The organism is Agrobacterium sp. NPDC090283 (genome assembly GCF_044769685.1).
Taxonomy (GTDB): domain Bacteria; phylum Pseudomonadota; class Alphaproteobacteria; order Rhizobiales; family Rhizobiaceae; genus Agrobacterium.
The window spans coordinates 286,363-396,282 of sequence record NZ_JBIVYG010000003.1 but is presented as its reverse complement, the minus strand read 5'-3'; the positions used below and the strand labels follow the sequence as shown (position 1 = coordinate 396,282).

107 protein-coding genes, 4 tRNA genes and 1 other RNA gene (2 of these 112 cut by a window edge) are annotated in these 109,920 nt (G+C 59.4%); 46 read left to right on the top strand and 66 right to left on the bottom strand.

What is annotated here, in order from left to right:
• The 8 genes from ACIQUH_RS07405 to rpsL all read right to left on the bottom strand — a co-directional run.
• Positions 1-181, bottom strand: partial view of a 50S ribosomal protein L23 gene (locus ACIQUH_RS07405; protein WP_003521003.1) — the 5' portion only. The gene continues 113 nt to the left of window position 1, outside the view; the window shows 181 of its 294 coding nt (coding positions 1-181); the start codon lies at positions 179-181; the stop codon falls past the left edge of the window.
• Positions 178-798 (bottom strand): 50S ribosomal protein L4, encoded by a 621-nt coding sequence (gene rplD, locus ACIQUH_RS07400; protein WP_003495173.1) that lies wholly within the window; start codon positions 796-798, stop codon positions 178-180. Before rplD ends, ACIQUH_RS07405 begins: the two co-directional genes overlap by 4 nt.
• A gap of 12 nt (positions 799-810) precedes the next feature.
• Positions 811-1,452: a 50S ribosomal protein L3 gene (gene rplC, locus ACIQUH_RS07395; RefSeq protein ID WP_003507769.1), complete on the bottom strand. Its 642-nt coding sequence runs from the start codon at positions 1,450-1,452 to the stop codon at positions 811-813.
• 204 nt (positions 1,453-1,656) lie between these two features.
• Entirely contained in the window at positions 1,657-1,965 is a 309-nt protein-coding gene (gene rpsJ, locus ACIQUH_RS07390) for a 30S ribosomal protein S10 (RefSeq protein ID WP_003507767.1), read from the bottom strand.
• Positions 1,966-2,276: 311 nt separating this feature from the next.
• Positions 2,277-3,452, bottom strand: coding sequence for an elongation factor Tu (tuf, locus tag ACIQUH_RS07385; RefSeq protein ID WP_400813409.1), 1,176 nt, complete (start codon positions 3,450-3,452; stop codon positions 2,277-2,279).
• A 65-nt stretch (positions 3,453-3,517) separates the two neighbouring features.
• A complete protein-coding gene (gene fusA, locus ACIQUH_RS07380; RefSeq protein ID WP_080834948.1) occupies positions 3,518-5,617 on the bottom strand; it encodes an elongation factor G in 2,100 nt (699 codons plus the stop codon).
• A gap of 34 nt (positions 5,618-5,651) precedes the next feature.
• Positions 5,652-6,122: a 30S ribosomal protein S7 gene (rpsG, locus tag ACIQUH_RS07375; protein WP_003507761.1), complete on the bottom strand. Its 471-nt coding sequence runs from the start codon at positions 6,120-6,122 to the stop codon at positions 5,652-5,654.
• Positions 6,123-6,198: 76 nt separating this feature from the next.
• The gene (gene rpsL, locus ACIQUH_RS07370; protein WP_003507760.1) at positions 6,199-6,570 is read right to left on the bottom strand and encodes a 30S ribosomal protein S12; all 372 of its coding nucleotides are present in this window, start codon (positions 6,568-6,570) and stop codon (positions 6,199-6,201) included.
• A gap of 526 nt (positions 6,571-7,096) precedes the next feature.
• Here rpsL and ACIQUH_RS07365 point away from each other — a divergent pair.
• From ACIQUH_RS07365 to ACIQUH_RS07355, 3 genes are all read left to right on the top strand, one after another.
• On the top strand, positions 7,097-7,390 hold the full coding sequence (locus ACIQUH_RS07365; RefSeq protein ID WP_400813419.1) for a transcriptional regulator: 294 nt from the start codon (positions 7,097-7,099) through the stop codon (positions 7,388-7,390).
• Positions 7,391-7,401: 11 nt separating this feature from the next.
• Positions 7,402-7,752, top strand: a complete 351-nt coding sequence (locus ACIQUH_RS07360) for a VOC family protein (RefSeq protein WP_400813418.1) — start codon at positions 7,402-7,404, stop codon at positions 7,750-7,752.
• Between the two features lie 98 nt (positions 7,753-7,850).
• Positions 7,851-8,936, top strand: a complete 1,086-nt coding sequence (locus tag ACIQUH_RS07355; RefSeq protein WP_400813417.1) for a helix-turn-helix transcriptional regulator — start codon at positions 7,851-7,853, stop codon at positions 8,934-8,936.
• A gap of 169 nt (positions 8,937-9,105) precedes the next feature.
• On the opposite strand, the gene rpoC is transcribed toward ACIQUH_RS07355, so the two are convergent.
• The 12 genes from rpoC to tuf (ACIQUH_RS07295) all read right to left on the bottom strand — a co-directional run bounded on the left by rpoC (position 9,106) and on the right by tuf (ACIQUH_RS07295) (position 23,845).
• Entirely contained in the window at positions 9,106-13,314 is a 4,209-nt protein-coding gene (gene rpoC / locus ACIQUH_RS07350) for a DNA-directed RNA polymerase subunit beta' (protein ID WP_400813416.1), read from the bottom strand.
• Positions 13,315-13,492: 178 nt separating this feature from the next.
• Positions 13,493-17,629 (bottom strand): DNA-directed RNA polymerase subunit beta, encoded by a 4,137-nt coding sequence (rpoB, locus tag ACIQUH_RS07345; protein ID WP_400813415.1) that lies wholly within the window; start codon positions 17,627-17,629, stop codon positions 13,493-13,495.
• 64 nt (positions 17,630-17,693) lie between these two features.
• Positions 17,694-17,861 carry a hypothetical protein gene (locus ACIQUH_RS07340; RefSeq protein WP_162995192.1) on the bottom strand — a complete coding sequence of 56 codons (168 nt, stop codon included), beginning with the start codon at positions 17,859-17,861 and terminating at the stop codon, positions 17,694-17,696.
• Positions 17,862-17,890: 29 nt separating this feature from the next.
• Positions 17,891-18,268, bottom strand: coding sequence for a 50S ribosomal protein L7/L12 (rplL, locus tag ACIQUH_RS07335; protein WP_400813413.1), 378 nt, complete (start codon positions 18,266-18,268; stop codon positions 17,891-17,893).
• Between the two features lie 59 nt (positions 18,269-18,327).
• Positions 18,328-18,846, bottom strand: a complete 519-nt coding sequence (rplJ, locus tag ACIQUH_RS07330; protein WP_004442637.1) for a 50S ribosomal protein L10 — start codon at positions 18,844-18,846, stop codon at positions 18,328-18,330.
• Positions 18,847-19,201: 355 nt separating this feature from the next.
• On the bottom strand, positions 19,202-19,897 hold the full coding sequence (rplA, locus tag ACIQUH_RS07325; protein WP_003523724.1) for a 50S ribosomal protein L1: 696 nt from the start codon (positions 19,895-19,897) through the stop codon (positions 19,202-19,204).
• Positions 19,898-19,899: 2 nt separating this feature from the next.
• On the bottom strand, positions 19,900-20,331 hold the full coding sequence (rplK, locus tag ACIQUH_RS07320; protein ID WP_003523723.1) for a 50S ribosomal protein L11: 432 nt from the start codon (positions 20,329-20,331) through the stop codon (positions 19,900-19,902).
• 144 nt (positions 20,332-20,475) lie between these two features.
• Positions 20,476-21,006 (bottom strand): transcription termination/antitermination protein NusG, encoded by a 531-nt coding sequence (nusG, locus tag ACIQUH_RS07315; protein ID WP_003523721.1) that lies wholly within the window; start codon positions 21,004-21,006, stop codon positions 20,476-20,478.
• 45 nt (positions 21,007-21,051) lie between these two features.
• Positions 21,052-21,252: a preprotein translocase subunit SecE gene (gene secE, locus ACIQUH_RS07310; protein ID WP_003523719.1), complete on the bottom strand. Its 201-nt coding sequence runs from the start codon at positions 21,250-21,252 to the stop codon at positions 21,052-21,054.
• A gap of 183 nt (positions 21,253-21,435) precedes the next feature.
• Positions 21,436-21,511 (bottom strand) — tRNA-Trp (locus tag ACIQUH_RS07305).
• Positions 21,512-21,681: 170 nt separating this feature from the next.
• Positions 21,682-22,575 carry a hypothetical protein gene (locus tag ACIQUH_RS07300; RefSeq protein WP_400813410.1) on the bottom strand — a complete coding sequence of 298 codons (894 nt, stop codon included), beginning with the start codon at positions 22,573-22,575 and terminating at the stop codon, positions 21,682-21,684.
• Between the two features lie 94 nt (positions 22,576-22,669).
• Positions 22,670-23,845 carry an elongation factor Tu gene (gene tuf / locus ACIQUH_RS07295; protein ID WP_400813409.1) on the bottom strand — a complete coding sequence of 392 codons (1,176 nt, stop codon included), beginning with the start codon at positions 23,843-23,845 and terminating at the stop codon, positions 22,670-22,672.
• 403 nt (positions 23,846-24,248) lie between these two features.
• On the opposite strand from tuf (ACIQUH_RS07295), the gene ACIQUH_RS07290 reads away from it, so the two are divergent.
• The gene (locus tag ACIQUH_RS07290; protein ID WP_400813408.1) at positions 24,249-24,881 is read left to right on the top strand and encodes a TerC family protein; all 633 of its coding nucleotides are present in this window, start codon (positions 24,249-24,251) and stop codon (positions 24,879-24,881) included.
• Positions 24,882-25,348: 467 nt separating this feature from the next.
• Here ACIQUH_RS07290 and ACIQUH_RS07285 read toward each other — a convergent pair whose 3' ends face one another.
• The 3 genes from ACIQUH_RS07285 to ACIQUH_RS07275 all read right to left on the bottom strand — a co-directional run bounded on the left by ACIQUH_RS07285 (position 25,349) and on the right by ACIQUH_RS07275 (position 26,789).
• A complete protein-coding gene (locus tag ACIQUH_RS07285) occupies positions 25,349-25,717 on the bottom strand; it encodes an MliC family protein (protein ID WP_400813407.1) in 369 nt (122 codons plus the stop codon).
• 140 nt (positions 25,718-25,857) lie between these two features.
• Positions 25,858-26,055, bottom strand: coding sequence for a hypothetical protein (locus ACIQUH_RS07280; protein ID WP_400813406.1), 198 nt, complete (start codon positions 26,053-26,055; stop codon positions 25,858-25,860).
• 284 nt (positions 26,056-26,339) lie between these two features.
• Positions 26,340-26,789 carry a hypothetical protein gene (locus ACIQUH_RS07275; RefSeq protein WP_400813405.1) on the bottom strand — a complete coding sequence of 150 codons (450 nt, stop codon included), beginning with the start codon at positions 26,787-26,789 and terminating at the stop codon, positions 26,340-26,342.
• Between the two features lie 242 nt (positions 26,790-27,031).
• On the opposite strand from ACIQUH_RS07275, the gene ACIQUH_RS07270 reads away from it, so the two are divergent.
• Positions 27,032-27,352: a BA14K family protein gene (locus tag ACIQUH_RS07270; protein WP_400813404.1), complete on the top strand. Its 321-nt coding sequence runs from the start codon at positions 27,032-27,034 to the stop codon at positions 27,350-27,352.
• Positions 27,353-27,483: 131 nt separating this feature from the next.
• Positions 27,484-27,678, top strand: a complete 195-nt coding sequence (locus tag ACIQUH_RS07265; RefSeq protein WP_400813403.1) for a hypothetical protein — start codon at positions 27,484-27,486, stop codon at positions 27,676-27,678.
• A gap of 175 nt (positions 27,679-27,853) precedes the next feature.
• Here ACIQUH_RS07265 and ACIQUH_RS07260 read toward each other — a convergent pair.
• Positions 27,854-27,927, bottom strand: a tRNA-Gly gene (locus tag ACIQUH_RS07260).
• A 25-nt stretch (positions 27,928-27,952) separates the two neighbouring features.
• Positions 27,953-28,037: transfer RNA gene (locus ACIQUH_RS07255), tRNA-Tyr, on the bottom strand.
• A 209-nt stretch (positions 28,038-28,246) separates the two neighbouring features.
• On the opposite strand from ACIQUH_RS07255, the gene rlmB reads away from it, so the two are divergent.
• From rlmB to ACIQUH_RS07235, 4 genes are all read left to right on the top strand, one after another.
• Positions 28,247-29,134: a 23S rRNA (guanosine(2251)-2'-O)-methyltransferase RlmB gene (gene rlmB, locus ACIQUH_RS07250; protein WP_400813402.1), complete on the top strand. Its 888-nt coding sequence runs from the start codon at positions 28,247-28,249 to the stop codon at positions 29,132-29,134.
• Positions 29,135-29,211: 77 nt separating this feature from the next.
• Complete coding sequence (locus ACIQUH_RS07245; protein ID WP_400813401.1) at positions 29,212-29,604, top strand: acyl-CoA thioesterase; 393 nt, start codon at positions 29,212-29,214, stop codon at positions 29,602-29,604.
• Positions 29,605-29,797: 193 nt separating this feature from the next.
• A complete protein-coding gene (locus ACIQUH_RS07240; protein ID WP_400813400.1) occupies positions 29,798-30,202 on the top strand; it encodes a DUF2946 family protein in 405 nt (134 codons plus the stop codon).
• Between the two features lie 47 nt (positions 30,203-30,249).
• Positions 30,250-31,614: a PepSY-associated TM helix domain-containing protein gene (locus ACIQUH_RS07235; RefSeq protein WP_400813399.1), complete on the top strand. Its 1,365-nt coding sequence runs from the start codon at positions 30,250-30,252 to the stop codon at positions 31,612-31,614.
• A 66-nt stretch (positions 31,615-31,680) separates the two neighbouring features.
• On the opposite strand, the gene ACIQUH_RS07230 is transcribed toward ACIQUH_RS07235, so the two are convergent.
• The gene (locus ACIQUH_RS07230) at positions 31,681-32,157 is read right to left on the bottom strand and encodes a nuclear transport factor 2 family protein (protein WP_400813398.1); all 477 of its coding nucleotides are present in this window, start codon (positions 32,155-32,157) and stop codon (positions 31,681-31,683) included.
• A 12-nt stretch (positions 32,158-32,169) separates the two neighbouring features.
• On the bottom strand, positions 32,170-32,781 hold the full coding sequence (locus ACIQUH_RS07225; RefSeq protein WP_400813397.1) for an NAD(P)-dependent oxidoreductase: 612 nt from the start codon (positions 32,779-32,781) through the stop codon (positions 32,170-32,172).
• Positions 32,782-32,934: 153 nt separating this feature from the next.
• Here ACIQUH_RS07225 and ACIQUH_RS07220 point away from each other — a divergent pair, with 153 nt between their 5' ends.
• A complete protein-coding gene (locus ACIQUH_RS07220; protein WP_400813396.1) occupies positions 32,935-33,318 on the top strand; it encodes a winged helix-turn-helix transcriptional regulator in 384 nt (127 codons plus the stop codon).
• A 17-nt stretch (positions 33,319-33,335) separates the two neighbouring features.
• Here ACIQUH_RS07220 and ACIQUH_RS07215 read toward each other — a convergent pair whose 3' ends face one another.
• Positions 33,336-33,758 (bottom strand): GNAT family N-acetyltransferase, encoded by a 423-nt coding sequence (locus tag ACIQUH_RS07215; RefSeq protein ID WP_400813459.1) that lies wholly within the window; start codon positions 33,756-33,758, stop codon positions 33,336-33,338.
• A gap of 108 nt (positions 33,759-33,866) precedes the next feature.
• Positions 33,867-34,220, bottom strand: a complete 354-nt coding sequence (locus ACIQUH_RS07210) for a DMT family protein (protein ID WP_035223996.1) — start codon at positions 34,218-34,220, stop codon at positions 33,867-33,869.
• 268 nt (positions 34,221-34,488) lie between these two features.
• Between ACIQUH_RS07210 and uvrB the strand changes: the two genes are divergently transcribed.
• The 5 genes from uvrB (at position 34,489) to ACIQUH_RS07185 (ending at position 40,994) form a co-directional block, all read left to right on the top strand.
• The gene (gene uvrB / locus ACIQUH_RS07205) at positions 34,489-37,455 is read left to right on the top strand and encodes an excinuclease ABC subunit UvrB (RefSeq protein ID WP_400813395.1); all 2,967 of its coding nucleotides are present in this window, start codon (positions 34,489-34,491) and stop codon (positions 37,453-37,455) included.
• Positions 37,456-37,564: 109 nt separating this feature from the next.
• A complete protein-coding gene (locus ACIQUH_RS07200; RefSeq protein ID WP_400813393.1) occupies positions 37,565-38,518 on the top strand; it encodes an alpha/beta hydrolase in 954 nt (317 codons plus the stop codon).
• Positions 38,519-38,608: 90 nt separating this feature from the next.
• Entirely contained in the window at positions 38,609-39,670 is a 1,062-nt protein-coding gene (locus ACIQUH_RS07195) for a GTP pyrophosphokinase family protein (RefSeq protein WP_400813392.1), read from the top strand.
• Positions 39,671-39,771: 101 nt separating this feature from the next.
• Complete coding sequence (locus tag ACIQUH_RS07190; RefSeq protein WP_400813391.1) at positions 39,772-40,227, top strand: PRC-barrel domain-containing protein; 456 nt, start codon at positions 39,772-39,774, stop codon at positions 40,225-40,227.
• Between the two features lie 158 nt (positions 40,228-40,385).
• A complete protein-coding gene (locus ACIQUH_RS07185) occupies positions 40,386-40,994 on the top strand; it encodes a DUF922 domain-containing Zn-dependent protease (protein ID WP_400813390.1) in 609 nt (202 codons plus the stop codon).
• A gap of 7 nt (positions 40,995-41,001) precedes the next feature.
• On the opposite strand, the gene ACIQUH_RS07180 is transcribed toward ACIQUH_RS07185, so the two are convergent.
• The gene (locus ACIQUH_RS07180; RefSeq protein WP_003522436.1) at positions 41,002-41,604 is read right to left on the bottom strand and encodes a J domain-containing protein; all 603 of its coding nucleotides are present in this window, start codon (positions 41,602-41,604) and stop codon (positions 41,002-41,004) included.
• 396 nt (positions 41,605-42,000) lie between these two features.
• Between ACIQUH_RS07180 and ACIQUH_RS07175 the strand changes: the two genes are divergently transcribed.
• Positions 42,001-42,354: a nuclear transport factor 2 family protein gene (locus ACIQUH_RS07175; protein ID WP_003522435.1), complete on the top strand. Its 354-nt coding sequence runs from the start codon at positions 42,001-42,003 to the stop codon at positions 42,352-42,354.
• Between the two features lie 90 nt (positions 42,355-42,444).
• On the opposite strand, the gene ACIQUH_RS07170 is transcribed toward ACIQUH_RS07175, so the two are convergent.
• Positions 42,445-43,014, bottom strand: a complete 570-nt coding sequence (locus tag ACIQUH_RS07170; protein WP_400813389.1) for a hypothetical protein — start codon at positions 43,012-43,014, stop codon at positions 42,445-42,447.
• A gap of 270 nt (positions 43,015-43,284) precedes the next feature.
• Positions 43,285-43,360 (bottom strand) — tRNA-Thr (locus ACIQUH_RS07165).
• Between the two features lie 212 nt (positions 43,361-43,572).
• Between ACIQUH_RS07165 and ACIQUH_RS07160 the strand changes: the two genes are divergently transcribed.
• Positions 43,573-45,312, top strand: coding sequence for a GGDEF domain-containing protein (locus tag ACIQUH_RS07160; protein WP_400813387.1), 1,740 nt, complete (start codon positions 43,573-43,575; stop codon positions 45,310-45,312).
• Between the two features lie 31 nt (positions 45,313-45,343).
• On the opposite strand, the gene ACIQUH_RS07155 is transcribed toward ACIQUH_RS07160, so the two are convergent.
• The 5 genes from ACIQUH_RS07155 to ACIQUH_RS07135 form a co-directional block, all read right to left on the bottom strand.
• Positions 45,344-46,453 (bottom strand): endonuclease/exonuclease/phosphatase family protein, encoded by a 1,110-nt coding sequence (locus ACIQUH_RS07155; protein ID WP_400813386.1) that lies wholly within the window; start codon positions 46,451-46,453, stop codon positions 45,344-45,346.
• 272 nt (positions 46,454-46,725) lie between these two features.
• Entirely contained in the window at positions 46,726-47,754 is a 1,029-nt protein-coding gene (locus ACIQUH_RS07150; protein WP_400813384.1) for an ABC transporter ATP-binding protein, read from the bottom strand.
• Positions 47,742-49,436, bottom strand: a complete 1,695-nt coding sequence (locus tag ACIQUH_RS07145; RefSeq protein ID WP_400813382.1) for an ABC transporter permease — start codon at positions 49,434-49,436, stop codon at positions 47,742-47,744. The genes ACIQUH_RS07150 and ACIQUH_RS07145 overlap by 13 nt, the downstream gene beginning before the upstream one ends.
• Positions 49,437-49,445: 9 nt before the next feature.
• Complete coding sequence (locus ACIQUH_RS07140) at positions 49,446-50,429, bottom strand: ABC transporter substrate-binding protein (protein ID WP_400813380.1); 984 nt, start codon at positions 50,427-50,429, stop codon at positions 49,446-49,448.
• A gap of 335 nt (positions 50,430-50,764) precedes the next feature.
• Positions 50,765-52,009 carry a PLP-dependent aminotransferase family protein gene (locus tag ACIQUH_RS07135; protein WP_400813379.1) on the bottom strand — a complete coding sequence of 415 codons (1,245 nt, stop codon included), beginning with the start codon at positions 52,007-52,009 and terminating at the stop codon, positions 50,765-50,767.
• 273 nt (positions 52,010-52,282) lie between these two features.
• On the opposite strand from ACIQUH_RS07135, the gene ACIQUH_RS07130 reads away from it, so the two are divergent.
• Both ACIQUH_RS07130 and ACIQUH_RS07125 read left to right on the top strand, forming a co-directional pair.
• Positions 52,283-52,735, top strand: a complete 453-nt coding sequence (locus ACIQUH_RS07130; RefSeq protein ID WP_400813378.1) for an RbsD/FucU family protein — start codon at positions 52,283-52,285, stop codon at positions 52,733-52,735.
• 109 nt (positions 52,736-52,844) lie between these two features.
• Positions 52,845-53,876 carry an endonuclease/exonuclease/phosphatase family protein gene (locus tag ACIQUH_RS07125; protein ID WP_400813377.1) on the top strand — a complete coding sequence of 344 codons (1,032 nt, stop codon included), beginning with the start codon at positions 52,845-52,847 and terminating at the stop codon, positions 53,874-53,876.
• 70 nt (positions 53,877-53,946) lie between these two features.
• On the opposite strand, the gene ACIQUH_RS07120 is transcribed toward ACIQUH_RS07125, so the two are convergent.
• From ACIQUH_RS07120 to ACIQUH_RS07105, 4 genes are all read right to left on the bottom strand, one after another.
• On the bottom strand, positions 53,947-54,330 hold the full coding sequence (locus ACIQUH_RS07120) for a YybH family protein (protein WP_400813376.1): 384 nt from the start codon (positions 54,328-54,330) through the stop codon (positions 53,947-53,949).
• 132 nt (positions 54,331-54,462) lie between these two features.
• Positions 54,463-55,482, bottom strand: coding sequence for a ketol-acid reductoisomerase (ilvC, locus tag ACIQUH_RS07115; RefSeq protein WP_046798127.1), 1,020 nt, complete (start codon positions 55,480-55,482; stop codon positions 54,463-54,465).
• 49 nt (positions 55,483-55,531) lie between these two features.
• On the bottom strand, positions 55,532-56,185 hold the full coding sequence (locus ACIQUH_RS07110) for a TetR/AcrR family transcriptional regulator (RefSeq protein WP_003507581.1): 654 nt from the start codon (positions 56,183-56,185) through the stop codon (positions 55,532-55,534).
• A gap of 392 nt (positions 56,186-56,577) precedes the next feature.
• Positions 56,578-57,483 (bottom strand): AraC family transcriptional regulator N-terminal domain-containing protein, encoded by a 906-nt coding sequence (locus ACIQUH_RS07105; RefSeq protein ID WP_400813375.1) that lies wholly within the window; start codon positions 57,481-57,483, stop codon positions 56,578-56,580.
• 189 nt (positions 57,484-57,672) lie between these two features.
• Here ACIQUH_RS07105 and ACIQUH_RS07100 point away from each other — a divergent pair, with 189 nt between their 5' ends.
• Positions 57,673-58,719 (top strand): NAD(P)-dependent alcohol dehydrogenase, encoded by a 1,047-nt coding sequence (locus tag ACIQUH_RS07100; RefSeq protein ID WP_400813374.1) that lies wholly within the window; start codon positions 57,673-57,675, stop codon positions 58,717-58,719.
• A gap of 258 nt (positions 58,720-58,977) precedes the next feature.
• On the opposite strand, the gene ACIQUH_RS07095 is transcribed toward ACIQUH_RS07100, so the two are convergent.
• Both ACIQUH_RS07095 and ACIQUH_RS07090 read right to left on the bottom strand, forming a co-directional pair.
• On the bottom strand, positions 58,978-60,243 hold the full coding sequence (locus ACIQUH_RS07095; RefSeq protein ID WP_400813373.1) for an NAD(P)/FAD-dependent oxidoreductase: 1,266 nt from the start codon (positions 60,241-60,243) through the stop codon (positions 58,978-58,980).
• A gap of 71 nt (positions 60,244-60,314) precedes the next feature.
• Positions 60,315-61,070: a pyridoxine 5'-phosphate synthase gene (locus ACIQUH_RS07090; RefSeq protein WP_400813371.1), complete on the bottom strand. Its 756-nt coding sequence runs from the start codon at positions 61,068-61,070 to the stop codon at positions 60,315-60,317.
• Positions 61,071-61,306: 236 nt separating this feature from the next.
• On the opposite strand from ACIQUH_RS07090, the gene ACIQUH_RS07085 reads away from it, so the two are divergent.
• Positions 61,307-62,005 carry a MerR family transcriptional regulator gene (locus ACIQUH_RS07085; RefSeq protein WP_400813370.1) on the top strand — a complete coding sequence of 233 codons (699 nt, stop codon included), beginning with the start codon at positions 61,307-61,309 and terminating at the stop codon, positions 62,003-62,005.
• Positions 62,006-62,112: 107 nt separating this feature from the next.
• Here the strand turns inward: ACIQUH_RS07085 and ACIQUH_RS07080 are convergent, their stop codons facing one another.
• Positions 62,113-63,240 (bottom strand): ATP-dependent RecD-like DNA helicase, encoded by a 1,128-nt coding sequence (locus ACIQUH_RS07080; RefSeq protein ID WP_059756749.1) that lies wholly within the window; start codon positions 63,238-63,240, stop codon positions 62,113-62,115.
• A gap of 124 nt (positions 63,241-63,364) precedes the next feature.
• Between ACIQUH_RS07080 and ACIQUH_RS07075 the strand changes: the two genes are divergently transcribed.
• Both ACIQUH_RS07075 and ACIQUH_RS07070 read left to right on the top strand, forming a co-directional pair.
• Entirely contained in the window at positions 63,365-64,651 is a 1,287-nt protein-coding gene (locus ACIQUH_RS07075) for an SDR family oxidoreductase (protein WP_400813457.1), read from the top strand.
• The gene (locus ACIQUH_RS07070; protein WP_400813369.1) at positions 64,651-65,133 is read left to right on the top strand and encodes a DUF2269 family protein; all 483 of its coding nucleotides are present in this window, start codon (positions 64,651-64,653) and stop codon (positions 65,131-65,133) included. Before ACIQUH_RS07075 ends, ACIQUH_RS07070 begins: the two co-directional genes overlap by 1 nt.
• Before the next feature lie 6 nt (positions 65,134-65,139).
• Here ACIQUH_RS07070 and ACIQUH_RS07065 read toward each other — a convergent pair whose 3' ends face one another.
• Positions 65,140-65,622 (bottom strand): SRPBCC family protein, encoded by a 483-nt coding sequence (locus tag ACIQUH_RS07065; RefSeq protein ID WP_400813368.1) that lies wholly within the window; start codon positions 65,620-65,622, stop codon positions 65,140-65,142.
• Positions 65,619-65,978 (bottom strand): ArsR/SmtB family transcription factor, encoded by a 360-nt coding sequence (locus ACIQUH_RS07060; protein WP_400813367.1) that lies wholly within the window; start codon positions 65,976-65,978, stop codon positions 65,619-65,621. Before ACIQUH_RS07060 ends, ACIQUH_RS07065 begins: the two co-directional genes overlap by 4 nt.
• Positions 65,979-66,112: 134 nt before the next feature.
• Here ACIQUH_RS07060 and ACIQUH_RS07055 point away from each other — a divergent pair, with 134 nt between their 5' ends.
• The 3 genes from ACIQUH_RS07055 to ACIQUH_RS07045 are packed head-to-tail and all read left to right on the top strand — an operon-like array spanning position 66,113 to position 67,819.
• A complete protein-coding gene (locus tag ACIQUH_RS07055) occupies positions 66,113-66,493 on the top strand; it encodes a hypothetical protein (protein WP_400813366.1) in 381 nt (126 codons plus the stop codon).
• Entirely contained in the window at positions 66,477-67,034 is a 558-nt protein-coding gene (locus ACIQUH_RS07050) for an RNA polymerase sigma factor (protein ID WP_400813365.1), read from the top strand. The genes ACIQUH_RS07055 and ACIQUH_RS07050 overlap by 17 nt, the downstream gene beginning before the upstream one ends.
• Entirely contained in the window at positions 67,031-67,819 is a 789-nt protein-coding gene (locus tag ACIQUH_RS07045; RefSeq protein ID WP_400813364.1) for an anti-sigma factor family protein, read from the top strand. Before ACIQUH_RS07050 ends, ACIQUH_RS07045 begins: the two co-directional genes overlap by 4 nt.
• A 6-nt stretch (positions 67,820-67,825) precedes the next feature.
• On the opposite strand, the gene ACIQUH_RS07040 is transcribed toward ACIQUH_RS07045, so the two are convergent.
• The gene (locus tag ACIQUH_RS07040) at positions 67,826-68,419 is read right to left on the bottom strand and encodes a LysE family translocator (protein ID WP_400813363.1); all 594 of its coding nucleotides are present in this window, start codon (positions 68,417-68,419) and stop codon (positions 67,826-67,828) included.
• A 164-nt stretch (positions 68,420-68,583) separates the two neighbouring features.
• On the opposite strand from ACIQUH_RS07040, the gene ACIQUH_RS07035 reads away from it, so the two are divergent.
• The gene (locus ACIQUH_RS07035) at positions 68,584-69,429 is read left to right on the top strand and encodes an aldo/keto reductase (RefSeq protein WP_400813362.1); all 846 of its coding nucleotides are present in this window, start codon (positions 68,584-68,586) and stop codon (positions 69,427-69,429) included.
• 172 nt (positions 69,430-69,601) lie between these two features.
• Here ACIQUH_RS07035 and ACIQUH_RS07030 read toward each other — a convergent pair whose 3' ends face one another.
• Together ACIQUH_RS07030 and ACIQUH_RS07025 are read right to left on the bottom strand one after the other, a co-directional pair.
• The gene (locus ACIQUH_RS07030) at positions 69,602-70,132 is read right to left on the bottom strand and encodes an SRPBCC family protein (protein WP_400813360.1); all 531 of its coding nucleotides are present in this window, start codon (positions 70,130-70,132) and stop codon (positions 69,602-69,604) included.
• Positions 70,125-70,493 carry an ArsR/SmtB family transcription factor gene (locus tag ACIQUH_RS07025; RefSeq protein WP_400813359.1) on the bottom strand — a complete coding sequence of 123 codons (369 nt, stop codon included), beginning with the start codon at positions 70,491-70,493 and terminating at the stop codon, positions 70,125-70,127. The genes ACIQUH_RS07030 and ACIQUH_RS07025 overlap by 8 nt, the downstream gene beginning before the upstream one ends.
• 309 nt (positions 70,494-70,802) lie before the next feature.
• On the opposite strand from ACIQUH_RS07025, the gene ACIQUH_RS07020 reads away from it, so the two are divergent.
• A complete protein-coding gene (locus tag ACIQUH_RS07020) occupies positions 70,803-71,981 on the top strand; it encodes a hypothetical protein (protein ID WP_400813358.1) in 1,179 nt (392 codons plus the stop codon).
• A 67-nt stretch (positions 71,982-72,048) separates the two neighbouring features.
• On the opposite strand, the gene ilvN is transcribed toward ACIQUH_RS07020, so the two are convergent.
• Together ilvN and ACIQUH_RS07010 are read right to left on the bottom strand one after the other, a co-directional pair.
• Positions 72,049-72,621 (bottom strand): acetolactate synthase small subunit, encoded by a 573-nt coding sequence (gene ilvN / locus ACIQUH_RS07015; protein ID WP_063949275.1) that lies wholly within the window; start codon positions 72,619-72,621, stop codon positions 72,049-72,051.
• 19 nt (positions 72,622-72,640) lie between these two features.
• A complete protein-coding gene (locus ACIQUH_RS07010) occupies positions 72,641-74,434 on the bottom strand; it encodes an acetolactate synthase 3 large subunit (protein ID WP_400813357.1) in 1,794 nt (597 codons plus the stop codon).
• Between the two features lie 381 nt (positions 74,435-74,815).
• Here ACIQUH_RS07010 and ACIQUH_RS07005 point away from each other — a divergent pair, with 381 nt between their 5' ends.
• On the top strand, positions 74,816-76,825 hold the full coding sequence (locus tag ACIQUH_RS07005) for an ATP-binding protein (RefSeq protein WP_400813355.1): 2,010 nt from the start codon (positions 74,816-74,818) through the stop codon (positions 76,823-76,825).
• A gap of 7 nt (positions 76,826-76,832) precedes the next feature.
• On the opposite strand, the gene miaA is transcribed toward ACIQUH_RS07005, so the two are convergent.
• Positions 76,833-77,729 (bottom strand): tRNA (adenosine(37)-N6)-dimethylallyltransferase MiaA, encoded by an 897-nt coding sequence (gene miaA, locus ACIQUH_RS07000; protein WP_400813354.1) that lies wholly within the window; start codon positions 77,727-77,729, stop codon positions 76,833-76,835.
• Between miaA and serB the strand changes: the two genes are divergently transcribed.
• Positions 77,728-78,618: a phosphoserine phosphatase SerB gene (serB, locus tag ACIQUH_RS06995; RefSeq protein ID WP_400813353.1), complete on the top strand. Its 891-nt coding sequence runs from the start codon at positions 77,728-77,730 to the stop codon at positions 78,616-78,618. The genes miaA and serB overlap by 2 nt on opposite strands.
• Positions 78,615-79,178, top strand: a complete 564-nt coding sequence (locus tag ACIQUH_RS06990; RefSeq protein WP_063949279.1) for a GNAT family N-acetyltransferase — start codon at positions 78,615-78,617, stop codon at positions 79,176-79,178. The genes serB and ACIQUH_RS06990 overlap by 4 nt, the downstream gene beginning before the upstream one ends.
• A gap of 26 nt (positions 79,179-79,204) precedes the next feature.
• Here ACIQUH_RS06990 and ACIQUH_RS06985 read toward each other — a convergent pair whose 3' ends face one another.
• The 7 genes from ACIQUH_RS06985 to ACIQUH_RS06955 all read right to left on the bottom strand — a co-directional run bounded on the left by ACIQUH_RS06985 (position 79,205) and on the right by ACIQUH_RS06955 (position 85,694).
• A complete protein-coding gene (locus ACIQUH_RS06985) occupies positions 79,205-79,954 on the bottom strand; it encodes an SDR family oxidoreductase (RefSeq protein WP_400813352.1) in 750 nt (249 codons plus the stop codon).
• 90 nt (positions 79,955-80,044) lie between these two features.
• Complete coding sequence (locus tag ACIQUH_RS06980; RefSeq protein WP_400813351.1) at positions 80,045-81,589, bottom strand: Do family serine endopeptidase; 1,545 nt, start codon at positions 81,587-81,589, stop codon at positions 80,045-80,047.
• Positions 81,590-81,780: 191 nt separating this feature from the next.
• Entirely contained in the window at positions 81,781-82,704 is a 924-nt protein-coding gene (gene hflC, locus ACIQUH_RS06975; protein ID WP_174057047.1) for a protease modulator HflC, read from the bottom strand.
• Position 82,705: 1 nt separating this feature from the next.
• Complete coding sequence (hflK, locus tag ACIQUH_RS06970) at positions 82,706-83,824, bottom strand: FtsH protease activity modulator HflK (protein WP_003522368.1); 1,119 nt, start codon at positions 83,822-83,824, stop codon at positions 82,706-82,708.
• 143 nt (positions 83,825-83,967) lie between these two features.
• Positions 83,968-84,495: a dihydrofolate reductase gene (locus tag ACIQUH_RS06965; protein WP_400813349.1), complete on the bottom strand. Its 528-nt coding sequence runs from the start codon at positions 84,493-84,495 to the stop codon at positions 83,968-83,970.
• Positions 84,492-85,286, bottom strand: a complete 795-nt coding sequence (locus ACIQUH_RS06960; RefSeq protein ID WP_400813348.1) for a thymidylate synthase — start codon at positions 85,284-85,286, stop codon at positions 84,492-84,494. The genes ACIQUH_RS06965 and ACIQUH_RS06960 overlap by 4 nt, the downstream gene beginning before the upstream one ends.
• Positions 85,287-85,385: 99 nt before the next feature.
• Positions 85,386-85,694, bottom strand: a complete 309-nt coding sequence (locus tag ACIQUH_RS06955) for a DUF2853 family protein (protein ID WP_003522365.1) — start codon at positions 85,692-85,694, stop codon at positions 85,386-85,388.
• Between the two features lie 142 nt (positions 85,695-85,836).
• On the opposite strand from ACIQUH_RS06955, the gene ssrA reads away from it, so the two are divergent.
• The 5 genes from ssrA (at position 85,837) to ACIQUH_RS06930 (ending at position 88,088) form a co-directional block, all read left to right on the top strand.
• Positions 85,837-86,211, top strand: a transfer-messenger RNA (tmRNA) gene (gene ssrA, locus ACIQUH_RS06950).
• Positions 86,212-86,440: 229 nt separating this feature from the next.
• Complete coding sequence (locus ACIQUH_RS06945) at positions 86,441-86,953, top strand: SspB family protein (RefSeq protein WP_400813347.1); 513 nt, start codon at positions 86,441-86,443, stop codon at positions 86,951-86,953.
• Positions 86,954-86,997: 44 nt separating this feature from the next.
• Positions 86,998-87,201 carry a DUF4169 family protein gene (locus ACIQUH_RS06940; protein WP_003522363.1) on the top strand — a complete coding sequence of 68 codons (204 nt, stop codon included), beginning with the start codon at positions 86,998-87,000 and terminating at the stop codon, positions 87,199-87,201.
• A gap of 113 nt (positions 87,202-87,314) precedes the next feature.
• Positions 87,315-87,524 carry a ribbon-helix-helix domain-containing protein gene (locus ACIQUH_RS06935; protein WP_400813345.1) on the top strand — a complete coding sequence of 70 codons (210 nt, stop codon included), beginning with the start codon at positions 87,315-87,317 and terminating at the stop codon, positions 87,522-87,524.
• Between the two features lie 234 nt (positions 87,525-87,758).
• On the top strand, positions 87,759-88,088 hold the full coding sequence (locus ACIQUH_RS06930) for a hypothetical protein (RefSeq protein WP_400813343.1): 330 nt from the start codon (positions 87,759-87,761) through the stop codon (positions 88,086-88,088).
• 483 nt (positions 88,089-88,571) lie between these two features.
• Here ACIQUH_RS06930 and ACIQUH_RS06925 read toward each other — a convergent pair whose 3' ends face one another.
• From ACIQUH_RS06925 to ACIQUH_RS06910, 4 genes are all read right to left on the bottom strand, one after another.
• Positions 88,572-92,300, bottom strand: a complete 3,729-nt coding sequence (locus ACIQUH_RS06925) for an AsmA-like C-terminal region-containing protein (RefSeq protein ID WP_400813342.1) — start codon at positions 92,298-92,300, stop codon at positions 88,572-88,574.
• Positions 92,301-92,391: 91 nt separating this feature from the next.
• Positions 92,392-93,804, bottom strand: coding sequence for an FAD-binding oxidoreductase (locus tag ACIQUH_RS06920; protein ID WP_400813341.1), 1,413 nt, complete (start codon positions 93,802-93,804; stop codon positions 92,392-92,394).
• Between the two features lie 134 nt (positions 93,805-93,938).
• Positions 93,939-97,088, bottom strand: a complete 3,150-nt coding sequence (locus ACIQUH_RS06915) for an efflux RND transporter permease subunit (RefSeq protein WP_400813340.1) — start codon at positions 97,086-97,088, stop codon at positions 93,939-93,941.
• Entirely contained in the window at positions 97,085-98,251 is a 1,167-nt protein-coding gene (locus tag ACIQUH_RS06910; protein WP_400813339.1) for an efflux RND transporter periplasmic adaptor subunit, read from the bottom strand. The genes ACIQUH_RS06915 and ACIQUH_RS06910 overlap by 4 nt, the downstream gene beginning before the upstream one ends.
• 239 nt (positions 98,252-98,490) lie before the next feature.
• Between ACIQUH_RS06910 and ACIQUH_RS06905 the strand changes: the two genes are divergently transcribed.
• The 5 genes from ACIQUH_RS06905 (at position 98,491) to ACIQUH_RS06885 (ending at position 103,571) form a co-directional block, all read left to right on the top strand.
• A complete protein-coding gene (locus tag ACIQUH_RS06905) occupies positions 98,491-98,901 on the top strand; it encodes a carboxymuconolactone decarboxylase family protein (protein ID WP_003522357.1) in 411 nt (136 codons plus the stop codon).
• Between the two features lie 101 nt (positions 98,902-99,002).
• Positions 99,003-101,477 (top strand): ATP-dependent helicase, encoded by a 2,475-nt coding sequence (locus ACIQUH_RS06900; RefSeq protein ID WP_400813338.1) that lies wholly within the window; start codon positions 99,003-99,005, stop codon positions 101,475-101,477.
• A 104-nt stretch (positions 101,478-101,581) separates the two neighbouring features.
• Complete coding sequence (locus tag ACIQUH_RS06895; RefSeq protein WP_400813337.1) at positions 101,582-102,394, top strand: glycosyltransferase family 25 protein; 813 nt, start codon at positions 101,582-101,584, stop codon at positions 102,392-102,394.
• Positions 102,395-102,666: 272 nt separating this feature from the next.
• On the top strand, positions 102,667-103,149 hold the full coding sequence (locus ACIQUH_RS06890) for a DMT family transporter (RefSeq protein ID WP_400813335.1): 483 nt from the start codon (positions 102,667-102,669) through the stop codon (positions 103,147-103,149).
• Entirely contained in the window at positions 103,146-103,571 is a 426-nt protein-coding gene (locus tag ACIQUH_RS06885; protein WP_020812062.1) for a DMT family transporter, read from the top strand. The genes ACIQUH_RS06890 and ACIQUH_RS06885 overlap by 4 nt, the downstream gene beginning before the upstream one ends.
• Positions 103,572-103,585: 14 nt before the next feature.
• On the opposite strand, the gene ACIQUH_RS06880 is transcribed toward ACIQUH_RS06885, so the two are convergent.
• Positions 103,586-104,872, bottom strand: coding sequence for a tlde1 domain-containing protein (locus ACIQUH_RS06880; RefSeq protein WP_400813334.1), 1,287 nt, complete (start codon positions 104,870-104,872; stop codon positions 103,586-103,588).
• A 457-nt stretch (positions 104,873-105,329) separates the two neighbouring features.
• Between ACIQUH_RS06880 and pncA the strand changes: the two genes are divergently transcribed.
• A complete protein-coding gene (gene pncA / locus ACIQUH_RS06875) occupies positions 105,330-105,956 on the top strand; it encodes a bifunctional nicotinamidase/pyrazinamidase (protein WP_400813333.1) in 627 nt (208 codons plus the stop codon).
• Positions 105,957-106,140: 184 nt separating this feature from the next.
• On the opposite strand, the gene ACIQUH_RS06870 is transcribed toward pncA, so the two are convergent.
• Positions 106,141-106,377, bottom strand: coding sequence for a DUF2164 domain-containing protein (locus ACIQUH_RS06870; protein ID WP_127757252.1), 237 nt, complete (start codon positions 106,375-106,377; stop codon positions 106,141-106,143).
• A gap of 181 nt (positions 106,378-106,558) precedes the next feature.
• Between ACIQUH_RS06870 and ACIQUH_RS06865 the strand changes: the two genes are divergently transcribed.
• Together ACIQUH_RS06865 and ACIQUH_RS06860 are read left to right on the top strand one after the other, a co-directional pair.
• Entirely contained in the window at positions 106,559-107,272 is a 714-nt protein-coding gene (locus tag ACIQUH_RS06865; protein ID WP_400813331.1) for an AzlC family ABC transporter permease, read from the top strand.
• A complete protein-coding gene (locus ACIQUH_RS06860) occupies positions 107,269-107,583 on the top strand; it encodes an AzlD family protein (RefSeq protein WP_400813330.1) in 315 nt (104 codons plus the stop codon). The genes ACIQUH_RS06865 and ACIQUH_RS06860 overlap by 4 nt, the downstream gene beginning before the upstream one ends.
• A gap of 86 nt (positions 107,584-107,669) precedes the next feature.
• Here ACIQUH_RS06860 and ACIQUH_RS06855 read toward each other — a convergent pair whose 3' ends face one another.
• Positions 107,670-109,511 carry an aminopeptidase P family protein gene (locus ACIQUH_RS06855; RefSeq protein ID WP_400813329.1) on the bottom strand — a complete coding sequence of 614 codons (1,842 nt, stop codon included), beginning with the start codon at positions 109,509-109,511 and terminating at the stop codon, positions 107,670-107,672.
• A 293-nt stretch (positions 109,512-109,804) separates the two neighbouring features.
• Here ACIQUH_RS06855 and ACIQUH_RS06850 point away from each other — a divergent pair, with 293 nt between their 5' ends.
• A protein-coding gene (locus ACIQUH_RS06850) for a hypothetical protein (RefSeq protein WP_003522343.1) crosses the window boundary here: on the top strand, positions 109,805-109,920 show its 5' portion. It continues 58 nt past the right edge of the window; 116 of the gene's 174 nt are visible here — the first part of the coding sequence; its start codon is at positions 109,805-109,807; its stop codon lies beyond the right edge, outside the window.

Here is a 109,920-nt window from a genome sequence, read left to right as displayed (position 1 = left end):
GGATAAGCGTGTTCACAGCCGTGACTTTGACGCCGAAGAGAGCTTCCACGGCAGCCTTGATTTCAGGCTTGGAAGCGTTCTTGGCGACGTTGAATACGACCTGGTTCTGTTCGGATACCAGCGTCGACTTTTCCGTGATCGAAGGAGATACGATCACATCGTAGTGGCGAAGATCCGTCATTTGAACCGCTCCTCCAGAGCCTCTACAGCAGCCTTGGAAAGCACCAGCTTGCCACGGCGCAGGATGTCGTAAACATTGATGCCCTGAACCGGCAGAACGTCCACGTTCGGGATGTTCTGAGCAGCGAGCTTGAAGTTACCATCAAGTTCGGCGCCGCCGATGACGAGAGCGTTGGTCAGGCCAAGCGAAGCGAAGCTGCCCAGCAGAGCCTTGGTCTTTGCTTCGGACGCGACGAGCTGATCGACGATGATCAGTTCTTCAGCCTTCAGCTTTGCAGACAGGGCGTGACGCAGAGCGAGCGCACGAACCTTCTTGGGAAGGTCATGGGCGTGGCTGCGAACGACCGGGCCGTGGGCCTTGCCGCCGCCGCGGAACTGCGGTGCGCGAGCCGAATGGTGACGAGCGCGGCCCGTACCCTTCTGCTTGTACATCTTCGCGCCGGTGCGGGAAACTTCCGACCGGTTCTTGGACTTGTGGGTTCCCTGCTGCTTCTTTGCAAGCTGCCAGCGAACCATGCGGGCCAGAATGTCCTGGCGGGGGTCGAGGCCGAAGATCTCATCCGACAGAGAAACCTTGCCGGCGTCTTTTCCCTCGAGGGTCTTGACGTTCAATTCCATGATAAGGCTCCCTTACTTCGCAGCCGACTTGACGGCGTCGCGGACGATGATCCAGGAACCCTTCGAGCCGGGAACTGCACCCTTCACGAGGATGAGGCCACGGTCTTCATCGGTCGAAACGACTTCGAGGTTCTGGGTCGTAACGCGCGTCTGGCCCATATGACCAGCCATGCGCTTGCCCTTCCAGACGCGGCCCGGATCCTGGTTGTTACCGGTCGAACCGTGTGCACGGTGCGATACGGAGTTACCGTGCGAAGCGCGGCCACCACCGAAGTTGTGACGCTTCATAGCACCGGCAAAACCTTTACCGATCGTGGTTCCAGTGACGTCGACCAGCTGGCCGGACTGAAAATGATTTGCGGTCAGTGTTGCACCGATGTCGATCAGGTTCTCGGGGGAAACCCGGAACTCGACGAGCTTGGCTTTCGGTTCGACATTGGCAGCGGCAAAGTGACCGCGAAGCGCCTTCGTCGTGTTCTTGACCTTGGACTGGCCGGCACCGAGCTGAACTGCGGTGTAGCCATTCTTGTCTTCCGTGCGCTGGGCAACGACTTGTACGTTATCCAGTCGCAATACTGTTACAGGGATATGTTCACCTGCGTCGTTATAGACGCGTGTCATACCCACTTTCTGTGCAATCACACCTGAACGCATTGGTTCATCCTCTTGCGAGCCTTGAAGGGAAAACCCTCTCTGGCCTTTGTTAAGGAGTGCCCTTCGACATCTCACGATGTTTCCGGTCTCCGGTTTGGAAGTCGTTGGATTGCTCCACGTACCTTCCTTGTTATTGGCCTTCACCCAAAGGTGAAGTCCGGCCTTGTTACTTCAGCCCTCACCTTGGATGGATCGGGCCGGGTCTTAGAGCTTGATTTCCACGTCAACGCCGGCAGCGAGGTCGAGCTTCATCAGAGCATCGACAGTCTGCGGGGTGGGGTCAACGATATCGAGAAGACGCTTGTGCGTCCGCATTTCGAACTGTTCACGGCTCTTCTTGTCCACGTGAGGAGAGCGGTTGACGGTAAACTTTTCGATGCGGGTGGGGAGCGGAACCGGGCCGCGAACGCTGGCGCCGGTGCGCTTTGCGGTCGACACGATTTCACGGGTAGAGGCATCGAGGATCCGGTGATCGAACGCCTTGAGGCGGATACGGATATTCTGGCCGTTCATTCGTCTTGTCCTTGTTCTTTGTTATTCGTTTCCGCACGCGGAAACACATGAACTTCTATTGATCGTGGCGCCGCAGATTTTCAAAAATCGAGAGAGATGCGCGTCGCACCCCAATCATTTCGGTAGTCTGTATTGCTAAAAACACCGCGTTCCGCAATCGCTTGCGAATCCAGCGGTGAATGTGAGTGCGCGTTTACGCGTTTTCACCGAATTTTTCAAGCACTAAAAATGCAACGCCGCCAGGCTTTTTATCAAAAGGCCGGCGGCGGTGCTGTTCACACCGCCGCCAGTCAGAATTTCAACGGTCGAAATTACTCGACGATCGAAGCGACGATGCCGGCGCCGACGGTACGGCCGCCTTCGCGGATAGCGAAGCGCAGCTTTTCTTCCATCGCGATCGGAACGATCAGCTCGACGTCAACGGTCACGTTGTCGCCAGGCATAACCATTTCCGTGCCTTCCGGAAGCGTAACGATGCCCGTTACGTCCGTCGTGCGGAAGTAGAACTGCGGACGGTAGTTCGTGAAGAACGGCGTATGACGGCCGCCTTCTTCCTTCGTCAGGATGTAGGCTTCTGCCTTGAACTTCTTGTGCGGCTTCACCGAACCCGGCTTGCACAGGATCTGACCACGCTCGACGCCGTCACGGTTAACACCGCGAACCAGTGCGCCGATGTTGTCGCCAGCCTGGCCCTGGTCGAGCAGCTTGCGGAACATTTCAACGCCGGTAACCGTCGTCTTCGAGGTCGGACGAATGCCGACGATCTCGACTTCTTCACCAACCTTGACGATACCGCGCTCAACGCGACCCGTCACAACCGTACCACGGCCCGAGATCGAGAACACGTCTTCGATCGGCATCAGGAACGGCTGGTCGATCGGACGCTCAGGCGTCGGGATGTAGGCGTCAACCGCAGCCATCAGCTCGCGGATCGCGTCTTCACCGATCTTCTTGTCAGAATCTTCAAGAGCGGCAAGAGCCGAACCCTTGATGATCGGGATATCGTCGCCCGGGAAGTCGTAGGACGACAGAAGTTCGCGAACTTCAAGCTCGACGAGCTCGAGAAGCTCGGCGTCGTCAACCTGGTCGACCTTGTTGAGGAACACGACGATTGCCGGAACGCCAACCTGACGGGCAAGCAGGATGTGCTCGCGGGTCTGCGGCATCGGGCCGTCGGCTGCCGAGCAAACCAGGATCGCGCCGTCCATCTGCGCAGCACCGGTGATCATGTTCTTCACGTAGTCGGCGTGGCCGGGGCAGTCAACGTGTGCGTAGTGACGGGCAGGCGTCTCATACTCAACGTGGGCCGTCGAAATCGTGATACCACGAGCCTTCTCTTCAGGCGCGGCGTCGATCTGGTCATACGCCTTGAACTCGCCGAAATACTTCGTGATCGCAGCAGTCAACGACGTCTTGCCGTGGTCGACGTGACCGATCGTGCCAATGTTGACGTGCGGCTTATTGCGCTCAAACTTGCTCTTTGCCATTAGTGGCTCTCCATTCTTGTCCCTTGACGGGAATAATCTTCAAAATTCGGTGGGGCGTACCCCGATCACTTCTGACCGGAGTACTTTGCCTGGATTTCCTGCGCCACGTTCGACGGAACCGGCGAATAGTGGTCGAACGTCATCGAGTACTGAGCGCGACCCTGCGACATGGAGCGCAGGTTGTCGACGTACTTGAACATGTTCGCGAGCGGAACATGCGCGTTGATGACAACGGCGATACCACGGCTTTCCTGGCCCTGGATCTGACCACGACGGGAATTCAGGTCGCCGATAACGTCGCCGACATAGTCTTCCGGCGTTACGACTTCGACCTTCATCATCGGCTCGAGAAGCTGTGCACCAGCCTTCTTGGCTGCTTCACGGAAGCAGGCACGCGATGCGATTTCGAAGGCGAGAACCGACGAGTCAACATCGTGGAATGCACCGTCGATGAGCGTCGCCTTGACGCCAAGCATCGGGAAGCCAGCCAGCGGACCGGAAGACAGAACGCTTTCGATACCCTTCTGAACGCCCGGGATGTATTCCTTCGGAACAGCACCACCGACGATCTTCGATTCGAACTTGAAGTCTTCGCCTTCGGGGTTCGGTTCGAAGATGATCTTCACGCGAGCGAACTGACCGGTACCACCGGACTGCTTCTTGTGCGTGTAGTCTTCTTCGTGCTGACGCGTGATGGTTTCGCGGTAGGCAACCTGCGGAGCACCGACGGTCGCTTCAACCTTGAACTCGCGACGCATACGGTCAACGAGAATGTCGAGGTGAAGTTCGCCCATGCCTGCGATGATCGTCTGACCGGACTCTTCGTCGGTCTTGACGCGGAACGAAGGATCTTCAGCAGCCAGACGGTTGAGCGCAAGGCCCATCTTTTCCTGGTCGCCCTTGGTCTTCGGCTCGATCGCGATCTGGATGACCGGCTCGGGGAATTCCATGCGCTCGAGGATAACCGGCTTCAGCGGATCGCAGAGCGTATCGCCAGTGGTGGTTTCCTTGAGGCCGGCCAGAGCAACGATGTCGCCTGCAAAGGCTTCTTCGATGTCTTCACGCGAGTTGGAGTGCATCTGCAGCATACGGCCGACGCGCTCGCGCTTGTCCTTGACCGTGTTGATGACCGACGTACCCTTTTCGAGCTTGCCCGAGTAGATGCGCGCAAACGTCAGCGAACCGACGAAGGGGTCGTTCATGATCTTGAACGCGAGCATGGAAAGCGGCTCGCTGTCGTCGGCATGACGCTCGATCTCGGCTTCGGTCTTGAAGTCGATGCCCTTGATCGCCGGAATGTCCAACGGAGAAGGCAGGTAGTCGACAACAGCGTCGAGAAGCGGCTGAACGCCCTTGTTCTTGAACGCGGTACCGCAGAACATCGGGTGGAACTTCACGTCGATGGTGCCGCGGCGAACGAGCGCACGGATCTTGTCGTTGTCGGGCATGATGCCGTTCAGGTAGTCTTCCATCGCTTCTTCGTCGATCTCGACAACAGTCTCGATCAGCTTTTCGCGATATTCGTCAGCCTTGGCCTTCATGTCATCGGGAATTTCGACGACGTCCCACTGGGCGCCGAGCGATTCGTCGCGCCAGATGAGTGCGTTCATCTCGATCAGGTCGATAACGCCCTTGAACTCGGTCTCAGCGCCGATCGGCAGCTGCATGACGACGGCGATGGCGCCGAGACGGGTCTTGATCATTTCTACCGAGCGGTAGAAGTCAGCGCCGGTCTTGTCCATCTTGTTGCAGAAGATCATGCGCGGAACATGATACTTCTCAGCCTGACGCCAGACGGTTTCCGTCTGCGGCTCCACACCGGCGTTGGCGTCGAGCAGTGCGATGGCGCCGTCGAGAACGCGCAGCGAACGCTCGACTTCAATGGTGAAGTCGACGTGGCCGGGGGTGTCGATGATGTTGAAGCGGCGCATCTTGCCGTCGCGACCCTTCCAGAAGGTCGTGGTGGCTGCGGAGGTGATGGTGATACCACGCTCCTGCTCCTGCTCCATCCAGTCCATCGTGGCAGCGCCATCATGAACTTCGCCGATCTTGTGCGACTTACCGGTGTAATAAAGAATACGCTCGGTGGTCGTCGTCTTGCCGGCGTCGATATGCGCCATGATACCGAAATTGCGGTAGTCTTCGATTTTATATTCGCGAGCCATAATGGACTGCCTTTCGATATGCGACCGGTTAAGATTACCAGCGGTAATGCGAGAATGCGCGGTTGGCGTCGGCCATCTTGTGCGTGTCTTCGCGCTTCTTGACAGCAGAACCGCGGTTGTTCGCAGCGTCCATGAGTTCGCCGGAAAGGCGATCGACCATGGTCGTTTCGTTGCGCTTGCGCGCAGCGGTGATCAGCCAGCGGATGGCCAGAGCCTGACGGCGCTCGGGGCGAACGTCGACCGGAACCTGATACGTGGCACCACCAACGCGGCGCGAACGCACTTCAACGTGCGGAGCAACGTTGTCGAGGGCCGAATGGAACACGCCGAGCGGCTCCTGCTTCGTCTTGCCCTGAACGACGTCGAATGCGCCGTAAACGATGCTTTCTGCGACCGACTTCTTGCCGTGAAGCATGATGGCGTTCATGAACTTGGTGACGACCAGATCGCCGAACTTCGGATCCGGGTTGATCTCACGCTTTTCTGCACTATGGCGACGGGACATATTCTTTGTCTCTCAATGTTATTGACGCTTTACCACGCGGAGAACCTCGCGCAGCGCCGGAATTTGTTAAACCGAATTACTTCGGACGCTTCGCACCGTACTTGGAGCGGCGCTGCTTGCGGTTCTTGACGCCCTGGGTATCGAGAACACCGCGGATGATGTGATAACGAACGCCCGGCAAGTCCTTTACGCGGCCGCCGCGGATCATGACCACGGAGTGTTCCTGAAGGTTGTGACCTTCGCCCGGAATGTAGCCGATGACTTCGAAGCCGTTGGTGAGGCGGATCTTGGCAACCTTACGCAGAGCCGAGTTCGGCTTCTTCGGGGTCGTCGTATAAACGCGGGTGCAAACACCACGCTTCTGCGGGTTTTCCTGAAGAGCAGGAACCTTGTTGCGCTTTACCTGTGCCTGGCGAGGCTTGCGGATCAGCTGGTTTACGGTAGGCATATAACCATCCCTTGCAAAAACTACTTTAGCCACCCTCACGGGTGGCGGCTATGCCGTTGCCGGCGACGATGCACGCATATATCCTCATGCGCAAAACGTGGCCCGATCCGTTTTCACGGATGGACCACCAAGAGCAGAGGACACCGGATGAGGCGTCTTGCGTGCAACATTCGTGTCTTCTACGTGCAATGGAGACCCGTTTGAGATGATGTTCGGGAAAAAGCTTTCCGAACGGCCAGCACCCACAGAGGCTCCGATGGCGGGCGTACTACTGTTTTAGCCAGCTTTCGTCAAGGGTGAATCCACATTTTGCGCCGCCGCCCCTGGCCGCAAAGCCCGCGTCCGAGCCATTTCCAACGCGCTTTAACATAAGTCGGCGCAGAAGGCAGCGATTTTGACCTCGACGCTTTGGCTTTTCACAAAATCCGTCTATTGATTCCCTCAGGGCGGGCCGGATCGGTTTCGCCCCCGCGGGACCGATTCCATCGGCCCGCATGACAGCAACGAAAGATCAAGGAACCGCGTCATGAGCAACCTCCCCGACAACGATAATGGACGCGACGAGCCGATGGTCTTCATCGTCATCGGCAAGGCTTACGAGACCGACAACTCCGAGGGCATCGACATTCACGTCATCCTGCGGGCGCCGGATGACGACACCGCCGTGCGCGAGACGCTGAACGCACTTTCCGAGGAAGGTTTCATCGAAGCCGACCTCGACCAGATCGGCATGCTGACGGAGGTTCCGGACGAGGAGCCGCACGCTTCCGCCTATCAGGGCGCACTCGAAGGCGAAGTCGCCATCATCCGCTTCGCCTGAGGGGCAGACATATGACGGTCAGACGTGTCGTCGCCAATATAGCAACGCCCGAGCCCGCACGGGCGCAGGCGTTCTATGGCGATATTCTCGGCATGCCCGTCGCGATGGATCACGGCTGGATCGTCACCCATGCCAGCCCGCTCGAAGCGCGCGCTCAGGTCAGCTTCGCACGCGAAGGCGGCTCCGGCACTGCTGTGCCGGACCTTTCGATCGAGGTCGATGATTTCGATGAAGTCCATGCCAAAATCCTGAAGGCGGGCCTGCCGATCGAATATGGCCCCGTTAGCGAGACGTGGGGCGTGCGCCGGCTCTTTCTGCGCGATCCCTTTGGTAAATTGATCAATATATTAAGTCACTTATAGATTATATACTTTTAATACAGTAGTATTATTTGATTATACGTTGAACAATACCGTGATATGATGTTTACATCGTCCCGACACGAGATTCCGGTGACGGGTTGAATACTATATCGTCGGCAGACATTATTGATGACATTTATGAGGCAGCGCTTTTCCCCGATCGTTGGGCGAAGGTGATTGCCGCCATCGGCCACCGGTTGGATTTCTGGGGTGGCGCCCTCACCTGGGGAAAGGGTGAGGAGGAAGCCTGGCTTTATACGCCCAATTTCCAGGAACTGATGCAGGCCTTCATGGAGGGCGGCTGGAATCACCGCAACGATCGCCTCACCCGCGCGATCCGCGAGGGACAATTTTCCTTCGTGCAGGATTTCGACGTCTTCACCCATGATGAATGGGCCGGGCTGCCGATCGTGCGTGACTTCCTCGTGCCGCGCGGATTGGGATATGGGGCAGCCACCCAGGTTGCACCGCCTGATCATCCGGAAATGACGGTGCTTTTCGAGCGCAAGCTGGAGAGTGGCGTCATCGGGCCGGAGACCATGGCGGCGCTCGGCGGGCTGAGGCCGCATATTGCCCGCAGCCTTACGCTTGCAACCCGGCTGCAGCGGCAGAAGGCCGATGCCATGACGCTCGGCCTCAACGCCATTGGGGCACCGGCCGCGGTGCTGCAGGCAAGCGGGCGCATTCTCTCCGCCAACGACCTTTTTGTGTCGCTGCAGAAATCCATTTCGACCCGCGCCCGTGACAGGATCGTCATCTCCGACGAAAGAGTGAACCGGCTTCTCTATAAGGCGCTCGCTGGTCACGCTATCGGCTCGTTTCCCCTGCCCACCAGCGAGGACGGGGCCTGCATCCTCCACGTCATACCCCTGCGCAAGAATGCACTCGACTTGTCGCCGAATGGCAGCGCCATCGTGCTGATATCCCAGCCCATGGGCACCATTGCCGATGCAAGCACACTGCTGAAGGGGCTGTACGACCTCACCAGAGGCGAAGCCCGCGTTGCGCTGGAAATCATGAAGGGTCTTTCGCTTCCCGCCGTCGCGAAGCAATTGCAGATCTCCCACGAAACGGTTCGCAGCAACGCCAAGTCGATCTATGCGAAGACCGGCAGCACCGGTCAGGCCGATCTCGTTCGCCGGCTTTCCGTTCTGACGCGCTACAACATCCGCGAACAGGGCTGATCCCCGGCGCCGGGCTTCAGGGCGCCGTCAATGAGAGATTGGGAAATGGGGATAGCCGCCGAAAGGCAGCTCCATGCCAGGGCCCGCACAAACAAAAACGCCCGGATTGCTCCGGGCGTCTTCATTGAACTTTGGCGGGGCTTCGCAAAGCCCCTGCCCTTACCTGACCTTATTCGGCGGCCGGAGCCTGATCGGTCATGTCCTGCAGCATCTGATTGGCAGAACCTGCACCCGTACCCCTGCGGCGTTCCTCGAGAATGAGGTCGTCGCGCGAGGTGGCGATGCGGCGAATCTGCGTCATGGTGCCGCCGGTACCGGCCGGGATGAGACGGCCGACGATGACGTTTTCCTTGAGGCCCTGCAGCGTGTCCGTCTTGCCGGCGATCGCAGCTTCCGTGAGAACCTTGGTGGTTTCCTGGAAGGATGCGGCCGAGATGAAGGACGGCGTCTGCAACGAAGCCTTGGTGATACCGAGCAGAACCGGCTCGCCATAAGCAGGCTTCTTGCCCTCTTCGATCAGACGGTCGTTCATGTCTTCCATCTCGATACGATCGACATTGTCGCCGACGATGTACTGGCTGTCACCAGCATCGGTGATCTCGACCTTCTGCAGCATCTGGCGAACGATCACCTCGATGTGCTTGTCGTTGATCACAACGCCCTGCAGTCGGTAGACTTCCTGGATTTCGTTCACGAGGTAGGAAGCCAGAGCCTCCACGCCCTTGATCGCCAGAATGTCGTGCGGTGCCGGGTTGCCGTCGAGAATGTATTCGCCCTTCTCGATATAGTCGCCTTCCTGAAGATGGAAGGGCTTGCCCTTCGGGATCAGGTATTCGACCGGCTCGACGCCGTCTTCCGCAGGCTCGATCATCACGCGACGCTTGTTCTTGTAGTCGCGGCCCAGCCGGATCGTACCATCGATCTCTGCGATGATGGCGTGATCCTTCGGACGACGGGCTTCGAACAGTTCGGCAACGCGCGGCAGACCGCCGGTGATGTCCTTCGTCTTGGCGCTTTCCAGCGGCGAACGTGCAAGCACGTCACCCTGGGAGACCTTCGCACCCGGCTCGACCGACAGGATGGCGTCGACCGAGAGCTGGAAGCGGGCTTCGCCACCACGGGCAAGCTTCGCAACCGCACCGGAGGCGTCCTTGATGACGATCGCAGGCTTGAGGTCCGAACCGCGCGGCGTCGAACGCCAGTCGATGACCTGACGCTTGGTGATGCCGGTGGATTCGTCGGTGGCTTCCAGAACGGAGAGGCCGTCGACCAGGTCTTCGAAGTGAACGGTACCTTCCACTTCCGTCATCATCGGACGGGTGTAGGGGTCCCACTCTGCAAGACGCTGACCGCGCTTAACCTTGTCGCCATCGTCCACGAAGATCTTCGAACCGTAAGCGACACGCTGCGTGGAACGTTCCGCGCCGCGCTCGTCCAGGATCGTAACGGACATGTTACGGCCCATGGCGATGAGAACGCCTTCGGAGTTCCGCAGGATGTTGCGGTTCTTGATCTGGATCGTGCCTTCATACGAAGCTTCGAGGAACGACTGGTCGACCACGTTCGCCGTACCGCCAAGGTGGAAGGTACGCATGGTAAGCTGCGTGCCCGGTTCACCGATCGACTGTGCGGCGATGACGCCAACGGCTTCGCCCATGTTGACAGGCGTACCGCGTGCAAGGTCACGACCGTAGCAGACGCCGCAGACACCGATCTGCACTTCGCAGGTAAGCGCCGAGCGGATGCGGACGGACTGGATGCCGGCCTTCTCGATGGTGGCAACGTCGGCTTCGTCGATCAGCGTTCCAGCCTTGACGATGTTCTCGCCAGTGACCGGATTGTCGATATCGTCAAGAGCCGTACGGCCGAGGATACGTGCGCCGAGCGAGGCAACGACCTGACCGGCATCGACGATGGCGGTCATGGTGAGGCCCTTGTCGGTGCCGCAATCCCTGGAGTTGACGATGCAATCCTGCGCGACGTCGACGAGACGACGGGTCAGGTAACCCGAGTTCGCGGTCTTCAAGGCGGTATCTGCGAGACCCTTACGGGCACCGTGGGTCGAGTTGAAGTACTCGTTAACGGTCAGCCCTTCCTTGAAGTTCGAGATGATAGGCGTCTCGATGATTTCACCCGACGGCTTCGCCATCAGGCCGCGCATGCCGCCCAGCTGACGCATCTGGTTCGGAGAACCGCGCGCGCCCGAGTGGGACATCATGTAGATGGAGTTCATCGGCTTCTGGCGGCCCGTTTCCGGATCGAACTCGACAGCCTTGATGCGTGCCATCATCTCTTCGGCGACCTTTTCGGTTGCCTTGCCCCAGGCGTCGACAACCTTGTTGTACTTTTCGCCCTGGGTGATGAGACCATCATTATACTGCTGTTCGTATTCCTTCACGAGAGCTTCGGTGTCGCCGACGATCTTCACCTTGCTGTCCGGAATGACCATGTCGTCCTTGCCGAACGAAATGCCGGCGCGGCAGGCATGGGCAAAGCCGAGCTGCATGATGCGGTCGCAGAAGATGACCGTGTCTTTCTGGCCGCAGTGACGGTAGACCGTGTCGATCATCTTGGAGATGTTCTTCTTGGTCATTTCCTGGTTGCAGACGTCGAAAGGCACGTTGACGTTCTTCGGCAGAAGTTCGCCAATCAGCATACGGCCAGGGGTCGTTTCATGGATCTTCGAAACCGGCTTGCCATCGGCATCCACGGTCTTGAAGCGGCCGCGGATCTTGGCATGCAGCGTCACGACCTTGTTTTCAAGCGCGTGATGCAGCTCACCGATATCCGAGAACGCCATGCCTTCGCCCGGCTCGTTCTGGTTCATGATCGACAGGTAATAGAGGCCGAGAACCATGTCCTGCGACGGAACGATGATCGGATGACCGTTCGCCGGATGCAGGATGTTGTTGGTCGACATCATCAGCACGCGTGCTTCCAGCTGGGCTTCCAGCGAAAGCGGCACGTGGACAGCCATCTGGTCACCGTCGAAGTCGGCGTTGAAGGCCGTGCAGACGAGCGGGTGCAGCTGGATGGCCTTGCCTTCGACCAGCATGGGTTCGAAAGCCTGGATACCCAGACGGTGCAGCGTCGGTGCGCGGTTCAGAAGAACCGGATGCTCGCGGATGACCTCGTCGAGGATATCCCAGACTTCCGGCTTCTCTTTTTCAACCAGCTTCTTGGCCTGCTTGACGGTCGAGGAGTAACCCTTGGCGTCGAGGCGGGCGTAGATGAACGGCTTGAACAGTTCGAGCGCCATCTTCTTCGGCAGGCCGCACTGGTGCAGCTTCAGTTCCGGACCGGTCACGATGACCGAACGACCGGAATAGTCGACGCGCTTGCCGAGAAGGTTCTGGCGGAAGCGGCCCTGCTTGCCCTTGAGCATGTCGGAGAGCGACTTCAGCGGACGCTTGTTGGCACCCGTGATGACGCGACCGCGACGGCCGTTATCGAACAGCGCATCGACGGATTCCTGCAACATACGCTTTTCGTTGCGGATGATGATGCCCGGCGCACGAAGCTCGATCAGGCGCTTCAGACGGTTGTTACGGTTGATGACGCGGCGATAGAGATCGTTAAGGTCGGACGTTGCGAAACGGCCGCCATCCAGCGGAACCAGCGGACGCAGATCCGGCGGAATGACCGGAACGACCTTCATGATCATCCATTCAGGACGGTTGCCCGACTCCATGAAGTTCTCGACGATCTTCAGGCGCTTCATCAGCTTCTTCTGCTTGAGATCAGACGTGGTCTCAGCAAGTTCGGCACGCAGGTCGCCGGCGATCTTTTCGAGGTTCATCGAAGCCAGCATCTCGTAGATGGCTTCAGCGCCGATCATGGCGGTGAACTGGTCTTCGCCGAACTCGTCGACGGCGATCATGTACTCTTCTTCAGACAGAAGCTGGTTCTGCTTCAGCGAAGTGAGGCCAGGCTCGGTGACGATGTAGTTCTCGAAATAAAGAACGCGTTCGACATCCTTCAGCGTCATGTCGAGCAGGGTCGAGATACGCGAGGGAAGCGACTTCAGGAACCAGATGTGGGCAACCGGCGCTGCGAGCTCGATGTGGCCCATGCGCTCACGGCGAACGCGCGACAGCGTGACTTCGACGCCGCACTTTTCGCAGATGATGCCCTTGTACTTCATGCGCTTGTACTTGCCGCACAGGCACTCGTAGTCCTTGATCGGTCCGAAGATGCGCGCGCAGAAAAGGCCGTCGCGTTCGGGCTTGAACGTACGGTAGTTGATGGTTTCCGGCTTCTTGATCTCGCCGTAGGACCACGACAGGATTTTTTCCGGCGAAGCAATCGAAATCCGGATGGAATCGAAATGCTGCGCAGGCACCTGAGGATTGAAAAGATTCATGACCTCTTGGTTCATGCCTTGTCTCCTTGAGAGGCTAGCTGCTGCCCCTGTTTGCATCCGGACCGGTTTCTTCCCGGGTCGCCGTCCAGAGCTTTAAATACGGATTAACCGCACAATGCGGCGAAAGTGTCCCACGCCAGCCGGGCTGACGGGAAACCGGCAGGCGCCCGGAAGGCGCCCGCCTCTCTCATTTTTATTCCGCCGCGTCGGGCAGCTGGTCTTCTGGCTGGTTCTCGATCTTCGAGTTTTCCAGCTCAACCGAAAGACCAAGCGACCGCATTTCCTTGACGAGAACGTTGAAGCTCTCCGGAATACCGGCCTCAAAGGTATCGTCGCCACGGACGATCGCTTCGTAGACCTTGGTGCGGCCGGCCACGTCGTCCGACTTGACGGTCAACATTTCCTGCAGCGTGTAGGCCGCGCCGTATGCTTCCAGAGCCCAGACTTCCATTTCCCCGAAGCGCTGTCCGCCGAACTGCGCCTTGCCGCCCAGCGGCTGCTGGGTAACGAGCGAGTAAGGACCGATCGAGCGAGCGTGGATCTTGTCGTCGACAAGGTGGTTCAGCTTGATCATGTACATGTAGCCGACGGTGACCTTGCGGTCGAACGGCTCACCGGTACGACCGTCATAAAGGACGGACTGACCGGATTCATGCAGACCTGCCTTCTTCAGCATCGCGGCGACGTCGGGCTCATGCGCACCGTCGAAGACCGGGGTCGCGATGGAAACACCGCGCTTGGCTTCTTCGGCAAGCTTCACCAGCGAGTCGTCGTCGAAACGCTGAACCTCGTCATTGGCTTCAGACGCGTAGATTTCCGTCAGCTCGCTGCGAAGCTCGCTGATGTCCATCGTCTTGCGATACTCTTCGAGCATCTCGCCGATCTTCTTGCCCATGCCTGCGCATGCCCATGCGAGGTGGGTTTCGAGGATCTGGCCGACGTTCATGCGCGAAGGCACGCCGAGCGGGTTCAAGCAGATGTCGACATGCGTGCCGTCTTCGAGGAACGGCATGTCCTCGACCGGAACGATACGCGAGACGACGCCCTTGTTACCGTGACGGCCGGCCATCTTGTCGCCCGGCTGGATCTTGCGCTTAACGGCAACGAAGACCTTGACCATCTTCATGACACCAGGAGGCATTTCATCGCCGCGCTGGACCTTTTCGACCTTGTCCATGAAGCGCTGTTCAAGGCGCGACTTGGACTCATCGTACTGACCGCGAAGCGCTTCGAGTTCGGACTGAGCCTTCTCGTCTTCGACCGCGAACATCCACCACTGCGAGCGGGGATATTCGGAGACGACGGCGTTGGAAAGCTCGACGCCCTTCTTGAAGCCCTTCGGACCGGCGATGGAAACGTGGCCACGCAGCATGTCGATCAGGCGGCCGTAGACGTTACGGTCAAGAATTGCCTGCTCGTCGTCGCGGTCCTTCGCCAGGCGCTCGATCTCTTCGCGCTCGATAGCCATCGCGCGCTCGTCCTTCTCCACACCGTGACGGTTGAAGACGCGGACTTCGACAACCGTACCAAACGTGCCCGGAGGCATGCGCATGGAGGTGTCGCGAACGTCGGAAGCCTTTTCACCGAAGATGGCGCGCAGAAGCTTTTCTTCCGGCGTCATCGGGCTTTCGCCCTTCGGCGTGATCTTGCCGACGAGGATATCGCCCGGCTGAACTTCCGCACCGATGTAAACGATACCGGCTTCGTCGAGGTTCTTCAGCGCTTCTTCCGAAACGTTCGGAATGTCGCGCGTGATTTCTTCCGGACCAAGCTTCGTGTCGCGCGCCATCACCTCGAATTCTTCGATGTGAATGGAGGTGAACACGTCGTCGGAAACGATACGTTCCGACATCAGGATCGAGTCTTCGTAGTTGTAGCCGTTCCAGGGCATGAACGCGACGAGCGCGTTACGACCAAGCGCCAGGTCACCGAGGTCGGTCGACGGACCATCCGCGATGATATCACCCTTGGAGATGATGTCGCCGACGGAAACCAGCGGGCGCTGGTTGACGCAGGTGTTCTGGTTCGAACGCTGGAACTTCTGCAGACGGTAGATGTCAACACCGGACTTGCCGGCATCGAGGTCTTCCGTGGCGCGGATAACGATACGGGTCGCATCCACCTGATCGACCACACCGCCACGACGGGCTGCAATGGCAGCACCGGAGTCACGGGCAACGATCGGCTCCATGCCGGTACCGACGAACGGTGCCTCGGCGCGCAGAAGCGGAACGGCCTGACGCTGCATGTTCGAGCCCATGAGAGCGCGGTTGGCGTCGTCGTTTTCCAGGAACGGAATGAGAGCCGCTGCGACCGAAACGAGCTGCTTCGGCGAAACGTCCATCAGGTTGATGTTGTCACGCGGTGCGAGCATAACTTCGCCCGAGTGACGGCAGACGACGAACTCTTCCGAGAACGAACCGTCTTCATTGAGCGGCGCATTGGCCTGCGCGACGTAATATTTCGCCTCTTCCATGGCGGAGAGGTAGATCACGTCGTTGGTGACCTTGCCGTCGACGATCTTGCGGTACGGGCTTTCGATGAAGCCGTACTTGTTGACGCGGGCGAAGGTTGCAAGCGAGTTGATCAGACCGATGTTCGGGCCTTCCGGCGTTTCGATCGGGCAAATACGGCCGTAATGGGTCGGGTGAACGTCGCGGACTTCGAAGCCGGCGCGCTCGCGGGTCAGACCGCCCGGTCCAAGAGCCGAAAGACGGCGCTTGTGGGTGATTTCCGAAAGCGGATTCACCTGGTCCATGAACTGCGACAGCTGCGAGGAACCGAAGAATTCGCGAACGGCGGCGGCTGCCGGCTTCGCGTTGATCAGGTCCTGCGGCATCACGGTGTCGATTTCGATCGAGGACATACGTTCCTTGATCGCACGTTCCATGCGCAGAAGGCCCAGACGATACTGGTTTTCCATCAGTTCGCCGACAGAACGGACACGGCGGTTGCCGAGGTTGTCGATGTCGTCGATTTCGCCCTTGCCGTCGCGCAGTTCGACCAGCATCTTAACGACGGCGAGGATGTCTTCCTTGCGCAGCGTGCGCACGGTGTCTTCCGCATCGAGGTCGAGGCGCATGTTCATCTTGACGCGGCCAACGGCCGACAGGTCGTAACGCTCCGCATCGAAGAACAGCGAGTTGAACATCGCTTCCGCCGATTCCATGGTCGGCGGCTCACCCGGACGCATGACGCGGTAGATGTCGAACAGGGCTTCCTGGCGGTTTTCGTTCTTGTCGGCCGACAGCGTGTTGCGGATATAGGCGCCAACATTGACGTGGTCGATGTTGAGGACCGGAATCTCGTCGAAGCCCGACTGCAGGATGAGACCGAGGGTCTTCTCGTCGATTTCGTCGCCGGCCTCGAGATAGATTTCACCCGTCTCGTAGTTGACGATGTCTTCGGCCAGATAGTTGCCGTAGAGATCTTCGTCGGTCGCCTTCAGCGCCTTGAGGCCCTTCTCCGTCAGCTGGCGGATCAGGCGCGGGGTCAGCTTCTTGCCACCTTCGACCACGACTTCGCCGGTATCGGCGTCGATCATGTCGGTGATGACCTTGGCGTTCTTCAGCGTTTCAGGCTGGAACGGAATGCGCCAGCCGTCGCCGGAGCGCTCATAGGAAGCCTTGGTGTAGAAGGTCGACAGAATGTCTTCGCCATCCATGCCAAGCGCCATCAGCAGCGAGGTCACGGGGATCTTGCGGCGACGGTCGATACGCGCATAGACGATGTCCTTGGCGTCGAACTCGATGTCGAGCCAGGAACCGCGATAGGGGATGACGCGGGCAGCGAAGAGCAGCTTGCCGGAAGAATGGCTCTTGCCCTTGTCGTGATCGAAGAACACGCCCGGCGAACGGTGCATCTGCGAAACGATGACGCGCTCGGTGCCGTTGACGATGAACGTGCCGTTATTGGTCATGAGCGGCATGTCGCCCATGTAGACGGACTGTTCCTTGATGTCCTTGATGGACTTCGCGCCCGTATCTTCATCGATATCGAACACGATGAGGCGCAGCGTCACTTTAAGCGGCGCAGCATAGGTCAGATCGCGCTGACGGCATTCCTCGACGTCGAACTTCGGCGCTTCGAATTCGTAGGACACGAATTCGAGCATGGAGGCGCCGGAAAAATCGGTGATCGGGAATACGGATTTGAATACGGCATTCAATCCCTCGTCGGGACGGCCACCCTTGGGCTCGTCAACCATGAGAAACTGGTCATACGAAGCCTTCTGAACCTCGATGAGGTTCGGCATTTCCGCTACTTCTGGAATTTTGCCGAAAAACTTGCGTACGCGCCTGCGACCGTTAAACGAAAGGGTCTGAGCCATCGTCGCTCCTTTAAAATTGCATCCGGGCCTGCAACGGACGGGAACCGATGGCCAGTCGACCCCGTCAAGCAATGGGTATCATCAATCTCGTTCCACATCCCGGATCGATCAGGCCGGATTGCCTAGATGAGCCGGTTCGGAACCATTCTCTTGAAGAACCCATTACCCAAAAGCCATTTTCACGCGGCTTTTGGGTAATAAGTTTTAAAACGATGACGACGGAAAGGGGCATGAAGCCCCTTCCCGCCAGCAATCGCAAGATTACTTAACGTCGACCTTAGCGCCGGCGTCTTCAAGCTTCTTCTTGAGGTCAGCAGCTTCAGCCTTGGAAACAGCTTCCTTGACAGCCTTCGGAGCGCCTTCAACGAGGTCCTTGGCTTCCTTGAGGCCGAGGCCCGTGATAGCGCGGACTTCCTTGATGACGTTGATCTTGTTGGCGCCAGCGTCAACCAGGATCACGTCGAATTCAGTCTTTTCTTCTTCAACAGCAGCAGCAACGCCAGCACCGCCAGCAGCAGCAACAGCTACCGGAGCAGCAGCGGAAACGCCCCACTTTTCTTCGAGAAGCTTGGACAGTTCTGCAGCTTCCAGAACGGTCAGCGAGGAGAGGTCTTCTACGATCTTTGCGAGATCAGCCATTTTGATAGTTCCTTTTGTTCAGTTCGAACCAGTTTGAATATTTACAGCGAAAAACCGCCTTAAGCGGCTTCGTCCTTCTTGGCGTAAGCCGAGAACACGCGGGCAAGCTGGCTTGCCGGTGCTGCAACAACCGTAGCGACGCGAGTTGCCGGGGCATTGAGAAGGCCCAGCAGCTTTGCACGCAGCTCGTCCAGCGAAGGCAGGGTCGCAAGCGACTTGACTGCTTCGGCGTTGAGCGTGGTTGCGCCCATGGCGCCGCCCAAAACAACGACCTTGTCGTTGGTCTTGGCGAAATCCATGACGACTTTCGGAGCGATCATCGGGTCAGTGCTGTATGCAATCAGCGTCTGTCCCTTGAAGAGATTGGTCATCCCTTCCGACTCCGTACCCTGAAGAGCGATCTTGGCCAGGCGGTTCTTCGCGACCTTGACGGTGCCTCCGGCAGCGCGCATCTTCGAACGGAAGTCGTTCATCTGCGCAACGGTGACACCAGCATAGTGGGCCACGACAACCGAACCGGAAGCCTTGAAGACTTCGTTCAGCTCCGTGACGAATTCGCGTTTTTCCGCTCTTTCCACTGTCTGTCTCCAGTAGACGGGAACACAACATGTGAACCCGTCGGGTTTGCCTTTGCCCCAAGGGACCTTTTTACAAAGATCCCGAGCGACGCTCGAGGATCCTGTCCCCCGCTCTGTCGCCGCAAACGGCTTCAGGCACAGGCACACCAGGTTCGAACCGGACAGTCAGGCATCGACAGATGCCTCAAATCCAGCCTCACCCGTCTCATGCAGGCTAAATGATTAAGGCCAGGCCCCGAAAGACATAGCCACCCGCAATCTCGGACAGGAGTTCCGGGTTTCCCCGGAAATTTCCGGCTCCCTGGGAGCCGGAAATTCTTTTATTCACACTCCCCTTGGGAAGCGCGAGAATTGATTAAGCGGTAACCGACGAAGGGTCGATCTTGACGCCCGGACCCATGGTCGAGGAAATCGCGACGCGCTTGACGTAGTTGCCCTTGGCACCGGTCGGCTTTGCCTTGATGACGGCATCGGCGAAAGCCTTGATGTTTTCTTCAAGAGCCTTGGCGTCGAACGAAGCCTTGCCAACGCCAGCGTGTACGATACCGGCCTTTTCGACGCGGAATTCGACAGCGCCGCCCTTGGATGCCTTGACAGCACCGGCAACGTCCATGGTCACGGTTCCGACCTTCGGGTTCGGCATCATGCCACGCGGGCCGAGTACCTTGCCGAGACGGCCGACGAGCGGCATCATGTCCGGGGTCGCGATGCAACGATCGAAGTCGATCTTGCCGCCCTGAACGATTTCAACCAGTTCTTCCGCACCGACGACGTCAGCGCCGGCAGCCGTGGCTTCATCAGCCTTGGCGCCACGGGCGAAAACGGCGACGCGAACGTCACGGCCGGTGCCGTTCGGCAGGTTGACAACGCCACGAACCATCTGGTCCGCATGGCGCGGGTCAACGCCGAGGTTCATCGAAACTTCAACGGTTTCGTCGAACTTGGCGACAGCACGTTCCTTGACCATCGAGATGGCGTCGGTGAGAACGTAAAGCTTGTTGGGATCCACGCCTTCGCGGATCTTCTGAATGCGCTTTGCTACCTTGGCCATGATCAACCTACCACTTCCAGGCCCATGGCGCGGGCAGAGCCCTCAACCATTGCCATTGCGCCTTCGATGTCGGCTGCGTTCAGATCCTTCATCTTGGCTTCAGCGATCGTCTTGACCTGAGCCTTGGTGATGGAGCCGACCTTGGCGCCCTTGCCAGGCGTCTTAGAACCGGAGGTGATCTTAGCTTCCTTCTTCAGCCAGTAGGTCATCGGCGGCTGCTTCATGACGAAGGTGAAGGACTTGTCCTGGTAATAGGTGATGACGACCGGGATCGGCATACCCTTTTCCATTTCCTGCGTGGCGGCATTGAACGCCTTGCAGAATTCCATGATGTTAATGCCACGCTGACCAAGTGCCGGACCGATCGGCGGGGACGGATTGGCCGCCCCGGCCTTTACCTGCAACTTGAGCTGGCCTGCAACTTTCTTAGCCATATCTCTCTGCCTTTCAATTCAAACCGGTTACCCGGCTTCTCTTAAGCCGGATCGCTCCGGCGGCTGCGGTTGCGTGGTGCGGCGCCCTGCCCCGGCTTAAAGAGCCAGTTAGCCTTCCACGCGCTTGGGGCTTTACCCCGCCAATCAGACCTTTTCGACCTGATTGTATTCCAGCTCGACCGGTGTCGCGCGGCCGAAAATCGAAACTTCCACCTTCAGGCGCGAACGCTCTTCGTCGACATCCTGAACCACGCCGTTGAACGACGCGAACGGACCGTCGGAGACGCGAACCTGCTCGCCGATCTCGAACGAAACCGAAGACTTCGGACGCTCGACACCTTCCTGAACCTGACCGAGGATACGCTCGGCTTCATAGTCGGGAATCGGAACAGGCTTGCTGTCCGAACCGAGGAAACCGGTGACCTTCGGCGTGTTCTTGATGAGGTGATAGGCCTCATCCGTCAGGTTGGCGCGCACCAGCACGTAACCCGGAAAGAACTTGCGCTCGCTATCGACCTTGCGGCCGCGACGCACCTCGACCACCTTTTCGGTCGGCACGAGGATTTTCTCGAAAAGATGATCAAGACCCTTCTGACGGGCCTTTTCCTCGATCGACTCGGCGACCTTCTTTTCGAAATTCGAATATGCGTGAACGATGTACCAGCGCGCTGCCATTTTTATTCTCCGTTCGATCCTTCTACCGGGCCCTTGACCGCGCCGTTACCGGCCTACGTTCAGCACCAGGCTGAGCAGCCAGCCGATGAGCTGGTCCGCAGCAAAGAAGAACAGAGCCGCAAAAATGACCATCACCAGCACCATAGCCGTCGAAATCATGGTCTCGCGGCGCGACGGCCAAGTGATCTTTGACGCTTCGGCGCGAACCTGCTGCAGAAACGTAAACGGATTGGTTTTGGATGCCATTGACTGCCCACGCAATTACGGCGCGTAAAGCCGAACTAATCAGCCCCACGCACCGCGTGTCTGTTTTGACCCTACATAAACACCGATTCCACTTTTAACAAGAGGAAATCGACATTCGGCGAAATTCGCCGGAAAACCGGCCCCATCTGCCATGCAGCGAAAACCGCGCTTGCGAATGGAAAGTGGCAGGGGCAGAGGGGCTCGAACCCCCGACCTGCGGTTTTGGAGACCGCCGCTCTACCAACTGAGCTATACCCCTTAGTCACCTGAAGCGGCCGCGAAATCGCTTGGCCAATTCGGTATGGGCTCCTTTAAGGTGCAGGGAAAAGAATGGCAAGTGTGTTTTTTTATTTTTTCACGGCGTCCCACCGCGAATCGCCAGTCCAGAACTGGCTCGAAACTCGCGCCCCGCTGAAAAAAGAAAGAAACCTATTTCCCAGCTTCAACGGTTGACGTTTCATCACTTGACGCATGCTTAGGTTGCTCCGAGCTAGGCCTGCTAGCGCTAGCAACTATATCGCTTAAACGCCTGTTCCAGTCGCTCAATGTCGCGAGCAACGGAGCAGCCTCGTTAGCCGTTGCAGGGCAATTCATGGTTAAGAGCTGCGACGAGATTTCCGAACTCAAGATAATGAGCCCGAAATGGATTTGCGCTTGCTTAGCAATCTGGTCCTGTCCCGCGACAAGCGATTGTAGCGCCGTTACTGCGGTGACCGTTGCTGGAAAAACAATAGCAAATATTTTGATGTAGGAACCAAACCTCCTACCCGCCTGAGAATACTCCGACGAATTTAGACCGGCGAAGATTGTCGTAAACATCCCAAGGCAAATTATCGCAACAGAGAAGTTCTGGGACCTAGTCTGCAGTCTTTCCATAACATACTTAGCTTGATTTCGCTCCCGAGGAACGCGATTTTGCAAGGAGTTTAAGGCAGACACAACTTTTGCAGCGGTGTCATCGTCCGCGTACTTTCCCCCGCAACGACTGAACCAAAGCATTACAGCCATGTCGTTATCTGCCCACCTAGAATCAAATCCAAAAGTGAGATCGAATGGCTCTTTTTCGCGGCGGGCAACACGCTTAAAGAATTGAGTCACAGGGCTATATGTCGACTCCAAGCCAGAGGTAAACTCGTCCGATATCGAATCTGTCAGCTGGCTCGGCGCCAGCAGATAGGTCGTCAGAAACAAAAACCAAAACCCAATTATCGCGACTAGGATGAGTAGGAGCGATTTAAATAAAATCATACTATACTTAAAAAACATATTGCCTCCTACGCCCAAAAAAATATCGCATAGGTTGAGTTGGACAGCAATATTCATTTCGCAAACCGCAGCCATAACCTTTGTTATGCCACGCAAAACAAAAAACCCCGCCGTTCCAGCGGGGTTTTCTCAAATCCCTTGCGGGAAAAGATTACTCGACGATCGAAGCGACGATGCCGGCGCCGACGGTACGGCCGCCTTCGCGGATAGCGAAGCGCAGCTTTTCTTCCATCGCGATCGGAACGATCAGCTCGACGTCAACGGTGACGTTGTCGCCAGGCATAACCATTTCCGTGCCTTCCGGAAGCGTAACGATGCCCGTTACGTCCGTCGTGCGGAAGTAGAACTGCGGACGGTAGTTCGTGAAGAACGGCGTATGACGGCCGCCTTCTTCCTTCGTCAGGATGTAGGCTTCTGCCTTGAACTTCTTGTGCGGCTTCACCGAACCCGGCTTGCACAGGATCTGACCACGCTCGACGCCGTCACGGTTAACACCGCGAACCAGTGCACCGATGTTGTCGCCCGCCTGGCCCTGGTCGAGCAGCTTGCGGAACATTTCAACGCCGGTAACCGTCGTCTTCGAGGTCGGACGGATGCCGACGATCTCGACTTCTTCACCAACCTTGACGATACCGCGCTCAACGCGACCCGTCACAACCGTACCACGGCCCGAGATCGAGAACACGTCTTCGATCGGCATCAGGAACGGCTGGTCGATCGGACGCTCAGGCGTCGGGATGTAGGCGTCAACCGCAGCCATCAGCTCGCGGATCGCGTCTTCACCGATCTTCTTGTCAGAATCTTCAAGAGCGGCAAGAGCCGAACCCTTGATGATCGGGATATCGTCGCCCGGGAAGTCGTAGGACGACAGAAGTTCGCGAACTTCAAGCTCGACGAGCTCGAGAAGCTCGGCGTCGTCGACCTGGTCGACCTTGTTGAGGAACACGACGATCGCCGGAACGCCAACCTGACGGGCAAGCAGGATGTGCTCGCGGGTCTGCGGCATCGGGCCGTCGGCTGCCGAGCAAACCAGGATCGCGCCGTCCATCTGGGCAGCACCGGTGATCATGTTCTTCACGTAGTCGGCGTGGCCGGGGCAGTCAACGTGTGCGTAGTGACGGGCAGGCGTCTCATACTCAACGTGGGCCGTCGAAATCGTGATACCACGAGCCTTCTCTTCAGGAGCAGCGTCGATTTGGTCATACGCCTTGAACTCGCCGAAATACTTCGTGATCGCAGCAGTCAACGACGTCTTGCCGTGGTCGACGTGACCGATCGTGCCAATGTTGACGTGCGGCTTATTGCGCTCAAACTTGCTCTTTGCCATGTGAATTGCTTCCTGTGAACGTGAAGTAGTTTTCCCGGCGAACCGGTTTGGTGTCGCCGTTTAAGGCTTTGTAAGCGAATGCGCAAGACTTAATTGTGAAAGCGTCTTCGCGCGCGCCTTAAGCGTGCCTCGAGGCCTGTATATGGTATCTGGTTTGCGACATTCAAACCCTCGTAAGGGCGAGGCGGTGGTTGGCCTGGCATCCCCCTCCTCCTGCATGGCCGATCACTAAATAAGATATTTCTATCACAACTTCTTTACCTGCACCGGCATGATGGCTTAAGGACATTCCATCGCCGGGGGGAGACGGGCGACTGGAATCCGGCGCGAACGCGCCATCCCATTCCATATCTCGATCCGTCGCTTTCCCTCGCGACTTCTTTATCCGTTTCAGGACCATCCCATGGAAATCTTCACAGCCGCCGGTTTCACGGCATTCTTACAGGTCATTGCAATCGACCTCGTTCTGGCGGGCGACAATGCCATCGTCATCGGCCTTGCCGCCGCCGGTCTGCCCGCTCATCTCCGCCGCAAGGCGATCCTTGTCGGCATCATCGCCGCCACGGTGCTGCGCATCGGCTTCGCCGCCGTCACCGTGCAGCTTCTCGCCATCGTCGGCCTGCAATTGTTCGGCGGCCTGCTGCTCGCCTGGGTGTGCTGGAAGATGTGGACTGAACTGCGCGAGGCCGCAGGCTCGATCGAAGACGAGGTGACGGACGAAGAGGCGGACCTGACCAAGGGCCACAAGACCTTCTTCCAGGCCGCGACCCAGATCGTCATCGCCGATGTGTCCATGTCGCTGGATAACGTTCTTGCCGTCGCCGGCGCCGCACAGGAACACGTGACGGTGCTGATCATCGGCCTCGTCGTGTCGATTGCGCTCATGGGCCTCGCCGCCAACTTCGTCGCCAAGCTGCTGCACCGCTATCGCTGGATTTCCTATCTCGGCCTGATGGTCATCATCTATGTGGCGCTCAACATGCTCTACCACGGCACGCTCGAGGTTCTGCCCCATATCCAGCCGTATCTAGGCTGAAACGACTAGTAGAAACGCTTCTCCAGAAGGCCCGGAAACGCCAGTTTCCGGGCCTTTTTCGTGGCCTGTGACCGTAAGGTCTCCTCACCCGGTTTACCGCCGCAGGGCAGGAAGAATCAATCGCAGCACTTGCTGCAACATCAGGAGAAGACAGGGAAATCGTGATTTTTCGCCGATAAATTCTGACAATTGAGGTCAGCCACGGGCAAGCCTAGGGAGCTAGTCAATAAGTCATAATAATAAAAAGAAAGGTAAAGCTGCCAATGGCTTATGACTGGAGCGGCGGTCGTACCCGCCGCCTTCGCAGAATGAGGTTCGGCGTTGTCGCCAGCTCGCTCATCCTGCTGGCGCTTCTTGCGTCGCTCGTTCTTGGCTGAACGCGCCGCGCGCGCACTCCCACGCTGACCGGCGGCATGGCAAGGTTTTCAGGAACCGCCCTGCCGCCGCTCCTTTGCGGGTTCCGACACTCAGGATTTCTTGGCCTCGACGCAATGAACCGGCTGCTTCATCTCCGGATCCGCCATCAGATCGTAAAGATCCGCCTCTTCACCCTTCGACCACCAGACATAGATGCCGCCCTGATATTTGGCACCCGACCCTGAAATGACATTTGCAGCAACGGTGACGCCGTCCTCCAGCCCCAGCCGCACGAGGCTGATCTCGCCGGCATTAAAATAGGTCGCCTCCACCTTGTCGGCGGCGCATTGGTAGACGGTCTCCACCTTCTCGACCGCCGCGTCTTTCGGAAGCGGAATCACCAGATCTTCAGCCATGGCGCCGGTAGCGACCGACATGGAGAAAACTGCAAGGCAGATAGCGGCAACGGATTTTTTCATGATGACCCTTTCGCGATTTCACCGAAGCATAAGGTCATGCCAGCAAAGCCGAAATGGGGCCGCCGCCTCTTAACATGTCAAATTTTCGGGAATATCGGCCTCGCAAACATGCGGCGGTGGCGCACAGGCCTTCACCACTTTCATTCAGGCCGGCAAGCTGTGGCAAAACCTATCGAAACAGCCAATAAACGCCGCCAAGGATCACCGTCCACATCAACAGCGATATGGCCAATACGGTGAGATAGTTTCGAAATCGTCTGGTCATCCGCCCACATTGCCGGCGAGCCGTCATAGGACAGCCGCAGCCGTTGAATTGCTGGATGCGGATCAAACCGCAAGATCAACTCTTTCTATCAAGAGATTGAATCGCAAGCCATTCGCAGATTTTACCCGCCCGAAAACGGGGTTGTCCCATTCCGCGGGTTCAACCCCACCATCGAACACGCTCATCCGCAATCATGGCCCTGATCGCGGATGAGAAGTAATGTCGTCTGCCGGCGAGGACGGCAAAGGCACTGAGACAAACGGGCGCAGCCGAATCTGCTCACGCCTTGTCCGAGGCAATTCCGGATAGTGCGGCGATGCCGGGACAGCGGTCATCAATCCGCCGCCCCTGCCCGTCTCAGCTCTTGAGAGCCGTGTTGCACAGGCTCCAGTAACCGCCGCCCTTCTGGATCCATTTCAGATCGCCGAGCGTGCCGTCATTCTTGTTCTTGTGATAGGAGTCGACGCAGGTTTTCAGGCGAGCCTTTCCGGGCGTCTCGCTTGAATATTTCTTATCGACAGCACTCGGGAAAGCGACGCCCTTCGGGGCCTTTATCGTCGCTTTTTCGGGTTCTTTTTCGGTGGTGGCCGCGACCTGCTTGTCGTCGGCCGCATCCTCGGCGGCCGCCTCGCTGCCGCAGAACTTGGCGCGATAGTCGTTCCACTTGATGTCCTTGGCAGACCCGTCGGCTTTCGCCGCCTGATATTTCACGCTGCACTCCTTCATGGTGAGTGCGGCTGCGGGGGAGACAAACGCCGCCGATGCCAGCAGCGCAAAGGATGAGAGAATGACAACCCTGTTCAACATTGAAGACTCCCGTTTGCATGATTGCGGGCTGACTATCTGACCGGATTTTCCGCTTGTCAACGAGCAGTGCGGTATGGGCGGAAAGTCAACTCCACAAGGAACCGGAGCATTCCGATATAGCGACTTCGACCGTATCCCACGGCAAGCCACGAGAATCACGTGTTCGTGTGGCGTCAACCCTTCATCGGAACGAATTTCCTAAGTTTTCGTTAGCATACCGAACGAATAACGAGGATTTATCGATGTTGAGGATGCCGAAGACCATCTCCGCGCTCGCTCTTGGCGTCGCGATATCTGCCGCTGCTGTCGTGCCCGCCCATGCCTTGAGCCTTATACAGCCGGCCTATGAAACACAGGCGCAGAATTCAGATCAGCGAGCCTATCCCGCATCGGCCTTTGCGGCAGGCAAAGGCGAAGAGGCCACACCGAGCGGTTACGCCCTGTCACAAGCCGAAATCAACCACGTAAAATGGTGTGCGGCGCGCTACACGTCCTACCATCCCACCGACAACAGCTATATGGCCGCTGCCGGCACGCGGACGCAATGCCGTTCACCCTATTGATTCGGTTGCGGCCCGGGCTGCGTCTCCGGCCCGGGCCATTGTCGACAAGATAAAATTTACCTTAAATTCTAGTGATCTGAACCTTTTTCCCCGCGCGCCGTTTGAAGCGCGTGCCAAATGGGGAAAACGCGATGTTTTGGAATCTGGAAAAGCTTGAGCAGGAACGACTTGATCTGATCGAGGTCATCACGGCCCTGCGTCAAATCGAGCGCCTGTCGAAAACGGATAGCACCTCGATCTTTGAGGAAATCACGGCACATATGGGAAGGCTGAGCGAACTGGATGCGGAGAAATTGCGGATCCAGTCAGCCCTGGAGGCATGCTGAAAGAGGCGTTGGGGGAAGCAAGGCCCCGACAAGACGCCGACCCGGGACAAACACTGAGGCGAGAACGCCCTTTGCAAAGCTTGCAAGACGCCGAAAGGCGGCCGCATGTTTCCGTCGAGGCAAAAAGCCACAAGGCAGCGCTAAACAGACTTCATTGAAGTATGGAAAGAGTAGCTGGAGCGGGTAGCGGGAATCGAACCCGCGTATTCAGCTTGGAAGGCTGCTGCTCTACCATTGAGCTATACCCGCGGTGGCGATTTCGATCCGTGCAGAATGGTGGAGGGAGTTGGATTTGAACCAACGTAGGCGTAGCCAACGGATTTACAGTCCGTCCCCTTTAACCACTCGGGCATCCCTCCAGTTATCTGCGAGGATCAAGCGACCAAGCTCTTCAGATTTCGCTGCGGCGAAGCGCCGTTGCGTCGTCTGTGGCGCGTATATGACGGCCTCGTTCGTTTCTGTCAACACGCCCTTTCACGAATTTTCGGGAAAAAATTCAAACCCCTTTGCAGCCCTGTGGATTATCACGGGGGCTGGTGCGCGCCTCTTCCCGGAGATATAAGGCGCCATGAGCAAAGACGATCCCGACAACAAATCCACCCGCGACACGCACTACGCCAACCTGCGCCGTGCCGTGCGCGACGCCAAGCGCGAGCGCGGCGAAATTCCGACCCCGCAGCAGCCGCGCCGCAAGAACCGCGGCGCCGACGACTGGAAGCCGCCGCAGCTGGCGCCCGATCAGGTGCATCTTTATGGCCTGCACACCGTGCGTGCGGCACTTGCCAATCCCGAACGGCAGATCATCAAGCTTTCCGTGACGCAGAACGCCTTTGCGCGTCTCGATATCGGCGAAGCGGACGCACAGCCCTTCCCGGTGGAGATGGTTTCGCCGCAGGATATCGACAGGGTGCTCGGCCCCGAAGCCATCCACCAGGGCGTGATGCTGGAAACCCGGCCGTTGCCGGTCAAGCGTCTCGGCGCGCTGAAGGACAGCCCGCTCATCCTCGTGCTCGATCAGGTCACCGATCCGCACAATGTCGGCGCCATCATGCGTTCGGCGGTCGCCTTCAACGCCGGCGCCGTCATCACCACCATGCGCCACAGCCCAACCGAGTCAGGCGTGCTGGCGAAATCGGCTTCCGGTGCGCTCGAACTCATTCCCTATATCCAGATCACCAATCTGGCCGATGCGCTGGGCGAGCTGCACAAACTCGGCTTCTTCTCCGTCGGTCTGGATTCGGAAGGCCCCGCCCCCATCGAACAGACCTTCAGCGGCGAAAAAATCGCGCTGGTGCTGGGCGCCGAAGGCAAGGGGCTGCGTCAGAAGACCCGCGAAACCGTCTCGGCGCTCGCCCGTCTCGATATGCCCGGCGAGATCAAATCGCTCAACGTTTCGAATGCGGCGGCCATCGCCCTTTATGCAACGCAGCAATTTCTGGGCAAAGCGTCGTCCTGACGCTTGCTCTTCCTTGCGAAATGGCAAAGCGCAACGCATGCTGCGCCTTTGTCATTCCGCATGGAGAAAATCTCAACATGACCGAGCAGACCATCAAACCGACCGGCGAGCTGACGCTCAGGACACTCGCCATGCCGGCCGACGCAAATCCTGCCGGGGATATTTTCGGCGGCTGGGTCATGTCACAGATGGACTTGGCGAGCGGCATCCGCGCCGCGGAGCGTTCCCGCTGTCGCGTGGTCACGGCGGCGGTCAAGGAAATGGCCTTCGAACTGCCGGTGAAGATCGGCGACACGCTGTCCATCTATACCGATATCGCCCGCGTTGGCCGCACGTCCATCACGCTGACGGTGGAAGCCTGGGCGCAGCGGTCGCGTTATGACAAGCTCGAGAAAGTCACCGCCGGAACCTTCATCATGGTGGCGATGGACGAAAACGGACAACCCACGCCCATTCCGGCCGCGGATTAAGCGCGCTGCGGCGCCGGGCTCCAGCGCCGCACTCCGTTCAAGCCGCATATAGAGCAGGCAGCATCGGCATCCCACGCATTACCGGGATCATTCTTCAGCGTATGCGCGCCCCTGTCGTTCCTCCCTTGCCGTCCCTCCCTTGCCGTCATTGTGTCGCGGTGACATTTCGCCGCGAATGTGACATTGCGATTGCATGGGATTCATTCGCAGGATCATGCAGGACAGGAGTTCGGCGGGCGCCATCGCCATGCTGGCGGTTCTGCTTTTCCTTTTGCAGGGTCTCGCCAACGGTCTGACCAGCGGCAATATGGCGATGGCCGCGCTCGCGGCGGATGAAATCATCTGTTCCAGCCATATGCCTGAAGGTGGCTCCGGCAAACAGAACCCGGCCGGCAAGATCGCCGATGACTGCTGCGGCACGCTCTGCCGTCTGGCCTCGGCCACGGTCGCCGCTCTTCCGGTTATTCCCGTTGAACGCGCGGACAGGATCATCCCGGCGGTCGAAGTCGCCTTTCTGAACGTCGAGGCGCTGTTACCGCCATCACCGCCCAACCTGGAATCGCGCCCACGCGCACCTCCCTCCGCTCCGCAGCGCTAGAACACTGTCCGGCCAGCCGGAAAATCAATCTTCTTGCGGAGACATCCATGTCCGTTACGACCTCTTTCGAGGGCGAGCGTGCGCCTGCGCATTCCTCGTCCGCAAATCTTTACCGCGCCGTATGGCGCTGGCATTTCTATGCCGGTCTCCTCGTCCTGCCCTTCATGATATCGCTCGCCATCACCGGGGCGCTTTATCTCTTCCGGGATGAGTTCGATAATCTCATCCATTCGGACCTGAAGCGCGTGGAGGTGGTGCAAAATGCGCCAAAAGCCCTGCCTTCCGAGATCGTGGCCGCAGCGCTTGCGGCGGTTCCCGGCACCGCCGTCAAATATACCACCCCCGCCGATCCGGGTGCATCGACGGAAATCACTGTCAATACGGCGGATGGAAAGCGAGCCGTCTACGTCAACACCTATACCGGAGAAGTGGCCGGTTCCCTGCCGGATCGCGGCACCGTCATGTGGACGATCCGCTATCTCCACAGCCTGAAATATTTCGGCACCTATGCCCGCTATCTGATCGAGATCGCCGCCGGCTGGTCCATTCTTCTCGTCGCCACCGGCATCTATCTCTGGTGGCCACGCAAACAGACCGGCGGTGTCATCTCCGTGCGCGGTACGCCAAAAAAGCGGGTGTTCTGGCGCGATACCCACGCTGTCACCGGCATTTTCGTCGGCTTTTTCATCGTTTTCCTTGCGGTCACCGGCATGCCCTGGTCAGGCGTATGGGGTGCGAAGGTCAATGAATGGGCGAATGGCAGCAACTTCGGATATCCGGCGGGCATCCGCACCGATGTGCCGATGTCAGGCGAACATCTCGATCACGTGGCGAAAACAAGCTGGTCGCTGGAGCAGGCGAAAATCCCGGAATCAACCCATTCCGCCGAAGGCCAGCCAATCGGGATCGATGAGGCGATCGCACGTTTCGACGCGCTTGGCCTTGCCGCCGGTTACGCGGTCGCCCTGCCGGGAAAACCGAGCGGGGTTTATAGCGGCTCTGTCTATCCCGATGATCTGGCGCAACAACGTGTCGTCCATCTCGATCAATATAGCGGGGAGCCGCTGATCGACATGAGCTACGCCGATTACGGCCCGCTCGGGAAGGCGCTGGAATGGGGCATCAACGTGCATCTGGGACAGCAATATGGCCTCGCCAACCAGATCGTGCTTCTGGCGGCCTGTATCGGCATTGTGTTGCTCGCCGTGTCCGCCGGCATCATGTGGTGGAAACGCCGCCCGAAAGGGTCGCTCGGCGTGCCGCCCCTGCCGCAGGAAAAGCGAGTCCTGTACGGCCTGCTCGTCATGCTCGCCATCGGCGGCATCATCTTCCCGCTGGTGGGCGCCAGCCTGCTGGCCATGCTGGCGCTGGATCTGATCGTACAGTCCCGCCAGAAAAGACGCACAATCTGAAAATGAAACAGCCGGGCGAAAATCCCGGCTGTTCCCCTGTCATCGGCAATGCGACGGCAATGGCCCTCAGAACATCGTATTGTTGTTCGCCGCCGTTTCCGGAACCGGCTGGATCACGTCCCAGTGCTCGGTAATCTTGCCGTCGGTGACGCGGAAGATATCGACGATGGCCGTGCCGCGATCGCCATCTTTTTCGGTCGAATGAATGTGCAGATAGACGAGATCGCCATCGGTCGCGCTGCGCACGATACGTGCCTTCGACTGCGGGTTTTCCTTGAAATGGCCGGTGAAATAATCCACGAACGGCTTCTTGCCATCCGGCACCATCGGGTTGTGCTGCTTGTAGCTGTCGACAATGACGGCAGCCCCCTTCTCCACGTCATGCTTGTTGAAGACGGTATCGTAAAACTCGATCACCAGCTTGCGGTTGGCCTCTTCCTGGGCGAGATCGCGCGTTGCGGTTTGCGCCAGAACCGGCGCGGCCATCAGCGCGGGTGCAAGGGCAAGGGTGGCGATGGCAAGACGACGTGTCACGATATTCATGGCTGATACCTCTCAATAACCGACGGTGAAACGCTGGCGGGAATGCTGCGGCTTCTCGATTTCATCGACAAGCGCGATGGCGTAGTCTTCGAAGGAAATGCGGCTGCCCTCATCATTGCTGAGGAGACTATCCTTGCCGATGCGGAATTTGCCCGTTCTTTCACCCGGCACGAATTCGGCGGATGGCGACAGGAAGGTCCAGTCGAGCTGCTTTTCCTGTTTCAGACGGTCCAGAAACTCCGCCCCCTTGGTTGCTTCGGCCTTGTAGGCGGCCGGGAAATCCGGCAGGTCGACCACACGCTGGCCCGGCGCGATTTCAAGACTGCCGGCACCGCCAACCACGAGATAACGCTGAACGCCGGAGGCACGCACGGCCTCGATCAGCGTTACGGGATCGCTGGCGGTGAAATGCACCGAGCTGATCACGGCATCGTGACCTTTGAGCAGTTCCGAAAGCCCTGCCTGATCGAAAACATCGCCCTTCTTCACCACGACATCAGGCAGATTGGCGATCTTTTCAGGATTGCGGGCGATCGCCGTCACCTGATGTCCCCGGTCGGAAAGTTCCTTCAAAATACGGGACCCGGCATTGCCGGAAGCACCGATGAGTGCGATTTTAGCCATGGCTTCTTTCCTCTTGTCACTATCGTTATTGGTCTAGATTGTAGACCTAGAAGAAGAGCTATGGTATCGCAGCCATAGCCGCAAGAAGTCAGCGTCGGCTGATCTGGTCACATGGCGATGACCTGCAGGGGTAAAAAGGGCAAGGGTAATGACATGGCGGATACGCAAACCAAAGAAATTTTTGCCTTTGACCAGCCCTGCCCCATCCGCGACGTACTGGACCGTATCGGCGATCAATGGAGCCTGCTGGTTCTGGAAGCCCTGCAGGGCGGCGTGCTGCGCTTCAACGAGCTGAACCGCAGGATCGACGATATTTCCAAGCAGATGTTATCGCGCACGCTGAAACGGCTGGAGGAGGATGGCTTCATCCGCCGCACGCTTTATGCCGAGGTGCCGCCGCGCGTGGAATATGAACTGACCAATCTCGGCCGCTCGTTTCTGGTGCCGATGCAATTGCTGGTGCAATGGGCCGACGAGAACCACGTCCGCATCTGCAAGGCCCGCCTGCAATATTCCGAAAACGACAATCGCGGCTGACCGGAAACAGGCCGCGTCTAGCCCAACCGGTAAACCTTGCAGACCAGCCCTTCCGGCTGGCGATAGGTCGTAAAGCCCATGGCGTCGTAATAGCTCTGCCCGAGCATGTTGTCCGCGCCGATGCTGGCATCGATATTCTTGAGGCCCCGCGCCTCCGCCGCCCTCCGCGTCGCGGCGAAGAGGGCGGAGCCGACCCCTCTTCGCGCCGCCAGCGGGCTGACATGGGTGCCGATGATGCCCCAGCCTTCCGCCACGCCATAGGGATTGTCCGTCCGCGCATAACGCAGTGACTGAAAGCCCAGAATGCGCCCGTCCTCATCCTCGGCGACCGAGCACTCGATACGGTCGGCGTGCTGGATGTAATTCTCCAGCACCGCCGCAATATCCGTCGGCGCTTTTCGAAGGCCGGCCGAGAATATCTCGTTCTGAACCGCCACCATTCCCGTTGCATCGTCAACTCTTGCAGGGCGTATTTTCATCGATACATCACCTCATATGCGTTGCGATTGGTGCCGGGCCGGCAAAGCGCCGGTCTCTTCCGTTCGTCTTCAGGAGCGGAAAATGAAGGAAGCGCCGAAAGCGATCAGCGCGAAACCGATCACGTGATTGATGGTGATGCTTTCCTTCAGCCAGAAGATCGAAAACAGCGCGAAGACCGCAAGCGTGATGACTTCCTGAATGGTCTTGAGCTGGGCGGTGGAATAGACCTCCGACCCTATGCGGTTCGCGGGAACGGCAAGCATATATTCGAAGAAGGCGATGCCCCAGCTGGCGACGATCGCCAGGAAGAGCGCGCTGCCCTTATGCTTGAGATGGCCATACCAGGCAAAGGTCATGAAAACATTGGAGGCGATAAGCATCAGGACAGGCCAGATATGGGCAGGGCTGATCGAAAACGGCATGATGGGTCCTGGAAAAAAGGGAGGGATGTCATGAATGCGGCAGGAGAAGGCAGTCTGAAGGGAACCCTCATTCCGCCCATATGGATTTTGCTCTAGCGCATCCGCCCGAAAACCGGAATCGATTTTCTGCGGATTTTAACAAAGCTGTCTTCAGCCGCTACGCAACGCATCCGGCCGAATTTTGTTCCGCACGCTTCGTTTCCTTTTTGTACTCATTTTTTCACCGCATCCCCTTCCCTTTATGCGTGACTCCCTCCATATTTCGCGCATGGCCAGATCACCGAAAAACTCCACCTCCTCGCCCTCGGGCTTCGAGGAAGCTCCGCAATCGTCCTTCGAAGGCGCACCGCTCAGCGGCAGCGTCGCTGACTGGGTGAAGCAGCTGGAGGCGGAAGCGGAAGCCTCCTCCGTGGAAACCCAGCGCGAAATCGCCTCGAAAGCGGGCAAGCACCGCAAGAAGATCGAGATCGAAGCGCGCAAGGAAACCGAAAAAGCCGCCTCGAAGACGGCCAAAAACACCACGGCCTCCAAGACCGCGCGCGGCGTTTCCATCGGCGCATCGAGCGATCCGAAAACCCGCGCCGCTGCCGGTCTCAATCCGGTCGCCGGCATGGACGTATCGCTTGAGGATGCCGCCAACCTCGCGCCGGGCGCCGTCACTGCAACGGTGGACGCGCTGTCGAAGCTGATCGAGAGCGGCAACCCGCTGTTCAAGGACGGCAAGCTGTGGACGCCGCACCGCCCGGCCCGCCCGCCGAAATCGGAAGGCGGCGTCGCCATCCGCATGGCCTCGGACTACCAGCCCGCCGGCGACCAGCCTACGGCCATCAACGACCTCGTGGAAGGCATCAATTCCGGCGAACGCAGCCAGGTGCTGCTCGGCGTCACCGGCTCGGGCAAGACCTTCACCATGGCCAAGGTGATCGAGGCGACACAGCGCCCGGCTGTCATCCTCGCCCCCAACAAGACGCTCGCCGCGCAACTCTATTCCGAGTTCAAGAACTTCTTCCCCGACAATGCGGTGGAATATTTCGTCTCCTACTACGATTATTACCAGCCGGAAGCCTATGTGCCGCGCTCCGACACCTTCATCGAGAAGGAATCCTCGATCAACGAACAGATCGACCGGATGCGCCACTCCGCCACCCGCTCACTGCTGGAGCGTGACGACTGCATCATCGTCGCTTCGGTCTCCTGCATCTATGGTATCGGTTCGGTGGAAACCTATACCGCCATGACGTTCCAGATGCAGGTTGGCGACCGGCTGGATCAGCGCCAGCTTCTGGCCGACCTGGTGGCCCAGCAATACAAACGCCGCGACATGGATTTCCAGCGCGGTTCGTTCCGCGTGCGCGGCGATACCATCGAAATCTTCCCCGCCCACCTTGAGGATGCCGCCTGGCGTATCTCGATGTTCGGCGACGAGATCGATTCCATCACCGAATTCGACCCGCTGACCGGCCAGAAGACCGGTGACCTGCAATCGGTCAAGATTTACGCCAATTCGCACTATGTCACGCCGCGCCCGACGCTGAATGGCGCGATCAAGTCGATCAAGGAAGAGCTGAAGGGCCGCCTCGCCGAGCTGGAAAAGGCCGGACGCCTGCTGGAAGCCCAGCGGCTGGAACAGCGCACCCGCTACGATGTGGAAATGCTGGAAGCGACCGGCTCCTGCGCCGGCATCGAAAACTATTCGCGTTACCTCACCGGCCGCAACCCCGGTGAGCCGCCGCCGACTTTGTTCGAATATATCCCCGACAACGCGCTGCTGTTCATCGACGAAAGCCACGTCTCCGTCAGCCAGATCGGCGGCATGTATCGCGGCGACTTCAGGCGCAAGGCGACGCTGGCCGAATACGGTTTCCGCCTGCCCTCCTGCATGGACAACCGGCCGCTGCGCTTCGAGGAATGGGACGCGATGCGCCCGCTCACCGTCGCGGTTTCGGCCACCCCCGGCTCATGGGAAATGGAGCAATCGGGCGGCGTCTTCGCCGAACAGGTCATCCGCCCGACCGGCCTCATCGATCCGCCAGTGGAAGTGCGTTCCGCCCGCAGCCAGGTGGACGATGTTCTCGGTGAAATCCGCGAGACCGCCGCCAAGGGTTATCGCACGCTCTGCACCGTGCTGACCAAACGCATGGCCGAAGACCTCACCGAATATCTGCATGAACAGGGCGTCCGCGTCCGTTACATGCACTCGGATATCGACACGCTGGAGCGCATCGAGATCATCCGCGATCTGCGCCTCGGCGCTTTCGACGTGCTTGTCGGTATCAACCTTTTGCGCGAAGGTCTCGACATTCCCGAATGCGGTTTCGTGGCCATCCTCGATGCCGACAAGGAAGGCTTCCTGCGCTCGGAAACTTCGCTGATCCAGACCATCGGTCGCGCCGCGCGTAACGTCGACGGCAAGGTCATCCTTTATGCCGACAATATCACCGGTTCGATGAAGCGGGCGATGGAGGAAACCTCCCGCCGCCGCGAGAAGCAGATGGCCTATAATGCCGAACACGGCATCACGCCGGAATCGGTCAAGGCGAAGATCTCCGACATTCTTGATTCTGTTTATGAGCGCGACCACGTAAGGGCCGATATTTCAGGCGTTTCCGGCAAGGGCTTCGCCGATGGCGGCCACCTCGTCGGCAACAATCTGCAGGCCCATCTCAACGCGCTGGAAAAATCCATGCGCGACGCCGCCGCCGATCTCGACTTCGAAAAGGCCGCCCGCCTGCGCGACGAGATCAAGCGCCTCAAGGCCGCCGAACTGGCGACCATGGACGACCCGATGGCCAAGGAAGAGGCGCGCGCGGTCGAAGGCGGCGGAAAAAACAACAGACGCCGCCACGAGTCGATCTCCCCCCTTGAGGGGGAGATGTCCGGCAGGACAGAGGGGGGTGAGCCACACCCGGCAACCTCCAGCTCCCTCTTCGCCAAACCCTCTCTGGACGAAATGGGCCCCGGCTCGGACGCCGGAAAGCCGCTGTTCCGCAGGAACACGCTGGACGAAATGACGGTGGGAAGAACCGAGAAGCCCGTGCGCGGCGCGGTGCCCGACAAGCCCGAAACCGAATCCGGCAAACGGTTCTCACCGCTGCTGGAAGGCCAGCCCGAGCGTGCCACGGACGATCCGAGACCTCTGGTGCGCGGCAAGATCGGTGCGGGCTCCTACGAGGATGCCGGCGAGCAGAAACGCAAAAGCCGGACGAAGGGCAAGACGGGCCGGCCGGGGCGGTAGTACCCGACCTGCAGGGCCCTGTCGTGACTATGCCGCAACATTATGGGTTCCGGAACGCGCAGGCCCTGCAAACGTTGATCGTTTAAGGCCGTGATGACAGGAGACCCATATGTATAAAAAACGCCTTGTGGCCTTCTGCCTGCTCATGTCCTCCGGTACTGCCCTCGCCGGAAAGATCGAAGACGCCACATTCAAGAGTGCGGCTCTGAACGCGCCACTTCCCGTCAATGTCTACCGCCCGGATGGCACCCCGCCGGACAATGGCTGGCCGGTTCTTTACCTATTGCATGGTCACGATGGCGACCAGAACAGCTGGCGCGACCTCGGCAATATCGAAAAGACGCTCGATACGCTCATCGAGGCCGGCACCATCCGTCCGCTTGTTGTCGTCATGCCCGGCGTCAAGAACAGTTGGTATGTGGACTCCGCCGCCGTGGGAGGCCCTGGCGATTATGAAACGGCACTGACCGGCGATCTGCGCCACCACATCGAAAAAACCCTGCCGGTGCGTAAGGATCGCGAAGGCCGCGCCATAGCCGGCCTTTCCATGGGCGGTTTTGGCGCCCTGCACCTCGCCTATGGCCATGAGGACCTCTATGGCGCGGTCGCCAGCCTGTCGGGCGCCATCTGGCAAAACGTTCCCGCTTCCGATCTCGACAAGACACCCGCCGAACTCAAGCTTATTCAGGACAGCGCCTTTTTTCATCGCGTCGACCGTGCCACCGTCACCAGCGGCATCGTGCTGCCCTCGACCGGCGATCATTTCTCCGGCGCCTTCGGCACGCCCTTTGATGCCCGGCTGTTTAACGAAAAGAACGTCTTCACCCTCGTCGCCCAGCACGTCGCCGAAAGCGAGGACCTGCCCGCCACCTATCTGACCGTGGGCGACGATGACGGCTTCTTCCTCTGGCGCGGCGCCATCGCCCTGCACGAGACGCTGCAGGCCGACAAGCGCAAATCCGAATTGCGGGTGACGGACGGCGATCACGTCTGGTCTGTGTGGAAGGTCTCGATCATCGATGCGCTGAAATTCATCGATGGGGAATGGGATAAAACCGAATAGATTTACAATGTTCTTGAAAAAACACCGGTATCAAATATTTATGAATATAAATTTTAGCAATCAAACTTCGAGATCGGATGAGCGGCAGATATGGACCTCGATAACTGGTTAAGTGACGCCATTCCAAAACATAGCAGACTAACAGATTCTGTCGTAGCTATTACCAAAAACCTTCTAGAAGATAATGGCATTGAATTTCTATCCGTCACGGGAAGAACGAAAACTATCGAAAGCGTAAAAGAGAAAATAAAAAGAAAAAACTACAAGAGACCATCCGTAGATATGACAGACATATCGGGAGTTAGGATAATTCTCTTTGTCGAGTCGGATATAATAAAAGTTTCTTCAATTGTTTCCTCCTCATTTGAGGTAGACTTGAAGAATAGCAGCAACAAAGACAGAGCATTGCTATCAAATCAGGTTGGCTATCGCTCTGTGCATTATGTCTGTGATTTGGGCAATGAGCGCGCAAAATTACCGGAGTTTCGCGGCTTAGACGGATTAAAATTCGAGTTCCAAATCAGGACTGTATTGCAACACGCTTGGGCAGAACTAGCACATGATCGATCATATAAATTTCGCGGAAATCTTCCCGATGAACTGCAGCGCAGCCTCTACTTGCATGCGGGTCTTCTTGAGATTGCAGACAAAGGCTTCAGTGAAATAGCTCAAGGTATTGATATCTATGCGGCTGAACTTAACAAGAGCTATCAGGACGGCAATTTAGATTTTCCAATCGACTCTATTAGTCTCACAGAATTTATTGAAAACTGGTCCAAGAACCATAAATTCACCTTAGACGATGCTTATATGCACTCAGAATTAAATGAGCTAATCCGTGAATTAAATGGATTTGAAATTAATACCGTCAGTCAACTTGAGGAACTAATTCCTGAAAATTACTCAGAAATTGCCGACCAATTGGGAATAGAGACCAATATATACGGACTTGTTCGCGACTGGATGATAATTCGCGACGTCGATAAAATTATGAATCTGGGCGTGAAGTGGGTTTTGGACGATCCTACTCTCGATCCCAAAACATTCGAATGTTACGAAAGGCTATCATCGCCAGAGAACTATAAGAGAATATTGTCCCACGCTAGTGACAACGAAGACATTTACGAAATGGAGGACGATGACCTAGGCTAATCAGCGATATCATCAAATACGTCCTCCCATGCGGAACCAAATCCACCCTTCCCCGTTTCCTCCCCGAACGCAACGTTCAGCATACAAAGGGAAGAAACATCATGAAAATCAATGTCATCGCTCTCGCTGCCGCAGCAGCGCTCTCCTCTTCCGTGGCTTTTGCCCAGACCGCAACCACGGCCCCTGCTGTCGGCGCGGACGCCACTCTCTCCGGTCCCGGCATCACCATGGGCACCAAGGCCACGGCCCCGCTGAAGTTCGTCAATGTCCAGAAGACCGACCTCACCGCCTCCCAGCTCGACGGCATGGACATCTACAACGCCCAGAATGAAAACATCGGCGAGATCGAGGATGTGGTTATCGGCGACGGCAAGTCGGTGATCGGTCTCGTCGCCAGCGTCGGCGGCTTCCTCGGCATCGACAAGAGCTACGTCGTGCTCGACCCGGCGTCCGTCGCGGTTCACAACGACAACGGCACCTGGAAGGCCTATGTCGACACCACCAAGGAAGCGCTGCAGAACGCACCGAAACTCGATTACGACAAGCTGGACGACTGATTACCCCTGCAGTTGGACACTTGTCTCCCCCGCGCCGAGGCGCGGGGGTTTGCATATGCATGATTTGATACGGCAGCCGGCAATCCTCGCCCTCAGACCCTTGCCTGACCGCCTGCCCCTCGCCTATCTTCGGCGCGCAAACCAGCAAGGATCGATGCGTGCCTGCCCATAGTCTCTTTTCCCTCACCCTCAGCGCCGCCGTTCTAATGGGCGCCCTTCCGCTGTCGGCGCAGTCGGCCGGCTGGAAACCCGCCGAGCAGATCAAAACCTATGCGATCAGCGGCAATACCGGCGGCGCGCTTTACCAGTCGATCGGCGAACGTGGCCCGACGGCCGGTGTGCAGGCCATTGCCCACACCACCTTCAAGCTGACATGGCGGCGGGATTATCGTCCGCAACCGGATGGCGCCTGCGTTCTGGCCACCGCAAGGCCCAATCTCACCATCATCTATACCTGGCCGAAAGCCCCGGCCAGCCTGCCGCCTGCCGTCGCCGCCAGCTGGAAGACCTTCATTTCCGGCGTGGAGACCCATGAGCGCGTCCATGGCGAGCATATTCTCGACATGGTGCAGAAGATCGAAGCCTTCAGCACGGGATTGAGGGCAGAAAACGATCCCAAATGCCAGAAAGTGCGCGCCGTTCTGCAGCAGCGTCTCGGCGAACTTTCCAACGAGCAGCGCCAGCGCGGCCGCGACTTCGACCGCGACGAGCTTTCCCCCGGCGGGCGGGTGCACCAGCTCATTCTCGCGCTGGTAAACGGCCCCTGAGTAGCGGCTATTCCGCCGCTTCGCCTTTCAGCAGAGGTTCGGCGAGCGTAACGCTCTCGAGTTCGTAGGAATAACCCTCCAGCATCGTATAGGCCTGCTCGATTGCCTCGATCTGTGCTTCCGCATTGCGGATGGCTTCGGCAATGGACTGGCTGCGGGCGCGCAGCATGGAACTCAGCACATCGGTCTCCGGCTTGCGGCCGAGACGATCCATATGTTTGCGGACCCGGGTGCGGTGCCGCTCCAGTTCCAGAATGTGGAAACGGCTTTTCAGAATATCGTCGGTCAGCTTGCGCCGCATCGCTGCCACCGGATCGAAACTGCCGGGTTCGCGCTCATCGAGAATGAACTCATTGACCAGCGTTTCCAGCATCAGCAGGCCCTTGAGATCCTTGGCATCGGCAAGCTGCGGATCGTAACCCGTGTCGTCGAACACCTTGCGGCGCACCGGATCCTTCAGAAGCTCGTAAGCCGTTTGCAGGCGCGCGAATTGCTCGGCATCGCCGCCGCTGTCGGGATGGGCGGCCTTGGCCACCTTGCGGTAGGCCGACTTGATCGCCGCCTCGTCGGCATCGCGCTCCACGCCAAGCAAAACATAGGGATCAATCACAAAAACACCTTCAAACGCAAACTGTTACCCGCATGCCCAACACCGCTCCCCTCGGGCCGGCGAACGGATCATAGGCCAATTCCGCCCGGCGCGGCACCCCGCCCCGGCGGTTAAACCGGCAAAGCCCGCACAAAGCCTCGTGGCGCACCGCATCGCAACCGGCGGAAAAGCCCTTGATGCCGAAATTTGTCGGACCCAAGGCGACTATAATGACAGGCAGGACAAAATTGTGGAAAGCCTCGTCAAAACATGCCGCACGGCGCTGCGCGGCACCTGCCGCAACCGGCCGGAAAACATCACGGACAGAAGCGTAACCGGCACGTTTTCAGGGGGTTATGGTGGAATGGCGCCAACGGGTGTAAGCTTGGCTTTTGGATCAGAAGGGAGGACGATCCGATGCCGCAAACGATTACCCAGACCGTCACGGACTATGTCCATGCCATGGCCTATGCGGATGAGAGCCTGATGCGCGACGTTTTCGACCCGCGCGCCAGCATCGTCGGAACCTTCGAAGGCGAGATCGAGTGGCTTTCCCTGGAGGATTTTGTCGATCAGATGCGCAAAAGCGAACGTGGCCTCCCCGATCACGATCCCGCTTTTGAAATCATGGGCATCGACAAGGAGGGCGACAGCGCCTCGGTGAAGCTGACGACCCGTTTCGACGGCATGGATTTTTACGAATATCTGTCCCTGCTGGAACGCGACGGCAACTGGTCGATCGTGCACAAGCTTTATCACATAAAGCCATAGGCATCATCGAAACCGCCATCCCGCATTATCCGCTTCCGCGTTCCGCTCGCAGCCCCTGCCCGCGATCCGGTTACTTTGCCACTGAAAGAACTAGAACAGGTCGCTGTAGATCGCCGTTATCCAGAGCGCGTTAAGGAAGAGCCAGATAACACCGAGCCACATGATTTTGCGGCTGCTATCGGTTCTCATCGCCACGACAGCAATAACCAGACCGCCGACTATCCTTACCAGATACCATGGACCGAGCTGTTCGAAATGTTCCTTCCCCTTGATGTAGGTGTCCAGCAGATCGAAGACGAACGAGGTGGCAAACAGGGCAAAGAACGCATGTCGCCTGCGCACGAAAAAACTTTCCCGTTCGGACAACTCCTGAATGTGATCGGGATAAAGCAGCGTCGACATCAAAAAAAAGAGCGACGTGTAGACCAGAACGAAGATGTAAATCCAGAAATTCCAGTTATGGATGAGCCGTAGGGCAAACTCCCACCACCAGAAATGGACCGCTCCCAGAAGCAGGACAAGCGACCAGACGATCTGCGCGTGCATGCGATCGGTTTTTTGCGGCTCCTGCAGCCTTCTGGAAAGGCCGGACAACACGCGGGTAATAGCAAGGCCGAGGATGAGGCTTACCAATATCCGCAAATGACCATATGCATCCATTGAAAGCGCCCGCTATTGTTCAACTTGTCCGCTGAACAATATGCTTAAACCCGAGGGCTTTACAACTCTGGCGGATGCCGCGCCCTTCTCGATCCCGCCTTAATAGTGGGCGAGATCACCTTCCCGATAGGCAAGCCTCCCAGCTGTCAGGCCGGAACCGGGAACTCCGATCTGGCCAGAGCTCAGCCATCAGCGGTGGCGGACACGAAGCATCGCCCGTCATCCGGTGCATTCAACCAAACAGATTTTTGATTAAGCGATTGATTTTACTGGTGCCCCCGGCAGGGTTCGAACCCGCGACCCCCTGATTACAAATCAGGTGCTCTACCAACTGAGCTACAAGGGCAAGCCAGTGCCTTGCCAACTATCAGATTCTGACTTGGTGTAAAGCAAAAACTGTCTGCGGGCCGTCAGCCGGCTTCTTTTCCACACCGTGCCCGTCCGCTCGTCCGCATGGCCACTATTAAAGCAGAAGGCCCACAAAATAAGCGAAGTATTTACGCGGCGAAGCTAAAATGGCCATGAACCATAACCATTCCAGCGAGAATAACGCATCAGATGCGCGCAAGCATACAGAAAATCCAGCTGACCGGCACAATCATCATCGCCGTAAGCTCCCTCCTGCTGGCCACTCTTGCCGCGCTGCCCAGCGTCTCCAACTATCTGCGCTACCGCACGAACGCGCAGCAGCTTGGCCGCTTTGAAACCGCACTCCAGTCCGCCTGGCTGGTCTCGGCCGAGCGCGGTCCTGCCAACAATCTGATGGCGGCGTCTTCCGCGGACGCAAGGCTGGTCGAAGCCCTCGCCGCAGCGCGCAGGGCGACGGACGACAAGCTGTCCCAGGTCGAAACCTCATTCGCGGAGGAAATCAAAACGCAGCCCGGGTTGGAGAAATCGCTTGCCGAAACCCGCCTGAAGCTCGCGCAATCGCGACAGGCGGTGGACGAGGTTGCGGCCCTTTCACCTGACGCGCGCAGCTACAGCGCCATGGCCAACGCCATACAATCGATGTTCAAGGCGGCGGACAGCGTCAACCTGCTTCGGGGCAAGGCCGCACGTGCCATCATAACGAAGACGCCGGATGTGGCGATCGACATCGCCATGACCGGCACCGCCGGCGTGATGCGCGACAGGATCGGCCGCCTCGGCTCCTATGTGATCATGAGCATGCAGGCAAACAGGCAGGATAGACTAAGCTATCGCGCAAAGTTCGACACCGAAATGCAAAGCCTGCTGCTGGTGAAATCTTCATTGTGGAACTATACCGCCGCCTATCTGTCTACCCCGCGTCTGGACGCCGCATTTCGCGAGTTTGAAGCCTATTATTTCGGCCAGGCGCTTCGCTATGCGCAAAATACGATTGCCATCGTCGTGCCGTCCGCACGCCCGAGCGCGCGTGAGTTTTCCGAAAGCTACATTCAAGGCATGCGGTCATCAGACAAGCTGCGCGACCTCATTCTCGCCGAAACCCGGGCGAGAATCGAAAGAAACCAGCAGGAGGCGCTCATTTATGGCGGTGCGTCTCTCTTGATCGCTTTCATTGCCGTTTTGGTCTTGCTGCGCCTGACATCCGTCTACAAGACGGCGCTGTTCCAGCCCATGCAATCTGTCCGGACACAGATCGCCGCGATAGCTGCGGGCGATCTTTCCGAAGCAGACCATAAGGACGGCGTGGCTCCGGAAGTGAAGAAGATGTTCCAGGAACTTGATTTCCTGCGCGAGCAACTCCGCCAGAAAGGAGAAATGGAAGACCAGCAGCGCGCGCTGGCCGAGCAGCTGCGCACGCTCTCCGAAACCGACGCCTTGACCGGCGTCTTCAATCGCCGTGCCCTGGAAAAGGCCGTCCGTGCCATTCTGAGCGGCAGCGAACAATGTCAGGCGCTTGGCGTGATGATTGTCGATATCGACCACTTCAAGTCGATCAACGACCGATACGGCCACGCCATGGGCGACCTTGCTCTGCAGAAGACAGCGAGCCTTTTGAAAGGCGCATTGCGCAAAGAGGACATTCTTGCCCGATATGGCGGCGAGGAATTCGTCGTCGTGCTGCAGGATGTCAGCCACGCCACGGCAACGGCCACCGCCGACCGCCTTCGCCGCCTGATCGAAGCCCAGACCATCGATGAACACAGCGGCCTGTCACTGACGGCAAGTTTCGGCGTCGTCTGGCAGGAAGCGCGCGCAATCAACAGCTGGGACGAGTTGATCGCCATCGCCGACGACCGGCTCTACGAGGCCAAGCGCGCCGGCCGCAACCGGGTCTGGGCAACCTATTTTCCCAAGGTCGCGAACGGCTGAGTGACATCGCCGGCTCCGGACTTTGCCTTGCCTAGATCAAATCCAGCGTCATCACCACGGGGCAATGATCGGAAGCCTTCGGGCGATCCCAACCGGTGCGGGGATAACGTTCAACCGCCTGCCCCGGCGGGAAAACCGTGCGGAAAGGTTGTCCATTGCGAATGATTTCAGGCACATGCGTGGCGTTCGTTTCCGCCAGACGCGGTGACAGCCAGATATAGTCGAGCTGGCACAGATGCTGTTCCTGCGGCCCGCGGGAGTGATAAAGCGTCCAGCGATCCATGACGTCGCGGCGCATCATCGGATTGACCACGAAACCATCGGCCGTGAAGATATCGAGCGCACTGCGCTCCTCCTCAAGGGGGGCGAAGCTATAACCGCTGCGCCTGTCGCCGGAAATTGCCACGCGCTCCTGATAATCGTTCAAATCACCGCAGATCGCGAAATTCTTGTTGCGGGTATTGCCGACACCCCAGCGGTTTTCGATGATGCGGCGCACGGCCATGGCCTCCGCCTCGCGGATCGGCATGGTGGCGATGCGTGCATCCACCGCATCGCGGGCATTGGTCATGGATTTGAAATGCGTGACATAAAGCGTCAGTGGTTTACCGCCGATCCGGAGGTCGATTTCCAGGCAATCCCGTTTGAAAATCTTGTCGTCGATCTGGTTTGTCGCGGCGAGTGCGGGATTGAAGAGATCGAGATTGCGATAGGTCAGCGCCGCATGGCTCTTGATGTCGACCACCTCGATCTTGTCGCCGTCGCGCGTCTCCTCGCGCATGACGACGGCAACATCGATGCCGCGGCTGTCATTGCCCTCGACCAGATATTTCTGCAGATAGCCATTGCCGACCATGCGGTAGAGATAGCCATATTCGAAGGCCTGCAGCGCGGCCATGTTGTCGACTTCCTGCAGGCAGAGAATATCGGCGTCGGCATCGGCAATGGCGAGTGCCGAAAGCTGGCGGGTATCGTCGGTGGAAGATACCATCCGCGCGCTTTCCAGCGCCTGATAGGTTGCCTCGTCCCTGATATCGAAAAGCTGGATCGCCCTGTCGCGCCGCGTCTGGTTGCGAAAGCCGGTGAAATCGAAACGGGTGAGGAGATTTTCGATATTGAAGGTGGCGAGCCGAAGCGACATGAATCAATCCTATTGCTGCTGCGAAAGCTTAGCCGCTCCCGTTCGACCTCGCCAGTGGCTTGGGGCATGCCGCGGCTGGACCAGACTAGCCGAAGCGCGACGCCGGTTTTGGTGAGCCGCGTGCCGATGCTCCCCCACCTCATTCCTGTGCTTGTCACAGGAATCCAGCCGACGCGCGTCTGCGCGGCGGAAAGACTCCTTTCAGCCCAAGGACTTGGGCTGGCTGGATCCCTGTGACGAGCACAGGGATGAGGGAGGCATCCTTTTTCACCTTAAAGCCGCCAGCCCGCACGAATAGCCACCGGCAGACGGTCTCCGACATCAACCGCCTCGCGCGAATAGGCCCTGAGCGCCTGCCCGTCCGGCAGGTCGAGACGCAGAGCATACCGTTCGCCCTCATAAAGAACCGAGGTGACGGTGCAGGCGATGCCATCCGCATCCCGCACCACATCCTGCGGCCGCACGAGAATATCCGCCTGCGGCAATTGCCTGCCGCTCTCCATCGCTGCCCGAAGCCCCATCCAGTCGAGATCGCGCGAAGTCCCTTCCGGCACGGGCAAGGCCACGATTGCCCCCTGCCCCACCAGCGAACCGACCAGCCTGCCTTCCGGCCGCGCATAAAGCTCCGCCGGCGGCGCGACCTGCAGCAGCTTGCCATGCGACATGACGGCAACGTCGGTTGCAAGCGCCATGGCTTCGGCCTGGTCATGGGTGACATAGATCATCGTCGCACCGGAGCGGATGTGGAACTCGCGGAACGTCTCCTCCATCTCCTGGCGAAGATGCCGGTCGAGATTGGCGAGCGGCTCGTCGAGCAGCACCACGTCCGGCTCGGTAACGAGGCAGCGGGCAAGCGCCACGCGCTGACGCTGGCCGCCGGAGAGTTCGGCAGGACGGCGGTCGGCAAAGCTCTCGAGGCGGACGGCGGCAAGCGCCTGACGCACCTTTTCGCGATATTTCTCCCCCGAAATACCGCGCACCTTCAAGGGATAACCGGCATTATCGGCCACCGACATATGCGGCCAGAGCGCATAGGACTGGAACACCATCGCCATGTTGCGCCGCTCCGGCGGCACCATGCTGCCGGCATCGGCCAGCACTCGCTCGCCAAGCAGGATGGAACCATCGGTCGGCTGTTCGAAACCGGCGATCATGCGCAGCACCGTCGTCTTGCCGCAGCCGGAAGGGCCGAGCAGCGCCAGGAAACCACCGTCACGCACGGTGAGCGACACGTCGTCCACGGCGGGCTTGGAACCTGCCCCGAAACTTTTCGACAGGCGGTTGAGGATCAGTTTCGCCAAGGGACGACTCCTTTCGGCAGATAGCGCCCCAGAATTTCGAGCAGAGCCATGAGGATAATCACCATGATGACGACAAGCACCGAAAGCGCCGAGGCGAGATCGAAACTGCCGCTGTCATCGAGATTGTAGATGAGCACGCCGAGCGTCTGGGTGCCGGCGGACCAGAGGAGCGCCGAGACCGTCAGCTCATTGCAGGCGATGAGGAAAACGAGAATGACCGAAGCACCCGCCGCAGGCCCGACCAGCGGCAGGATGATATCTTTCAGCCGCCGCCAGAAACCGGCGCCGGAGAGCCTTGCCGCCTCTTCCAGCGACGGATCGAATTGCAGGAAGGCGCTGACCATGGGTTTGAGGCTGACGGCGAAGAAAGAAGAGAAATAGGCAAGCAATATGATCCAGATCGTGCCGTAGAGCGTCACGCCCAGCAGCGGGATGGGGGCCGCAAAGAGCAGCACGAAGGACACGGAAATCACCACGCCCGGCAGCGCATAGGGAATATCCACCAGCGCCGAGAGCAGGAACATGAAGCGGCTCTTGCCGCGCACCAGGAAATAGGCCGTCAGCACCGTCACCGCCAGCAGGCAAAGCGACGTGGCTGTCGCCAGAAACAGCGAATTGCGGAAAGCGGTGCGCGTCACGCTCTGCCGGTAAAGCAGCTCCTCATAGGCGTGCAGGGTCGCCGTCTTGAGGCTGAGCGGCACGCCATAGGCGGGGGCGAGCGAGCTTGCCACCAGTGCCGTCAGCGGCGCCACCAGCATGAAGAACAGCACGAGCCACAGAACAAGCTCCGCCGGCACCCGCCAAAGCCCAAGCCGGAAGGTCGCCGCCTTGCCGGAAAGGCCGATGATGCGATAGTCCCTGCCCTTCATCGCCCGCTCCTGAAGCGCAAGCCCGGCCACGGAAATGATGGCAATCATGGTGGAGAGAATGGCGATATCGCCGAATGTGCTGGTGCCGAAACTGGCAAAACGGCTGTAGATCAGCGTCGGCAGGGTAAAGATCGAGGCCGGAATGCCGAGGATCGCCGGAATGCCGAAATTGCCGACACTGGAGACGAAGGAGATCGCCGCCCCGGCGATCAATCCCGGCGTCGAAAGCGGCAGGATGATATCGAACAGCACGCGGTGCGGTGATGCACCGGAAAGCTTGGCGGCCTCGATGCCATCCTGCGGCAGGGCAAGCAGCCCGGCGCGTAGCGACAGATAGACAAGCGGCGCGTGCTGCACGCCGAGCAGAAGCGCGATGCCCGCAATCGAATAAAGCGGCTGCGGCGAGCCCATCGCCGGCGCAAGGCCGATGGCCTTCAAAAGCGTACTCGACGGGCCGGTCATGCCGATCCACGACAGCGCCGTCACCTGCGGCGGGATCATCATCGGCAGCATGAACAGGAAGCTCAGGATCGACTTGCCGCGTATGTCGCACAGCGTCAGTGCAAGCGCGAAGGCGCCGCCGATGACAAGCGAAATCAGCATGCCGAAAAACGAGGTGGAGAGCGTGTTCAGCGCCGCATCCCAGAGAGCGGGATCGGCCAGAAGCCGCCATATGTCACCATTCAGTGACGAAATGATGCCGGTATAGGCGAGACGCCCGAGCGGCAGGGCGCTGAGTGCAAAAACGACACTTACCACAAAAGGAAACAGCCAGCGCGGCTGGCTGCTTCCATAGGCATTTGAACGGGACATGCCGCTATATCAGCCCTTGGAGCCGAAAATATCGGAGAATGTCTTCAGGTCCTGTTCGGAGTTCTTCAGCGCATCGGCGGCGCTAAGCGGCAGAACCTTGATCTTGTCGCGGGCCGGGAAGCCTTCCGGCATGCCGGCATCGGCGCGCACGGGGATGTAACCGAGCTTGACGAAGCCCTGCTGGCCCTTTTCGGACAGCACGTAATCGACGAACTTCTTGGCCGCTTCCTCGTGCTTGGTGCCCTTGATAATCGCAACCGGCTCGGTGACGGCCGAAACGCCCTCTTCCGGGAAAACGAACTCGACCGGCGCGCCCTTGGCCTTTTCGCGGATCGGCATGTAGTCAACGACGACGCCATAAGCCTTTTCGCCCGAAGCGACGGACTTCAGAACCGCGCCGTTGCCGCCACCGGCAATGGCTTCATTGGCCTTCAGCTGCTTGTAATAGTCCCAGCCGAGGCCGTTTGCGGCGGCAAGCGTCTGTGCATGGATCAGCGCAGCACCCGAGGTGAGCGGGCTCGGCATGGTCACGAGACCCTTGGCCTCGGCCTTCGCCAGATCCTTCCAGCTCGTCGGCTTCATCGCGGCGGCGGTATTGTACATGATGCCTGTCGTGATGAGCTTGGTGGAGTAATAATAGCCATCCGCATCATAAAGCGAGGCATCGATATTCTTGGCTTCGGCAGACTTGTGGGCCAGCAACTGGCCGGCCTGCTTCATGCGCTCCAGCGTTACCGTATCGGCGATCAGAAGCACGTCGGCAACCGGATTGCCGGCATTGATCTCGGCCATCAGCTTGGCCATGATCTTCGGCGTTCCGTCACGCACCCATTCAACCTCGAGACCGGGATTGGCGGCCTTGAAACCATCAACGGTCGCCTGCGCGTCCTCGTTCGGCTGGCTGGTGTAAAGCACCAGATCGGCGGCATTGGCGGCGGTGGCGATGAAGCCGAGCGATACGACGGCGGTGAAAGCGGAAAGCAGCGTTTTCATGGGTCCAGTCCCTGTTGTTCGGTGGGACCGCTTAAACATGATTGCATAACATGTATGTGACAGGCAGGATTTTTGAGGTGTGATCTCTTGGGGCCGTCAGGATTGAGAGTAACATTGCCCCTCAGCACTCGCGGTTTACCCCCCTCTGCCCTACCGGGCATCTCCCCCTCAAGGGGGGAGATCGATCTGTGGCTAGGCCTCGCCCATCTCGACGCTTGAGAGGGGAGTAACGGTAGAGCGTCTTGCTGATCTCCCCCCTTGAGGGGGAGATGCCCGGCAGGGCAGAGGGGGGTAAGCCACACCCTCCACCTTTCAAGGCCTCATCGCCAGCCCCCTCAAATCGCCGCGATCGCCTCGCCCGTTTCCGCCTGCGCCGTCGCAATCAACCGGCCAAGCCGTTTCATGCCCTCTTCAATCATCGCCTCGTTGGCGCAGGAGAAGCTGATGCGCAGCGTATTCGTACCGGAGCCATCCGCGAAGAAGGCACGGCCGGGAACGAAGGCGACCTTTTCCGTGGCGATGGATTTCGCCAGCAGTGCGGCCCCATCCATGCCCTCAGGCAGCGTCACCCAGATGAACATGCCGCCTTCCGGTTTCGTCCAGCGCGTGCCCTTCGGCATATATTTGTCGAGCGCGGCCAGCATCGCATCGCGGCGCGCGCTATAGGCAGCCTTGATCTTGGCGACCTGTTCATCGAAGCCGCGCGAGGCGACCCGTTCGATGGCGATCTGGTTGATGGTCGAGGAATGCAGATCGGCGGCCTGCTTCATCAGCACCAGCTTGCGGATAACAGGTGCGGACGCAACGATGTAACCGACGCGAAGGCCGGGGGCGAGCGTCTTCGAAAAGCTGCCGCAATAGATGGTGCGGGTGTTCTCGATGCCGCCGGAGCGGGCGATGTCGAGCGCCATGATCGGCGGAACAGCCTCGCCATCGTAACGCAGCGACTGATAGGCAGCGTCTTCGATGACGGCGATATCGAGCTCATCGGCCAGCGCCAGAACCTTTTCGCGGCCGGCCAGATCGACGGTTTCGCCGGTCGGATTGGAGAAATCGGCAGAGAGATAGGCAAACTTCACCGCGCCGCCAAGCTTGGCGGCCGTCTCACGATAGGCCTCGGGCGTGCGGTTGCCGCGGGGGTTCAGCTGGTCGTAATTGGGCTCGTAGGCGTTGAAGGCGGAAAGCGCACCGAGATAGGTCGGCCAGGTCACCAGCGCCGTATCCTTCGGCGACAGGAACAGCTTGCCAAGATAATCGAGACCCTGCTGCGAACCGGAAACGATGAAGACGTTGTCGGCGGTGCAATCAATGCCGATCTCGGCCATTTCGCCTGCCAGCCATTCGCGCAGCGGCTTGTAACCCTCGCTGACAGAATATTGCAGCGCCGCGTTGACCTGCGAACCCGAAAAAATTTCCGCGTAAGCCTGCTGGAATTCCTCTGCGGGGAAAAGAGCCGGGTCCGGAATGCCACCGGCAAAGGAGATGATATCGGGTTGCTCGAGCAGCTTCAGCAACTCGCGGATTTCAGACGCTTTCATGCGCGAAGAGCGCGTGGCGAAAATTTGTTCCCAATCAAGCATGGGTACGTTTCCTCTTGTGTCGTTTTTATGCGTGCATCTTTACAGAAATGTCGATACGTCAGCAATACTGACTTATCAGTTTTTCGAATTATTTCTGCCTCCCTGCACATTGCCCGCAGCCGGCCCGCCTTGGAGCCGGATTTTACGGACAAAGCCAAATACACCCTTGCGCAAAGCTTCACAATCACACCTTTGCGATTGACGCCGCATGGTTTTCCGGCTGCATTGCGCGCGCGCCGCAACACGGCGAAAGCATCACGGGAGTTTGACGACATGCTGAAAAATATCGACCCGGCGCTGAATGCCGATGTCCTGCACGCGCTGCGCGCCATGGGTCACGGCGATACGCTGGTGATCTCCGACACCAACTTCCCTTCCGATTCGGTGGCCCGCCAGACGACCGTCGGCAAGGTGCTGCATATCGACAACGTCTCCGCCGCCCGCGCCATGAAAGCCATCCTCTCCGTCCTGCCGCTCGACACGCCGCTGCAGCCTTCCGTCGGCCGCATGGAAGTGATGGGCGCGCCCGATCAGCTGGAGCCGGTGCAGGCCGAGGTGCAGAAGGAAATCGACGCGGCGGAAGGAAAATCCGCCCCCATGTATGGCATCGAGCGTTTCGCCTTCTACGAAAAAGCCAAACAAGCCTATTGCGTCATCACGACGGGCGAAACCCGGTTTTATGGTTGCTTCCTCCTGACGAAGGGCGTCATCCCGCCAGCCACGTAAGGCCGAAGACGGGAAAATTGCGCCGCCCGCCCACCTTCATGACAATTTCAAGTTGTTATGGCAAAAACTTCCACTAGGCTTGAAAAAACCAACCGGAGGTGTGCGGATCATGACCCAATATGTCCTGGCGTTCTGGAATGTCGAAAACCTGTTTGCGCCGGAGGGTTATCCGGCGCGCGAGCCGTGGATTGCCGAGCGGCTGAAGAACGACCTGAAAGGCTGGACCGAGGACCTGTTCAAAACCAAGGTCAAACAGCTCGGCCTGATCATAAGCCAGATCGGCGGCGCGGGACCGGATCTGCTCGGTGTCTGCGAAGTCGAGAACCGTTTCGTTCTGGAAACGCTGGCGGAACATCTGAACGACCTCATGCCCGCGCGCTCCTATCGTGTCGTGCACGCCGATTCCAGCAAGGATCAGCGCGGCATCGATACCGCCTTCATCTATGACAGCGAAAAGCTGCTGATCAACGAAAACGAGATTTTCAGCCATTTCGTGATGCGCCGCACCGGCACGCGCGACATTACGCAATGCACCTTCATCACCAAGGGCGGCCGCCAGCTTATCGCGCTCTCCAATCACTGGCCGTCACGCTCGGGCGGCGCGGTGGAAAGCGCCGGTTTCCGCATGACCGCCGGCGAAACGCTGGGCTACTGGCACCAGCGTATCCGGGAAGAAAAAGGAAACGATATCGCCGTCATCGCCTTCGGTGATTTCAACGATGATCCTTCCGACGCTTCGCTCCGCTATCACGCCAATTCCACCCGCGAGCGCGACGATGTCGAAAACTCGCAATCGGCCATGTTCTACAATCTCGCCTGGAACTATCTGCGCCAGCCGGTGGTGGATTCAGTCGGTTCGGCAAGAACGATCTACGGCACGCTTTATTTCAACGGAGACGCCAACATCTTCGACCAGATCCTTGTTTCCAAATCGCTTCTGAGCGGCGGCAGCGGCTTCAAGGTGCGCGAGGAAACCGCGAAGGTGGAAGCCATCGCCGCCATGGTCAGCCACAGCAAGAACGAAGGACCGATCCGCTTCGGCCTGTCGAAAGGCGATGCGGTCAAAAACGTCAATCTCGGCGGCTTTTCCGATCATTTCCCCGTTTCGGTCGTTGTCGAGGAAGACGACACCGTCGTGTGATCGGCAATAAGCCGGCATCGAAAACAAAAAAGGCCGGGGCTTTCGCTCCGGCCTTCCTGCCAAGAATACCTTACTTGATCGGGGCGGTGAACGACCAGTGAGACTGAACGATCCGCCAGCCCTCATTCTGGCGGCGATAAACTTCCGTACAGTTCCAGCGCATTTCTTTCCCCTCGCTACCGCTGTAGGAGTTGAAACGGAATGTAAGAACGGCCGCGTCACCTATTTCAGTCACATGCGGTTCAATCATTTCGTGGCGGGGAGCAAAAATCTTGCCGCGGATTCCCTCATAATATTCCGTGAGTTTCTCAAGACCATCAAGCCTTTGCGGTAGGTAGGGGTCGAAATAAACAACATCGTCCGCCGAAAGCTCAAGAAAACCGGACGGGTCACCGTTACACCAGCGCTCAAGAGCAGCCAACTCAAGCGCGATCACAGGATGCGTCTGAAGCATAAAAGAATATCCTCACTTGCGAAAAGAATAAAAAATACGACTTCTTTCATCCCGAAATATTGACTTATTAAAACAAAAAAAGCCGGGGGAAACTCCCCGGCTTTTCTATCGCATTGCAGCAATAATTCAAGCTTAGTTGACGGCCTTGTCGACCAGCTTGTTCTTGCCGATCCAGGGCATCATGCCGCGCAGCTTGGCGCCGACTTCTTCGATCTGGTGGGCGTCGTTGTTGCGACGAATGCCCTTGAAGCGTGCGCCGCCGGCCTTCCATTCCTGCATCCACTCGGAGGTGAACTTGCCGGTCTGGATGTCGTGCAGGACGCGCTTCATTTCAGCCTTGGTGTCGGCGGTGATGATGCGCGGACCGGTGACGTATTCGCCCCACTCGGCCGTGTTGGAGATCGAGTAGTTCATGTTGGCGATGCCGCCTTCATAGATCAGGTCGACGATCAGCTTCACTTCGTGCAGGCACTCGAAATAGGCCATTTCCGGTGCGTAACCGGCTTCGACCAGAGTTTCGAAACCGGCGCGGATCAGTTCGACGAGACCGCCGCACAGAACGACCTGTTCGCCGAAGAGGTCGGTTTCGCACTCTTCCTTGAAGTTGGTTTCGATGATGCCCGAACGGCCGCCGCCAACGCCGCAGGCGTAGGAGAGAGCGAGTTCAAGCGCGTTGCCGGAAGCGTTCTGGTGAACGGCAACGAGGCAGGGAACGCCGCCGCCCTTCTGGTATTCGCCGCGAACCGTATGGCCGGGGCCCTTCGGTGCGATCATGACGACGTCGAGCGAAGCCTTCGGCTCGATGAGACCGAAGTGAACGTTGAGGCCGTGTGCAAAAGCGATTGCTGCGCCATCACGGATGTTGCCGGCGATGTCGGCCTTGTAGATGTCGGCCTGCAATTCGTCAGGCGTCGCCATCATCAGGAGGTCGCCCCACTTGGCGGCTTCGGCAACGGTCATGACCTTGAAGCCGTCGGCTTCGGCCTTCTTGACGGTCGGCGAACCGGCCTTCAGGGCGATGACGACGTTCTTGGCGCCGGAATCCTTGAGGTTCAGCGCATGGGCGCGGCCCTGGGAGCCGTAACCGACGATGACGACATTCTTGGACTTGATGAGATTGAGATCGGCATCACGATCATAATAAACGCGCATTTTATGGTCCTTCCCTAATGCTTGTCTCTCAGTTGTCTGAACCGGAATCTCAGGCGGGTTTGCCGCTGAGTTCCGAATGTACCTTTTCCGTCCCGTAGAGCGTCAGAAAGGCGACGACCGCCTTCTTTGCCCGGGCGGAAAAATCCTTGTCCGGTGCCTCGCCCAGCAGCATGCGCACATGCAGATCCGAGACGATGAGACCGTAAAAACTGCGATACGCCTCCTCGGCGTCATCGAAACGCAGATAGCCGGAACGGCGACCCGCTTCGATCAGTCCACGCGCCCGACGGTCGATCTGACGACGGCCGCGTTCGAGCAGCAGATCGCCGAGCTTCGAGCCATCCCGGCTCGCCTGCCCGATCGCCAGACGGTTGAGCGCCAGCGATACGTCGCCCGCCAGCACGTCCAGCAGATCATGCGCGAAAACCTCAAGGTGATCGGCAAGCTGCGGCGCGGAGACGCGGTCGCCGGCCTTCTCGAAGGTGCGGACCTTGCTCTGCTGGAAAGTGATCATCGCCGCCAGCAGGCCATCGCGATCACCGAACCACTTGTAGAGGCTTTCTTTCGAACAGTTGGCGGCGCGCGCCAGCCCCGATGTGGTGAGCGCTTTCTCGCCGCCCTCGACCAATAGACGCAATGCCTGATCCAGAACGGCGTTCTGGCGCGGCGAAAATTCCTGCGCTGTGATCGGGTCGGAAGCCAAGTCTTTTCCACTCCAGGGGCTCGATTAATGTACCGTACGGTACGGTTCGAGCGCCATTTAAGCGGAGGCAGCGTTGGGGTCAAGCGGATTCTTCGGGGGATGGGAATAATTGACGCGCTGCCGCGTATTGGGGATGGAAGCGTGGTGGGGTTCTTTAGGCGGTTGTGCGTTGATAACGGAGCGATGGCGCGTGGGGCTTACCCCCCTCTGCCCTGCCGGGCATCTCCCCCACAGGTGGGGAGATCGATATGCCGCTACGCTTCGCCCATCTCGAGGACAGAGAATGAAGCAGGGCCAAAGCTGCTTGCCGATCTCCCTCCTTGTGGGGGAGATGCCCGGCAGGGCAGAGGGGGGTAAGCCCCACGCGCCACCGCTCCGCCTTGAATGGACATCTACCCCGCCGCCATCTCACGCGAAGCATCAATATCACGCGACGGCGACAGTCCATAAAACCGGCTATATTCGCGGCTGAACTGCGACGGGCTCTGGTAACCGACACGATGGCCCGCCGTGCCCGCATCCAGCCTTTCCGCAAGCATCAACCGGCGCGCCTCATGCAGCCGCAGCTGCTTCTGGTACTGCACCGGCGTCATCGCCGTGATCGTCTTGAAATGATGATGGAAGGACGAAACGCTCATGCCGATATGCTCGGCAAGGTCTTCGATGCGCAGCTGGCGCGCGAAATTCTCGCGCAGCCACGCAATGGCGCGGGCAATGCGGTTGCCCTGGCTGCCGGCCGCAATGATGTTCATCAGCTGCCCGCCGGCCGGTCCGGTCAGGATGCGATAGAGGATTTCCTGCTCGATCAGCGGCGCCATGGCGGCGATGTCGGCTGGACGATCGAGCAAGCGCAGAAGCCGGATGGCCGCATCGAGAAGCTCCGGTGTGGCCTTGTTAACGACGATGCCGCGTTGCCCATTCGCCGGATCCGAAGGTGGATCGATCGGTACGCGGCTCATGAGATCGAGCAGCTTTTCACTGTCTATGGCAAGGGCGATGCAGAAGTGCGGCACCTCCCTGCTCGCCTCCACCACCCGCCAGGCAACCGGCAGATCGAGTGACGTCAGGAGATAGTCGCCGGCGCCATAATTGATGGTGTCCGTGCCCAGCTGAACGCTTTTCGAGCCCTGGATCACGAGTGCGAGCGAGGGACGGTAACTGCCGTGGCACGGCGCGCTGGGGATCGTGCGCCGACTGATGCCGAGGGATTCGATCGCCGTCCGCACCTCCCCGTCCTGGGTGGCGTGCCGCGCGGCGATGGAGGCGATCTCCTGATAGACATTGAACGGCAAGGACATGAGGGAAAATCCCCTGGCTGAAGGAAGAGACATATTGGATGTCTCTTATTTATAAAGCCGCCCGGCATCCGCAAAGAGCACACGGGTATTTTTTGCAGGATCGTGCAAGAAGCTCGGAGGATCGCTCTAACGCCCCTTGACGCTTCCATCGCATAGTCCGCCGTCCCCAACTCCCGAAAGGATATTCAGATGGCTATTGCAAGAGGTTATGCTGCGACCGACGCGTCGAAGCCGCTTACCCCGTTCACCTTCGAACGCCGCGAGCCGAATGATGACGACGTCGTCATCGATATCAAATATGCCGGCATCTGCCACTCGGACATCCACACCGTCCGCAACGAATGGCACAATGCCGTGTACCCGATCGTTCCGGGCCACGAAATCGCCGGTGTCGTCCGCGCCGTTGGCTCCAAGGTCACCAGGTTCAAGGTCGGCGACCATGTCGGCGTCGGCTGCTTCGTCGATTCCTGCGTCGGCTGCGCCACGCGCGATGTCGATAACGAGCAGTACCTTCCGGGTCTCGTGCAGACCTACAATTCCGTGGAACGCGACGGCAAGACCGCGACCCAGGGCGGTTACTCCGACCATATCGTCGTCAGGGAAGACTACGTCCTCGCCATTCCGGAAAACCTGCCTCTTGACGCCTCCGCGCCGCTTCTCTGCGCCGGCATCACGCTCTATTCGCCGCTGCAGCACTGGAATGCCGGCCCCGGCAAGAAGGTTGCAATTGTCGGCATGGGTGGCCTTGGCCATATGGGCGTGAAGATCGGCTCGGCCATGGGCGCTGATATCACCGTTCTCTCCCAGTCCCTGTCGAAGAAGGAAGACGGCCTCAAGCTCGGCGCGAAGGACTATTACGCCACCAGCGACGCCTCGACCTTCGAGAAGCTCGCCGGCACCTTCGACCTGATCCTGTGCACCGTTTCGGCCGAAATCGACTGGAACGCCTATCTCAACCTGCTGAAGGTCAACGGCACGATGGTTCTGCTCGGCGTGCCGGAACATGCGATCCCGGTCCACGCATTCTCGGTCATTCCCGGCCGTCGTTCGCTGGCCGGCTCGATGATCGGCTCGATCAAGGAAACCCAGGAAATGCTGGATTTCTGCGGCAAGCACGACATCGTTTCGGAAATCGAGAAGATCGACATCAAGGACGTCAACGAAGCCTATGAGCGCGTGCTGAAGAGTGACGTGCGTTACCGCTTCGTCATCGACATGGCCTCGCTCGACGCGTGATGCACATCAAGACGACGTCTTGATTGAAAAAGGGGCGGGAAGCACCAATCCCGCCCCATCTTTTGAAAGGCCTTTCGCCATACTCGACCTCATCCTCGGCCTTGTGCCGAGGATCTGCCAATGTCACGTCAACTCGCTACGTTGTAGATGCTCGGGACAAGCCCGAGCATGACGGAGGGAGGCTCACAAGCTTCATCGCACCCTGAGCAGAGAGAATGCAGTGCTGGCTTCCCGCCCTTTTTCCTCAACCGCCTACCCTTAACCCTCGTCCTTCAGCGTCTCTTTCTGGGTAATCAGCCGCGCACTGTGCTGGCCGCTCAGATAAATCCACAGCCAGCTCCACGCCACGGCAAGCCGCGACCGGGTCCCAATCAAAAAGTAGATATGGGCAAGCCCCCATATCCACCACGCCAGCACGCCCCTCAGCTTGAACCTGCCGAAATCGATCACCGCCGCGCGTTTACCGATGGTGGCGAGATTGCCCTGATGGCTGTAACGGAAAGGCGCCGGCAAGGGCTTACCCTCCAGCCGCGCCCTGATGACCCTCGCAACATAAGCGCCCTGCTGCTTTGCCGCGGGCGCAATGCCCGGCACCGGCTTGCCGTTCTCCTGATTGACGGCGGCCGTATCGCCGATGACGAAGATATCGGCATCGTCTTCGAGATTGAGATGCGGTCCGACGATGGCCCGCCCCGCCCTGTCCGCGGCAGCATCAAGCCATTTGGCGGCGGGCGACGCCTGCACCCCGGCGGCCCAGACCACGGTGCGGCAGGGATAATAGGTCTCGCCCACCGTCACACCGTCGTCGCTGCAAGCCGTCACCGGCGTGCCCAGCAAAACCTCGACGCCGAGCTTCTCAAGCGCTTCCTTGGCATAGGCGGAAAGGTCCTCGGTGAAAACAGGCAGGACGCGGGGGCCGGCTTCGACGAGCAGCACGCGGGTCTTCCGGGTGTCCACATTGCGGAATTCCGCCGGCAGCGCCTTGTGGGCCAGTTCGGCGATCATGCCGGCCATTTCCACGCCCGTCGGGCCTGCCCCGATGATGACGAAGGTCAGCTGCGCCTGCCGTTCCTCCTCACTGGTGGCAAGTTCGGCCCTTTCGAAGGCCAGAAGCAGGCGGCGGCGGATTGTCGTCGCATCTTCCAGCGTCTTGAGGCCGGGGGCGGAACGCTCCCACTCGTCACGGCCGAAATAGGCATGGCGCGCGCCGGTGGCCAGCACCAGCGTGTCGAAGTGGATCGCTTCACCCGAATTCAGATGCACCGTTCGTGCCGCCCGGTCCACACCGGTCACCTCGGCAAGCAAGGTCGTCACCTCCTTGCGGTCGCGGTAGAGATGGCGGATGGGCCAGGCAATTTCGGATGTCGCGAGAGCCGTGGTCGCCACCTGATACAGCAATGGCTGGAACAGGTGATGATTGCGGCGATCTATCAAGGTGATGCGGACAGGGGCCCCCTCCAGCCCGTGTACCAGTTGCAAACCGCCGAAGCCTCCACCCACGACGACAACATGATGTTCTTGCATATGTCTCTGCCTTCAAAAGCTCGCGCACGGAGCATGCGCCAGCTAACTATAGGCAAAAAAATTGACTTTGGTTATGCAATAGCCTGACCGCAGGCGCGACAAAAACGCCGGACTGTTTCAGCCATGCCAAACTCCAGCGCATCCGCCGTCAGCCCGTGACCAATGGAAACCTCGGCCAGATAAGGGATATGTTTCATCAGCTTGGGCAGGTTTGCGACCGTAAGGTCATGGCCGGCATTGACGGCAAGGCCGAGCGCTTTGGCATGGTCTGCCGTCTGCCCCAGCTTCTCGACAAGCGCGTCAGCCTTTTGCGGATCGTCAAAACAGCCGCCATAGGGACCGGTGTAAAGTTCGATACGCGCCGCACCTGTTTCGGCCGCCAGCTCCACCGGCTCGCGGTCTCCGTCGCCATCGGCAAAAAGCGAAACACGCATGCCGCCAGCCTTCAGGCGTCCCACCACGTCTTTCAGGAAAACGCCGTGTTTGCGGAAATCCCAGCCGTGGTCGGACGTCGCCTGCGACGGGTCATCGGGCACCAGCGTCACCTGCTCGGGCTGGGTCTTCTCGCAAAGAACGAGAAAATCCTCGGTCGGATACCCTTCGATGTTGAACTCTGCACCGGGGAAGCGGTCGTCGATGAGCGCACGCAGCACCGGCAGATCGGAAAAGCGGATATGGCGCTGATCCGGCCGCGGGTGTACAGTCAGCCCGCTTGCCCCCGCCGCCAGTGCAATATGCCCGAAATGCGCGACATCCGGCCATGGAAGATCGCGACGGTTGCGTAACATGGCAATTGCGTTCAGATTGACAGAAAGTTTTGCGGGCATGGCATCGGCGCTCCGGTTCGGAATTGACATCCTGTTTCACGCAGGTTGAGGCCAATCGCAAGGAGGCCGGCAAATTTTTTATTATTGCGGGAACGAAAACAGACAATACACGTTACGGTTCTGATGTAGCGTTTGGCATGAGGTCTTGATCGGAAAACATGTCCGGCTTGGGGGAACAAGCAACGGACACCTTTAAAAAGGCAGGCACACTGTCAAAGAGCGCAAAGGGGGAGACAATGCAGGATGGCCGTATGCCGTTCGGAAGTCACGGCGACGAGGATAAACCCAATCTAAGGGTCAGCAGCTTTTTACCTGACATAAGCCTGCCCTCCTCCCTGCCCGCGGAGCCCGTCCCCATCGCCGATATGGCCAATATCTTCGGGGTGACCCACCGGACGCTGCATTTTTACGAGGAAAAAGCGCTGCTGACCTCCAAGCGCATCGGCCAGATGCGGGTCTACACCCACCGCAACGTCCAGCGCATGGCCGTCATCAACGTCTGCCGCGAAGTGGGCATTTCCGTCGCCGCAATTACCGAAATCATGGAAAAGCTCGTCCGTTCGCTCTCGCAGGAAGAGGCGGACGATATATTCCACGCCGCGCTGCGGCAGCGGAAGCGGGAATTGACCGCCGAGCTTTCCACCCTTCAGCGCCAGGCCCAGCAGATCGAGGAGCTGCTGGTCACCGACGAGGATGCGGATGGCATGGATGGCGCGGAACGGGCTCCGGCGAAGGATATCGCCCTGACCGACACCGAACGAAAATGCCTGGAACTGATGGCGGAGGGTTATGCCCCGGTGCGTCTTGCCCGTGCTCTTGGCCTTTCCGGCAGCGATCTCAACATGCTGGAGGCGAAGATCATCGGCAAGTTCAATGCCAGCAACCGCTTTCAGGCAGTCGCCAAGGCGGTTCTGCTCGGCGTCATCCGCGCCTGACAGGGCATTTCCAGGAAAAGTGCACAGCGGTTTTCCGTCCGGACAATACGTAGACAAAAAGATAGAGCATTGACGCTGCGCCCGTTATTAACCGGAAATGCTCTATCTCAGCGAACGATCGTCAGGGTTTCCGCCGCGCGCGTGATGGCGGTGTAAAGCCACCTTTCGCGGGAATCCCGGAAGGCATAGCTCTCGTCGAAGAGAACCACATTGTTCCATTGCGAACCCTGCGCCTTGTGCACGGTCAGCGCATAACCGAAATCGAATTCGTCATAACGCTTGCGGGTCGACCAAGGAATTTCGGTCTCCACATCCTCGAAGGCCGCCTTCAGCAATTTGATCTTGGCCGCACCGCGATCCATATCGTCGTCTTCCGGCCGGATCATCAGGTTGATGCCGGGCTTCACCGTCTCGCGCGAAGAGCTCATCACCTGCCAGAGCGAGCCGTTGAGCAGGCCTTTGGCCGGATCGTTCCGGAGGCAGACCAGCTTGTCGCCGGATTGCGGGTAATCGGCGGTAAACCCCTTCAGCTCGCGAAGCCGCTGATTGTAGCGGCGGCGGGTGCGGTTGGTGCCGACCAACACCTGGTCGGCATCGAGCACCAGCGACTGCGTCACTTCGGATTTGGAAATCACCTGCGCTGTCCCGTAATCGCCGCGCATGATCTCGCGACCTTCCCGCACATCCATGGCAAGATGGATGATGGGATTGTCCTTGGCCTGACGGTGAATTTCCGACAGCAGATAATCCGGCTCCTGCTCGGTGAAAAAGCCACCGCCCGAAACCGGCGGCAGCTGCCCCGGATCGCCAAGGACGAGGATGGGCGTGCCAAAACTCATCAGATCCTTGCCGAGCTGCTCGTCCACCATCGAACATTCATCGATGATGATGAGCGCCGCCTTGGCGAGCGGGCTCTGGCGGTTGATGGAGAACATCGGCGCGATCGAGGTCTTGCCGGTCTCCTCGTCCTCCACCGTTTCTTCGCCGCGCGGGCGGTAGATCAGCGAATGGATGGTGCGGGCATTTGTCGCCCCGCGCGAACGCAGCACCTGCGCCGCCTTGCCGGTGAAGGCCGCAAACAGCACCTCGCCATCGACATTTTCCGCAAAATGCTTGGCAAGCGTCGTCTTGCCCGTTCCGGCATAACCGAACAGCCGGAAAACCGGCGTCCGGCCTTCCTTCAGCCAGCGGGAAACAGCCTTGAGCGCTTCGTCCTGTTGCGGTGAAAATAACATGCGCCCTCATCGCAGGATTCGAGCCTGATGCGCAACAGAAAAAGAACGAAAGATGAATCATCCCGCCAGAATGCGGCAATAAAACACGGCTGGTTTTTAAGGCATGATCGCTATCATGCCCGGCATGAAGATATTGATTCTCGGCGCGACAGGTTTCATCGGTTCGGAAGTGACAGCAAGTCTGCACGGCCGTGGCCATGCCGTCAGCGGTCTGGCGCGCTCTGTCGCCCGCGCGCGGGACAAGTGGCCTTTCGCGATCTGGATTTCCGCCGATCTCGCCCGCATGACACGGGCGGCGGACTGGGACAGGCTGGTCAGGGATCACGACGTCATCGTCAATTGCGCCGGCGCACTTCAGGACGGCTTGTCGGACGATCTGGCGGCGACACAGGAAAAAGCCATGCTGGCGCTTTACGAGGCGGCGGCGCAGGCGGGCGGCAAGCGCGTCATCCAGATATCGGCCCGCACAGCGGGAGCCGCGGCCGACCTGCCATTTCTCGCCACCAAACGCCATGCCGATCAGGCGCTCACCGCAAGTGACCTGCCTTACGTCATTCTGCGCCCAGCGCTGGTTGTCGGACGCAATGCCCATGGCGGCACGGCGCTGGTGCGCGCGCTTGCCGGCTTTCCTTTCCTTCTCCCGCTCGTCAATGGCACAATGCCGGTTCGAACGGTCGCGGTCGAGGATGTGGCGGAAGCCGTCTGTGCGGCCATCGATGGTGAAATTCCACCCGGCAGCGATCTCGAACTCGCCGCTGAAGAAACGCTGACATTGCAGGATGTCGTTACCGCGCACCGACAATGGCTCGGACTGTCCCCCGCACCCGTCGTAAACCTTCCGGCAGCCCTCATGCGGCCCGTCAGCCTGTTGGCGGATGCCGCGGGCAGGCTCGGTTGGCGCTCCCCGCTCCGCTCGACCGCCATGAAGGTCATGTCGGAAGGCATCGTCACCGAAGAGAGGTTGCAACCGGTGACGCCGCCGCTCAAGAGCCTGAAACAGACGCTGACGGCCCATCCATCCGGCGTGCAGGACCTGTGGTTTGCCAGATCTTATCTGCTGAAACCGCTGGTCATCCTCTGCCTGTCTCTATTCTGGCTGTTGTCCGGCCTTATTCCGCTGTTCGAAATCGACCGCGCGGCGGCGCATTTTCTGGCCTTCATGCCGAAGGCGCCGGCCGTGACCCTCACACTTGTCACCTGCCTCATCGATATCGCCCTCGGCGTCACCGTGCTGCTGCGCCCACTCGCCGGAAAGGCGCTCATCGGCATGCTGCTGGTCAGCGCCGCCTATCTGACGGGCGGTAGCCTGCTGGAACCGGGCCTGTGGCTCGATCCCCTCGGTCCCCTTGTCAAGGTTCTGCCTTCCATCGCCCTGACGCTCGTTGCCCTCGCCACGCTGGATGAACGCTGATGACGCTTGAGGAACTGCTGCGGCTCGCCCATGTCATCGGCGCGACGGTGCTGTTCGGCACCGGCGCGGGCATCGCCTTTTTTATGGTGATGGCACGGCGAACGGCAAACCCGGCGCTGATCGCGCATGTGGCCGGCACGGTCGTCATTGCCGATACGATCTTCACCGCCACCGCCGCGATCATCCAGCCGGTGACCGGCTATTTTCTGGCGCGCATCATCGGCTGGCCGCTGACGGAAGGCTGGATCGCCCTTTCGCTTGGCCTTTATGTCTTCACCGGCATTTTCTGGCTGCCGGTGGTGTGGATCCAGATCAGGCTGCGCGATATCGCCCGTGATTGCGCCGCCACCGGACAAGCCTTGCCGGCCCAGTGGTTCCGCCTTTACCGCATCTGGTTCGCCTGCGGTTTTCCCGCCTTCTTCGCGGTTCTCGGCATCATCTGGCTCATGCTCAACAAGCCGGATATTCCTCTGTTCGGCTGATGCGGCTCAATGCGCCGCCTGCTTCTCGACAAGCTGCGCCAGCTGCTCCGCAACCGTGTTCCAGCCGTCGAAGAAGCCCATCTCCGCATGCCTGTCGCGGTCGGCCAGGTTGTTGTGCATGGCATAGGCTACGTATTCCATGCCCTCGGGGTGCTCGCGAAACGTCATCACGGCGGTGAGGAACGGCTCTGCAGAGGGCCGGAAACCCGCAGTCAGCGCATCGGTGAAGATGAGACGCTCCTCATGATCCACCGCCAGGAAACATCCGTTGACATGCGGACCGAATGCCGCCCCATCCTCGCTGTAGCGTGTCTCGAAAGCACCGCCAGGATAAAGCTCCATGCGGTCGACGCGGCATTGGCCGGGATGCGGCACCCACCATTGTTCGAGGCTGGCCTTGTCCGTCCAGGCATTCCAGACGAGCCGGCGCGGCGCCCTTATGATGCGTGAAATCTTCAGGTCGAGATCGGGATTGAAAGTCTCGGTCATTGGTCATTCTCCCCTTTGCTGGACATCCTGTCCTGTTGCGCCATGACAAATTGCTCGAGCCGGTCGGTGCGGCCCTCCCAGATGGCGCGCTGCTGCGAAAGCCAGCCATCGAGCATGGAAAACCGCTGTTTCTCCAGCGCGCAGAACCGGACACGCCCCTGCTTGCGGGTCACGATCAGCCCCGCCTCCTCCAGCTGGCGGATATGTTTCATGAAGGATGGCAAGGCCATGTCGAAGGGTTCGGCCAGCGTTCCGATGCTCGCCTCCCCGCCGCCCAGCCGCAGGATCACTGCCCTGCGGGTCGGATCGGCAAGAGACTGGAAGATGTCGTCGAGCGCGTCTGAATAGTTTTCCATAAGGCTAACTATCACGACAAAACACTTAGCTCAATGGATAAGTTTAAAAATATTCGAAACGGGGAATAATCAATAGGGTTGCGGTGTCTCTTGATGTGCTGGCGGCTTGAGCCCGCCCCCGAACCAAGGAGGATATGTCCATGAAGATCCGCTTTATCGTTCCCACCCTCGTTCTGGCTTTTGCCGGAACGGCCTATGCAGCCCCTGCGGTCGAAACCGTCAAGACCGCCAAGGGCGATGTGCTGGCGGGCGAAAAAGGCATGACGCTCTACACTTTCAAGAACGACAAGAAGGGCGTATCCAATTGTTATGACAAATGCGCGGTGAACTGGCCGCCGTTTTTCGCAGCCGCCAGCGACAAGGCCGAGGGCGCCTATTCCCTCGTGAAGCGCAAGGATGGCAAGATGCAATGGGCGAAGGACGGCATGCCGCTTTATTACTGGGTCAAGGACACGAAAAAAGGCGACGCCACCGGCGACGGTATGAACGGTGTATGGGATGCCGCAAAACCCTGATGGCATGACGGACGAAAAGCGGGGGAACCATTCCCCCGCAGCCGGCAGTTTCGAAACCGAAATGCTGGCGCTGATGCCCATGCTGCGCCGTTATTCCCGCAGCCTTTCCCGTTCCGACGCCGATGGCGAGGACCTCTTGCAGGACTGCGTGGAAAAGGCGCTGGCCAATAAAAGGCAATGGCGCGGAACGGGTTTGAAAACATGGGCTTACACGATAATGACGAATCTTTATCGTAACCGCCACCGCGCCGAGAAACGCCACCCGTCCGAGAGCCTGGACGGCCATGAGAGCATCGCCGTCACGGAGACGCTCTCCGACACGCTGGAGAACGACCGCCTGCATGGCGCGCTCGCCCTTCTTTCGCCTGATATGCGCGCGGTGCTGATGCTGGTGACGGTGGAGGGTTACAGCTATCAGGAGGCGGCCGAGACATTGTCGATCCCGCTCGGCACCGTCATGTCCAGACTGTCCCGCGCCCGCGAGACCCTTCGCCAACATCTGGCGGCGGATAATATCATTCCCCTGCGGAGACCACGATGAAACGGCTAGAGGCCATAACCGAAGACGATCTGCACGCCTATGTCGACGGACTTCTTTCCGACGACGATCGCGCGGCTGTCGAGGCCTGGCTGGCGGAAAGACCGGAAGACCAGGCCCGGGTGCAGGCGTGGAGAAATCAGGCCGATATTCTGCGCAATGCCTTTGCCTCCTATGCCGCCGCGCATCCGCATGATGCATCGATGCTCAATCCGCAAAAGAGGGATAGCGCATGGCGGGCAAAACCGGTTCTCCTGCAAACAGCGGCAGCCCTCTTGATCTTCGTGGCGGGTGCTGCGGCGGGCAGGCTTCTGCCGCCGTCTTTTTCCACGCCGCAGGACGTGACCCTGGCGTCGCTGACGACGGATATTCCGGCACAGGCGAAATCCGCCTATCTCATCTATGCGAGCGAGGTGCGCCATCCCGTCGAAGTCGGCGCCGGAGAACAGCAGCATCTCGCCACATGGCTCGGCAAGCGGCTCGGTTACCCCTTCACCATCCCCGATCTCTCGAAGATCGGATACGACCTCGTCGGCGGGCGTCTTATCCCCGTCAGCGGCAAGCCGGGTGCGATGCTGATGTATCAGGACAAGACCGGCCGCCGGGTGACGGTGCTGATCGGCCATAATGAGGAAAACCGCACCACCAGCTTCCGCATGGCCAGCGCCGACGGCATCGAGACCTTCTACTGGATCGACAATGAACTGGGCTACGCCGTGTCCGCCGAGCTGACGCGCGACGAGGTGCAGGCAATCGCGGAGGAATGTTACCGGCAATTTCCGACGTGAAGACCGCTATTTCAGCATCGGCCAGAGGCTGATGACGAGAAGTACGGCCATGGTGATATTGAACCATTTGAGCCGGACCGGGACAGCCAGCCAGTCGCGCAGGGCCGAACCGAAACCGGCCCAGGTGGAAACGCTGGGAAGATTGACCGCGGCGAAGGCCACCCCGACGACAAGGACGGTGATGAAATATTGCCCCTCATCCGTATAGGTCGCCATCGCCGTCACCGCCATCACCCAGGCCTTCGGGTTGACCCATTGAAAGGCGGCGGCTGCGAGGAAACTCATCGGCTCGGATGCGGCCGAACCTTCGCTGAGGCTGCGCGAGGTGCCGATCTTCCACGCGATCCAGACGAGATAGAGCCCGCCTGCGAATTTCAGCCCGGTGTAGAGCACGGGCACCGAATGCAGCAACGCGCCGAGACCGAAGCCGACCCCGATCAGCAGCGACAGAAACCCCGCGCCGATGCCCAGCATATGCGGGATGGTGCGGCGGAAACTGAAATTCACGCCTGACGCAAACAGCATCATGTTGTTCGGGCCGGGCGTGATGGAGGTGGTGAAGGCAAACAGCACCAGCGCGATGAAAGTTTCGATGGTCATGATCTCTCCTTGAGCCAAAATCCTATCCGCCGGGCCACCATCAGGCCACCCCGCCGGATCGATGGTCGAGGTCAATTTTTTTGATGGATCGATCCTGTCCGTGCCGGCTTTGAGAAGTCGGAACAAAGTTCTATTGTTCAATCAACAACCGCTGGAGCGACCCCATGTATGACGATATTCCTTCCGTCACCCTGCCCTCCGGAAAGGAGGTTCCGGCCCTTGGCCTCGGCACCTGGAACATGGGGGAGACGCGATCATCCGCGCCACAGGAGGTCGAAAGCATCCGCAAGGCGATCGATCTTGGCATGACGCTGATCGACACGGCGGAAATGTATGCGGATGGCCGATCGGAAGAGGTGGTCGGCGCGGCCATTGCCGGCCAACGGGACGACGTGTTTCTGGTCAGCAAGGTCTATCCCTGGAACGCCAGCGCCAGAGGCACGGCGGAGGCCTGCGAGCGCAGCCTTTCAAGGCTTGGCACAAATCACATCGACCTCTATCTGCTGCATTGGCGCGGCGAGCATCCCCTCGAAGAAACCGTGGCGGCTTTCGAAAGGCTGAAGAGCGACGGCAAGATCGGCGACTGGGGCGTCTCCAATTTCGATACAGACGACATGGAGGAGCTTTTTGCGGTTCCCGGCGGCAAGAACTGCGCCGCCAATCAGGTACTCTACAACCTGTCCCGGCGTGGACCCGAGTTTTCGCTGCTACCCTGGTGCCAGGAGCGCGGCGTGCCGCTGATGGCCTATTCCCCCATCGAGCAGGGCCGCATTTTGAAGAACCACGAACTCATCCGCATCGCCAAGGCCTATCAGGCGACACCGGCGCAACTGGCGCTGGCCTTTCTTCTGGAAAGGGACGGCGTCATCGCCATTCCGAAATCCGCCAGCGTTTCCCGTGTCGAGGAAAATCGCGGCGCGACCGATCTTGAAATAACCGAGGAAGACTTGGCAGCACTGGATGCCGTCTTCCCGCCGCCAACACGCAAGACCTCGCTGGAAATGCTGTGAGGGAACAGAGAGTTACGAAACTCTTCGGAATCAATCGCTCAAGCGGTTGAATCGGAATGTGAACGCCACGCCGATGAGCAGGCTTGTTGTTCGGGCATCAGACATCAGGCACGGACCAGCCGAAACGGCGCGACAAGCCGCGCCGTCAGATCATGAGAACGCATCGCGATCATTACGGTATGCGCTGCTCATATTCCTCTTTCAGCCCCAGCCAGGTATCCCAGAAGGGACCGGGCTCCTCTTCCTGAAGCCGGGCTGCGAGAATATCGAGGTGCACGTGCCAGCCGGCGCTGACATTGAGCTTGGTCGTACGGTCCGCCAGCCGGCGATGGATCAGCGTCAGAAGCACGTCCTTGCCCAGGGCCTGAAGCTCGATGGACACTTCCGCGCCCTCGCCCCAACTGAAGACGAGGCGGTGCGGTGGAACGACGGTGATGATGCGGGAAGCCATCCTGTGCTCTTCGGAAAAGCCTTCGGGGCGACGGCCCGGCGGATCGGAAAGCTCGTCGTTACGCCAGACGAGCTCGAACGGCGCATCCGCCGCAAGCCGCATTTCGCCCGATGCCAGCCAGCGGCGGCGAAGATCGCTTTGTGTCAGATAGGCCCATACCCGCTCGATCGGTCCTGGCAGCAGCCGTTCGATCTTTAAGGTGGTGGGCTCGACGAGACGACCATAGGCGTCAGGCATTGCTATATCAGCCATTGTCATTTCCTCCATCTGTAGGGATTTTTCCCTGATCTTCCTCCCTGAGCATCTGCTCAAGAATATCGAGGCGACTGCCCCAGAACTGCCGGTAGAAATCCAGCCATTCATGTGCCTCCGCCAACCGTTCGGGCGAAAGGCGGCAGACATGGATGCGCCCCCTCACCTCGCGGCGGATAAGCCCCGCATTTTCCAGCGCCTTGATATGTTTCGAGACTGCCGCGAGCGATATGTCGAAGGGTTGCGCCAACTGGCTCACCGTTCGCTCTCCACGGGAAAGGTCACGCAGCATCGTGCGTCGCGTGGCGTCGCCAAGGGCATGAAAGACGGTGTCGAGATGTGAAGCGGATAATTCAACCATGTTGTTGAATATGGACTGTCGACGCGGAAAGTCAACCATATGGTTGAATATAAATTCATCGAATGGATACGACAAACCACAGGCCGAACGGCTGACAACAGCGGATCGAGTTTTCGGATCGGAATCAGATTCGGAGAAACTTCATTGCCAACTGGCATTCTTTGAAACGTAAACATCGAAGCGCAAAGAACGAAATATGAGCACGAATAAATATCAATATACAAAAACTCTAATAATCATAACAGAAGTCAAATGAAAGAGTGAGATTGATTAAACTTCACGATCTATATTTACGATAGCGCAACCGGAATGCGTGATGATACTGATATATTAATCGGGATCACCAGTATTATGATCGGGAAATATACCAATCAAATGCAAGCAGCCCTCCTTTTGGAAGGCAACTTCACCTCCTCGCCATTACCGGGTCTGATCAAGCAGCTTCAAACCGTGTTCAACCGGCTCGGCATGCCCCTGACGTGCCCCGGAATGTCTTCGACCTATGTGCAGATGTTCGGGCCGAACGATCTTCAGGTCACCATCGAGTTCATGGCCAGGCCGGCGGATCACGGCGTTTTCGCTGGCACACTCGGCTCACCAATCTCCACCATGCTGGTGCCCGATGCCACAGACCGTATCAGACGCCATAAATCCCATCTGCTTGTCTATGTGCAGCACGGTGTATTCGGCGGCGTGATGCGGGAAAAAGGTATTTCGAGCCTGTTCAACGAACTCGGCATGCACCAGCCCGGACATTCGCTTGCCGAGTTTCTCGAGCGGATCAAAGTCCTGTCGATTGCCTGCGAAACAATCTGCGCGGAAATGCCTGCAAGCCTGATCCACTGGACACAGAGCAACATGGTGTTTTCATCCGCCAACTTCACGACAGTCGTGGGAGAGCCCATCGGTCCGCTGACGGTTCATCCCTGCCTTTACGGTCCGGAACCGCCCCGGGGATCGGCGAAGCAATATGTCGGCATCCACACCTTGGGGGCAGCAGACTATATTGGGCGGGAAATCCACGTGGAAGCCGCGCCGGTTCCCTGGACGGAATTATATGCGGGCGCCCTGAGTTTCATCAAAATCGCTACCGAGAAAAACGGATATATCATCCCCGATGGCGACATCTTCGGGGTGGAGGACGATTCCGTTTCTTTCCGGGTTTGCCATGTCGGAGCAAATCCCGAACAAGGCCTGTCGGATCATTATCAACTAACCCTTCGCTACTCTCGCGAACATGGGTATACGATGCCTGATGCCAAACGTCGGCTGACGGTTCCAGGTGGCGTCGACGGCGTTGAAAGGCTGATCGGCACGGCGACACCGGAAGCACGGGCCCAGCTTCGCAGAATGCGCGAAAGCGCGGCGCTGGCCGAAGGTGTCGGCGGTCGTCTCGTCGTGACGCGGCCCGCGGATGAACCACCGCAGAACCCCGGTCGTGCAGGAAATGCACGCATCATCCCCTTTGGAAAACGCACCGGACTATAGTTGGAAAAACACAAGCCCGCAACGTAGCGCGGGCTTGATATTGGACGGCACTTCTCGCGTTGGGAGATCACATCCCCTGCGGGCCGCGGTTCATCGCCGCGATACCGGTGCGGCAAATCTCGATCAGGCCAAGCGGCTTGATGATCGCCACGAACTGGTCGATCTTGGATGACTTGCCGGTGATCTCGAAGATGAAATGCTCCACCGTCGCATCCACCACCTTGGCCTGAAACGCATCGGCAAGGCGCAGCGCTTCAGCGCGGACTTCGCCCGTGCCGGCAACCTTGATGAGCGCCACTTCGCGCTCGATCGGCCGTTCCTGCCCCAGTTCGCGGGCACGGACGGTGAGATCGAGAACCCGGTGCACGGGCACGATGCGTTCCAGCTGCGCCTTGATCTGCTCCAGCACGATGGGCGTGCCGCGCGTGACGATGGTGATGCGCGACAGATGCGCCTCATGTTCCGTTTCCGAAACCGTCAGGCTTTCGATGTTGTAACCACGGCCGGAAAACAGGCCGATGACCCGGGCGAGAACGCCCGGCTCGTTGCTGACGAGAACCGACAGCGTGTGATTTTCAACGGCAGCCGTTTCCTTCTGGATGAAATAGGCGGAGCCGGTGGGTTGTAGGTGTGCGTTCATGTCCTTTTCCTCTCCCGGCTCAGACTAGCTGACGGCCCTTGGCGTCAATGGCGTTGGCAACGGCTTCATCCGTCGCCTCATCCGGCAACAGCATCTCGTTATGGGCTTTACCAGACGGAATCATCGGGAAGCAATTGGCAAGATTGGCAACGCGGCAATCGAAGATAACCGGCTTGTTGACCGCGATCATCTCGGCGATCTTGTCATCCAGTTCCTTCGGATCGTCGCAGTACATGCCGACTGCGCCATAGGCTTCCGCCAGCTTGACGAAATCAGGCATGGCTTCGGTATAGGAGTTGGACAGGCGGTTGCCGTGCAGCAGCTGCTGCCATTGCCGAACCATGCCCATATACTGGTTGTTGAGGATGAAAATCTTCACCGGCAGGCCATACTGAATGGCGCAGGACATTTCCTGGATACACATCTGGATCGAGGCATCACCGGCAATGTCGATGACCAGCGCTTCGGGATGAGCCACCTGTACGCCGATGGCTGCCGGCAGGCCGTAGCCCATGGTGCCGAGGCCGCCCGAAGTCATCCAGTGGTTCGGCTCCTCGAAGCCGAAAAACTGCGCCGCCCACATCTGGTGCTGGCCAACTTCCGTCGTGATGTAGGTGTCGCGTCCCTTCGACGCCTCATAAAGCCGCTGCAATGCATATTGCGGCATGATGACATCGTTGGAGTTCTTGTAGGCGAAAGAGTTGCGGGCGCGCCAGCGCTCGATCTGCGCCCACCAGTCCGCCGTCTGCGCCTTTTCAGGCTTCTTCGGCAGAGCCCGCCACAGGCGAACCATGTCTTCCAGAACATGCCCGACATCGCCGATAACGGGCACGTCGACACGAACGGTCTTGTTGATCGAGGACGGATCGATGTCGATGTGGATCTTCTTGGAATTCGGCGAAAACGCATTGATGCGTCCGGTAATACGGTCGTCGAAACGCGCGCCGATGCAGACCATGACATCGCAATCATGCATCGTCATATTGGCTTCGTAAGAGCCGTGCATGCCCAGCATGCCGAGCCAGTTCTTGCCGGAAGCCGGATAGGCGCCAAGACCCATCAGCGTCGAGGTGATCGGGAAGCCGGTCAGCTCGACCAGCTCGCGCAGCAGACGGGTTGCCTCCGGACCGGAATTGATAACGCCACCGCCGGTGTAGAAGACAGGCTTCTTCGCCTTGGACATCAGGTCGATGGCGGCGTGAATGGCGTTGAGGTCGCCCTGAACCTTCGGCTTGTAGCTCTCATGCTGGGTGGCGGCGGAAGGCGGGGTGTAGGTGCCGGTGGCGAACTGGATGTCCTTCGGAATATCGACGACGACAGGACCGGGACGACCCGTCTGCGCAATACGGAAGGCCTCATGAATGATGCCCGCCAGCTCGTTGACGTCCTTGACCAACCAGTTGTGCTTGGTGCAGGGGCGCGTGATGCCGACGGTATCGCATTCCTGGAACGCGTCGGAACCGATCAGCGTGGTGGGAACCTGGCCGGACAGGCAGACGAGCGGAATGGAATCCATCAGCGCATCCTGCAGCGGGGTAACCGCATTGGTGGCGCCGGGACCTGAGGTGACGAGCATGACGCCGACCTTGCCGGTGGAGCGGGCATAACCTTCGGCCGCATGGCCGGCACCCTGCTCGTGGCGCACGAGGATATGCTGGATGTCTTCCTGCTGGAAAATCTCGTCATAGATCGGAAGCACGGCACCGCCGGGATAACCGAAGATGTGCTCGACGCCATTGTCCTTCAGCGCCTGCAGAACGATCTCCGCACCTGTCATGCGATTGCTGTTTTCCGTATTGTCCTTATCCGTCATTGCCTGTTTCCATCCCGCTTTGGCTTTGGATATCGAGGAGCCCGAGGGCCTGTTTGAAGACATAAAAAAAGGCCCCTAGAGGAGCCTCGTTCAGCGCATGGGTGCTTTCGCCGGATGGTTACACCATCCTGCCCATGCGCCGTCCCACCACGATAAGTACGTTAAGATTTTTCATGGGCCGGAGTGTTAGCCACAAAAGCCCCAGCCGTCAACGCATATTGCAGGAAAAAATCACCACCGCCTTCTTTTATTACCCCAGAGGGGACTTTGGCGAAATTTTCGAACGCGGCTGATACACCTGTTGTTAAGCATAATCTTTTATATCGAGTAGGCAGATGTTGCCCGAACCACCGCGATCATCCGCATGTACCGGGAAAAAATGTGAATAACGACACGTTTCATAACGCGTCCCGCATGGACGAAAACGAACGGCGATCCGGCCAGCAACCGGCAAACCGCATGCTGGGCCGCGTCATCGCCTGTAACGGGGCGCACGCCACCATTGCCGCCGAAACGGAACCCGGCTCCACCGATGTGTCGCAGCTCTGGTCCGTCGGACGCCTGATCTCCATCGAAATGGGCACGAGCCGTGTCACCGCGCTGGTCTTTGCCATGCGCACCGGCGAAGATTATTGGGCAGCGGACAGGCCAAACAGGCTGCTGATCGACGTGGAACTCGTGGGCGAAGTCTATCGCACCGAAGACGGCAGCGAACGTTTTTCCACCGGCATCTCCCGTTACCCCTATCTCGGCGCGGTGGCGCACCGCATCCGCACCAGCGACCTTGCAAAGATCTACGACAGCGGCAAACGCGACGCCTGCGTCATCGGCAAGTTGACCCAGGACGACACGATCGACGCCGCCATCAGCATTCCGCAGATGCTTGCCAAACATTTCGCCGTTGTCGGCTCGACGGGTGTGGGCAAGAGCACCGCCGTTTCGTTGCTGCTGAACAAGGCGATCGAGACCGACCCGAAACTGCGCGTCCTCATTCTCGATCCGCATAATGAATTCGCGGCCGCTTTTCCCGATCACTCGGTGGTCATCGACACCGACACGCTGGATTTGCCCTTCTGGCTGATGCGCCTTGAGGAGTTTGCGGAAGTGATTTTCCGCGGACGCAAGCCCGTGCCGGAAGAAATGGATTTCCTTCGAGATCTCGTTCCGGAAGCGAAAAAGGCATTTCGCGGCACCGAAGGTTCCGCCGTGCGCCGCACGGCCGACAAAAGCGCGATCACGCCCGATACGCCGGTGCCCTACCGCATCGCCGATCTTCTCGCCCTCATCGATGAACGCATCGGCAGGCTGGAAGGGCGCGGCGAAAAACCCGCCCTGCGCACGCTGAAAGGCCGCATCCTCTCGGCCATCAACGACACGCGCTACAATTTCATGTTCTCCAGCAATACGATCAACGACAATATTCTGGAGACGGTCGCGCATATTTTCCGCATACCCGGGGAAGGCAAACCGATTTCGGTGTTCCAGCTCTCAGGCATCCCCTCCGAAGTGGTGAATTCGGTGGTCTCGGTGCTCTGCCGCATGTCCTTCGAACTGGCGGTGCTGGCGCGCGGCTCGCTGCATATGCTCGTCGTCTGCGAGGAAGCGCACCGTTATGTTCCGGCTGACCCCGAACGCGGCTTTTTCCCCACCCGGCAATCCATCGCCCAGATCGCCAAGGAAGGCCGCAAATACGGCATCTCGCTCGGCGTCATCAGTCAGCGGCCAAGCGAGCTGGACCAGACCATCCTGTCGCAATGCTCGACCCTGTTCGCCATGCGGCTGTCGAACGAGATCGACCAGAAGATCATTCTCTCCGCCGTGCCGAACGCATCGACCTCGACCACGAGTTTCCTTTCTTCCATCGGCAATGGCGAGGCCATTGCCTTCGGCGAGGCCGTGAATGTGCCGATGCGCATGCGCTTCGACCGTGTCGTGACGGCCAAATTGCCGAAGGCGAGCGGCATCACCAGCCATGTAAACCATGAAACCCCTGATACGGTCGACCTGAACAGCATCGTCACCCGCATGCGCGCCACGGCCAAGCCCGTTATCACCGGTTTCCAGCAAAGCGTGGAAGCGGCTTTTTCCGACCAGCCGGAACCGACCCCGCCAAGCCGGGCGACGGACGAGATCGACAGCTGGAAGCGTGAATTGGGAGCGCCCGCATCAGAGGGGTATGAACCCTATCGCCCGGACATGCTGCCCGGACGCGCACCGCCTGCGCCAACCACAAACGCCTCGGCGGACCCCACCTCCGGCGCCGTCAACGAGTTGCGCAAGGCCGGTTTCCAGATGCAGGCGCAGAATGGCCCGCCGCCCGGCGAGACGCGCCCTTCGCTGCGCGAAAGCCTGTTGAAAAAACCGCTCGGCAGCCTTTACCGCAAGGATTAGGCCCCCTTCACGGCTGGATGCGCGTCCAGTCGTCGCCCATCTGGTTGCGGAACCAGGTCATCTGCCGTTTGGCATATTGCCGGGTCGCGGCAGCCGATCTTTCGATCACCTCCGCCTCGCCCATGCGCCCTGCAAGCATGTCGGCTATCTGCGAAACGCCGATCGCCTTCATCGCCGTTGCATCGGGTGCAAGATTAAGCGCGAGAAGCGCCTGCACCTCCTCCACTGCACCACTTTCCATCATCGCCTCGAAACGGCGGTTGATACGGTCATGCAGCACCGGCTTCTCCGGCAGGACGACGAATTTCTGCGCCCGCTCGGGATCGACGATTACCGGGCCGCTGGCACGCTGGAAATCGCGGATCGATTTTCCCGTCGCCTCGAGCACCTCCAGTGCCCGGACGATACGCTGCCCGTCTCCCGACTGCAGCATCTCCGCCATGGCCGGATCACGGCGCGACAATTCGGTATGCAACACCGCTGCTCCTTCCTCGATCAGCCGGGTACGAAATCCGTCGCGGATGCCATCGGGTATGGCGGGCATATCGGAGAGGCCACCCGTGAGTGCCTTGAAATAAAGACCGGTGCCGCCGACGATGACGGGAAAACGCCCCTCAGCACGCAGATCGGAAAGCAGCGCGGAAATATCCCGCAGCCATTCACCCGTCGAATAGAGGCTGCTTGCCGGCACATGGCCGTAGAGATGATGCGGCACACCCTCCATCTCGTCTTCCGAAGGCCGGGCGGTCAGCACCCGCAGCGTGTCGTAAACCTGCATGCTGTCGGCATTGATGACGACGCCGTTCCGCTCCCGCGCCAGACGAAGCGCAAGCGCGGACTTGCCGCTTGCCGTCGGGCCGGTTATCAGGATCGCATCAAAATTCTCATCAAGGTTTTTCATCATGGCTCTCGTTGCCACGCTTATCGCCAATCCGTCAAATCCTGTTCTGACACCGGCCCTCGGCGAAGCGGCCGCAAAGGCCGTCAACGCATCGGGCCTTTATTGGCTGGCCGATGGCATCGCCTGCGATATCGCGCTCCCCGAGGGAACCGACGCAGACGCGGCTGATCGTCTCCTCCGAATGGCAATCGTCGATCGGAAAATAGACATCGTCATCCAGGAGCAGGATCAACGGCGCAAGAAGCTGCTGATCGCCGACATGGATTCGACCATGATTGGCCAGGAATGCATCGATGAGCTGGCGGCCGAAGTCGGGCTGAAGGAAAAGGTCTCCGCCATCACCGCCCGCGCCATGAATGGCGAGATCGCCTTCGAACCGGCGCTGCGTGAGCGAGTCGCGCTGCTGAAAGGCCTGCCTGTTTCGGTCATCGATGATGTCATCGAAAAACGCATTACCCTCACACCGGGTGGCAAGGAACTGATCGCCACCATGAAGGCGAAAGGTTATTACACGGCGCTTGTTTCCGGCGGCTTCACCGTCTTCACCAACCGTGTCGCCGCCATGCTCGGTTTCGATGAGAACCGCGCCAATCTGCTCGGCGAAGCCAATGGCGAGCTTGATGGCACGGTGGCCGAACCCATCCTCGGCAAACAGGCCAAGGTGGATGCGCTGAACCAGATTGCCGAAAAGCTCGGCATTTCACCGGAAGAGGCGATGGCGGTCGGCGATGGCGCCAACGATCTCGGCATGCTGCATCTGGCCGGCGCCGGTGTCGCCCTGCACGCAAAGCCCGCCGTCGCCGCCGAAGCGCGGATGCGCATCGACCATGGCGATCTGACCGCGCTTCTTTATATCCAGGGTTATCGCAAGACGGATTTTGTCATTCCATGATCATTCGTGAGACAGAAAGACTCATTCTGCGCGAGTGGAAGGAGAGCGACCGCGACCTGTTCCGCGAAATCAATGCGGACGAGAAGGTCATGGAATTTTTCCCCTTCCGCCGCAGCCATGCGGAAGCGGACGCGGTGCTGGAAACCATCAATGGTATGATCCGCGGCAGCGGTTATGGCTTTTACGCCATGGAGCTGCGGGAAACCGGTGAAGTCATGGGCTTCTGCGGCATATCCCCCGTCATGAACCTCGATCCGCCCTTCCCGATCGGCACCATGGAAATCGGCTGGCGGCTCGCCACCCGCTTCTGGGGGCACGGCTATGTCACCGAAGCCGCGCAATCGCTGCTCGTTATGGCCTTTGACGAGAAAGAAACACCGGAAATCGTCTCCTTCGCCGTGCATGACAACCATCGTTCGACGGCGGTGATGGAACGCATCGGCCTGAAACGCGATCCTTCGCGCGATTTCGACCATCCGCGCGTGCCGGAAGACACCCATCCACATCTGCGGCCACACGTCACCTATGCGTTGACGCTGGAGGAATGGCGGGCGCGATAATTTCCTCGCCCGCCCGATTTTACGGCTTACTTTACCGCCGCATTGCCGCCATCGGCGAACAGCGCCGTCCCGGCGACGAAGCTCGCCATCGAGCTTGCAAGAAAAAGCGCTGCCTGCGCCATTTCTTCCGGTTGGGCAATGCGCTTCATCGCATGCAGACCCGCAGCCCATTCCTTCTGGGCCGTATCCCCGGCCATGGGCGTATCGACCCCGCCCGGCAGCAGTGCATTGGCGCGAATGCCTTTGACGGCATAATCGGCGGTAATGCCTTTCACCAGTCCCATCAACGCCGCCTTGGATGCGCCATAGGCGGCCATGCCCGGTATGCCGGCACTGGAGCCGACGAAACTGGAGGTGAAGACGATGGAGCCGCCGGCCCGTTTCAACATCAGCGGAATCTGGCTGCGCGCACCCAGAAAGGCAGAGGTGAGATTGGCGGTCAGCACGTGATCCCACTCCTCGGGCGAAATCTCCGCAAGAGGCTTCATGGCCCCGACCGCGCCAGCGTTGTTGACGGCGATATCGAGACCGCCGAACACGCTCTCGGCCGCCTCCGCCATCAGGGAATGGGTTTCCGCAACGCCGGCATCACCCACAACGGTGTGGACACGGCCGCCTGTCTCACGAATCTCTGCGGCAACCTTGTCCAGCGCCGCCTCACCCCGCGCATTGATGACGACGGCCGCGCCTTCGGCAGCAAACAACATCGCCGTCGCCCGGCCGATACCGGATGACGCGCCAGTGATGATGGCAACCTTGTTTTCGAGTAATTTCATATCCTTGGCCTCCGTTTGATGGAGACCAAGGGATAGGGACATGACGGGACCGCAACCACCCGATTCCTGCCGGAGCGGGTGAAAAGCAGCTTATTCCAGCGGCAGCGCCACGACGCGCAGATTGCCCTGCGCATCCGCCACCATCATATGCGCATTCTTGCGGCCTTCGGATTTCAGGCCATTGACGCGCACCAGCACGTCGCCCGGAACTTCCATGAAATCCTGCCCGACCTCGACGATGATATCGCCGGCCTTCATGCCCTTCTGTTCGGCCGGCGAGCCCGGATCGACGCTCGCCACCAGCACGCCTTCGACACTTTCGGCAATGCCCTTTTCGGTGCGCAGCTCGTTGCTGAGTACCACGAGGTTCATGCCGAGCACGCTCTGCGGCGCTTCACGCACTTCCGGCGTCTGGTCCTGCGCCTGATCGTCGGCGCCGCCATCATCTTCGGGCGCAACCACGCCGCCATCGCCATCTTCGCTCTGCTGATCTTCGGTCGAGGCCTTTTCGTCCGTCGTATCCTGCAACTGGCCGAGTTTGACCTTGACGGTCTCTTGCCTGCCGTCACGCAGGATCACCACATCGACCTCCTTGCCGACAGGGCTTTCCGCCACGATCCGCAGGAGGTCGCGCATTTCGTGAATATCCTTGCCGTCGAATTTCAGGACGACATCGCCGGCCTGGATCGGGCCGTTCTCCACCGGGCCGCCCTTGGCGACGCCTGATATCAGCGCACCCTTGGCGCTGTCCATGCCGAGGCTCGCGGCCACATCGTCAGTGACGGGCTGGACACGAACGCCGAGCCAGCCGCGGCGGGTCTCGCCGAACTCGATGAGCTGCTGGACGATATTCTGGGCAAGCTCGGTCGGAACGGCGAAACCGATGCCGATCGAACCGCCGCTCGGGGAAATGATCGCCGTGTTGATGCCGATAACCTCACCCTTCATGTTGAAGAGCGGACCGCCGGAATTGCCCTTGTTGATGGCCGCATCCGTCTGGATGAAATTGTCATAGGGGCCGGCATTGATATTACGCCCCCGTGCGGAAATGACACCCACGGTCAGCGAACCGCCGAGCCCGAAGGGATTGCCGATGGCCATCACCCAGTCGCCGATGCGCATGCTGCGCGAATCGCCGAACTTGACCGCCTTCAGCGGTGCTTTCGGCTCCACCTTCAGGACGGAAAGATCGGTCTTGGTATCGGTGCCGACCAGCGTCGCCTTGAGCTTCGAGCCGTTGGGGAAAATCACCTCGATGGCATCGGCACCCTCGATGACGTGGTTGTTGGTGACGACATAACCGGCCGGATCAATGACGAAACCCGAACCCAGCGAACTCACCTTTTCGCCGCCTTCGGGCTTCTGGCTGTCGAAATAATCCTTGAAGAACTCCTGGAAGGGCGATCCCTCCGGCAAACGCGGCGGAACCGGGCCCTTGCCGTCTGTCTTGACGTTCTGCGAGGTGGAAATATTCACCACCGCATCGAGAAGCGGCTCGGCGAGATCGGCCACCGATTCCGGCCCGTGGCTCTGCGCTCTCGCAGCAACCGGAGCCGAAAGGCTACCTGCCACAAGCGCGATGCCCGCGACTGCGGCGATGCTGCTGCGAAAAGGCGAAAGAAGGGTCACGGCCATAAGCGTCCTCGCGTTTCAAATAGTCCTGCCCTGCATATATCGGCAAAGCATAAGGCGGAATGATGAAGTGTAAAAATACCTTTTCGTGAACAGGCGGGTACGCCTTGCCCTTAGTCACAGCATTGGCACGAAAACGGACCGAAAAGAAAGGGCCGGTAAAACCGGCCCCTCCAAAATCATTTTATCCGTTATCAGTTCGCCGGTGCCGGCTGAGGTGCGGCCGGAGCGGCAGGGGCCGCACCGTCGATATTGTTGAAATAACGGAAGAAGGTCGAGTCCGGGGACAGAACCAGCGTTGTGCCATTGCCGTTCAGCGCATTGGCATAGGCCGACATGGAGCGATAGAACTCGAAGAAGTTCGGATCGCGCTGGAAAGCCTCACCGAACACCTTGTTGCGCTCCGCATCGCCTTCACCGCGTAGAACTTCGGACTGACGGCGGGCGTCGGATTCCAGTTCAACGACCTGACGGTCGGCGATGGCGCGGCGGCGCTGCGCTTCTTCGTTACCGCGGGCGCGGATCAGTTCGGCCTCGGCCAGACGTTCCGACTTCATGCGCTCGAAGGTCTGCTGCGAGACTTCCTGCGTCAGGTCGGTACGGCGGATGCGGACATCGACGATGCTGATGCCGAGCGATTCCGCATCGGGACGCAGATCGTCACGCACTTCCTGCATCATCGATGCACGGGCGTCCGAGAGCGCCGATTCGAAGCCGCGCAGACCGTAGACCCGGCGCAGCGAGGCGTCGAGACGGGTACGCAGGCGCGATTCCGCCGACATCTGGTCACCCGAGACCGTCTGCCGGAAGCGGCGCGCATCCGTGATGCGATAGACCACGAAGGCATCGACCTCGTAGAACTTGCCGCCGGAAACCTGAACACGGATATTGTCGTGATCGAAGCGCAGCGCCCGGTTCTCGATATATTGCACCCGGTCGGCATCCATGAAGGCGAAGGGCAGCTTGAAATAGAGGCCCGGCGCGGTTTTCACGTCCTGGATTTCACCGAAGCGGACGACGATGGCCTGCTGGCGCTCGTTGACGACGAAGATCGACGAATAACCGAGGAAAAGCACGACGGCGAGACCGACGAGAATGGCAGAAAGACGGTTACCCATATCAGTTGCCTCCCTGCTGTGCTGCGCCCGGATTGTTGCGCATGATCTCGTTCAGAGGCAGATAAGGCACCACGCCCTGTTTCTCGTCGATGATGATCTTGTTGGAACCCTTCAGGACCTGCTCCATCGTTTCCAGGAACATACGCTGGCGGGTCACGTCCGGCGCGGTGCGATACTGGTCATAGATGGAGACGAAGCGCTGCGCCTCACCCTGCGCCTCGTTGACGACGCGCGACTTGTACGCGTTCGCTTCTTCGAGGATCTGCGCGGCCTGACCGCGAGCGGCGCCGAGCTTCTGGTTGGCGTACTGGTTGGCTTCCTGAACGAAGCGGTCTTCGTCCTGTTCTGCACGCTGCACTTCGTCGAAGGCGTCGGCCACTTCGCGCGGCGGTGCCGCATCTTCGATGGCCACGGCATTAATGGAAATGCCGGCGCCATAACCGTCCATGGTGGACTGGATGATGGTGCGCACATCCGCCGCAATCGCCTGACGGTTATCGCGGAAGATATCCTGTGCCGGACGACGGCCGACGACTTCGCGCATGGCGCTTTCGGAAACCTGCTGCAGGGTTTCGGCCGGGCTGTCGACGTTGAAGAGATAGGATTTCGGATCCGAAACCGTATAGAGCACCGAGAACTGCACGTTGACGATATTCTGGTCGCCCGTCAGCATCACGCCGCTCGACGAAGACGACGAGGCGCGCGAACCGATATTCTGCTGCTGCTCGGTAACCTTGACGATTTCAACCGTCTCGATCGGCCACAGATGGAAATGCAGGCCGGGCATCGAGATTTCGTCCTTCGGACGTCCGAAACGCAGCTCCACGCCGCGCTCGTCCGGCTGGACGGTATAGATGGACTGGATGCCGAGGAAAACCAGCACGACGAGAACCACGATGGCAACCGCGCCGCCGTTGAAGCCGCCGGGCAGCACATTCTTGAAACGGTCCTGGCTGCGCCGGATGATCTCTTCAAGATCGGGCGGGCCGCCATTGCCGCCGCCACCGCCGCGAGGCCGGTTAGGCCCCTGCCCCCATGGGCCGCCACCGCCGCCCTGGTTGTTTCCTCCACCGCCGCCGCCCCAAGGGCCGCCGCCGCCATTCTGATTGCTCCAGGGCATCAATACCTCTTTATAAAAGCCTCTCCCGGTTCCGTTCGAAAGCGATTGCTCGCGTGCGGCGGGAATATCGACCCGTTATAGGAAGGAGAAGCGTCCGTTTCAACGCAGAGGTGGTAACTAAATACCCAATCAGGGTAAATAGTTCACTTTGACGCGGCTCTTCGCATATAAGTGGTAAACAGAACCGGATAATTGTCCTTTTCCCCTGCGGGAGCGGGGATTTCCTCGGTTTTTTCAAAAACGGCAGGATCGATTTCCGGAAAAAAAGTGTCGCCATCGAGCTTTACCGCGACATGGGTGACGGAAAGTTGATCGGCGAAGGGCATGGCCTGACGGTAAATCTCACCGCCACCGGCCACGAAGACCTCATCCACACCCAGTTCCGCAGCCTTGCTTCTGGCAAGCTTCAAGGCTTCCTCCAGCGAGGAGACGACATCCACGCCTTGCGGCCGGTAGTCAGCATTTCGGCTGACGATGATATGCGGGCGGCCCGGCAATGGGCGCTCGCCGACGGATAAAAACGTCTTGCGCCCCATGATGAGCGGCTTGCCCATCGTCATCGCCTTGAAACGCTTGAGGTCGGTGGAGAGTTTCCACGGCATGTCGAGGTCGCGGCCGATGACGCCGTTTTCGGACACCGCGACGATGATGGTAACGCGCGGCCCGCTCATACCGCGATCGGCGCCTTGATGCTTGAATCGGCCTCGTAGTTTTCCAGCGTAAAGTCTTCGAACTTAAAGGCGAAAAGGTCTTTCACGTCAGGATTGAGGCGCATCGTCGGCAGGGCCTTGGGTGTGCGCGCCATCTGCAGCTGCGCCTGTTCGAAATGATTGGCATAGATATGCGCATCACCAAGCGTATGGACGAAATCGCCCGGCTTCAGGCCGGTGACCTGCGCCACCATCAGCGTCAGCAGCGCATAAGAAGCGATGTTGAAGGGCACGCCGAGGAAAATGTCGGCGGAGCGCTGATAAAGCTGGCAGGAGAGCTTGCCATCAGAAACATAGAACTGGAACAGGCAATGACAGGGCGGCAGCGCCATCTCATCCACCAGCGCCGGGTTCCAGGCCGAAACGATGTGACGGCGCGAGTTCGGATTGGTTTTCAGGCCCTCGATCAAAAGCGCGATCTGGTCGACATGGCGACCGTCCGGTGCCGGCCAGGAGCGCCACTGCGCGCCATAGACCGGGCCGAGATCGCCATTCTCGTCGGCCCACTCATCCCAGATGGAAACGCCGTTTTCCTTGAGATAGGCGATATTGGTATCGCCCTTCAGGAACCACAGAAGTTCATGAATGATGGAGCGCAGATGCAGCTTCTTGGTGGTGAGGACCGGAAACCCTTCGGAAAGGTCGAAACGCATCTGGTAACCGAAGACCGAGCGCGTACCGGTGCCGGTGCGGTCTCCGCGGTCGGAGCCGGTTTCCATCACATGCCGGAGAAGATCGAGATATTGTTTCATGCGTTCTGCCGCCGATTCCCTGATATAGAGGGAATATAATAGCACAGGGCGGCAGAACCAATCACCGGGGAAACGCTTATCCCCGCCTTTCAGGAAAAATCAGAGGGATTGCAGTTTCCCGAGTTCCTTGGCGACCAGATAATAAAAGGTCACGCGCGATTTGGAGCGGTCCGCTGCCATGGCCTTGGCGACGGCATCGATTGCCTGATCGGCCGTGCCATCGGTCACGCCGAGCTTCTTGCCGCACCAGCTCGCCTTCACACGTGCAAGCTCTTCCGGATCGGAAGCGGACACCAGCGAGGAATCCCGGTTGCGCAGGGCAATGCCGAGATGTTTGACGATCTTGCCGACAACGGCTTCGTCGGCTGCTGCGTCGTATTTCTTCACATCTGCGAGATAGTCAGTCATGTCCACTCCTTCGTGTGTCCCCGGCCCGGTGTTGCTTCTGATGACCGGTTGCATGGACAATGGGACAGCAATCCCTCGTCGTCAAGAATTGTCTAAAGTGCGGGCGGCAATCACGAAACCTTTTCATGGAATTGTCATCACCCCCCTTTTCTCAGGCGGTCGAAACGCCTATATGAGCCTTGCCGGGGCAACCCGGCTATGGCGATAAACGGTCGGTGTAATAAACCTATTGGACCCGGGGGCGGTACCCGGCGCCTCCACCAAAAACCGGCGGACCTTCAGGAAACGAAGGCCGGCTTTTGATGGGGGCGAAACAGGATCGACAAGGGCGTAAAGATCGAACTTTTGCTCGGCATGATACCGCCGTTATCGGGTCACAAGTGTAGTTGCAAACGACAACAACGCTAAGGAATATGCTCTCGCTGCCTAATGGCGGTGCGGGAATTCCGCTCTAAAGTCCTCACGGTTAGCCCCGTGAGGCGGGGTTCGGAGGTACCTGGCAACAGAAACCTCCACCTTCTCCATTTTGCCTGAATTGGTTATATGATAGCTGACTCGCAATCGGCATCGGCTTTTCCGTTGCTGCCGTTCAGGACATTGCGTATACTTGGCCAACGCGTGAGCGTCAGGATCGGAAATGATCCCGGCTCAAGGATTACGCGAAGATTCAAAGTGTTACAGCGTCCTTGGCGCGCAAGCCGCGCCGTGCATGAAAAGACGTTCGAATAAGGGAAAGACAGGACCGCATGGGGCAGGATCATATCCGTTACGACATTCTCGCACAGGATGCCCTTCGCGGCGTTATTCGCAAGGTTTTGGGTGAAGTGGCCGCAACCGGCCGCCTGCCCGGCGACCACCACTTCTTCATCACCTTCCTGACCGGTGCGCCGGGCGTGCGGATTTCCCAGCACCTCAAGGCAAAATATGCCGAGCAGATGACCATCGTTATCCAGCATCAGTTCTGGGACCTGAAGGTCACCGAAGCCGGCTTTGAAATCGGCCTCTCCTTCTCCGATACGCCGGAAAAGCTTGTTATCCCCTATAACGCCATTCGCGGTTTCTACGATCCTTCCGTCAATTTCGAGCTCGAATTCGACGTGCCGCTGGCCGAAGAAGAAGAGATGGAAGATGCGGAAATCACCGCTTATCCCGTTTCCCATGAGGCAAAGCCCGCTGCCGCTTCCGAAACACCGAAATCCGGTGAGGAAAAGAAGGAAGGTTCGGTCGTTTCGCTGGATGCCTTCCGCAAGAAGCAATAACGGCTTTTACGTCGAGCTTACGAAACCCGAGGAGACATATCCCCATGGCGGCCGATATCGTCAATCTGCGTCAGTTTCGGAAACAGAAAGCCCGTAGCGAAAAAGAAAAGCAGGCGGAGCAGAACCGCCTGTCCTTCGGCCGAACCAAGACCGAAAAAAATCTCACCTCGGCCCTGAACGAAAAGGCCGAAAAGGCGCTCGATCAGGGGCGGCTCGAAAAAAACGATGACGGGACCGGCAAAGACTGACGGGCCGGCCGACCGACGCGGATTTCGGGACTATCGGAAAAGAATAGCAAAACAGGGACTTGCGGGGGAGACATGATTCAGACCTCCAACCGGTTTCACCGGAGACCGATCTGATGATCCGCAAGCACTCCGCGACGTTGCACGGCCACCGCACCAGCATTTCACTTGAGGATGCCTTCTGGGACGAACTGAAAATCATTGCGGAAAGACGCAAGATCAGTTTTGCCGCCCTGCTTGCCGAAATAGATGACAACCGCGCCGCCGACAGCAATCTCTCCTCGTCCCTGCGAGTTTATGTGCTGAACTGGCTGAAAACCCGCTGACCTTCCGCAAGCTGTCCCGTCAAAGACGCTCCGGCCACGAGCGGGCATGTCGCCAGCTGGATTTCACCCATCCAGCCACTACGAAAAATTCCGCCAAAAACTCGTAACGCCGTGAAAGTATTCATTAAACATTAGCAGCATAATCTGCGCTCCAAGGCATCCCCGTATTGCGTAGCCTTGCTTTCAAATTTTGTTTCAGACCCTTCCATTCCACACATCCGCCACGAGGCGACCATGGTTTCTGCCGTTTCGGGAACGAGCGCCGCTGTTTCCCTGCTTTCTTCTTCATCCACATCGTCTTCAAGCGTTTCCGAACTGAAAGCACAGATTGCCGAAAAGCAGTCGGAGCTTGCCCAGACCACGGAAGCGAAAGCACAGGAAGAGCTGAAGAGCGCAATCGCGTCCCTCAAAGCTCAGCTTGAGGCTCTCGAAAACAGCGCCGAAAAATCGGTATCGTCGAGCGAGAATGCGGAAAAGCCCGGCCTTTCCGGTGAAAGCGACAGGATCGGCACCAAAAATTTCGACGCCGACACACCATTCGGCGAACGCGAAACCTGGGTTTGACAATTTCGTCGGGATTTTTCCGTCAAAGCGATTGATGGGCGAAGCAAAATGCTCGTCTCACAAGGCCGTAAACCTTTTGCCAGATTCGGCCTCATCGTGGGGTCAAGCCATTGCTATCAGGGTGAAATTTCCGGGCAGGCGGTAGTCCCCTTGCAGGCGCTGGTGAAGGGGCACATTCTCTCGGCGTCTCCTTCGGCCCTGTGTCGATGATCCAAACACCTCAACAAAAATCTTCTGGACAGGTCCGGGGATGACATCGGTGTGGTTGGCGCAACCCATTATCCTGTCTGACGAAGTCGCTTCCTTTTTGGTGTCCAGTGCCTGACGACAAGCGCCAGAGCCCAATGCGATAGCGCCTGCGCCATTTCAACAATTGTTAAACCGGACAGCGGTGCGGCAGGCCAGAGCATAAGGGCGGCATGCGGAGGGAAGCCCCCGCGCCGTCACCAATTAAAGGGAATTGGCTTCCCCCTCTCCACAAGCCTACGGCGTGGCGGGAGCGTTTTCCGGCGCCAGTTGCCGGATCGCGTTTTCCGTCGGAGGAACCACCAGAACCGGCGCGGATTGCCGCTCGGGCGTCGGCTGCTGCCCCTGTTCCTGCTGTTGCTGTTGCTGTTGTTGCTGCTGCAACCGCTCCTGCTGTTCCTTTTCCTGACGCAGACGTTCTTCGGCCGCAGCTTTCAAACGTGCCTCTTCTTCAGCCTTGGCCTTGGCTTCCGCCTCCGCCCGCTCCTTCTCGGCCTGCCGCTCGGCCGCCTGAAAGCGATAAAGCGCCACTTCGCGGCGCAGACGCTGCTTTTCGAGAACGCTGGCCTGCATGGCCTCCACCCGGCGGCGTTCCTTTTCGAAAGCCCGAAGCGAAAGGTAATTGCTGAGCGCCGAAACATCGGTCGTAAAGGCCGGCGCGGCAAGCGGGCCGTTAAAATTCAGGCGCACCGACGGCTCTGCCCCTGCGACCGTTTCAGTGCCGGGATTGAACAGGAGATCGAGGTCGCCATTCACCGTCGAAGCCGCAAGATCGACCGTCGCATCGGCTGTCAGCGTTACCGGATCGATCCCCGCGCGCAGATTCTGGAAATGCAGCGCGCCGCCATTCAGCGAGAATGGCAATGCCACATCACCGAGGCCGATTTCACCCTGCCACAGGCTCTGGTCCACGAGCGGGCGCACCTTGGGCGCGTCGATCGGCTGCTGCAAGCCATCCGCCGCCTGCAGGATCGGCGGCAGGCTGCCGGGATTTAGCCCCTTCAGCACCAGCCCACCGGCCCGGATTTCACCGGAACCGCCCGCCGATTTCAGCATTTCACCGACGCTTTTGCCGGTCGATTCGGCCGTCAGATCGATGGCGACCCGGCCTGCCGCGACCGGCCCATTGGCATTCGCCCACAGGATCGGCTCCGGATTGGCGTCGGTCACCGCGATCTTGGTGCGGAAAATGCCCGCCCCCTCGCCCGTCGACATGGCGAGCCGCCCGGTAAGCTTGCCGCCCATGAAGGTGCCGGCGACATCATCGAGCGAGAGACTGCCCGCATCATGCGTGACCTTGGCCGAAACACCCGTGACCGTGCCGAAGGGGCCGGCCTCGAAGCTTTCCACTTTCAAGGCAAGCGACGCCTTGAGCTGCGGGAAAGCGGCCATGGCCAGAGGCTTGGCGTTGAGCGCCCCGGTTTCCGGATCGATCACCGGCCCATAGATCGCATCACCCAGCCAGGCGAGATCGGCCGTTCTGACCGCAAGATCGCCGGCGACGGGATAGGGCGCGGCACGCTGGAAGGTCAGATTACCCGAGAAAGGATTTCCACCCGCCTGCCCGCCGATCGAGGAAAGCGCGATCTTTTGCCCATCCACCGCCACTTTCGCATTGGCCTTCAACGCCATGCCGCCGCCGAGCTGCGGCAGGCCAACGGCGTTCATGATGAGATAGGGTTCGATGTCGGCGCTTTCGAGCGCCACATCGGCGCTGCCCTCACCGAAATTGGCGGCGGAAACGGCAAAGGAACCATTCATCGAAAAATGCGTGCGCTCCGTCGAGAAGCGCAGTTCCGTCTGGGCCGGCGAGCCGAGCGTGCCGTTAAGCTTGATGGATAAAAGCCCCTCGCCATCCGCATCGAAGGGCAGCGGATCAAGCCCCGCCTGCCCGAACAGAATGGCCGTCGACTGGTTCTTCAGAACCGCCTCCAGCGACATGGCGGTATCATCGGTGATCGACAGGAAATCCGGCATCTTGGCCACAGCCGAGAGCCGGCTGCCATTGACGGTGCCGGAGACGGCGACATTGGCCCCGCCATTTTCGCTGTTGACCGAAACATCCACGGCAAGGTCGGAATTGGCATACCATGGCGCGCTCGCCGCCAGACGGCTGAGGAACGGATGGTTCGGCAATTTCTGCTGCAGCATGGTGAAGAACGGCTGCATATCCGCCGCATGCAGGTTCACCGTGCCCTTGCCCGCATATTTCAGCAGCGAACCCTGCAGCTCACCCCTTGCCCTGACTTCCGCACCGGCGATATCTCCAGCCGTCATGTTCTCGAGCGAGAGAACGCCGCCCGCCATGGTGAAGGCGGTCTCGACGTGATTGGCGGTCACGCCGGCCATGTTGAACCGGTCGGCCTTGAATTTTGCGGTAATGCGGTGGTCGAGGACGGAACTGCCGACCTGATCGCCAAGCGCCAGACTGCCGAGCGCCTTCAGCGCATCGAGATCGATTTCGTTGCCGGCAAGATCGATGGAAAGATTGGAGGTCTTGCCATCGGAGCGACGCTCGAGCTCACCTTTCAGCGAGGCATCGCCGATTGCAAGCTCGAGATTGTCGAAACGCTGGTTGAGCGTCGTCAGCGAGACATCGGCGGAAAAACCGGCTGCATTGAGCTGGCGGATCGCCGGATCGACCGAACCGGACAGCCAGTTCGCCAGGCCCGAAGGCTGGTTGGAGGCGAGAAGCAGATTGCCGTTGAAGGCGGGGCCGCCGAGAAGCGTCAACGACCCCTTGGCTTCAAGCTGCGTCCTTCCGGGCAAAGTCGCCACGGCATTCACCACCTGCCAGCCGCTGCCTTCCGGGCGCACGTCGAGCCTGATGTCGCGAATGGTCGTGTCATCGGAAACGAGCGCCGGAAGGCTGATGCTCGCCTTGCCCGGCACCGGCGGAACCGGAATGCGGGCCACCATGGCGGCAAAGGCTTCAATACGCTGGCGCACCGAGGCGGTGGGCTGGCGCGAGGTCTTGCCCGTCTGCACGACGGGCGGCGCGAAGCGGGCGACATCGATCTGCTGGCCATCGGCCGTCAGCAGGAATTCCGGCTTGGCGCCGGTATCGAGCGTCGCTTCCCCCGTCACGACATAGGGATTTTCGCTGCCGCCGAGTTCCATGCGGTAGCTCGGGATCCGCACGCTCTCATTGGTCAGTTCGAAACTGCCGCGGGTACGCGGCGAGGAAAACAGCGATTGTCCGGCCTGCTGCTTCTGCTTTTCGTCCTCACGGAAACTGAAGGAGAAAGAGCCGCTATAGGCCGGCTTTCCCGCCGTTGCGGCAATCGCCCCATCGAGATCGACCTCGACCGGATGTTCATCCGGCACCAGCCGTACCCTGAGTCCCATGCGGCCGGCGGCATAATCCGGCTCGCTGCTGGAGAGCGAGAAGGAACCCGGATGACCATCGACTGCAGCACGTCCCTCCGCCTTCCACGGCCCGGCCAGCGAATTGGCGGACATGTCGGCGTTAAGCCCCGTCACCACGCGGTTGCGGCCAGATTGCTCGTCGATGAATTCGATCTGCCCGCCTTCGATCTGCACGCTTTCCAGAACAACGGTACGGGCGGGAATTTCCGCCCGGCTGCCGCGCATCCAGTCCAGCGTGCCATCCTTCAAAAGCCTGATCTTGGCTTTGGGCTCCTCGATGCGCATGTCGAAGATACGCGCTTCGCCGGAGAGGAAAGGTGCTAACTCGGCATCCATGGAAAAACGGGCGACCTGAATGAGCGGCGATCCATCCGCATCCGTTCCGGCGCGCACATCATGCAATGTCACCGAGGGGAAAGGCAGGATGCGGGCCTCGACGCGGCCATGCACCACCACCTTCTTGCCGAGAATACGGCTTGCCTGATCCTCGAAATCGCGGCGGAAATCCGTCCAGTCGACGAAATAGGGAATAAGCAGCGCCGAAAACAGCACCACGGCCAGCAGTCCGCCCAGAAAAACCAGAATACGCCCGAGCACTGACCTGCATCTCCCTTCGCGAACGCTGCAAACCTATTCTTTTCTGCCTTAACGGCAAGCAGCCTTTTGTACCAATCAAATGTGAGAATGATCAGACAAGCCGGAACAACTTGCCCGGATTGAAGATGTTATCGGGATCGAGCGACGTTTTGATGGCGCGCATGAGATCCAGTGCATTTCCCGCTTCTTCGGCCAGAAAACTCATCTTGCCCTGGCCGATGCCGTGTTCGCCGGTGCAGGTACCATCCATGGCGATGGCCCGGCGGTTGAGACGGGCAACAAAGGCTTCGGTCTTCGCCACGCTTTCCGCATCCTTGCCATCGAACAGAATAAGGACGTGGAAGTTCCCGTCGCCCGCATGGCCGACGATGGGCGCCAGAAAACCGTTCTCCTCGATATCCCGCTGCGTTTCCACCACGCAATCCGCCAACCGCGAAATCGGCACGCAGACATCGGTGGAAAGCCCGTCGAGATGCGGTGCAAGCGCCCGCGACGCCCAATAGGCATCGTGCCGCGCCTTCCAGAGCTTGTTGCGCTCGGCCGCATCGCTGGTCCAGCGGAAATCGACGCCGCCGCATTCGGCGGCGATCTCGGCGAACTGCTGCGATTGCAGCGCCGCCGTTTCCTCGGTGCCATGGAACTCCACGAAGAGCGTCGGTTTCTCCGCGTAGTTCAGGCCGGAATAGGCGTTGCAGGCGCGCACCTGCACTTCATCAAGCAATTCGATGCGGGCAACCGGAACGCCCATCTGGATCGTCATGATGACGGCATCGCAGGCCGCCTTGATACTGTCGAAGGTGCAGACACCACCGGCGATCTTCTCGGGAATGCCCTGCAGCCGCAGCGTCACGGAGGTGATGACACCCAGCGTACCTTCGGCACCCACAAAAAGCCGCGTCAGGTCGTAACCGGCGGACGACTTGCGGGCGCGGCGGGCGGTGCGGATTTCCTCGCCATTGGCGACGACGGCGGTAACGGCCAGTACATTGTCCTTCATCGTGCCGTAACGCACGGCATTGGTGCCGGAGGCCCGCGTCGAGGCCATGCCGCCGATGGAGGCATTGGCGCCGGGATCGATGGGGAAAAACAGACCGGTATCGCGCAGGTAGACATTCAGGTCCTCGCGCGTCACGCCCGGTTCCACCGTCACGTCAAGATCTTCCGCATTCACCTCAATGATGCGATTCATCCGGCTGAAATCGATGCAGATTCCACCATTGGGCGCATTCACCTGCCCTTCCAGCGAAGACCCCGTTCCGAAGGGAATGACCGGCACCTTATATTGCGCGCAGACCTTCACCACGGCCTTCACATCGTCCGCGCTCTCGGCAAAAACGACGCCGTCAGGCGCCTGCAGCGTCAGATAGGTGGTGGTGTGGCCGTGCTGTTCGCGAAACGCCTGTCCGGTCTGAAGCCTGTCGCCGAGCTGCTGCTTCAGCACCGCGAGTGCCGACGCGATGCCCTCTTCGTTCCGCTTTCCCGCCACCACGTCTTTCAGCGCCATCGTCCGTCTCCACCGCAACATCTGCCCGTAACGGATTCGATCCGTTACGAAATTCCGTCAGGTGGTATGGGATAAGGTTAACGCTTTGTCCAGCATCGCAATTGCGCCGAACGGTAATTGGCGGCAACCGTTTTTTATTCCGCCGCCAGCAACGGCTTGTCCTCTTCGAGCGCCTTGCGGCGGGCGGCAAGTTCAAGCTCGCGATGGAGGCGGATTTCCTCATCCGCCTGCGGTTTGGCGAAGCGGGCGATCAGCAGATAGGAGACCGGGGTGATGTAAAGCGTCACCAGCGTCGCAAAACCGAGACCGCCGACGATGACCCAGCCGAGCGCGATGCGCGCTTCAGCACCGGCACCCTGCGCCAGCACCAGCGGCACGCCGCCTAAAATGGTGGCGATCATCGTCATCATGACGGGGCGCAGGCGGATGCTGGTGGCCTTTTCGATGGCCTCACGCACGGTAGCACCCTGATCGCGCAGATGATTGGCGAATTCCACGATAAGAATACCGTTCTTGGCCATCACACCGACCAGCAGCACAAGCCCGATCTGGCTATAGACATTGAGGCTGGAGCCCGTGACCAGCAGTGCGATGACCGCGCAGGCAAGGCCGAGCGGCACCGTCGTCATGATGATGACCGAACTCAGCACGCTTTCGAATTGCGCGGCCAGCACGAGAAAGATGATGGCGATAGCGAAACCGAAGGTCAGCAACATGCCGCTCGAATTTTCCTCCAGCGTTGCCGCCTCGCCGAGCGGCAGCAAACGAGCGCCGGGCGGCAGGACGGATTGCGAAAGTTCATTCACCTTTTGCAGCGCCTCACCCAGCGAAACGCCATCCTTGAGGTTGGCGGTAAAGCCGACGGAGGGAAGCTGCTGCTCGCGGTTGAGCTGCGGCGCAACCGCATTTTCCTTGAGCGACGCGATGACCGACATCGGCACGATCTTGCCGTCGCCGGTTTTCAGGAAGACGTTTTCGAGATCGGTCGGATCGTTGATCGGCCGGGTGGAGGACAGGAGCCTGACCGGGATCGCATCGCCATCCACGAAGACGTCCACGATTGAACGGCCTTCCAGCAGCGACTGCATGGCGCGCGACAGGCCGGTGATGTCGATGCCGAGATCCGACGCACGCTCGCGGTCGATGGAAACGGAAATCTGCGCCTGATTGGGCTCATTGTCGAAACGCGGCGTGTCGAACAGGCCGCTTTCTTCCATGGAAAGCAGCAATTTCTGCGTCGCCTCGGTCAGCGCCGCATAGTTGCTGCCGACCATTGCCATCTGCAATCCGTTGCCGGCGCCGCGAATTCTGAGGCTGTTCGGCTGCATCGCATTGCCGCGCAGCGCCGGGACCTTATTAGCGGCGGCAGTGACATCTGCGGCGATCTGGTTCTGCGTCCGCTCGCGATCGGCCCAGGGGGCGAGCGTCAGCACCATGAAGCCGGTATTGGACGAGCCGTTCATGCCGGTGATGGAGTAGATATTGCGGATTTCGCCACTGTCACGCAGCGGCTGCAGGTTTTCCTCGATCCGCTGCAGCTGGTCACGGGTATATTCGAGGCTGACGCCCTGCGGCGCGGTGACCCGCATCATGATCGAGGCGCGGTCCTCGCGCGGCGTCAGCTCGTTCTGGATCATGCCGAAGGCGATCCACGACAGGCCGGAAAAGATGAGCGCGACAACGATGACGATCAGCGGATTGTTGAGGCAGGCGGAAAGCGTCGTTTTGTAAGTGGAGGCAAAAACATTACCGAACCAGGCGAGCGGCCCCGTCGGTTCCTTCAGCCCTTCTTTCAGCATGCGGGAAGCCAGCATCGGGCAGAGCGTCAGCGCCACGATGGAGGACAAGCCCACCGCGAAGGCCAGCACGAAACCGAATTCGCGAAACAGGCCGCCAAGCTGGCCCGGCAGGAAGGAGAGCGGAATGAACACGGCGGCAAGGGTGGCCGTCGTTGCGATGACGGCGAAGAAGACTTCCTGCGTGCCGAGAACGGCAGCGGCCCGCGGCCCCATGCCTTCCGCCCGGCGGCGCACGATGTTTTCCAGCACGACGATGGCGTCGTCGACAACGAGGCCGGTCGCCAGAACGATCGCAAGCAGGGTCAAAATATTGACCGAGAAGCCGACCATATAAATGGCGACGATGGTGCCGATCAGCGCCACCGGCATGGTGATCGCCGGAATGAGGGTGGCGCGCCAATCGCGCAGGAACAGATAAAGCACGACGACGACGATGATCGCCGAGAGACCGAGCGCCAGTTCCACCTCGTGCAGCGCGCCTTCGATGAAGACGGCATCGTCACTGGTTACGACGATGCGCGTACCCTCGGGCAGATTGGCCGACATGGCATCGACGGCGGCCTTCACGCCGGTAGAGATACTGAGCGTGTTCGACTGCGCCTGACGGATGACACCGAGACCGACGCCCTGCACGCCATTCGAGCGCAGTGACGTGGATTCGTCATCCGCACCCAGCATGACGGTCGCGACGTCGCGCAGGCGGATATTGTTCTTGATGAGAAGATTGGAGAAATCCTCGGGCTTCGTCAGGCTGGCCGTGGCGCGCACGACGATATCCTGCGTCGTGCTTTTCAGCGATCCCGCCGGCACATCGAGGGCAGCGCTCGCCAGCGCGTTCGAGACATCCGTCACCGTCAACCCACGGCTGGCGAGCGCCGCCTGATTGAGATCGACGCGGAAAACCTTTTCCTGATCGCCGTAAAGCTCCACATCCGCCACGCCATCGACGGCGGCAAGGCGATCGATGATTTCGTCATCCACCAGCTTGGTCAGGTCTTCCATGCTGAGCGTGGACGAGGTGACGGCAAGGCGCATGATCGGCTGGCTGTCGGAATCCGCCTTGATGATCTGCGGCTCGTCTGCATCATCAGGCAACTGGTTGGTGACGCGGCCGATGGCGTCGCGCACGTCGTTGGCGGCGACGGCCAGATCGACATTGTCACCGAATTCCAGTGTCACGCGGCTGGTGCCGAATTGCGAATTGGACGAGATGGACTTGACGCCGCTGACACGCGCCACCGCACCTTCGATGGTCTGCGTCACTTCCTGATCGATGGTTTCGGGCGCCGCCCCCTCATAGGTGGTCCTGACACTGATCGTCGGCCGGTCGACGTCGGGCAGTTCGCGCACTTCGACACCGACCAGAGCCGCAAGGCCGGCAACGACCAGCAGCGTGTTGAGAACCGCCGCCAGGATCGGCCGGCGCACAAACAATGCGGTAAAGGCGAGCTTGGAATCCTGACCGGAGGGCGGCTGCGTCGTCATTGGCTGGCAACCTCCTCGGGCTTCGGCTGGCTGCCGACGCGGACCGCGCCGCCTTCGCGCACGCGCTGCAGGCCCTCGATCACCACAGGCTCACCATCCGCCAGCTCCGCCTTGACTAGAACGGCATCGGGATTGCGCTGCACGATCTGCACCCGCACCTTGTTCGATTTATTATCGGTGACGCGCCAGACATAGGAGCCTTCAGCATCCCACTGCACGGCCAGCGGATCGACCGAGGCATAGGTCTCGCCGGCAAAACGCATGGTGACGCCGAAGGACATGCCGGCCCTCAGCTCGTCCTTCTCATTGCCGAACTTCGCCCGGATGCGGATCGTGCGGCTCGCCTCATCGACGCGGTTGTCGACGGCTTCGATCTCACCCTTGAAAGTCTCGCCGGGGCGGGAAATGGACGTCGCCTCCACCGGCATGCCGACCTTGATCGCGGTTGCGAACCGCTCTGGGGCCCAGAAGTTGACGAGAATTTCGGACCGGTCATCGATGCTGACAATGGTTGACTGCGTGGTGACATTATCGCCGATATTGGCGGCGACAATACCCGCCACACCCTCTATCGGCGCAACGATGTCGCGGCGCTTGAGATTGAGTTCGGCAGTGCTCAGCGCAAGCTTGGCGGCTTCCTCGGCAATCTGCGCATCCAGCACATCGAGGCGGGAGACGGATTTCAGGTTCTTGTAGGAATTGGATTTTTCGACGGCGCTGCGCAGCGTCACCTGTGCCTTGTCGCGCTCGATCACCTGCTCTTCATCGTCGAGCCGTGCCAGCACCTGCCCCTTCACGACACGTGCGCCGGATGACGTGCGGATTTCCGAAACCGTGCCGGAAGCCTGCGGCATGACGACGACCGACTGGATCGCCTCGCCATTGCCGATGGCGTTCAACCTGTCATTGACCGTGCCTTTCTTCACCGGGGCCGTCACCACCAGGGTGGCGTTGCCGTTGCGGCGCGCACCGCCGGCATTCTGCCCTGTGGACGCACCGGCGGTCGAACCGCCGGATGCGGCGACTTCGATCGCCCCGGCAGGCGTTTTGCCAAGCCCGATCGCGGCGAGCACATTGCGGGCTTCGGGCGAATAAAAGCCCCAGAGACAGAGCCCCGCTCCCACCACGGCAACACTGACACCCACCTGTTTCCAGACCCGCATATATTTCTCCGGTTGATCCGCGCAGCATAAAGCATTCCCGAAAACGTAGGTTCCGGGACAGATGCAGTATTCCCGCTTGGCGGGGGCAAGGCAACGCACAAAACCGTTCCTTACGTAATTGTAATTTGGGGGCAATTGCCATCCGCAGCAGCCAAACCACAATCGGGGCCACGCATTCCTGTCGCAAATATCCGCCAGTGGGCTAATCTGCCTCCAGGACGCCATAACCGGAGGAAGCCATGAGCACCGTGACGAAGACCGAAAACCCGGAAACCGATCCACGCGTCAAGGCGGTGTTCGATGATATCCGCGCCACCCGCAAATCGGATTTCATCAACAATATGTGGCTCTACCTCGCCTTCGATGCCGATCTGCTTGAAAAGACCTGGGGCGAGGTCAAGGCGGTGATGGCAACACCTTCGGCGCTCGATCCCGTGGTGAAGGAAATGCTGTATATCGCCGTTTCCGTCACCAATGGCTGCTCCTATTGCGCTCATTCCCACACGGCCGCCGCCAAAGCCAAGGGCATGACGACAGAGCAGCATGCCGATTTGCTGCGCGTCATCGCACTTGCCGCCAAGACAAACCAGCTTGCGGTGGCGCTGCAAGTGCCCGTTGACGCCGCTTTCGACGCCGACAGGCAGGCATGAAGCGAAAAAATGCCTTGGAATGGGCGTTTTGACAGTTGATACCGGAATAAAAGCAGAACACGGTTCTGGCCTTTATATCCCGAATCACTACATTGGGCCGCATGAGCAACAGTTTTGACGATATGCCGTTCTTCGATGAAGAACCCGTGGCGCCGCGCAGGGCGACGAATAGTGCCGGTGCAGAAAGCGGCGGCGGGCTTGGCATTGCCGCCCGCGCCATGGCGGCGCGCGATCAGACGCGTGCCGCGCCCGACTATCTTTCCGGCCTCAACCCGGAACAGCGCGATGCCGTGGAAACGCTTGACGGCGCCGTGCTCGTGCTCGCAGGCGCCGGCACCGGCAAGACCCGCGTTCTGACGACCCGCATCGCCCATATCCTCGCGACCGGCCGCGCCTATCCGAGCCAGATCCTTGCCGTGACCTTTACCAACAAGGCCGCCCGCGAGATGAAGGAACGTATCGGCGTTCTGGTCGGCGGCGCTGTCGAGGGCATGCCCTGGCTCGGCACCTTCCACTCCATCGGCGTCAAGCTGCTGCGCCGCCATGCCGAACTCGTCGGCCTGAAATCGGATTTCACCATTCTCGATACCGACGACGTGGTGCGGCTGATCAAGCAGCTCATTCAGGCCGAAGGTCTTGATGACAAGCGCTGGCCGGCAAAACAGTTCGCCGGCATGATCGACGGCTGGAAGAACAAAGGCCTGACGCCGCCGGATATTCCGGAGGGCGACAGCCGCGCCTTCGCCAATGGCAAGGGCCGCGAGCTTTACACCGCCTATCAGAACCGGCTGAAAACGCTGAATGCCTGCGACTTCGGCGATCTTCTGATGCACCCGATCAGCATCTTCCGCCGCCACACCGATATTCTGAAGGAATATCACCAGAAGTTCCGTTACATTCTGGTGGACGAATATCAGGACACCAATACGGCGCAATATATGTGGCTGAGGCTTCTCGCACAGCGCGCCAAGGGCGAGCCGCAGAACGTCTGCTGCGTGGGTGACGACGACCAGTCGATCTATGGCTGGCGCGGCGCGGAAGTGGACAATATCCTCCGCTTCGACAAGGATTTCCCCGGCGCCAAGGTCATCAAGCTCGAACGCAATTACCGCTCCACCGAACATATTCTCGGCGCGGCCGGCCATCTGATCGCCCATAATGAGGGCCGTCTCGGCAAGACACTGTTCACCGAACGCAGCAGCCCTGACGATGAAAAGGTTGTGGTGCATGCGGCCTGGGATTCGGAAGAGGAAGCCCGCGCGGTCGGCGAGGAAATCGAACAGCTTCAACGCAAGAACCACAAGCTGAACGACATGGCCATTCTCGTTCGCGCCTCCTTCCAGATGCGCGAATTCGAAGACCGATTCGTCACGCTCGGCCTCAATTACCGCGTCATCGGCGGCCCGCGCTTTTATGAGCGCCTCGAAATCCGCGACGCCATGGCCTATTTCCGGCTCGTCTGCCAGCCGGCCGACGATCTCGCCTTCGAGCGGATCGTCAATACGCCTAAGCGCGGCCTTGGCGATACGACGATCCGTAACCTGCACGATTACGCCCGCGCCCGCGATATTCCGATGCTGGCGGCAGCCGCCGATATCATCGAGACCGACGAACTGAAACCGAAGGCGCGCAAGGCGCTGTTCGATGTGGTACAGGATTTCCGCCGCTGGCAGGGCCTCTTGGAAAACACCGAACACACCACGCTTGCCGAGCAGATCCTCGACGAAAGCGGCTATACCGCCATGTGGCAGGCCGACAAGACGGCCGAGGCCCCCGGACGGCTGGAGAACCTCAAGGAACTCATCCGCTCGATGGAAGCCTTCGAGAGCATGCGCGGCTTCCTCGAGCATGTCGCCCTCGTCATGGATGCCGAGCAGAACGAAAATCTCGATGCCGTCTCGATCATGACGCTGCATTCCGCCAAGGGTCTGGAATTCGACACCGTCTTCCTGCCCGGCTGGGAAGAAGGCCTGTTCCCGCACCAGCGGGCGCTGGATGAAGGCGGTCGCTCCGGTCTGGAGGAAGAACGCCGCCTCGCTTATGTCGGCATCACCCGTGCGAAGAAGCTCTGCCATATCTGGTTCGTGTCTAACCGGCGCATTCACGGGCTGTGGCAATCCACCCTGCCCTCCCGTTTCCTCGATGAACTGCCGCCCGCCCATGTGGATGTCGCGGCTTCCGACAGCAATTACGGCGGTTATGGCGGCCGCGGCGGTTACGGCCAGTCGCGTTTCGACAAGGCGGACCCTTTCACCAACAACTACTCCACCCCCGGCTGGAAGCGCGCGCAGCAGAACCGCAGCGACGCCACCCGCGACAATTGGGGCACCCGCTCCGGCCATGCGGTCGAACGCATCGGTTACGGTGAAAGCGGCCCGCGCACCCGCACCATCGACGGCGAGTTGGTGGCGAAATCCGTGGCCGACACGCCATCGAAATTCTTCGTTGGCGACCGCGTCTTCCACCTCAAATTCGGCAACGGCAATATTTCCGCCATCGAAGGAAACAAGCTGACGATCGATTTCGACCGCGCTGGCCAGAAACGTGTGCTGGATGGATTTGTGGAAAAGGTCTGATTCGACAACCATGAGTGCCTGAAGACCGCTTTTTCCATAGCCCGCGTCATGCCGTTGCAATAAAGGAGTTGCAGTGGGGAAGCGGAAACCGGGCGAGGACAGCTTTGTATATATTACCGAAAAGCCAGCGCAAGGTTGCCGTTTTCCTGATCAATATGGACAGCGCCACCAAACGCCTCGCGGATATGACCGCGCGCCTCGATGCCATGGGGCTCAAGGCGGAGCGTGTCCCCGGCGTCAATGGCAGGGAACTGAATTACCCGATCCCGGAATTCAGCGAGATTTCCTACATGCTCATGCACGGCCGCCGCACCTCGCCGCCGGAAATCGGTTGCTATCTCAGCCATGTCGCCTGCGCCAATAGATTCATGGAGGGCGATGCCGATATCGCGCTCATCCTTGAGGATGACGTGGTCTTCGATGACGATTTTCTCAACGCCATAGACGAGGCGGTGCTGAACGGCGGCGACTGGGATTTATTGCGGCTGACGACGGTCAGCAACGGCCGGAAATTTCCATTCCGCCCACTGTCCAATGGCCGTTCGCTCGCCATTGCGATCACGCGGGAAAAAGGGTCGGGAGCCTATCTCGTCAACCGTCGCGCCGGAAAATGGATAGCGAAACTGATCCCCATGCGGCTCGCCTATGACATCGCATTCGATCTGGAATATCTCGCGGGGCTGAAGGCGGCCTTCCTCTATCCGCTCTGCGCCACGCAGGATGCGGACGGGGAAAGCCAGATCCAGAACAATCTGCGCATCTACCGCCTGCCGCGCTGGCGTTATTTCACCGTGCTGCCCTATCGCGCCTTTCTCGAAACCAGCCGTTTCCTGATGCGGAGCATCCGCTTCGCCGTCGCCAAGGCGGGCGTTGCGATGGAACGCGGCAAGGGCAACACCGCTCCGGCCGGTCGCTGACCGATCCGTCCTACACTTCACCGGGCGTGAAGCCGACGAGATAGACGGCCGCGACCACGGCTGCGAGAAGGAAAATCGAAATGACGAAAATCGTCATCCGGTTCAATGGTTTGCGCGTCGTTTTCTTCATGCTGCAATAATGCGTGGCCGCATCGCTTGTTCCGCAACGCACAGGATAATGTCGTCTAAAACCGTGAGCCGGCGCAATTCGATTCCGCTTCAGGCACATATCGGCTAAAGCTCGTCTCCATCTTCAGCTTTGCCGGCCCGCCATGACAGACACGACACATCCACGCCTCAACCCGCTGCATCTTGCCGCCGCCTTCGCCAGCGGCTGCCTTTTGACATTGATGGTGCATTTCAACGGTCAGCTTGCCCATTACGGCAACGCGCTGTTTTCCTCCTGGACGGCGCATGGCACCGGCACGGTGGCGGCGCTGATCTATCTCGCCATCATGCGCCCGAAGAAAGATGAAGGCGCGGCGGAAAAACCGAAAGCGCCGCTCTGGGCCTATTGCGGCGGGGTCGTGGGTGCGGCCATCGTCATCCTCACCTCCACCGCCGTCAATTCGCCGCTGGCGCTTTCCGGCACCATTGCGCTCGGTCTCGGCGGACAGGTGATCTTCAGCCTGCTGGCGGATATTTTCGGCCTCTTCGGCCTGCCAAAAAGGCGGCCGGACCTTCGGGACATGGCGGCGGTGGCGCTCATTCTCTGCGGCAGCGCACTCATCATCCTTGTCGGGAGAACGGCATGATTGTCTGGATCGCCATGGCCTTTACCGGCGGCGTCTTCGTGGCGCTGAGCCGACAGATCAACGGCCGCCTCAGCCTCTCCAACTCGCCGCTCATCGCATCGTTCTGGAACCATATTGTCGGTTTTGCCGTGCTGACGGTCATCGGCCTCATCGTCGGTGGTCTCATTCCGCCGGGTGCTGCCGACGCGCCATGGCTTGCCTTTATCGGCGGGCCGATCGGCGTCGTCTTCATCGCTTCGGGAAGCTGGCTCATTCCGCGCATCGGTGCGGTCAATACCGCTCTTCTGGTCATCAGCGGCCAGATGGTCTCAGGCGTGGTTCTCGATCTTTTCGGCGATCATCCGCCGAAACTCTGGGCAAGCGCACTCGGCATCCTGCTCATCTTCGCCGGCATGGTGCTGACACAGCGGCGCGGCCGCTAGAGGGTTTACAGCCTTCAGGAATCACTGCCGCGCGAGAACATGCCGAGCAGCGTCTTGCCGCCGCTCTTACCCCCACTGCTTGCGAGTGTCGGACGGTTGCCGTTCAGCTTCGGCACCACCACCATGCGCTTGACTTCGCCGCGCTTGAAGGCGGCCAGAAAGCGCTGATAATCCCGGAATACCACGCAGCCATTCGATTCGCCGCGTTTCGCCAGCATGTAGGTGTGAGCCAGAAGACCGTCACGGCCATGCGGGTTGACACCGTTTTCCGGCGTCAGGCGAATGGCTTCGACGCCATGGAACCGCGCTTCGCGCATCGTCAGACGATAGCTGGAAGGCGGCGTCGAACCGCGCATTCTCACATGCACGTAATCGGGATTGTCGCGCATCTTGCCGATGCCGGAATGCGCTTCCAGCTTCTCGCCATTCGGCATGTGCACCACGCCGGAGGAAATATCGTAGATCGCCGTGCCATTACCGCGATCCGGCCACGGAACCGCATCCATCTTGCTCGGTTCGCGCATCGGATTGTCAGGCTTTGCAAAGGCAAGCATGGCGCCGGTGCTCTGCTTCGGCGCCGCAGGCGCGCGAAGGGGAACCGGCGCATCGAAGGCCGGTGCCGAAACGACGGCCGGAACATGTTCCTCGGCCTTGGACGGTGTCGCGGGACGCGGTGACGGCTCAACCGTCTGAGCCGTCGCAACCTCGGGACGGAAGCTCGGCAGCGGCACATCATCGGGCAGCAGGCTGCTTGCCTCTTCCTCGATCTGCGGCCGTGCCAGCGCCACTTCAAATGCCGGATGCTGCGGAACGGCGCTCTGATAGGCAACCTCGGAGGTGCGTCCAAGCGCCGAATCGACGATCGCCGACGGCTTGAGCGCGGCAAGCTGCTTCACCGTCGCCTGCCCTTTTGCATTGGCAGCCGCGCCGAAGCGCTCGCCGAATTCCTTCGCGCCGATCTCGGGCATGATGCCGGCGAGGCGAACCGCCTTCTGCTGGCCATGGCTGTGGTCGCTCAGGCGGGAAAACTTGCGGACGTGAATATCCCGCGCGGCAGCGTGGGCAATTGCCGTCTCAGTGGAAGCGAATCGCGTCACCAGCGTCTTTTCAAACTGCCCGACACCATGCGAAGCGGCAGCCATGCTGTGCAGCGAGGCAAAGGCGGCGACGGCGAAAAGGCCTGCAAAGGCGCCGCCGCCGAGAAGGGCGGACATTCGGCCGAACGAAAAGGATTTGCCTCTCTTGACGGAAGACGAACCGGCAAGACCGGCGCCATTATAGGCCGCAGCAGAAAACGCCATGATACTCGTTACTCGAACCGTTCACGCACACCCGGCCGACGCCGGAGGGATTTTGGGACATCCGAAAGGCGGGCAAACACCACGCCGGTTTCGGAACTGACTGGTTCGAAGCATGACGAATTATGGTAACCAAAGTGTTTACGAGTCCCTGCAAAAATAATTCGTTAAGGTCTGCGCATTGTAAGGCGAAGGCAAAACAATGACTTGCGCCGGGACTGCGTGCATCCGCATCGCCTGATCCGGGGAAATGCCCCTTAAAGGAGCGTCATCGGCCTAAAAATTTCCGTCGCCGCATTGTCAGGTAAATTCCGACTTGGCCGGAAATTTGCTGCAAATGCGGCAGGACTGCGACAGGAAGAGCCCCCCGCCCGAAACATCAGTGCCTGTCGGATAGGTCGAAAGGGGCTTGATCCGTCAAAGCCGGCTTGGCATCCTGCCTTGAAAAGGGAGGCACATCATGAAGGCGCTGCTGCTCATCGATATCCAGAACGGTTTTTGCCCGGGCGGCAATCTGGCCGTTGCCGATGGCGACAGGGTCGTGCCCGTCGCCAATGCCCTGATCGACAATGGCGGCTACGATCTGATCGTCGCCTCGCAGGACTGGCATCCGGAAAATCACGGCAGCTTCGCCTCGCAGCATCCCGGCAAGAAACCCTTCGACATGGGCGAACTTTCCGGCAAACCGCAGATGATGTGGCCGGACCATTGCGTGCAGGGCACGCCGGATGCGGAATTCCATCCGGATCTGAAGACGGAAGCCTTCGATTATATTCAGCAGAAGGGCGAAAACCCCGCCGTCGACAGCTATTCCGCCTTTCGCGACAATGACCAGGGGGCGACGACGGGACTGGCCGACTATCTGAGCCGTCAGGGTGTCACGCAACTCGACGTCTGCGGCCTTGCCACCGATTATTGCGTCAGTTTTTCGGTGCTCGATGCCCTCGACATGTTGCCCGGTGTGAATGTCCGTTTCATCGAAGATGCCAGCCGCGGCATCGATCCGCAGGGCATCAAGGCCGCGATTTCGACGATGCGGGAAAAAGGCGCGGCCATTCTCAAAAGCCGTGACATTTTGCGGGACTAGGGCTCGTCGCGTTTAAAAAACGAACGCTACCGGACAGGGCGGATCCCCCACTCCCCCTCATTCCTGTGCTCGTCACAGGAATCCAGCCGACACGCGTCCGCGTGGCGAAAGGACTCTTCTCAGCCCAAGGCTTGGGCTGGCTGGATCCCTGTGACGAGCACAGGGATGAGGAAGGAGAGTACCATTAGCGCGGCTTCGGTTTCTCCAGCACGTCGATATCGCCTGCCGCATCCTCAAGGCGTCTCAGGATCGCAGCATGCGCATCCCTGAGCCCCTCATTATAAAAAACATGCCCCAGCTCCTCGGCCAGAAAATCCACGAAGATTTCCGCCTGCAGAAGGCCGATTTCGGTTTCGGTCTCCCGGGCAAGATAATCCCGGATACGTGCGGCCAGAGCGGCCTTTTCCTGCTTTTCCAGCATCGATCTTCCATCGTCTGACGATCAAGCGGTGCGGGAGAAACACGATGAAATGGCGCCCGGCACCGGCCATATGAGGCGTTACCGTAACGGATGCTTCAAGGGAATCAATCGATCCATTCATGCAATTCGTTTGCCAGCCGGCCGGGACGGCGATAGAGCGGCGGGCAAGGAGTCTCCAGAAATGTTCAATGCAGATTTTCGCGAGGGATTGAAGAGCGGTTTCCCGATCGCCCTCTCCGCCGCCCCCTTCGGTGCGCTGTTCGGCGCAGTCGCAGTCGATAACGGACTGAGCATCACCGAAGCCACGATCATGAGCGGCACCGTCTATGCCGGCGCAAGCCAGCTCGTCGGAATCGAACTGTTCGGCCAGAAGGTTGCCCCCTGGCTGATCGTTCTTTCCGTCTTCGCCGTCAATTTTCGCCATATCCTCTATTCCGCCGCCATTGCCCGAATGATCTCGAACTGGTCATTCCTGCAAAAAGCCGCGGGCTTCTTCGTGCTGGTGGATCCGCAATTCGCCGAATCAGTGAGGAAATACGAAAATACCGGCACGGTCGGCTTTTCCTGGTACATGGGCTTCGCCACGCCCGTTTATGTGCTGTGGCTGGCCATGACCATTCTCGGCGCATCGCTCGGCAATATGGTCGGCGATCCGAAAGCCATCGGTCTCGATGTGCTGCTGCCGATCTATTTCATGGGCATGGTGTTGAGCTTCCGCCAGCGGGAGAATTTTTACCCTGTCATGCTGGCAAGCGCGGCTGGTGCAACGGTCGCCTATCACTTCGTCGGATCGCCCTGGCATGTCAGCCTCGGCGCGATTGCCGGTATCATTGTCGCGGTCCTCTATCCGCCGAAGCCGGGCGCCGGAACAGGTTCCGGGGTGGAAACGCCATGAGCGACATGCTGCACACCGATACGCTGATCCTGATCGCGCTCGCCGCCATCGCCACCTATCTGACCCGCATCGGCGGTTATGTGCTGATGACGCGGATGAAATCCATCCCGCCGCGCATGGAGGCGGGACTGAACGCCGTTCCCGTGGCGGTTTTGACCACGCTCGTCGCACCCGCCTTTTTCGAAGGCGGATACGAGGTGAAGATCGGCATGGTGGCAGCACTTCTGGTCTGCCTGCGCTTTCCCGGCCTGACGATGCTGGCCATCGGCTGGGCCATCGTCATCGCGATCAGGCACTTCCCGCTGTTTTAGAAAAAGTGGAGCCCGGTTTTCCGTCCGGAAATGCGACAAAATAGAGAGTTAGAGCGTTTTCGTGATCGAAAAAAAGCGAAAACGCTCTAAGCGACTCGCTCCAATGGCTTGGTTGCGGCAACGAGCCACGCCTTAACCTCCTCGTCGGCGATCAAGGGAGAAAGCTTTTCGAGAACCCCGGCGTGATAGGCGTTCAGCCAGCCCAGTTCTTCATCGGTCAGGAGAGCCGTGACGACCAGCCTTAGGTCGATGGGGCACCAGGTCAGCGTCTCGAAGGAGAACATCGGCTGGTCGCCGCCGGCCACCTCTTCCGCCTCGCGCACATAGATGAGGTTCTCGATGCGGATGCCGAAAGCGCCGGGCCGGTAATAACCCGGCTCGTTGGACAGAATCATGCCCGGCAGCAACTCCTGCGTCGAAAGCCTTGATATCCGCTGCGGCCCCTCATGCACCGAAAGATAGGAACCGACGCCATGGCCGGTGCCATGGGCGTAATCGGCACCCGCCTTCCACAGCGCGATGCGCGCCAGCGGATCGAGATCGCAACCACGCGTTCCCTTTGGAAACCGCGCGGTGCTGATGCCGATCATGCCTTTCAGCACCAGTGTGAAGAAACGCTTCTGCTCTTCCGGAACGGCGCCGATTGCGACGGTACGGGTGATATCAGTGGTGCCGTTGACATATTGCGCGCCGGAATCGACGAGGAACATCTCCCCGTCCGCAAGGGTGCGGTCCGTATCGGTGGTGACACGGTAATGGATAATGGCGGCATGTTCGCCGGCACCTGAAATCGTATCGAAAGACACGTCCTTGAGCGGGTTTTGCATCCCCTGCCCCACCTTGACCCGTGCGACCTCCAACGCCTTCACGGCGGCGATTTCGGTAACGCTGCCGGGTTGCTGGCGGTCCAGCCAGCAGAGATATTCGACCATGGCTGCGCCATCCTGCACATGAGCGGCAGCGGAGCCGGCCAGCTCCGCCTTGTTCTTGCGTGCACGCGGCAGGCGGACAGGATCGGCCTCCTCGATGAGCGAGCCGCCCGCTGCCGTGATTGCGCCGGTCAGCGCCACCGGTGTCAGATCGGCATCGACCATCACCCGACCCTTGGCGCTGGCTATGGCATGCAGGCGATCTGCGATCTTCGACGGCGGCAATTGTGTCGCGAGCTGCGCCAGATAGGCCTCGGTCTCAATGCCGGTCTTGCGCTTGTCGAGAAAAATATCCGCCCTGCCATCCGCATAGAGGATGGCGCGGGCGAGCGGATGCGGCGTATGCGGCACATCGTTGCCGCGAATATTGAAAATCCAGGCAATGGACGACGGATCGGTGACCAGCAGGGCATCCGCCCCCTTTGCCGCGACCGTTTCCGCCAGAGAAGCGATCTTTTCCTTTGCGAGCTTGCCGGTAAAGGCTTCGGGCTGGATAACGACAGGTTCCAGCGGCTCGGAGGGACGATCCCGCCACAGGGCATCGAGCGGGTTCTTTTCCAGAAGAACGACCGAACCACCCTTGCCGGCAAGCACTTTTTCCAGCCGCTTCAGCTCCGCGCCGGTGTGCAGCCACGGATCGATGCCGAGCCGGAAACCCTGGGAAGCATGTTCGGCCAGCCAGACGGAGGGTGGCGCGCCAACCAGATCGCCGCCGCTGAAGACCGATTGATCGACCTGTGACTTGAGCTGCGTCGTATAACGGCCATCGACAAAAACCACCGCCTCCGTGCGCGTCACCAGCGCAATGCCGGCGGAACCGGTAAAGCCGGTCAGCCATGACAGGCGCTCGGCGCAGTCAGGTACATATTCCCCCTGATATTCATCGGCGCGCGGCACCAGAAAACCGTCAATACCAAGGGCGTCGAAACCGGCGCGCAGCGCCTCGACACGGGCCTTGCCGAATTGCGGCGCGGATTTGTTTTCGAAGGTCTGGAACATGGGCGTCTTTCGGGAACTGTCATGGGAAAAGCTGTTCGTTCGCGCCGTCAAATCATTGGCGCGCAACGACAATGCCACGCGGATAAAGCCGGTTTCAAGCCATATATGACAGACAGGATTACGGCGATAAATTGTGCATTTTTTGCGAAATAAGTAATACTCAAGGCAAAGAGCCATGCGAAATACGCACGCCTACCCTGAACTATCCCCTCTAACCAAACAAAAACACATCGCTTATATCAGGATCAACACAGCGAGAGAGACACTCTCCTGGCAAACAAGGATTTGAAGCAATGGCAAAATCTTTCCTCCGCACCGCCTTCGATCGCGTCGTTGAAGCACGCGAGCGTCAGGTCAGCCGCCATGTCAACGCCGCCCTTCTGAACCTCGACGACAAGTCGCTCGAAGC

Excerpts from the sequence above, each read along its gene's own strand:
- hflK (WP_003522368.1), bottom strand. The coding sequence starts at position 83,824 with ATGCCCTGGAGCAATCAGAATGGCGGCGGCGGCCCTTGGGGCGGCGGC.
- ACIQUH_RS07130 (WP_400813378.1), top strand. The coding sequence starts at position 52,283 with ATGCTGAAAAATATCGACCCGGCGCTGAATGCCGATGTCCTGCACGCG.
- hflC (WP_174057047.1), bottom strand. The coding sequence starts at position 82,704 with ATGGGTAACCGTCTTTCTGCCATTCTCGTCGGTCTCGCCGTCGTGCTT.
- rplD (WP_003495173.1), bottom strand. The coding sequence starts at position 798 with ATGGAATTGAACGTCAAGACCCTCGAGGGAAAAGACGCCGGCAAGGTT.
- ACIQUH_RS07020 (WP_400813358.1), top strand. The coding sequence starts at position 70,803 with ATGCGTGATGATACTGATATATTAATCGGGATCACCAGTATTATGATC.
- ACIQUH_RS07340 (WP_162995192.1), bottom strand. The coding sequence starts at position 17,861 with ATGCCCCTTTCCGTCGTCATCGTTTTAAAACTTATTACCCAAAAGCCG.
- fusA (WP_080834948.1), bottom strand. The coding sequence starts at position 5,617 with ATGGCTCGCGAATATAAAATCGAAGACTACCGCAATTTCGGTATCATG.
- ACIQUH_RS07090 (WP_400813371.1), bottom strand. The coding sequence starts at position 61,070 with ATGCCCGCAAAACTTTCTGTCAATCTGAACGCAATTGCCATGTTACGC.
- ACIQUH_RS07290 (WP_400813408.1), top strand. The coding sequence starts at position 24,249 with ATGGAAATCTTCACAGCCGCCGGTTTCACGGCATTCTTACAGGTCATT.
- ACIQUH_RS07170 (WP_400813389.1), bottom strand. The coding sequence starts at position 43,014 with ATGGATGCATATGGTCATTTGCGGATATTGGTAAGCCTCATCCTCGGC.
- ACIQUH_RS06860 (WP_400813330.1), top strand. The coding sequence starts at position 107,269 with ATGAGCGACATGCTGCACACCGATACGCTGATCCTGATCGCGCTCGCC.
- ACIQUH_RS06890 (WP_400813335.1), top strand. The coding sequence starts at position 102,667 with ATGACAGACACGACACATCCACGCCTCAACCCGCTGCATCTTGCCGCC.
- rplA (WP_003523724.1), bottom strand. The coding sequence starts at position 19,897 with ATGGCCAAGGTAGCAAAGCGCATTCAGAAGATCCGCGAAGGCGTGGAT.
- ACIQUH_RS06935 (WP_400813345.1), top strand. The coding sequence starts at position 87,315 with ATGATCCGCAAGCACTCCGCGACGTTGCACGGCCACCGCACCAGCATT.
- ACIQUH_RS06960 (WP_400813348.1), bottom strand. The coding sequence starts at position 85,286 with ATGAAACAATATCTCGATCTTCTCCGGCATGTGATGGAAACCGGCTCC.
- ACIQUH_RS07195 (WP_400813392.1), top strand. The coding sequence starts at position 38,609 with ATGGACCTCGATAACTGGTTAAGTGACGCCATTCCAAAACATAGCAGA.
- ACIQUH_RS07025 (WP_400813359.1), bottom strand. The coding sequence starts at position 70,493 with ATGGTTGAATTATCCGCTTCACATCTCGACACCGTCTTTCATGCCCTT.
- ACIQUH_RS07220 (WP_400813396.1), top strand. The coding sequence starts at position 32,935 with ATGGCGGATACGCAAACCAAAGAAATTTTTGCCTTTGACCAGCCCTGC.
- ACIQUH_RS07270 (WP_400813404.1), top strand. The coding sequence starts at position 27,032 with ATGTTGAGGATGCCGAAGACCATCTCCGCGCTCGCTCTTGGCGTCGCG.
- tuf (WP_400813409.1), bottom strand. The coding sequence starts at position 3,452 with ATGGCAAAGAGCAAGTTTGAGCGCAATAAGCCGCACGTCAACATTGGC.
- ACIQUH_RS06910 (WP_400813339.1), bottom strand. The coding sequence starts at position 98,251 with ATGCGGGTCTGGAAACAGGTGGGTGTCAGTGTTGCCGTGGTGGGAGCG.
- ACIQUH_RS07200 (WP_400813393.1), top strand. The coding sequence starts at position 37,565 with ATGTATAAAAAACGCCTTGTGGCCTTCTGCCTGCTCATGTCCTCCGGT.
- ACIQUH_RS07055 (WP_400813366.1), top strand. The coding sequence starts at position 66,113 with ATGTCCATGAAGATCCGCTTTATCGTTCCCACCCTCGTTCTGGCTTTT.
- ACIQUH_RS07145 (WP_400813382.1), bottom strand. The coding sequence starts at position 49,436 with ATGTCCCGTTCAAATGCCTATGGAAGCAGCCAGCCGCGCTGGCTGTTT.
- ACIQUH_RS07030 (WP_400813360.1), bottom strand. The coding sequence starts at position 70,132 with ATGGCTGATATAGCAATGCCTGACGCCTATGGTCGTCTCGTCGAGCCC.
- ACIQUH_RS07065 (WP_400813368.1), bottom strand. The coding sequence starts at position 65,622 with ATGACCGAGACTTTCAATCCCGATCTCGACCTGAAGATTTCACGCATC.
- ACIQUH_RS06945 (WP_400813347.1), top strand. The coding sequence starts at position 86,441 with ATGGGGCAGGATCATATCCGTTACGACATTCTCGCACAGGATGCCCTT.
- ACIQUH_RS06940 (WP_003522363.1), top strand. The coding sequence starts at position 86,998 with ATGGCGGCCGATATCGTCAATCTGCGTCAGTTTCGGAAACAGAAAGCC.
- ACIQUH_RS07160 (WP_400813387.1), top strand. The coding sequence starts at position 43,573 with ATGCGCGCAAGCATACAGAAAATCCAGCTGACCGGCACAATCATCATC.
- serB (WP_400813353.1), top strand. The coding sequence starts at position 77,728 with ATGGCTCTCGTTGCCACGCTTATCGCCAATCCGTCAAATCCTGTTCTG.
- ACIQUH_RS07070 (WP_400813369.1), top strand. The coding sequence starts at position 64,651 with ATGACGCTTGAGGAACTGCTGCGGCTCGCCCATGTCATCGGCGCGACG.
- ACIQUH_RS07140 (WP_400813380.1), bottom strand. The coding sequence starts at position 50,429 with ATGAAAACGCTGCTTTCCGCTTTCACCGCCGTCGTATCGCTCGGCTTC.
- ACIQUH_RS07360 (WP_400813418.1), top strand. The coding sequence starts at position 7,402 with ATGACGGTCAGACGTGTCGTCGCCAATATAGCAACGCCCGAGCCCGCA.
- ACIQUH_RS07275 (WP_400813405.1), bottom strand. The coding sequence starts at position 26,789 with ATGTTGAACAGGGTTGTCATTCTCTCATCCTTTGCGCTGCTGGCATCG.
- nusG (WP_003523721.1), bottom strand. The coding sequence starts at position 21,006 with ATGGCAGCGCGCTGGTACATCGTTCACGCATATTCGAATTTCGAAAAG.
- ACIQUH_RS07045 (WP_400813364.1), top strand. The coding sequence starts at position 67,031 with ATGAAACGGCTAGAGGCCATAACCGAAGACGATCTGCACGCCTATGTC.
- ACIQUH_RS07265 (WP_400813403.1), top strand. The coding sequence starts at position 27,484 with ATGTTTTGGAATCTGGAAAAGCTTGAGCAGGAACGACTTGATCTGATC.
- ACIQUH_RS06885 (WP_020812062.1), top strand. The coding sequence starts at position 103,146 with ATGATTGTCTGGATCGCCATGGCCTTTACCGGCGGCGTCTTCGTGGCG.
- ACIQUH_RS06915 (WP_400813340.1), bottom strand. The coding sequence starts at position 97,088 with ATGACGACGCAGCCGCCCTCCGGTCAGGATTCCAAGCTCGCCTTTACC.
- ACIQUH_RS06955 (WP_003522365.1), bottom strand. The coding sequence starts at position 85,694 with ATGACTGACTATCTCGCAGATGTGAAGAAATACGACGCAGCAGCCGAC.
- ACIQUH_RS07135 (WP_400813379.1), bottom strand. The coding sequence starts at position 52,009 with ATGCTTGATTGGGAACAAATTTTCGCCACGCGCTCTTCGCGCATGAAA.
- ACIQUH_RS07010 (WP_400813357.1), bottom strand. The coding sequence starts at position 74,434 with ATGACGGATAAGGACAATACGGAAAACAGCAATCGCATGACAGGTGCG.
- uvrB (WP_400813395.1), top strand. The coding sequence starts at position 34,489 with ATGGCCAGATCACCGAAAAACTCCACCTCCTCGCCCTCGGGCTTCGAG.
- ACIQUH_RS07040 (WP_400813363.1), bottom strand. The coding sequence starts at position 68,419 with ATGACCATCGAAACTTTCATCGCGCTGGTGCTGTTTGCCTTCACCACC.
- ACIQUH_RS06965 (WP_400813349.1), bottom strand. The coding sequence starts at position 84,495 with ATGAGCGGGCCGCGCGTTACCATCATCGTCGCGGTGTCCGAAAACGGC.
- ACIQUH_RS06990 (WP_063949279.1), top strand. The coding sequence starts at position 78,615 with ATGATCATTCGTGAGACAGAAAGACTCATTCTGCGCGAGTGGAAGGAG.
- ACIQUH_RS07105 (WP_400813375.1), bottom strand. The coding sequence starts at position 57,483 with ATGTCCTTGCCGTTCAATGTCTATCAGGAGATCGCCTCCATCGCCGCG.
- ACIQUH_RS06930 (WP_400813343.1), top strand. The coding sequence starts at position 87,759 with ATGGTTTCTGCCGTTTCGGGAACGAGCGCCGCTGTTTCCCTGCTTTCT.
- ACIQUH_RS07285 (WP_400813407.1), bottom strand. The coding sequence starts at position 25,717 with ATGAAAAAATCCGTTGCCGCTATCTGCCTTGCAGTTTTCTCCATGTCG.
- rplL (WP_400813413.1), bottom strand. The coding sequence starts at position 18,268 with ATGGCTGATCTCGCAAAGATCGTAGAAGACCTCTCCTCGCTGACCGTT.
- ACIQUH_RS06870 (WP_127757252.1), bottom strand. The coding sequence starts at position 106,377 with ATGCTGGAAAAGCAGGAAAAGGCCGCTCTGGCCGCACGTATCCGGGAT.
- rplK (WP_003523723.1), bottom strand. The coding sequence starts at position 20,331 with ATGGCTAAGAAAGTTGCAGGCCAGCTCAAGTTGCAGGTAAAGGCCGGG.
- ACIQUH_RS07235 (WP_400813399.1), top strand. The coding sequence starts at position 30,250 with ATGTCCGTTACGACCTCTTTCGAGGGCGAGCGTGCGCCTGCGCATTCC.
- ACIQUH_RS07120 (WP_400813376.1), bottom strand. The coding sequence starts at position 54,330 with ATGCTTCAGACGCATCCTGTGATCGCGCTTGAGTTGGCTGCTCTTGAG.
- ACIQUH_RS07075 (WP_400813457.1), top strand. The coding sequence starts at position 63,365 with ATGAAGATATTGATTCTCGGCGCGACAGGTTTCATCGGTTCGGAAGTG.
- ACIQUH_RS07230 (WP_400813398.1), bottom strand. The coding sequence starts at position 32,157 with ATGAATATCGTGACACGTCGTCTTGCCATCGCCACCCTTGCCCTTGCA.
- rpoC (WP_400813416.1), bottom strand. The coding sequence starts at position 13,314 with ATGAACCAAGAGGTCATGAATCTTTTCAATCCTCAGGTGCCTGCGCAG.
- ACIQUH_RS07155 (WP_400813386.1), bottom strand. The coding sequence starts at position 46,453 with ATGTCGCTTCGGCTCGCCACCTTCAATATCGAAAATCTCCTCACCCGT.
- ACIQUH_RS07175 (WP_003522435.1), top strand. The coding sequence starts at position 42,001 with ATGCCGCAAACGATTACCCAGACCGTCACGGACTATGTCCATGCCATG.
- ACIQUH_RS07050 (WP_400813365.1), top strand. The coding sequence starts at position 66,477 with ATGCCGCAAAACCCTGATGGCATGACGGACGAAAAGCGGGGGAACCAT.
- rpsL (WP_003507760.1), bottom strand. The coding sequence starts at position 6,570 with ATGCCTACCGTAAACCAGCTGATCCGCAAGCCTCGCCAGGCACAGGTA.
- ilvN (WP_063949275.1), bottom strand. The coding sequence starts at position 72,621 with ATGAACGCACACCTACAACCCACCGGCTCCGCCTATTTCATCCAGAAG.
- ACIQUH_RS07245 (WP_400813401.1), top strand. The coding sequence starts at position 29,212 with ATGACCGAGCAGACCATCAAACCGACCGGCGAGCTGACGCTCAGGACA.
- ACIQUH_RS06920 (WP_400813341.1), bottom strand. The coding sequence starts at position 93,804 with ATGGCGCTGAAAGACGTGGTGGCGGGAAAGCGGAACGAAGAGGGCATC.
- ACIQUH_RS07210 (WP_035223996.1), bottom strand. The coding sequence starts at position 34,220 with ATGCCGTTTTCGATCAGCCCTGCCCATATCTGGCCTGTCCTGATGCTT.
- ACIQUH_RS07365 (WP_400813419.1), top strand. The coding sequence starts at position 7,097 with ATGAGCAACCTCCCCGACAACGATAATGGACGCGACGAGCCGATGGTC.
- rpoB (WP_400813415.1), bottom strand. The coding sequence starts at position 17,629 with ATGGCTCAGACCCTTTCGTTTAACGGTCGCAGGCGCGTACGCAAGTTT.
- ACIQUH_RS07095 (WP_400813373.1), bottom strand. The coding sequence starts at position 60,243 with ATGCAAGAACATCATGTTGTCGTCGTGGGTGGAGGCTTCGGCGGTTTG.
- rlmB (WP_400813402.1), top strand. The coding sequence starts at position 28,247 with ATGAGCAAAGACGATCCCGACAACAAATCCACCCGCGACACGCACTAC.
- ACIQUH_RS07100 (WP_400813374.1), top strand. The coding sequence starts at position 57,673 with ATGGCTATTGCAAGAGGTTATGCTGCGACCGACGCGTCGAAGCCGCTT.
- rpsG (WP_003507761.1), bottom strand. The coding sequence starts at position 6,122 with ATGTCCCGTCGCCATAGTGCAGAAAAGCGTGAGATCAACCCGGATCCG.
- ilvC (WP_046798127.1), bottom strand. The coding sequence starts at position 55,482 with ATGCGCGTTTATTATGATCGTGATGCCGATCTCAATCTCATCAAGTCC.
- rpsJ (WP_003507767.1), bottom strand. The coding sequence starts at position 1,965 with ATGAACGGCCAGAATATCCGTATCCGCCTCAAGGCGTTCGATCACCGG.
- ACIQUH_RS07300 (WP_400813410.1), bottom strand. The coding sequence starts at position 22,575 with ATGAATATTGCTGTCCAACTCAACCTATGCGATATTTTTTTGGGCGTA.
- ACIQUH_RS06865 (WP_400813331.1), top strand. The coding sequence starts at position 106,559 with ATGTTCAATGCAGATTTTCGCGAGGGATTGAAGAGCGGTTTCCCGATC.
- ACIQUH_RS07190 (WP_400813391.1), top strand. The coding sequence starts at position 39,772 with ATGAAAATCAATGTCATCGCTCTCGCTGCCGCAGCAGCGCTCTCCTCT.
- ACIQUH_RS07035 (WP_400813362.1), top strand. The coding sequence starts at position 68,584 with ATGTATGACGATATTCCTTCCGTCACCCTGCCCTCCGGAAAGGAGGTT.
- ACIQUH_RS07080 (WP_059756749.1), bottom strand. The coding sequence starts at position 63,240 with ATGTTATTTTCACCGCAACAGGACGAAGCGCTCAAGGCTGTTTCCCGC.
- ACIQUH_RS06980 (WP_400813351.1), bottom strand. The coding sequence starts at position 81,589 with ATGGCCGTGACCCTTCTTTCGCCTTTTCGCAGCAGCATCGCCGCAGTC.
- ACIQUH_RS06985 (WP_400813352.1), bottom strand. The coding sequence starts at position 79,954 with ATGAAATTACTCGAAAACAAGGTTGCCATCATCACTGGCGCGTCATCC.
- tuf (WP_400813409.1), bottom strand. The coding sequence starts at position 23,845 with ATGGCAAAGAGCAAGTTTGAGCGCAATAAGCCGCACGTCAACATTGGC.
- ACIQUH_RS07225 (WP_400813397.1), bottom strand. The coding sequence starts at position 32,781 with ATGGCTAAAATCGCACTCATCGGTGCTTCCGGCAATGCCGGGTCCCGT.
- secE (WP_003523719.1), bottom strand. The coding sequence starts at position 21,252 with ATGGCATCCAAAACCAATCCGTTTACGTTTCTGCAGCAGGTTCGCGCC.
- ACIQUH_RS07215 (WP_400813459.1), bottom strand. The coding sequence starts at position 33,758 with ATGGTGGCGGTTCAGAACGAGATATTCTCGGCCGGCCTTCGAAAAGCG.
- ACIQUH_RS06905 (WP_003522357.1), top strand. The coding sequence starts at position 98,491 with ATGAGCACCGTGACGAAGACCGAAAACCCGGAAACCGATCCACGCGTC.
- pncA (WP_400813333.1), top strand. The coding sequence starts at position 105,330 with ATGAAGGCGCTGCTGCTCATCGATATCCAGAACGGTTTTTGCCCGGGC.
- ACIQUH_RS07085 (WP_400813370.1), top strand. The coding sequence starts at position 61,307 with ATGCAGGATGGCCGTATGCCGTTCGGAAGTCACGGCGACGAGGATAAA.
- ACIQUH_RS06900 (WP_400813338.1), top strand. The coding sequence starts at position 99,003 with ATGAGCAACAGTTTTGACGATATGCCGTTCTTCGATGAAGAACCCGTG.
- ACIQUH_RS07125 (WP_400813377.1), top strand. The coding sequence starts at position 52,845 with ATGACCCAATATGTCCTGGCGTTCTGGAATGTCGAAAACCTGTTTGCG.
- ACIQUH_RS07240 (WP_400813400.1), top strand. The coding sequence starts at position 29,798 with ATGGGATTCATTCGCAGGATCATGCAGGACAGGAGTTCGGCGGGCGCC.
- rplC (WP_003507769.1), bottom strand. The coding sequence starts at position 1,452 with ATGCGTTCAGGTGTGATTGCACAGAAAGTGGGTATGACACGCGTCTAT.
- ACIQUH_RS06880 (WP_400813334.1), bottom strand. The coding sequence starts at position 104,872 with ATGGCGTTTTCTGCTGCGGCCTATAATGGCGCCGGTCTTGCCGGTTCG.
- miaA (WP_400813354.1), bottom strand. The coding sequence starts at position 77,729 with ATGATGAAAAACCTTGATGAGAATTTTGATGCGATCCTGATAACCGGC.
- ACIQUH_RS06855 (WP_400813329.1), bottom strand. The coding sequence starts at position 109,511 with ATGTTCCAGACCTTCGAAAACAAATCCGCGCCGCAATTCGGCAAGGCC.
- ACIQUH_RS07060 (WP_400813367.1), bottom strand. The coding sequence starts at position 65,978 with ATGGAAAACTATTCAGACGCGCTCGACGACATCTTCCAGTCTCTTGCC.